This is a genomic window from Cupriavidus necator (assembly GCF_040578825.1).
GTDB lineage: Bacteria > Pseudomonadota > Gammaproteobacteria > Burkholderiales > Burkholderiaceae > Cupriavidus > Cupriavidus necator_E.
On the sequence record NZ_JBEFLI010000022.1, the window covers coordinates 1 to 86257 of the forward strand.

General features: G+C 62.8%; 76 protein-coding genes and 15 pseudogenes. 35 read left to right on the top strand and 56 right to left on the bottom strand.

Features of this window, described 5'->3' with window-relative positions:
- Positions 1 to 158: 158 nt before the first annotated feature.
- Positions 159 to 1076 carry a Mu transposase C-terminal domain-containing protein gene (locus AB1I47_RS13150; RefSeq protein WP_354684198.1) on the bottom strand — a complete coding sequence of 306 codons (918 nt, stop codon included), beginning with the start codon at positions 1074 to 1076 and terminating at the stop codon, positions 159 to 161.
- Positions 1077 to 1173: 97 nt separating this feature from the next.
- On the opposite strand from AB1I47_RS13150, the pseudogene AB1I47_RS13155 reads away from it, so the two are divergent.
- The 7 genes and pseudogenes from AB1I47_RS13155 to AB1I47_RS13185 form a co-directional block, all read left to right on the top strand.
- A pseudogene (locus tag AB1I47_RS13155) lies at positions 1174 to 1427 on the top strand (chromate transporter); the annotation flags it as partial.
- Positions 1428 to 1651: 224 nt separating this feature from the next.
- Positions 1652 to 2308, top strand: a complete 657-nt coding sequence (locus AB1I47_RS13160; protein WP_354684199.1) for a PepSY-associated TM helix domain-containing protein — start codon at positions 1652 to 1654, stop codon at positions 2306 to 2308.
- A 53-nt stretch (positions 2309 to 2361) separates the two neighbouring features.
- Entirely contained in the window at positions 2362 to 2886 is a 525-nt protein-coding gene (locus tag AB1I47_RS13165) for a DUF2271 domain-containing protein (RefSeq protein ID WP_354684200.1), read from the top strand.
- Between the two features lie 19 nt (positions 2887 to 2905).
- A complete protein-coding gene (locus tag AB1I47_RS13170; RefSeq protein WP_354684201.1) occupies positions 2906 to 3757 on the top strand; it encodes a DUF4198 domain-containing protein in 852 nt (283 codons plus the stop codon).
- 11 nt (positions 3758 to 3768) lie between these two features.
- Positions 3769 to 4776: an FAD:protein FMN transferase gene (locus AB1I47_RS13175; protein ID WP_354684202.1), complete on the top strand. Its 1008-nt coding sequence runs from the start codon at positions 3769 to 3771 to the stop codon at positions 4774 to 4776.
- Positions 4773 to 6362, top strand: a complete 1590-nt coding sequence (locus AB1I47_RS13180) for a sulfite reductase subunit alpha (RefSeq protein WP_354684203.1) — start codon at positions 4773 to 4775, stop codon at positions 6360 to 6362. Before AB1I47_RS13175 ends, AB1I47_RS13180 begins: the two co-directional genes overlap by 4 nt.
- Before the next feature lie 387 nt (positions 6363 to 6749).
- Positions 6750 to 7801: pseudogene (locus tag AB1I47_RS13185) on the top strand (putative bifunctional diguanylate cyclase/phosphodiesterase).
- A 383-nt stretch (positions 7802 to 8184) separates the two neighbouring features.
- Here AB1I47_RS13185 and AB1I47_RS13190 read toward each other — a convergent pair.
- The 33 genes from AB1I47_RS13190 to AB1I47_RS13350 all read right to left on the bottom strand — a co-directional run bounded on the left by AB1I47_RS13190 (position 8185) and on the right by AB1I47_RS13350 (position 37228).
- The gene (locus AB1I47_RS13190) at positions 8185 to 9033 is read right to left on the bottom strand and encodes a VOC family protein (RefSeq protein WP_354684204.1); all 849 of its coding nucleotides are present in this window, start codon (positions 9031 to 9033) and stop codon (positions 8185 to 8187) included.
- 17 nt (positions 9034 to 9050) lie between these two features.
- Positions 9051 to 10712, bottom strand: coding sequence for a bifunctional 3-(3-hydroxy-phenyl)propionate/3-hydroxycinnamic acid hydroxylase (locus tag AB1I47_RS13195; protein WP_354684205.1), 1662 nt, complete (start codon positions 10710 to 10712; stop codon positions 9051 to 9053).
- Positions 10713 to 10768: 56 nt separating this feature from the next.
- Complete coding sequence (locus tag AB1I47_RS13200; RefSeq protein ID WP_354684206.1) at positions 10769 to 11617, bottom strand: fumarylacetoacetate hydrolase family protein; 849 nt, start codon at positions 11615 to 11617, stop codon at positions 10769 to 10771.
- 105 nt (positions 11618 to 11722) lie between these two features.
- Positions 11723 to 12823 carry a TRAP transporter substrate-binding protein gene (locus tag AB1I47_RS13205; protein WP_354684207.1) on the bottom strand — a complete coding sequence of 367 codons (1101 nt, stop codon included), beginning with the start codon at positions 12821 to 12823 and terminating at the stop codon, positions 11723 to 11725.
- Positions 12824 to 12916: 93 nt separating this feature from the next.
- Positions 12917 to 14128 (bottom strand): 3-hydroxybenzoate 6-monooxygenase, encoded by a 1212-nt coding sequence (locus tag AB1I47_RS13210; protein ID WP_354684208.1) that lies wholly within the window; start codon positions 14126 to 14128, stop codon positions 12917 to 12919.
- A gap of 32 nt (positions 14129 to 14160) precedes the next feature.
- Positions 14161 to 14802 (bottom strand): maleylacetoacetate isomerase, encoded by a 642-nt coding sequence (gene maiA, locus AB1I47_RS13215; RefSeq protein WP_354684209.1) that lies wholly within the window; start codon positions 14800 to 14802, stop codon positions 14161 to 14163.
- A gap of 21 nt (positions 14803 to 14823) precedes the next feature.
- The gene (locus AB1I47_RS13220) at positions 14824 to 15522 is read right to left on the bottom strand and encodes a fumarylacetoacetate hydrolase family protein (RefSeq protein ID WP_354684210.1); all 699 of its coding nucleotides are present in this window, start codon (positions 15520 to 15522) and stop codon (positions 14824 to 14826) included.
- Positions 15523 to 15622: 100 nt separating this feature from the next.
- Entirely contained in the window at positions 15623 to 16669 is a 1047-nt protein-coding gene (gene gtdA / locus AB1I47_RS13225; RefSeq protein WP_354684211.1) for a gentisate 1,2-dioxygenase, read from the bottom strand.
- Positions 16670 to 16732: 63 nt separating this feature from the next.
- The gene (locus tag AB1I47_RS13230; protein ID WP_354684212.1) at positions 16733 to 16990 is read right to left on the bottom strand and encodes a hypothetical protein; all 258 of its coding nucleotides are present in this window, start codon (positions 16988 to 16990) and stop codon (positions 16733 to 16735) included.
- Between the two features lie 411 nt (positions 16991 to 17401).
- Positions 17402 to 18106, bottom strand: a complete 705-nt coding sequence (locus AB1I47_RS13235; protein ID WP_354684213.1) for a GntR family transcriptional regulator — start codon at positions 18104 to 18106, stop codon at positions 17402 to 17404.
- Entirely contained in the window at positions 18103 to 19434 is a 1332-nt protein-coding gene (locus AB1I47_RS13240) for an MFS transporter (protein ID WP_354684214.1), read from the bottom strand. The genes AB1I47_RS13235 and AB1I47_RS13240 overlap by 4 nt, the downstream gene beginning before the upstream one ends.
- Positions 19428 to 19652, bottom strand: coding sequence for a hypothetical protein (locus AB1I47_RS13245; protein WP_354684215.1), 225 nt, complete (start codon positions 19650 to 19652; stop codon positions 19428 to 19430). The genes AB1I47_RS13240 and AB1I47_RS13245 overlap by 7 nt, the downstream gene beginning before the upstream one ends.
- A 14-nt stretch (positions 19653 to 19666) precedes the next feature.
- On the bottom strand, positions 19667 to 20164 hold the full coding sequence (locus tag AB1I47_RS13250; protein ID WP_354684216.1) for a hypothetical protein: 498 nt from the start codon (positions 20162 to 20164) through the stop codon (positions 19667 to 19669).
- Between the two features lie 122 nt (positions 20165 to 20286).
- The gene (locus AB1I47_RS13255) at positions 20287 to 20475 is read right to left on the bottom strand and encodes a hypothetical protein (RefSeq protein ID WP_354684217.1); all 189 of its coding nucleotides are present in this window, start codon (positions 20473 to 20475) and stop codon (positions 20287 to 20289) included.
- Between the two features lie 24 nt (positions 20476 to 20499).
- Positions 20500 to 20997 carry a hypothetical protein gene (locus AB1I47_RS13260; protein ID WP_354684218.1) on the bottom strand — a complete coding sequence of 166 codons (498 nt, stop codon included), beginning with the start codon at positions 20995 to 20997 and terminating at the stop codon, positions 20500 to 20502.
- A 48-nt stretch (positions 20998 to 21045) separates the two neighbouring features.
- Positions 21046 to 22218 carry a mandelate racemase/muconate lactonizing enzyme family protein gene (locus AB1I47_RS13265; protein WP_354684219.1) on the bottom strand — a complete coding sequence of 391 codons (1173 nt, stop codon included), beginning with the start codon at positions 22216 to 22218 and terminating at the stop codon, positions 21046 to 21048.
- A 7-nt stretch (positions 22219 to 22225) separates the two neighbouring features.
- Positions 22226 to 22399 (bottom strand): hypothetical protein, encoded by a 174-nt coding sequence (locus tag AB1I47_RS13270; RefSeq protein ID WP_354684220.1) that lies wholly within the window; start codon positions 22397 to 22399, stop codon positions 22226 to 22228.
- Positions 22400 to 22492: 93 nt separating this feature from the next.
- Positions 22493 to 22960 carry a hypothetical protein gene (locus AB1I47_RS13275; RefSeq protein WP_354684221.1) on the bottom strand — a complete coding sequence of 156 codons (468 nt, stop codon included), beginning with the start codon at positions 22958 to 22960 and terminating at the stop codon, positions 22493 to 22495.
- A gap of 66 nt (positions 22961 to 23026) precedes the next feature.
- Positions 23027 to 24391, bottom strand: coding sequence for an MFS transporter (locus tag AB1I47_RS13280; RefSeq protein ID WP_354684222.1), 1365 nt, complete (start codon positions 24389 to 24391; stop codon positions 23027 to 23029).
- A 45-nt stretch (positions 24392 to 24436) separates the two neighbouring features.
- A complete protein-coding gene (locus AB1I47_RS13285; protein WP_354684223.1) occupies positions 24437 to 26008 on the bottom strand; it encodes an FAD-dependent oxidoreductase in 1572 nt (523 codons plus the stop codon).
- A 25-nt stretch (positions 26009 to 26033) separates the two neighbouring features.
- Positions 26034 to 27083, bottom strand: a complete 1050-nt coding sequence (locus AB1I47_RS13290) for an aromatic ring-hydroxylating dioxygenase subunit alpha (protein ID WP_354684224.1) — start codon at positions 27081 to 27083, stop codon at positions 26034 to 26036.
- Positions 27084 to 27134: 51 nt separating this feature from the next.
- Positions 27135 to 27674 carry a DoxX family protein gene (locus tag AB1I47_RS13295; RefSeq protein ID WP_354684225.1) on the bottom strand — a complete coding sequence of 180 codons (540 nt, stop codon included), beginning with the start codon at positions 27672 to 27674 and terminating at the stop codon, positions 27135 to 27137.
- Positions 27671 to 28162, bottom strand: coding sequence for a hypothetical protein (locus AB1I47_RS13300; protein WP_354684226.1), 492 nt, complete (start codon positions 28160 to 28162; stop codon positions 27671 to 27673). The genes AB1I47_RS13295 and AB1I47_RS13300 overlap by 4 nt, the downstream gene beginning before the upstream one ends.
- Positions 28163 to 28180: 18 nt before the next feature.
- The gene (locus AB1I47_RS13305; protein WP_354684227.1) at positions 28181 to 29257 is read right to left on the bottom strand and encodes a porin; all 1077 of its coding nucleotides are present in this window, start codon (positions 29255 to 29257) and stop codon (positions 28181 to 28183) included.
- A 315-nt stretch (positions 29258 to 29572) separates the two neighbouring features.
- Positions 29573 to 30265, bottom strand: coding sequence for a GntR family transcriptional regulator (locus AB1I47_RS13310; RefSeq protein WP_354684228.1), 693 nt, complete (start codon positions 30263 to 30265; stop codon positions 29573 to 29575).
- A 1-nt stretch (position 30266) separates the two neighbouring features.
- Complete coding sequence (locus tag AB1I47_RS13315) at positions 30267 to 31118, bottom strand: amidohydrolase family protein (RefSeq protein ID WP_354684229.1); 852 nt, start codon at positions 31116 to 31118, stop codon at positions 30267 to 30269.
- Between the two features lie 87 nt (positions 31119 to 31205).
- Positions 31206 to 32309 carry a zinc-dependent alcohol dehydrogenase gene (locus AB1I47_RS13320; protein WP_354684230.1) on the bottom strand — a complete coding sequence of 368 codons (1104 nt, stop codon included), beginning with the start codon at positions 32307 to 32309 and terminating at the stop codon, positions 31206 to 31208.
- A gap of 1 nt (position 32310) precedes the next feature.
- Positions 32311 to 33108, bottom strand: coding sequence for an amidohydrolase family protein (locus tag AB1I47_RS13325; RefSeq protein ID WP_354684231.1), 798 nt, complete (start codon positions 33106 to 33108; stop codon positions 32311 to 32313).
- Between the two features lie 7 nt (positions 33109 to 33115).
- Positions 33116 to 34369, bottom strand: a complete 1254-nt coding sequence (locus tag AB1I47_RS13330) for a Rieske 2Fe-2S domain-containing protein (protein ID WP_354684232.1) — start codon at positions 34367 to 34369, stop codon at positions 33116 to 33118.
- Positions 34370 to 34434: 65 nt separating this feature from the next.
- Positions 34435 to 34743: a hypothetical protein gene (locus AB1I47_RS13335; RefSeq protein WP_354684233.1), complete on the bottom strand. Its 309-nt coding sequence runs from the start codon at positions 34741 to 34743 to the stop codon at positions 34435 to 34437.
- Positions 34744 to 34766: 23 nt separating this feature from the next.
- Positions 34767 to 35984 carry an acyl-CoA dehydrogenase family protein gene (locus AB1I47_RS13340; RefSeq protein ID WP_354684234.1) on the bottom strand — a complete coding sequence of 406 codons (1218 nt, stop codon included), beginning with the start codon at positions 35982 to 35984 and terminating at the stop codon, positions 34767 to 34769.
- Positions 35985 to 36087: 103 nt separating this feature from the next.
- Complete coding sequence (locus tag AB1I47_RS13345) at positions 36088 to 36567, bottom strand: WD40/YVTN/BNR-like repeat-containing protein (protein WP_354684235.1); 480 nt, start codon at positions 36565 to 36567, stop codon at positions 36088 to 36090.
- Positions 36533 to 37228: a WD40/YVTN/BNR-like repeat-containing protein gene (locus AB1I47_RS13350; protein WP_354684236.1), complete on the bottom strand. Its 696-nt coding sequence runs from the start codon at positions 37226 to 37228 to the stop codon at positions 36533 to 36535. The genes AB1I47_RS13345 and AB1I47_RS13350 overlap by 35 nt, the downstream gene beginning before the upstream one ends.
- A 272-nt stretch (positions 37229 to 37500) precedes the next feature.
- Between AB1I47_RS13350 and AB1I47_RS13355 the strand changes: the two genes are divergently transcribed.
- The 9 genes from AB1I47_RS13355 to AB1I47_RS13395 all read left to right on the top strand — a co-directional run bounded on the left by AB1I47_RS13355 (position 37501) and on the right by AB1I47_RS13395 (position 45193).
- Complete coding sequence (locus AB1I47_RS13355) at positions 37501 to 38463, top strand: PDR/VanB family oxidoreductase (RefSeq protein WP_354684237.1); 963 nt, start codon at positions 37501 to 37503, stop codon at positions 38461 to 38463.
- A gap of 28 nt (positions 38464 to 38491) precedes the next feature.
- On the top strand, positions 38492 to 39505 hold the full coding sequence (locus tag AB1I47_RS13360; protein ID WP_354684238.1) for an amidohydrolase family protein: 1014 nt from the start codon (positions 38492 to 38494) through the stop codon (positions 39503 to 39505).
- A 30-nt stretch (positions 39506 to 39535) separates the two neighbouring features.
- On the top strand, positions 39536 to 40552 hold the full coding sequence (locus AB1I47_RS13365; protein ID WP_354684239.1) for a DODA-type extradiol aromatic ring-opening family dioxygenase: 1017 nt from the start codon (positions 39536 to 39538) through the stop codon (positions 40550 to 40552).
- Positions 40549 to 41211 (top strand): RraA family protein, encoded by a 663-nt coding sequence (locus AB1I47_RS13370; RefSeq protein WP_354684240.1) that lies wholly within the window; start codon positions 40549 to 40551, stop codon positions 41209 to 41211. The genes AB1I47_RS13365 and AB1I47_RS13370 overlap by 4 nt, the downstream gene beginning before the upstream one ends.
- A 3-nt stretch (positions 41212 to 41214) precedes the next feature.
- Positions 41215 to 41892, top strand: a complete 678-nt coding sequence (locus tag AB1I47_RS13375) for an RraA family protein (protein WP_354684241.1) — start codon at positions 41215 to 41217, stop codon at positions 41890 to 41892.
- Entirely contained in the window at positions 41889 to 42563 is a 675-nt protein-coding gene (locus AB1I47_RS13380; RefSeq protein WP_354684242.1) for a 4-carboxy-4-hydroxy-2-oxoadipate aldolase/oxaloacetate decarboxylase, read from the top strand. Before AB1I47_RS13375 ends, AB1I47_RS13380 begins: the two co-directional genes overlap by 4 nt.
- Before the next feature lie 16 nt (positions 42564 to 42579).
- Positions 42580 to 43326, top strand: coding sequence for a dienelactone hydrolase family protein (locus tag AB1I47_RS13385; RefSeq protein WP_354684243.1), 747 nt, complete (start codon positions 42580 to 42582; stop codon positions 43324 to 43326).
- Between the two features lie 29 nt (positions 43327 to 43355).
- Entirely contained in the window at positions 43356 to 43907 is a 552-nt protein-coding gene (locus AB1I47_RS13390) for a flavin reductase family protein (RefSeq protein WP_354684244.1), read from the top strand.
- 122 nt (positions 43908 to 44029) lie between these two features.
- On the top strand, positions 44030 to 45193 hold the full coding sequence (locus tag AB1I47_RS13395; protein ID WP_354684245.1) for a porin: 1164 nt from the start codon (positions 44030 to 44032) through the stop codon (positions 45191 to 45193).
- 35 nt (positions 45194 to 45228) lie between these two features.
- Here AB1I47_RS13395 and AB1I47_RS13400 read toward each other — a convergent pair whose 3' ends face one another.
- The 3 genes and pseudogenes from AB1I47_RS13400 to AB1I47_RS13410 form a co-directional block, all read right to left on the bottom strand.
- Positions 45229 to 45894, bottom strand: coding sequence for a GntR family transcriptional regulator (locus tag AB1I47_RS13400; RefSeq protein WP_354684246.1), 666 nt, complete (start codon positions 45892 to 45894; stop codon positions 45229 to 45231).
- Between the two features lie 730 nt (positions 45895 to 46624).
- Positions 46625 to 48088: pseudogene (locus AB1I47_RS13405) on the bottom strand (tannase/feruloyl esterase family alpha/beta hydrolase); the annotation flags it as partial.
- Between the two features lie 218 nt (positions 48089 to 48306).
- Entirely contained in the window at positions 48307 to 49956 is a 1650-nt protein-coding gene (locus AB1I47_RS13410) for an AMP-binding protein (protein ID WP_354684247.1), read from the bottom strand.
- Between the two features lie 236 nt (positions 49957 to 50192).
- Here AB1I47_RS13410 and AB1I47_RS13415 point away from each other — a divergent pair, with 236 nt between their 5' ends.
- The 4 genes from AB1I47_RS13415 to AB1I47_RS13430 are packed head-to-tail and all read left to right on the top strand — an operon-like array spanning position 50193 to position 54345.
- Positions 50193 to 50912 (top strand): nitroreductase, encoded by a 720-nt coding sequence (locus tag AB1I47_RS13415; RefSeq protein WP_354684248.1) that lies wholly within the window; start codon positions 50193 to 50195, stop codon positions 50910 to 50912.
- A 57-nt stretch (positions 50913 to 50969) separates the two neighbouring features.
- Positions 50970 to 52355, top strand: coding sequence for an MFS transporter (locus AB1I47_RS13420; protein WP_354684249.1), 1386 nt, complete (start codon positions 50970 to 50972; stop codon positions 52353 to 52355).
- An 18-nt stretch (positions 52356 to 52373) separates the two neighbouring features.
- Positions 52374 to 53132, top strand: coding sequence for an SDR family NAD(P)-dependent oxidoreductase (locus AB1I47_RS13425; RefSeq protein WP_354684250.1), 759 nt, complete (start codon positions 52374 to 52376; stop codon positions 53130 to 53132).
- Positions 53133 to 53145: 13 nt separating this feature from the next.
- On the top strand, positions 53146 to 54345 hold the full coding sequence (locus AB1I47_RS13430; RefSeq protein ID WP_354684251.1) for an acetyl-CoA C-acyltransferase: 1200 nt from the start codon (positions 53146 to 53148) through the stop codon (positions 54343 to 54345).
- A gap of 57 nt (positions 54346 to 54402) precedes the next feature.
- Here AB1I47_RS13430 and AB1I47_RS13435 read toward each other — a convergent pair whose 3' ends face one another.
- From AB1I47_RS13435 to AB1I47_RS13445, 3 genes are all read right to left on the bottom strand, one after another.
- Positions 54403 to 55161, bottom strand: a complete 759-nt coding sequence (locus AB1I47_RS13435) for a Crp/Fnr family transcriptional regulator (RefSeq protein ID WP_354684252.1) — start codon at positions 55159 to 55161, stop codon at positions 54403 to 54405.
- Between the two features lie 31 nt (positions 55162 to 55192).
- Positions 55193 to 56875: an AMP-binding protein gene (locus AB1I47_RS13440; protein WP_354684253.1), complete on the bottom strand. Its 1683-nt coding sequence runs from the start codon at positions 56873 to 56875 to the stop codon at positions 55193 to 55195.
- A gap of 216 nt (positions 56876 to 57091) precedes the next feature.
- Entirely contained in the window at positions 57092 to 57736 is a 645-nt protein-coding gene (locus AB1I47_RS13445) for a TetR/AcrR family transcriptional regulator (RefSeq protein WP_354684254.1), read from the bottom strand.
- 231 nt (positions 57737 to 57967) lie between these two features.
- Here AB1I47_RS13445 and AB1I47_RS13450 point away from each other — a divergent pair.
- Positions 57968 to 58186, top strand: a pseudogene (locus AB1I47_RS13450) (hypothetical protein); the annotation flags it as partial.
- 42 nt (positions 58187 to 58228) lie between these two features.
- Here AB1I47_RS13450 and AB1I47_RS13455 read toward each other — a convergent pair.
- The 4 genes and pseudogenes from AB1I47_RS13455 to AB1I47_RS13470 all read right to left on the bottom strand — a co-directional run.
- A complete protein-coding gene (locus AB1I47_RS13455) occupies positions 58229 to 59248 on the bottom strand; it encodes a zinc-dependent alcohol dehydrogenase family protein (RefSeq protein ID WP_354684255.1) in 1020 nt (339 codons plus the stop codon).
- A complete protein-coding gene (locus tag AB1I47_RS13460; protein WP_354684256.1) occupies positions 59248 to 60345 on the bottom strand; it encodes a branched-chain amino acid ABC transporter permease in 1098 nt (365 codons plus the stop codon). The genes AB1I47_RS13455 and AB1I47_RS13460 overlap by 1 nt, the downstream gene beginning before the upstream one ends.
- 11 nt (positions 60346 to 60356) lie before the next feature.
- Positions 60357 to 60581, bottom strand: a pseudogene (locus tag AB1I47_RS13465) (branched-chain amino acid ABC transporter permease); the annotation flags it as partial.
- 248 nt (positions 60582 to 60829) lie between these two features.
- Positions 60830 to 61020, bottom strand: a pseudogene (locus AB1I47_RS13470) (ISKra4-like element ISBte2 family transposase); the annotation flags it as partial.
- A gap of 289 nt (positions 61021 to 61309) precedes the next feature.
- On the opposite strand from AB1I47_RS13470, the gene AB1I47_RS13475 reads away from it, so the two are divergent.
- The gene (locus AB1I47_RS13475; protein ID WP_354684257.1) at positions 61310 to 62281 is read left to right on the top strand and encodes a LysR family transcriptional regulator; all 972 of its coding nucleotides are present in this window, start codon (positions 61310 to 61312) and stop codon (positions 62279 to 62281) included.
- Between the two features lie 250 nt (positions 62282 to 62531).
- A complete protein-coding gene (locus tag AB1I47_RS13480; protein ID WP_354684258.1) occupies positions 62532 to 63113 on the top strand; it encodes an NADPH-dependent FMN reductase in 582 nt (193 codons plus the stop codon).
- Between the two features lie 120 nt (positions 63114 to 63233).
- Here AB1I47_RS13480 and AB1I47_RS13485 read toward each other — a convergent pair whose 3' ends face one another.
- Positions 63234 to 63692, bottom strand: coding sequence for an RNA-guided endonuclease InsQ/TnpB family protein (locus tag AB1I47_RS13485; protein WP_407935831.1), 459 nt, complete (start codon positions 63690 to 63692; stop codon positions 63234 to 63236).
- 103 nt (positions 63693 to 63795) lie between these two features.
- Here AB1I47_RS13485 and AB1I47_RS13490 point away from each other — a divergent pair.
- Positions 63796 to 63966: pseudogene (locus AB1I47_RS13490) on the top strand (transposase); the annotation flags it as partial.
- A gap of 70 nt (positions 63967 to 64036) precedes the next feature.
- On the opposite strand, the gene AB1I47_RS13495 reads toward AB1I47_RS13490, so the two are convergent.
- Positions 64037 to 64594 (bottom strand): 4-hydroxylaminobenzoate lyase, encoded by a 558-nt coding sequence (locus AB1I47_RS13495; protein ID WP_354684259.1) that lies wholly within the window; start codon positions 64592 to 64594, stop codon positions 64037 to 64039.
- Between the two features lie 502 nt (positions 64595 to 65096).
- Here AB1I47_RS13495 and AB1I47_RS13500 point away from each other — a divergent pair.
- From AB1I47_RS13500 to AB1I47_RS13510, 3 genes and pseudogenes are all read left to right on the top strand, one after another.
- A complete protein-coding gene (locus AB1I47_RS13500) occupies positions 65097 to 66449 on the top strand; it encodes an aromatic acid/H+ symport family MFS transporter (protein ID WP_354684260.1) in 1353 nt (450 codons plus the stop codon).
- Between the two features lie 107 nt (positions 66450 to 66556).
- Positions 66557 to 67258, top strand: coding sequence for a nitroreductase (locus AB1I47_RS13505; RefSeq protein ID WP_354684261.1), 702 nt, complete (start codon positions 66557 to 66559; stop codon positions 67256 to 67258).
- 27 nt (positions 67259 to 67285) lie between these two features.
- Positions 67286 to 67621 (top strand): annotated as a pseudogene (locus tag AB1I47_RS13510) (IS110 family transposase); the annotation flags it as partial.
- Positions 67622 to 67845: 224 nt separating this feature from the next.
- Here AB1I47_RS13510 and AB1I47_RS13515 read toward each other — a convergent pair.
- From AB1I47_RS13515 to AB1I47_RS13545, 7 genes and pseudogenes are all read right to left on the bottom strand, one after another.
- Entirely contained in the window at positions 67846 to 68817 is a 972-nt protein-coding gene (locus AB1I47_RS13515; RefSeq protein ID WP_354684262.1) for a threonine/serine dehydratase family protein, read from the bottom strand.
- 37 nt (positions 68818 to 68854) lie between these two features.
- Positions 68855 to 69844: an ornithine cyclodeaminase family protein gene (locus AB1I47_RS13520; RefSeq protein WP_354684263.1), complete on the bottom strand. Its 990-nt coding sequence runs from the start codon at positions 69842 to 69844 to the stop codon at positions 68855 to 68857.
- A gap of 182 nt (positions 69845 to 70026) precedes the next feature.
- Complete coding sequence (locus tag AB1I47_RS13525) at positions 70027 to 70803, bottom strand: aspartate/glutamate racemase family protein (protein ID WP_354684264.1); 777 nt, start codon at positions 70801 to 70803, stop codon at positions 70027 to 70029.
- 172 nt (positions 70804 to 70975) lie between these two features.
- The gene (locus AB1I47_RS13530) at positions 70976 to 71767 is read right to left on the bottom strand and encodes an FAD-dependent oxidoreductase (RefSeq protein ID WP_354684265.1); all 792 of its coding nucleotides are present in this window, start codon (positions 71765 to 71767) and stop codon (positions 70976 to 70978) included.
- Positions 71768 to 71835: 68 nt separating this feature from the next.
- A complete protein-coding gene (locus AB1I47_RS13535) occupies positions 71836 to 73161 on the bottom strand; it encodes an NAD(P)/FAD-dependent oxidoreductase (protein WP_354684266.1) in 1326 nt (441 codons plus the stop codon).
- A gap of 20 nt (positions 73162 to 73181) precedes the next feature.
- A complete protein-coding gene (locus tag AB1I47_RS13540; RefSeq protein WP_354684267.1) occupies positions 73182 to 73901 on the bottom strand; it encodes a cupin domain-containing protein in 720 nt (239 codons plus the stop codon).
- Positions 73902 to 73943: 42 nt separating this feature from the next.
- Positions 73944 to 74356: pseudogene (locus AB1I47_RS13545) on the bottom strand (aldehyde dehydrogenase family protein); the annotation flags it as partial.
- A gap of 730 nt (positions 74357 to 75086) precedes the next feature.
- Between AB1I47_RS13545 and AB1I47_RS13550 the strand changes: the two are divergent.
- Positions 75087 to 75567 (top strand): annotated as a pseudogene (locus tag AB1I47_RS13550) (RNA-guided endonuclease InsQ/TnpB family protein); the annotation flags it as partial.
- A 676-nt stretch (positions 75568 to 76243) separates the two neighbouring features.
- Here the strand turns inward: AB1I47_RS13550 and AB1I47_RS13560 are convergent.
- Together AB1I47_RS13560 and AB1I47_RS13565 are read right to left on the bottom strand one after the other, a co-directional pair.
- Positions 76244 to 76585: pseudogene (locus AB1I47_RS13560) on the bottom strand (SDR family NAD(P)-dependent oxidoreductase); the annotation flags it as partial.
- 110 nt (positions 76586 to 76695) lie between these two features.
- The gene (locus tag AB1I47_RS13565) at positions 76696 to 78174 is read right to left on the bottom strand and encodes a TolC family protein (RefSeq protein ID WP_354684268.1); all 1479 of its coding nucleotides are present in this window, start codon (positions 78172 to 78174) and stop codon (positions 76696 to 76698) included.
- Positions 78175 to 78261: 87 nt separating this feature from the next.
- On the opposite strand from AB1I47_RS13565, the gene AB1I47_RS13570 reads away from it, so the two are divergent.
- The 6 genes and pseudogenes from AB1I47_RS13570 to AB1I47_RS13595 form a co-directional block, all read left to right on the top strand.
- Positions 78262 to 78879, top strand: coding sequence for a TetR/AcrR family transcriptional regulator (locus AB1I47_RS13570; protein WP_354684269.1), 618 nt, complete (start codon positions 78262 to 78264; stop codon positions 78877 to 78879).
- An 85-nt stretch (positions 78880 to 78964) separates the two neighbouring features.
- On the top strand, positions 78965 to 80080 hold the full coding sequence (locus AB1I47_RS13575) for an efflux RND transporter periplasmic adaptor subunit (RefSeq protein WP_354684270.1): 1116 nt from the start codon (positions 78965 to 78967) through the stop codon (positions 80078 to 80080).
- Positions 80077 to 83223 carry an efflux RND transporter permease subunit gene (locus AB1I47_RS13580; protein WP_354684271.1) on the top strand — a complete coding sequence of 1049 codons (3147 nt, stop codon included), beginning with the start codon at positions 80077 to 80079 and terminating at the stop codon, positions 83221 to 83223. Before AB1I47_RS13575 ends, AB1I47_RS13580 begins: the two co-directional genes overlap by 4 nt.
- A 308-nt stretch (positions 83224 to 83531) precedes the next feature.
- Positions 83532 to 83813 (top strand): hypothetical protein, encoded by a 282-nt coding sequence (locus AB1I47_RS13585; protein ID WP_354684272.1) that lies wholly within the window; start codon positions 83532 to 83534, stop codon positions 83811 to 83813.
- Positions 83814 to 83967: 154 nt separating this feature from the next.
- Positions 83968 to 84552 (top strand): annotated as a pseudogene (locus AB1I47_RS13590) (IS5 family transposase); the annotation flags it as partial.
- Between the two features lie 346 nt (positions 84553 to 84898).
- Positions 84899 to 85303, top strand: a pseudogene (locus AB1I47_RS13595) (transposase); the annotation flags it as partial.
- Positions 85304 to 85504: 201 nt separating this feature from the next.
- Here AB1I47_RS13595 and AB1I47_RS13600 read toward each other — a convergent pair.
- Positions 85505 to 85963 (bottom strand): annotated as a pseudogene (locus tag AB1I47_RS13600) (thiamine pyrophosphate-dependent enzyme); the annotation flags it as partial.
- A 145-nt stretch (positions 85964 to 86108) separates the two neighbouring features.
- Between AB1I47_RS13600 and AB1I47_RS13605 the strand changes: the two are divergent.
- Positions 86109 to 86257, top strand: a pseudogene (locus AB1I47_RS13605) (ISL3 family transposase); the annotation flags it as partial.

Consider the following 86257-nt stretch of genomic DNA (forward strand, 5'->3'; position numbering starts at 1 on the left):
TCTTCACCAACCGGTCCAAGAGTTCGAACGCCTGTGTTGCGCGGGGATAGTCGATCCATCGATCCCGAGCCAAGGCAAGAATACGAACATTGTCGTCCCTCTTTGCTAAAGAACGGACATCCGGCAGAAGGTGGGGCAAGGAAGCACCCATGTCCAATTCACAGTTGCTCGACGTGATAAATTGGAGCCGGCTTGTTGTAGTCCACATCCGGCGTGGGCGATGACGCATCGGGGGATTTCGTCTGTTGACTGGACCGCCAGCTCGCCGGGAAAGGTGAAGTCTCCCCTGCTCTTCCTCGTCTGTCTGCAGATCGCCGCTTATGTGCTGCCCCCTCTATGAGGCTCCGTTGCGCGGCGATCGCATTGAATATCGCAGACTCCGTGACGTGGGATTTTCCCTGCGACCGGAGATGCTTCAGTGCCGCCTTTTGCTCCCACAGGGAGATTCGGTCACGCCGCAAGTCGGCAAAGCTTGCCTCAACGTATTCCTTGCCATCGGCACTGACGAAGACTTTCGATAAGTCCTCCGGATGGTATCGCACCACGACGCCACGGTTAGCCGCCCGCCAGGCTGCAAAGACCGGATGCCAATAATGCAGATAGAACAGCATCAAGCCGTCAGCCTGGATGGTGCGACGGGCTATTGGCAGGAACTGAATAAGGAAGCGAAGTTCTTCGGCGGCCGAGTCGGGAAGAAGCCGCAGCTTCGATGCTTCAGACAACGTCGACCACGCTGAGTATGGTGTTGCGTCGCTTAACCCTCGATGGGCACTGTGATGGTAGGTCTGTCCGATTTCATACATCAACCATTGCTCGAACTCTCGGAGTGTCAATGCGGCCTCCGCTTCCGGCTTGCGAGCCTTTCGTCCTTTCGTCGAGGACCCGGTCGAGCCCGGCAGACTGTGTACTTTCTCCATTATGGTCCGGTTCAGTCTTTCTATATGGCCGCCGAAGTACGGTCGTCCAGGCGGGCGATACATCAGCTCGATTCCGTACTGATTGCAGCCCACTTGCAGTGCCTTACTCTTGAACTCGGCAGCGTTGTCGAGATGCAATACCTTGGGTACGCCGTGCATCGGCCAGTCTACAGCGACGTCCCGGCTCCATTCATGGCCTTGGCGCTGCCTTACAGCAACGGTCGAAAAGCGTACTTGCGGAATGAATTCACTTAAGGAAACCTTCCTCGCCGGCTATGGCGCGGCGCAGGCGATGCCGGGGCCGCTGTTCACGTTTGCCGCCTTCCTCGGCGCCTCGATGAAGATGCCGCCGACCGGCGGGACCCGGTGTGGACCAGCGCGGTGCAGGGGCCGCTCGATATCGTGCTGGTCGCGCTGGCGCTGCTTGCGGTGATGGTGTGGAAGCTGCCGCCGTGGCTGGTGGTGGTGGCCAGCGGGGTGGCGGGATGGGTGGCCGGGGCGTGGTTCTGACGCCGCCATGCCTGGCGTGTAACGCGCTGTAATGTTGAGCGGTCACGAGCCGTTTGCGCATTCAAATGCGAACGATTATCCTTCTCTCCTGCGTCGATCATTGTGATGACAATGACACAAGGCTTGCCGCCACAGGTGAGCAAGGCGGCGCTTCAGACTCCAGGACACCAGGGTAAGGAATGGGCCGCGGGCGCCGCCAGCACCGTGCCCGCCGACCAACCGCAATGATCGAATCCCAGCCGGCCTCCGGCCAGCAGCGCCGCGCCTTCTGGCTCAAGCATCTCCACCAGTGGCACTGGATCAGCTCCGCGATCTGCCTGATCGGGATACTGCTGTTCGCAGTCACCGGCTTCACGCTCAACCACGCGGCGCAGATCGAGGCAAGGCCTGCGGTCGAGACGCGCCACGCCACCATGTCCACGCGCGTGCTGGACAAGGTGCGCGCAGAAGAGCCCGCAGGCGACGCCCGGGCTCGCGAGCGCAAGGCACCGGTGCCCGCGGTGCTGGCCGATTGGCTGGCGCAGGCGCTGGACGTGGATGCCAGCGGGCGCGAGGCCGAGTGGTCCGTCGACGAGATCTACGTGGCACTGCCGCGCCCGGGCGGCGATGCCTGGGTCAGCATCGAACTCGACAGCGGCGAGGCCCGGTACGAGAAAACCACGCGCGGCGCGGTTTCCTACCTGAACGACCTGCACAAGGGCCGCAACACCGGCCCGGCGTGGAGCCTGTTCCTGGACGTGTTCGCGCTGGCGTGCCTGATCTTCAGCGCGACCGGCCTGTTCCTGCTCAAGCTGCATGCGGCCGGGCGCGTGGGGACCTGGCCGCTGGTGGGGCTGGGGCTGGTGGTACCCCTGCTGCTGGCGATCCTGTTCATCCACTGATCCGGCTTTCCGACCGTTTTTTTCCTGCATCTCACTGACGAGGTTTCTCAGATATGCGCCGACTGCTCTCCGTCACCCTGACCGGCATGGCCGCGGTTCCGCTGGCCGGCCCCGTCATGGCCGCCGACCTGAACGTCAAGGTCGACATCCCGCGCCTGACCGTGGCCGAATACCACCGCCCCTATGTGTCGATGTGGGTCGAGCGCGCCGACCAGGGCCCGGTGCAGACCCTGGCGGTCTGGTACGACGTCAAGCGCAAGGATGGCGAGGGCACCAAGTGGCTCAAGGACATGCGCCAATGGTGGCGCAAGGCCGGCCGTGACCTGCAGATGCCGGCTGACGGCATCTCCGGCGCCACGCGCGCGCCGGGCGAGCACGCGGTCAGCTTCAGCGACCGCAAGACGCCACTGGGCAAGCTGCCCGCCGGCGACTACCAGCTGGTGGTGGAGGCCGCGCGTGAAGTGGGCGGGCGCGAACTGCTGCGCGTGCCGTTCACCTGGCCGCCGCAATCCGCACAGATCGCCCGCGCCAAGGGTGAACACGAACTCGGCGGCGTGACCGTCGAACTGAAGCCGTAAATCTTCCCGGAGCCCGACGATGAAACCTTCCATCCCGTCCGCCGCATCTGCACGGCTGAACTCGCGCCTGGCTACCCGTGTGGCTGTGCTCGCCCTCGCCGCGCTGGCGCCGCTGGCCGCGCAGGCGCACCGCCAGTGGCTGCTGCCGTCAGCCACCGTGCTGTCCGGCAGCGATCCGTGGGTGACCGTGGACGCCGCCGTCTCCAACGACCTGTTCTACTTCGAGCACGTGCCGATGCGGCTCGACAACCTGCAGGTGACCGCGCCCGACGGCAGCCCCGTCAAGGCCGAGAACGCGGCCACCGGAAAGTACCGCAGCACCTTCGACCTGCACCTGACGCAGCCCGGCACGTACCGCGTGGCGGTGGTCAACAACGGCCTCTTTGCCAGCTACAAGGTCGACGGCCAGACCAAACGCTGGCGCGGCTCGGCCGAGAACTTCGCCAGGGAAGTGCCAGCCAATGCGCAGGACCTGCAGGTCACGCAGGCCGAAGGCCGCATCGAGTCCTTCGTCACTGCCGGCAAGCCCAGCGACAAGGGCCTGCGCATCGCCGGCCGCGGCCTGGAATTGGCGCCGATCACGCACCCGAACGACCTGGTCGCCGGCGACACCGCCAGCTTCCGCCTGCTGCTCGACGGCAAGCCCGCCGGCAACCTGAAGGTCTCGGTGGTGCCGGGCTGCATCCGCTACCGCGACAAGTTGCAGGAGTTCAGCGCCACCACCGACGCCGACGGCAAGTTCACCGTCAAGTGGCCGGCTCCGGGCATGTACTGGATGGAAGCCGAGGTGCGCGACGACAAGGCCACCTTCAAACAGGCCAGGTCGCGCCGCGCGGTCTATGCGGTGACGATGGAAGTGCTGCCGCAGTAAGGCGGTCGGGTTTGAACCGCGTTCTCGTTCCCGTTGCGCTGTCCGCGCCCCCGGTGCCGCCCGCCGCCGATGCGCGGCTGCACCGCTGGGGCGGCGAGAGCATGGGCACGACCTGGTCGGTGGCGGCGCTGCTGCCGCCCGCGACGGATGCCTCCGACGTCGCCGCCGGCATCCAGGCCGTGCTCGATGGCGTGATTGCGCAGATGAGCAACTGGGAAGCGGGTTCGGACCTGAGCCGCTTCAATCGCGCTGCGCCAGGCAGCTGGCACAGGTTGCCGGATGACTGCTTCGCGGTGCTGCAATGCGCGCTGCAGGTGGCACGCGACAGCGGCGGTGCCTATGACCCGAGCGCCGGGCCGCTGGTCGACCTGTGGGGCTTCGGCCCGGCGCCGCAGCGCAGCGCGCCGCCGTCGCCCGATGCGGTGCAGGCCGCGCGCGGGCGCTGCGGCTGGGCGCGCATCGAAGTCGATGGGGCCGGCAAGCTCGCGCTGCAACCCGGCGGCGTCTCGCTGGACTTCTGCGCGATCGCCAAGGGCTTTGCCGTCGACGCCGTGGCGCGCTACCTCAGCGCGCAGAACCTGGACCACCACCTGACCGAAATCGGCGGCGAACTGCGCGGCCATGGCGTCAAGCCTGACGGCATGCCGTGGTGGGTCGCGCTCGAAACGCCGCCCGGCCTCGGTAACGACCCTGAAGGGCAGACGCTGGTGGCCCTGCACGGCCTCTCGGTCGCCACCTCCGGTGACTATCGCCGCTATTTCGACAGTGATGGCCGGCGTTATGCCCACACCATCGATCCACGCACCGGCTACCCCGCCAGCCATGCGCTGGCTTCGGTCACCGTGCTGCATGCGCAATGCATGCTGGCCGATGCGCTGTCCACTGCGCTGACCGTGCTGGGACCCGAGGCCGGCATGGCGCATGCGCGCCGCCACGGCATTGCCGCGCGCTTCCTGGTGCGCACGCCGGGCGGTTTCGACGAACGGATTTCCCCGGCGTTTGCCGCGATGCTGGCATGAGCAGGCCATCTGCCTTCGTCGGCGCAAGCTGGCTCGCCGTGGCTGCTGGCGTGGTGCTGTCCGTGCTAGGCCCCTCGCGCGCGGCCATCGCCGCTGGCGTGGTCGCGGCCTACGCGGGATTTTGCGGGGCTGTGATTGCCCACCACCGCCAGCGGCGCGCGCGCGTGGCGGCTTTGGCAAGTACCACCAATGGCGCGACGCTGGTCGCCTACGCCAGCCAGACCGGGTTTGCCGAACAGCTGGCCTTGCAGACCGCCACCGCATTGCAGAGCGCCGGCATGCCAGTGCAGCTGCTGTCGCTGGCCGATGTCAATGCAAGGCAACTGGCCGCTTGCCGGCAGGCGCTGTTCGTGGTTAGCACCACCGGCGAAGGCGATGCGCCCGACAGCGCCTCTGGTTTCGCGCGCCGCCTGCTGGCTGGCGCCGACGGCTTGCGCGATCTGCGCTACGGCATCCTGGCGCTGGGCGACAGCAGCTATGCGCGCTTCTGCGCCTTCGGCCACGCGCTCGACGGCTGGCTGCAGCGCCATCGCGCGCAGCCGTTATTCGACCTGATCGAGGTCGACAACGGCGACGCCGGCGCACTGCGCCACTGGCAGAACCACCTGTCGGCGCTGAGCGGCGGCGCCGAGATCGCCGACTGGGAGCGTCCGCGCTATGGCAGCTGGCGGCTGGCGCAGCGCCAGCACCTGAATCCTGGCAGCCAGGGCGCGCCGGCCTTCCACCTGGTGCTGGAGCCGGAACACGCCCATGCGCTGGACTGGCAGGCCGGGGATATCGCCGAGGTCGGTCCCTGCCATGCACCGGTTGAAGTCGAACGGCTGCTGGCACGGCTCGCGCTGGACGGCGCCACGCCGGTGCGCTGCGACACGCGCGAGATGACGCTGGCCGAAGCGCTGGCCACGCGCATGCCGCTGCCCGAGCCGCACTTCGCCGCGATGCAGGGCGTGCCGCCGCAGCAACTGGTGGACGTGCTGTCGCCGCTGGCGCACCGCGAGTATTCGATCGCATCGGTGCCGCAGGGCGGGCGCCTGGAGCTGCTGGTGCGGCAGGCGCGCCGTGACGATGGCCGCCTGGGGCTGGCCTCCGGCTGGCTGACCGTGCATGCGGCCGTGGGCGCGCGTATCGCGCTGCGCATCCGCACCAACCGCAGCTTCCATCCGCCTGCTTACGACCGGCCGCTGGTCCTGGTCGGCAACGGCACCGGGCTGGCCGGGCTGCGCGCGCACCTGAAGGCGCGCGCCGCGGTTGGCCGGCGCCGCAACTGGCTGCTGTTCGGCGAACGCTCGGCGCGGCACGATGCCTTCTTTGCCGATGAGCTGGCCGCGTGGCAGGCCGACGGATCCCTGCAGCGCCTGGACTTGGCCTGGTCGCGCAAGGGCGGCGCACCTCGCTACGTCCAGGACGCGCTGCGCGCGCAGGCGCCCACGTTGCGCGAGTGGGTCGCGGACGGCGCGGCCATCTACGTCTGCGGCAGCCTGCAGGGCATGGCCGGCGGCGTCAACGAGGCGCTGGCCGAGATCCTCGGCGAGGCTGCCCTGCGCAAGCTGGCCGACGGGGGCCGCTACCGGCGCGACGTTTACTAAACCTCGTCGTTTCCGCGACTTCGGCAGCAAGCCGCGTGCGGAGATCGGAGGCGCGACTCGCACCAAGGGCGTGCATCGACTATCTTCGGAGAGGACTGCAAAGCATTCGCAGCCAACAACAAGACCGAGGAGACCTGATGTTACGCACCCCCCGGCGTTCCGGGGCGACAAGTACCGCGAATGGCTGGCTATGGCTCCGACGCCAAGCGCGTGGCCGAAGCCTTCGTCGCCGGCGTCAATGCCTATGTAGCGCTGACCGAGCGGAAGGCTTACCCACCACGGCCCCCGGTGCTCTTTGCCGATACCGCGCGCGCCTGGGCGCTGCGCGCCACGTGGCTTGACTACCGGACGACCACCGCGTGGTCGCCGACCGCACCGTCGACAGCCATGCTGGCACTGCTGTTCATCGACCTGGATCGCTTCAAGGAGGTGAACGATACCCTCGGCCATGACCAGGGCGACCTGTTGCTGCTGGAGGCGGCGCGGCGCATTGCGGCATCGGTGCGCGCGTTGGATACCGTGGCGCGGCTGGCCGGCGATGAGTTCACCGTGATCCTGCCCGCGGTGGGCGATGCCGACATTGCAGGGGACATTGCCCAGGCCATCCTGGAGCAGATTGCCGCGCCCTACCGCCTGGCCGGTGAGCTGGTGGTGGTGTCGGCCAGCATCGGCGTGGCGACCTACCCAAAGGACGCGGACAACGCCGAGGCCCTGCTGGCGTCCGGGCAGTTCGCGCTGCACTATCAGCCCATCGTCAATCTGCGAACGGGCAAAGTCTGCAAGGCCGAGGCCCTGATTCGCTGGAGCCATCCGGTGCGCGGGCCGATCCACCCGGTCGATTTCATCGCCGTTGCGGAGGAATCCGGCCTCATCATCGACATCGGCCGCTGGGTGTTGACGGAAGCGCTGGACCAGCTTGCGCGCTGGCAGGGGCTGCTGGGCAAGGGCTTCCAGATCTCGGTCAACAAATCACCAGTGGAGTTCTGCGCGCCTGCAAGCGGGCCCGAGTCCTGGTCCAGCATGATCGAGCGCAGGAACGTGCCGGTGGGCAGCCTCGTCATCGAGATCACCGCAGGCTCGCTGATGGAGCAGAACGCCGATGTCATGGACCAGCTCTCCCGCTTCCAGGCGGCCGGCATCGAGATCGCGCTCGACGACTTCGGCACCGGCTACTCGTCCTTGTCTTACAGGCGGCGCCTGGACATTGACCACATCAAAATCGACAGTCCTTCATCCGCTCGCTGACGCGGGGCCCGGACGGCGTGGCCTTGTGCCCCGCCATCATCAGCATGGCGCATGCCCTGCGCATCCGCGTGATTGCGGAGGGCGTCGAGAGACCGAGTCGCAGCGTGACATCCTTGCTCGCTACCGGCTGCGACTACGGGCAAGGCCACTTCTTCTGTCACTGGGGGAAGCCAGCGCGTTCGAGGCCTTCGTGAGCGCCGTGACTTGAGGCGAGCGGCCGCGCGCGCCGTTCCCCCCGAACGGGGTCTGCACTCGATGCAAGCGCGAACACATAGCCTGGAGAGAGACCGATATGAGGCAGACCATCGACGTGTCGGAGTTCATCAACAGCCAGCCCATTACGACGTACCAGTGGCTGAATCCTAGCGATCTGTACCTTCATTGCAGCAGTGGACCGCATCGATGTCGCCATCATTTCACATGACGGCCCTGCTCGGTCATGGTCACGATTCGCGAGCGGCGGTCTTGCGCGTAGCCCGGGGCACAATTGCTTCGCTCTACGTCGACGGAACTGGCCATCCATGGGCGAGCCGCGACGAGCGCGCCCCGGGAGGTTGCTCCTCTCTGTGCCACCGGACTAGGTGCGGATCCAGCCCCGCCCCCACGAATTGAGCGTGTATTCCTCATGGGGCCAGACGCCGGGCGTCTTGTCGGCGCCCACCTGCTCGAGTTCGGCTGACAATTCCAGGCGGTTGCCGTCGGGATCAGTCACCATGAAGAAAAGGTTGTTGCCAGGGCCGTGGCGTCCTGGCCCGAAGAAGATGCCGCGGCGCACGCGCGCGAAGCGGTCGGCCCAGTCGCGGATGTCATTCCAGCTGGTGGTCTCGTAGCAGTGGTGGTCCCAATCGTTATTCGAACCCTGGAAAAAAGCAAGCGAGTGATGCTCGTCGTCCGAGCGCAGAAAGCACGTGGCAACGGCGCCGTCGTCCGCCACCACTTCGTCAGAGATCGTGAAGCCGATGCGGTTGACATAGAAGTCCACCATGGCCGCAAGATCGGTGGTCTGGAACACCGTGTGCTGCAGACGTGCTGCCATGCGGTCGGGCTCGCGGCGCGTCCGCGGTATGCCGAACAGAAGGCGGCGCCCTTGCGGGTCGGTCACCGTGAATGCGCCGGTTCTGAAGAAGATCTCACTCGCCCCGTCGGCGTCCTGCGCGATATCCCCAAGCCTTGCGCGCAGTGCGGCAAGTTCTTCGGCGGAACGCGCCGCATAAGCAGCCATCGCCAGTGCGCCGGCCTCATCGGCACGGCCGGAATGGATTACCATGGCACGTTCGCCGCCCGCCAGTGCCTGAACGCAGGCGGGTGCCGTTACCGGCCGCAGTTCGAAAAGGTCCTTGTAGAACGCAGCCAATGCTTCCGGCGCGCTGCTGCGGAGATGAAGGTGATGTAGCCGGAGTGGCGTACTGATCTGTAGTGTAGTCATCATGTACCCTCCAGGGGTTAGCCGTTCAATGCGGCCCGGGGCAGCGCAAGAGCTTCGCCGATCTTATCGTCGGCGGCGAAATCCATGCCGAGCCGCGCGCTGAATGCGGCAGTCCAGGCCTCAGCGTCGTCGCGACCGAACACGCCGGCGACATAGCGGTCCGGCCGTACGACCAGTACCTTGCCGGCGAGCTCACGCAGCATCTTCGGCATCGACTCAGACGGTAGCGCCACCGGGATATAGCCGCGCTCCCGGGCCGCGCGCACGGCCTGCGAATCCAACGCCGGCAGCAGCACAACTTGTTGAGTCCCGAGCCTGCGCCACATCGTCCGTGCCGCTTCGCTCAGATCTGCACCGGCCACCATGGCTTCAGCACCGATCGCGATATGGGAAAAGCCGTGGCCGGTGATGTCGTCGAGCGGCGCGCTCCTGTCGTCGGCGGTCCGTACTGTCGGCTGCGGCAGCATCGTACCGACCAGGTCAACGGTATCGGCCTGGCTCGTCACGAGCAGACCGTCGTGAAAGCGCGGCTTGGGCTTGAACTTCATCTGCAGGAAGTAGTCGCGCACCGGTGGCACCAGCGCAGTGGCACGGAAGAACAAGATCCAGGCCCACGCCACGAGGCGATTGCGTGGCGCCATGACCATGCCGAGGTTCAGCGCGAGGCGGATCAGCGCCCAGGCATGATCGCGGCGCTCTGTCTCATAGGAATCGAGCGCGGCCGGCGATAGCTTGCGATGCAGCACTGCCGCGAGTTTCCAACCTAGGTTGTGGGCATCGCGTACGCCGCTGTTCATGCCCTGCCCCGCGTACGGGGGCGTCAGGTGCGCGGCATCGCCGGCCAGGAAGACACGACCCACGCGCCACCGGTCCGCCACGCGTGCGTGGAACGTGTACACGGTCTTCCGTACCACCTGAGCGGGACTGTCGCCGAGGAACGGGCGCAGCAGTTCAGCGATCTGCGCGGGCTTCATGATGTCCTCGTCGATCTCGCGCGGCTTGAGCAGGAACTCGAAGCGGCGCGTGTGGTGTGGCCCTGGCACTTCGACGATTGGACGCGAAGGATCGCAATAGGCGCGCGTCTGCCAGAACGGATCGGCGTCGTTCTCGGTATCGACCACGAGCCAGCGCGCATTGAACGACGAGCCCACCAGCGTCGCGCCGATGGACTGCCGCACGAAGCTGCGGCCGCCATCGGCACCGACCGCATAGGCCGCTTCGACAAGGACTGTACCGCCGGGCCCTTCGAGCACCGCGTGCACGCCCAGCTCGTCCTGGGACAGCGACTGCAGCGTAGTCTCGAACAGCACGCGCACCGACGCATACTGCCGGAGCCCTTCACGAAGCGTGGCTTCGAACAGCGGCTGGCGAAAGGCATTGCGACGCGGATAGCCATACTCGCTTGCAGTCGGCTCCACTTTCGCAAAGCAACGCCCGCCGGGCCGCGTCATGTAATGGACGCCGTAGCCTGCGACCACGTCCTTCAGCACCGCATCGGCGAGACCGATGGCCTGCATCGTGCGCAGCGATTCGTCGTCGATCGACACTGCGCGTGGTTCCGCTACGGTGCCGGCCTTGCGATCGATCAGGATCGTGTCGATCCCGTGCTGCCCGAGAATATTGGCCAGGGTCAGGCCCGTAGGACCGGCGCCGATCACCAGTACGGCGGTGGTGAGCACGGGGGGATGGGTCATGGCTCTCTCCTTACCCGGCAAGCCCGTAAGCAGCATGCTGCTTACTCATCCCGGATCCCGTTGCGCAGGATGCCGATGCCGGAGATCTCCACTTCGACGGTGTCACCGGGACGCATCCACAGCGGCGGATTGCGGAATGCGCCTACGCCGCCCGTGGTGCCGGTGATGATCACGTCGCCCGGACGCAGTTCGGTGAACGTGGAGCAATAGGCAATGATGTCGCCGACGCTGAAGATCAGGTCGTCGGTTCGCGCGTGTTGCACGACTTCGCCATTGAGCCGCGTGGTCAGCGTCAGCTGCGACGGATCGGGAATCTCGTCGGTGGTCACGAGCCATGGACCGAAGGCCCCTGTCTGCGGGAAGTTCTTGCCCGGCGTGAACTGGATGGTGTGTTTCTGCCAATCGCGCACGCTGCCGTCGTTGTAGCAGGCGTAACCGGCCACATGACCAAGCGCGTCTTCGGCGCGCACATGGCGCGCCGTCTTGCCGATGATCACCGCCAGCTCGCCTTCGAAATCCAGCTTCTCCGAGATGCGCGGCCGAATGATTGGCTGGCCGTGCGCAACCTGGGAATCCGCAAAACGCGTGAAGAACATCGGGTGCTGCGGCATCTCGCGGCCGGTCTCCCGCACATGGGAGGCGTAATTGATGCCCACGCACAGGATTTTGCCCGGGTCGGGAATCACCGGCAGGTACTCCACATCGGCAAGGGCGAGTGTGGACCGAGCCGTGGCCGCGATATCGGCGATATGGCCCAGCGCGCCGCGCGACAGCGCTTCGTGAAGGCTGGTGCCGACGGCGGCCTGATGTGGCCCAAGATCTATGATTTGGTCCCCGACGGCTACGCCAAATCCTTGGCTGCCACGGTGTACAAAGCTGACGAGTTTCATGATTGTCCTGCGAGTTCGTTGTTGGAAGATCGAGCGCATCCGGTGTTGGACCGGAAGAGTGCGGGTAACATCGCGTCGGTAATGGTCACCCAGGTAAAACCTGGCTCAGTGGAGCATACGAATCCGATCTAGTTCGACCTTATACAAGTCAATAAGGGAAGCGTCATAGTCCCTGGCAATGCGCGCAAGCACTGGCCGGGCTCGCTCGCTCAATTTTTTGAGTTCGGTTGGATCCATCTCGTTTATACGCATGCCTTCGGCTTCAAGGTCCGCACGCACCTTGGCATTCTCCTCGCGAATCAGGCGCCGCTGGTACTGGCCGGCCTCTCCCGCGGCGTCGCGCAACAGCGCCTGGTCAGCCGGCGCCAATGTGTCCCAGAAGCGCTTGCTCGCGATCAATGTCATGGCACCGTAAGAGTGGCGGGTGACACTCAGATAGGTCTGGACCTCATACAGTTTGCCCGTCACTATCTGGAAATAGAAATTGTCCTGTGCTGCGACACTCCTGGATTTCAAAGCAGCATGCAGTTCAGAAAATGGCAAAGGAATCGGATCCGCCCCGATTTCCTTGAAGCTTTCCACGAACAAGGGCGAAGGAATGACACGAATCCTCAAGCCAATGAGGTTGTCCGCGTGGAGGATGGGGACAGTAGAAGTCGTCATATGTCGGAAGCCGTTTTCCCACCATGCGATTCCGATCAGATTACGGCTTGCCAGACGATCCAACAGGGTGGCGCCGAAAGGGCCATCGAGCAACGCATTGGCCTGTTTTTCATTGCTGATCGTGAACGGAAGATCAATCAGACCAAAACCCTTCTCGACCTCAGCAAGCCCGATCGTGGCTTGCAGCATCAACTCTGGCGTTCTGCCATCTCCCGCCTGCAAGGATGCGATCTGGCTTGATGGAGATCCCGGCATGGTTTCTGAGGGGGCTTGCACGAGTATGCGGCCACCACTTCGGGTGGCCACCAGTTCGGAGAACTTGTTCATGCCACGGCGCACCGGATGGTCAGCCTGGAGATATCCACGGTAATCAGCGATATGGATGATTCTCGCGTCCAGCTTCGCGGCGGAGAGCGGATCTGCCACCGCCGTGGTTGCCAGTCCGGCTAATGGGATGCAACAAGCGAGTCTTGCAAGCTTTCGCCTGAACCTTAATGACCTCAATAAGGTAAGAAGACCCAATACGGCTGAATTCTTGAGCATTCCATCTCCTTGTTATGCACTACGGTGCGCTCTACTGATTTCTTGCAAAGCAGTAAGAAGCGTGACACGCGTTCCTTTCCCTCACCTCGCTTCTCACAGCCACGGCGTCTGGCTCAGGCATTTTTCAGCCCGCCAGCCATGCAGCCATTGCAGCGAGTCGTAAAACTGCGACTGGGTGCGGCCGGTCCACAGCGAGTTGCGCACGTGGCGGTCGACGCCCTTGGCGTGATAGATGCGGCCCATGTCGCGGGCCGCGTACAGCACGCGCGCGGTGCGCGGGATGCGAGCCTGTTCGTACAGCCTGAACGCGGCCTCGAACTCGCCATTGGCTTCCTGCACGGCAACCCCAAGCGTGACGGCGTCTTCGAGCGCCTGGCAGGCCCCCTGAGCAACATACTGCGTCATCGGATGCGCAGCGTCACCGAGAACGGTAGCGCGGCCAAAGCTCCAGCGTTCGACCGGTTCGCGATCGGCCGTGGCCCAGCGCTTCCACGACGATGGCCGGTCGAGCATCTGGTGCGGGAGCGGATGGATGCCCTCGAAGTACGACAGCACCTCGTCCTTGCTGCCGTCCTTCACTCCCCACTCTTCCTTCTCGCGGCTGTGGAACGTGACGACGAGGTTGTACTGCTGGCCGCCGCGCAGCGGGTAGTGCACGAGATGGCAATTTGGGCCGGCCCATACCACAGGCGCGTTGACTTGCAAGTCCTTTGGCATGTCTTCTACGTCCACCACGGCGCGGTATACGACGTGGCCGGTGACGCGCGCCTCGTCGCCGATCAGCGTCTGGCGGATAGCGGACTTCACTCCATCGCAACCCACCACGGCATCGGCCACGTGGCATTCGCCGCGCTGGTCGATGACCGTCACGCCGCGCTCGCCCTGCTCCAGCTTCCCGACCCGGGTGCTGGTGCGGAACGTGATTAGTGGATGGTCCTGCACTGCTTCCAGAATTGACAGGTGGATGTCGGCGCGATGGATGACCGCATACGGATTCCCGAAGCGCTCCCGGTACGGTGCACCCACGTTCACGACGGCCACGTCGCTGGCGTCGAGCGCGTCCTTCAAGATCATCTGGTCGGTGAACACGGCCCGGTCGCGCGCAGCTTGCCCCACGCCCAGCGCGTCGAGCGCGGCGAAGGCATTGGCGGCGAGTTGGATGCCGGCGCCGATCTCGCCGATCTGGTCGGCCTGCTCCAGCAACTCAATGCGGATGCCCTGCTTCGCCAGCGCAAGGGCCGCGGCAAGGCCGCCGATGCCGCCGCCGATGATCAAGACTTTCCTGTCGGACTGATTCGATTGCATATATCGTCTCCTGGACCTGGGCGTTCTTGCACTCAGGCGGTGTAGTCCGGCTGCCGCGCCGGGGCCGCCAAGGCGAAGGCGGGGTGCGTGCTGGCGTGGGTAAAGACGGCCATCGCCTTCGGGTAGGCGGAAAGATCGCAGCCCATGCGCAAGGCATTGGCGATCTGTGGCACGAGGCAGACATCGGCCAGCGTGGGCTGCGAGCCGAAGCACCACGGCCCTTCCCCATACCGGGAAAGCAGGCGCTCGACACCGGCCATGCCTTCGTCGATCCAGTGGCGGTACCACGCGTCCTTCTGCTCGGGCGACAACTTCAGCTCGCTTTGCAGATACTTGAGGATGCGCAGGTTGTTCACCGGGTGCATATCGCAGCTCACCAGATACGCCAGTTCGAGCACCCGCGCGCGCAGTTCGCCGCTTGCCGGCAGCAGGCGCGGCTCAGGATGGCGCGCATCGAGATAGTCAAGGATCGCCAGCGACTGCCCTAGCGCAAAGTCCCCATCGATCAGCGCCGGGACCGACGCCGACGGGTTGATTCGGTTCACGTATTCCCCGTCATGATGTTCGCCGACGCGGATGTTCACCGGCAGGTACTCGTATGTCAGCCCCTTGAGCGCGAGGGCGATGCGCACGCGGTACGACGTGGAACTATTGAAGAAACTATAGAGCTGCATGTCGACTCCCCTGAATTTCCGTCAGACCACGCGCACGGTCAGTTCGCCGAGCCCGTCCACCCCCGTCACCATCGTCTCGCCAGCCTTCACCGGCCCAACGCCTTCCGGCGTGCCGGTGAAGATCATGTCGCCCGGTTCCAGCCGGAAGAATTGCGACAGGTACGCCACCGTCTCGGCCACCGACCAGATCAAGTGTGTGACGTTGCTGCGTTGCTTCGCCTCGCCGTCGACTGACAGCCAGATCGCCGCGTCGGTGGGGTGTCCGATCTTGCTGGCCGGGTGAATCGGGGCGACCGGAGCGGAAGCATCGAACGCCTTGCCGATTTCCCACGGACGGCCCATCTCGCGCATCTTCATTTGCAGGTCGCGGCGGGTCATGTCGAGGCCCACTGCGTAGCCCCACACGTGTTCGAGCGCCCGGTCGACGGGGATGTCGGAGCCGGCCTTGCCGATCACCGCCACCAGTTCAGCTTCATAGTGGTAATTGGTGGTCTGCGCGGGATACGGCAGCGCCAGCACTTGACCGTCCTGCACCGGCACGATGGCGTCGGCGGGCTTGCAGAAGAAGAACGGCGGCTCGCGGTCGGGATCGAAGCCCATCTCGCGGGCATGGGCGGCGTAGTTGCGGCCCACGCAGTACACGCGGCGGACGGGGAAAGTGTCGTCGCTGCCGGCAACGGGAATGGCGACGGGAGCGGGCGGAGTGAAGACGTAGGGCATGTCGGACTCGGTTGAAGGTTCGGGCAAACGCAGGTTGAGCGGGGCGGATGCGGTGCCTGCGGCGGCGCGACCCGGTGGTTCTTGTCGAAGGGAAATCGGGTCAGGTACGCGATTCGCGCAGCAAGTTCAGCGCGGAGAGCACCGGGCGGTCGGAGTAGCTGAACAGCACGGCGTCGTCCAGCGCAGCGAGTTGAACAGGAGCCCAGGAGGGCACCACGAAGGTGTCGCGCGGCTCGAACTGGAACTGTTCGTCGCCGATGCGCACGGTGCCGCGCCCCTCGACCACGCTGTAGACGGTTGCGTCCGTGCTGCAATACGTGCGGCCCTGGAAGCCGGCCGGCAGGTATTGCATGAAGGTAGCGATGGTCGGCATCGGCCAGCCGCCGGTGGCGGGGTTGACGTAGCGCAGCTTCACGCCGTCCCAGGCATCGAGTTCGCCGTTGCGGTAGAGTTGGTCGAGCGCCTCCCGGGAACGGTCGTACGGATAGCTGAAAATCGGCGAGGTCGGGTCGGAAACCTTGTGGCGCACCGGCACCATGTTGTGGCCGTAGCGGGCGAAGCTGTCGCCCTCTGGCCGCGTGACCGGCTGCTGCGCTTCGGGGTAGTTCTCGGCAAAGCCGCCGTCGAAGAACTGCACCAGCGGGATATCGAGCCCGTCGAGCCAGACCACCGGCTCGCCGCCGTTCTCAACGACCGGGTTGCCGTGGTCATGCCACGTCCACGACGGCGTGATGATGAAATCGCCGGGGTGCATGGTCGTACGCTCGCCATTCACGGCCGTCCAGGCACCTTGCCCCTCCACGATGAAACGCAGCGCCGACTGCGTATGGCGATGGCTCGGCGCCACTTCGCCCGGCAAGATCAGTTGCAGCCCGGCGTAGAGCGAACCGGTGATGCTCGACTTGCCAGGCAGGCCAGGATTCTCCAGTACCAGCACGCGGCGCACGGCTTCCTCTGCGCTGATGACCTTGCCAGCTTGCATCACCAGCGGGCGGATCTGCCTGTACTTCCAGATGGCCGGCAAAATCTGCGGCTGGGGCTGCGGCGGCACCAGCGAGTGCAGCGATTCCCAGAGGGCGCTCATGTGGCTGCGGCTGATATCGGCGTAATAAGCGGCCCGGTCGTTGCCGGGTTGGCGTGCGTCCATAATGTCTCCGTAGTGATTTCTTATACATGGCCAAGCGCATCGGCCGCATTGGGTACGCAGCGTTCAGGGCCGCCGTCGCTCATGCCCACGAGCGCCCACGCACCACGGCAGCAGCGCCCACTCCAGCAGGTCGAAGCCCAGTGAGAACAAGAAGCCCAGCATCGCGCTCGCGACCAATCCCACGTGCATCTTCTCGACCTCAAACACCTGCCAGCTATTCCAGATGAGGAAGCCGATGCCTGACTTGGCACTGATGAACTCTGCCGCGACAGCTTTCGCCTCGAGGCCACCGAACGGAAACCATATGAGAGGACGAGGCATCCACGAGGGCTGGCCAACGCGCTTTGTATGCTAGATATTATTCAATTCTGAATTCTTAAGCAAGGATTGCCAGTCGATATAGGCGTTGCAGCGTGCGCGAGAAGTGCACGCGCATCGCGGCCGCTTCGGCGGGATAGCGTCAAGGATGGCGCGATGACAACGCGCTGGTGGGCGGGATGCTGAACCTGCCGAACCGCTGTTGCGCGACCGACATCTCTCAACTCCCTGTCGACGTCGAAATGGCGACAACCCCGCCAGGGCACGGTGCGCCGCTAATGCAGCGGTCTTGTCCAATGGTTGTATTTGTCGGCACGCAAGGCGGACGCAGCCCATGCTGCTGATGTCGTCCGGATCGGACGGTGCATGCCGCAAGCTCGGAGTCTAGGTGCGCTTGCTCTATGCGATGCCGGGCTACAGCCCGCGCGCATCGATCCTGGACAGCATCGACGTCAGGATCTTTTCGCGCTCACGTTCGAACCCGCGGATGAGTTGGCCACGGTCTCGTTTCGACATGGCCGCCAGCAGAGTGTGCTCCAGGTGCGCGGTCCGTTGCTCGCCCGGCACCCTGACCTCCGAAGCCAGAGCCCGATAGCGGTCGGTCAGCCTGATCAGGCGAATCGCCTCGCGCCGCAGGATCTTGTCCGGCGAGAGGTCGAACAGCAGTGCATAGAATTCCTGGTATTCGTCGATCCACTCGGCGCGCTGACCCTTGTCGAGGTAGCTGTCAAGCCGTTCCAGCATGGCCTTCAGTGCCTTCATCTGCGTGCTGTCCGGCCAATCGACTGTCTTCAGCAGCTCCCGCTCCAGCAGGAACCGGTAGCGGTAGAGCTGGCGGGCTTCGTCGGTGGAAAGCGGAGCAACGAAAAAGCCGCGGTTAGGATCGTGTTCGATGATGCCTTCGGCCGCCAGCAGCTTGAGCGCCTCCCGCACCGGCACGCGGCTAATGCCGAAGCGATCGGCCAGATCTGACTGGCGCAACTGGAGTCCCGGGGCAAGGGTGCCGCGATTGATCAGCTTGCGGACCTGCTGGGCGATCTGGGCCGGAAGATCTACGCCCTTGACTTCTACATTGTTCATGGTCGGCAGCGGGTGACGGACGGGGACGCCTGCAATCATGACAGGTTCATGCGACTGTACACCCGTTGGACCTGCTCGCGCATGGCCGTGACGCTCGTCATGTACAGCGCCGATGCTAACAACAACACCACGCCGCACGTCGTCAGCGCGGCCGGCGTGCCGACGTACTCCGCCGTCCAGCCCCAGAACAAGGCGCCCACGGGTGAAATGCCCAGGAACGCCACCACGTAAAGCGACGCGACCCTGCCACGAAAGCCCTCGGGCGCCGCGAGCTGGATCAGGGTATTAACTGACGCCGCCGCCAGCATGGTGCCCATGCCGACGAGGAACAGCATCACGAACCCCATCCAGACCATCGGCGCCACGGCGAACCCGATAGTGGCGGTAGCCGCCATGACCGAGGCGAAGCCGATCGTCGCCAGCAGCCAGCCAACGCCGCGCCGCATCGCCAGATACAGCATTCCCGCCAGCGCGCCCAGCCCGGCCGCGCCAAGCAGCATGCCGAGCGTGCGCGAGTCGCCGTGAAAGCGCTCCCGCACGAACCACGGCATCATGGAGGCATGGGTCTGGATGGTAAAGCTCATCGTCGCCAGCAGCCACAGGCTGTTGCGGCACGGCGTGAAGCGATTCGCGTAGCGCACTCCAGCCGCGAACTGCCTGAGCCAAGGCTCCGGCTCCGCCGCGCGCGGCGCGCGCGCCAGGCGCATGGCGCGCAGCGCCGCGATGATCGCAAAGCGCAGGATCGCGTTGGCCGCGAACGCCCACACCTGGCCGAAGGTGGCGATGATGGCGCCCGCGATCGTCGGGCCGACGAAGCGGGCTCCCGCCATCATGCTGGAATTGAGCGCGATGGCGTTGGCGAGGTCTTCCTTTCGCTCGACCATCTGCGACAGCAGCGATTGCCGCGCCGGCGAATCGAACGCGTTCACGATGCCGAGCACCAGATTCGCCACCACGATATGCCATGGCCGCAGCAGGCCGGTCGCTACCAGCGATAGCATCGCTACCGACTGCGCGCACGCGACGGCATTCGCCACCATCAGCACGCGGCGGGTATCGAGACGGTCCAGCAGCGGCCCCGTCACGGGCGCCATCAGCAGAAAGGGAATCTGCAGCGCGAAGGCCGCCAGGCCGAGGACCAGCGTCGAACCGGAGAGCGCATAGGCCAGCCAAGACGTGGCGATCAATTGCTGCCAGTTGCCCACTTGCGCTGCACCCTGCCCCGCTATGAAGAGGCGGAAGCTGCGGGAAGAAAGCGCGCGGAGGCCGTGGGGTAACTGCATGAGGGGTATCAGAAGAAAAAAGAGCGACAACCGGTTTCCAGGCGCCGCCCAAACTCTCGAGCACGAGCAGTCGAAAATCAGCAATCAGGCACCGGCGTTGCCACGCTTCGCCCGCCGGACCGGCTGGCCCGGCTATCCTTGACGAACAGCACGAGAACGTAGAGCCATGCCGCCGCCAGCGCAAAGCAGTCGCGATAGCGCAGCGGACGATAATCCGCATAGCCCAGTCCGGTCGAGCCGATGCACGCGGCGAGCGTGATGAGCAGACAGATACCACCAGCCATCCACATAGGTTTCTTCATCGCAGTCTCCCGGTTCAGGCGTCGGCCTGTTGCACGCCGCCCCGCGGCGCACCTGTGCCTTCACGCGCTTGCCCCAGTGTTTTCCATCCGTCCCACAGCCATACCGGCTCGACCCTGGCCTGCAGGATCGTCGCGTAGTGTCCGCCATACGCCAATAGCAGCGAGACGTTCATCAGCAGTTCCTGCGGGCCGGAAAACAATTGGCGCGGCGTGCCGACGATAAAGGTGTTCATCCAGAAGATATTGAACGTAGTCGGCATCTCCAGCACCAGGGCCAACAGCACGTGCCGATTGGTGACAAGCAAGATCCCGCAAAAGCATTCGAGGAACTTGATGCCCTGGTAGAGGTAGATGGCCTTCGCTGCATCCACATAGGCGCCGGCGGCCCCAGGTATCTCCGGAATGAAGCCGGTGGCGATGTAGCGAACGCTCGAATAGATCAGGTTGGCACCATAGTAGATTCGCAACCAGGCGACCACGTATTTCCACGGGGATTGCATATCCCTGCTCATTTGATGTCTCCTCTGTTTAGTTATTGTTCACTGCTGGCTTGCTTGGGCCGCTTGGGCGCTGCCGGCAACTGCTGGCCCGGCCGGCGCCCGGTTTCACACCTGCGTCATGCCGATGTGCCCGCTCACGACTTGTTGCTGCGGCGATCCTTGATGAGCGTCACGATCAGGAAGGTCCACGACACCCCCAGTGCGAAATAGTCAAAATTGCGCAGCGGGCGATATTCCGCATAGCCCAGCCCTGTCGAGCCGATGCAGGCAGCCACGGACAAGAACACGCACATGGCCACGCCAATCCACATCTCTTTCTTCATTGCAGTCTCCGGTTCAGGCTTTCGTCAGGCTTCAATCTGTTGGACCGAGGTAGGTGCGGCCTCGCCGCGTTCGCGCGCGCTTGCCACCTTCTTCAGTCCGTCCCACAGCCACATTGGCTCGACTTTCGCCTGCAGGACCGACACGTAGTACCCACCGTAGGCAAGCAGCAGGGCACCATTCATGAACAACTCCTGCGGGCCCGTGAAGAGCTGGCGCGGCGTGGCCACGATGAAGGTGTTCAGCCAGAAGATGTTGACCGTAGCCGGCATCTCGAGCATCAGTGCCAGCAACACGCCGCGATTGGTCAGCAGCATCAGGCCCAGGACGCACTCCATATACTTGATGATCTGGAAGATGTAGATATCTGAGGCCGCGGCTACATAGGCGCCACCAACGCCCGGTATCTCGGGAACGTACGAAGTCAGGATGAAGCGGGCACCCGAGTAAAAAAGGTGCGCGCCAAAATAGATACGCAACCACAGGATCGCGTACTTCCAGGGTGATTGATTGGCCCTGCTCATGTCTGTCTCCTTGAGATGAATTGAAAACCTGGCGGGATCGGGGGCGCCCTACAGGTTGACCACCCGCGCCGGACGGCCCTCGGTGCGAATCTGCGCGAGCAGTGTCTCGTTCAGTTCCACGCCAAGGCCCGGTCCGTCGCCGGGGGATACATGGCCGCGATGGAATCGCGCGCCTTGCAGGGCAAGATCCGCACCCTGCGCAATGTCTTCGCTGTTCCAGACACCATGCACGGCCAGCGGCCCGGTGCTCTCGCTGATGAACTGGCAGGCCCACTGGTTCGCCACCCACAGGTGAGCGGTCGGGCAGGCCTCCACGCCGGAGCCGATCAGCGTGCTGCACATCACCGGCAGGCCTAACATCTGGGCCACGGCGAGGAAGCGCTGGGCCTTCAAGAGGCCGCCGACCTTCTGCACCTTCAGGATGACGCCGTCGGCGGCGCGACGCTCGGCAATTTCCTTCAGGTGATGCAGCTCCTGTGCTGCCTCGTCGGCGTACAAGGGCGTCTCGATGCGCTGTCGCAGGCGCGCCATGCCCTCGATGTCCCAATGCGGCAGGGGCTGCTCGACGAAGTCCAGTCGATACGCATCAAGCCGTCGGATCGTGCGCAGGGCCTGCTCGTAGTTCCACGAGCCATTGGCGTCCAGGCAGATGCGCGCGCTGTCGCCCAGCGCCTCGCGTACGGCGGCGGCGGTCGCCACGTCGTTGTCGAAGGTGCCGCGCCCCACCTTCAGCTTGAAGGCGACGAAACCGGCTTCGCGGGCCGCCAGCGCGGCCTCGGCCACCTGGTCCGGCTCGCCGGCCGACAGCACCCAGCCGAGCGGCGCTGATTCGCGTGTGCGTCCGCCGAGCAACTGGTAGACCGGCACGCCCAGCGCCTTGCCTTTCAGGTCGTGCAGCGCGCAGTCGAGCAGTCCCTTGGCCTGGTTGTTGTCGCGCGCCAGCGTGTCCATCGCGCCGACGATCTTCTCGATGTTGCGCGGGTCTTCGCCGAGCAGAATGCGCGGGGCGAATATGTCGCATATCATGCCGACCATCGAGGCCTGGCTTTCGCCGCGGTACCACGAGGACGTATCGCCAGATTCGGCGATGCCCACCAGGCCGGTGTCGGTATGCAGTCGCAGCAGCAGCGTATCGAGTTTGGTGATGGTGACATTCGGCAATCGCAGCGGCTTCTTCAGCGGCATCGATACCGGAATGCACTCGACTTTGGTGATTTTCATGGCGTCATCACTTCCTTCTGGCGTCACGGAGCAGTGCAACCACGGCAACCACGCCCGCGGCCAGCGGCGGGCCGTAGTCGTAGATCCGCAGCGGTCTTGCGCCGAAGCTGGTAGAGGCAGCCATGACGATGACTATCGCCGTCACGATCACTGCCACAACAATGACTAGATCCTTGATCACGTTTATCTCCTCCTGCCAGATCGGCGCTGCATGGCCAACCGGGCGGCTTGCTTGAATCGAAGCGTTGACGACATGCCGTCCTGCCAGTCGCCTTTACTCTCTGGCATCAGCGCGTGATGGGTGCGACAACCCGTCCCAGAACCAAAACGGCCTTGTCTTGACGCGACAGAAATTCGCGTAGTACCCCCCGTAGGCGAGCAACAGGGCGCCGTTGAGAAGCAGCTCCTGGAGTCCGGTGAACAACTGCCGGGGCGCGGGGGAAATGAAGAGATTCAAGTAGATGATCGTGACGCTGATGCCGGCCATCACGATCAGTGCGAGCGGCACTGCGAGATTGAAAAGCAGCATCGTCCCCAGCACGACCTCGAGGTACTTGATTACCTGGTAAAAGCCGATATCCGCCATGGCACGAAGATAGGGCCCCACGCGACCGGCATGACTGAAATCCGGAACGAAGTTGAAGATGACGAAATTCAAGCCTGAAGCCAGATAATGAATGGCGAAATACAGCCTGAGCCACAGGACAAGATATTTCCATGGCGATTTTTCAGCGGCATGCATTGCAGTTTCCTTTTTGCGGTCAGACAAAAATGGACGCGTGGGCGAGGCACGGCACGAGGCCGTGGATCAGGAGGCGCTAAGCTGACTTGCCGCCCGTAGCGCTCGTGAGACGCGCACCAGCAGGCATACGGCTATGCCGACCGAGACGACGTAACACACCACGAATGCATGGCCGAGCGCGTTGGGGCCGTCGAAGAACAGCCGCGCCACCAGCGCACAGACCGTAGGACCGAGCGCCAGCCCGAGCAGGTTGGTGATGAGGTAATAGAGGGCCGTCAGCTTGCCCATCATGTTGCCCGGCGTGAAGTTAGCCATGGTGGCGCCGCCGGCTACGGCGAAGATCGCGAAGAAGAAGGTCTGTGCGCCGTAGGCGATGGCGCCGAGCTGGGCGCTGTGGATCAGCGGGAAACAGGCGGTGATAAGCGCGGCCACGGCAGTCGAGCCGATCGCGACGCGAACCGGTGCGTCGCTCCATCGCTTCTGCAGCTTGTCTGCCACACTGCCGAAGAACAGCAGGCCCAGCGGCGAAGCGACCACGCTGATCGCGCCGAGCGTCTTGCCGATCTCGGGGCGCGCGATGCCCATCGAGCGGTTGATGATTTCGGGCAGCCACGCCAGCTGGCTGCCGATGGCGATGCCGTAGAGGCAGATGGCGATCCACAGCGGCCCGTAGACGGCACGGTGCCGCCATGCGAAGCGCAGTGCAGCCGGATAGGTGACGCGATCCGCCTGGACCACGGCATCTCGCCGCGGCGGCTCGCGCAGCAGCAGCGTCAACACGGCGAGCGGCACGCCGAGCAGGCCCGGAACGATCAGGACGAATTGCCAGGGCTTCAGCGCCCCCAGCAGCGGCACGCCCGCCAACTTTCCGCTGGCCGCAAACGTCAGCAGGAAGCTGCCGAGCACCAGCGCCAGCCCGGTGCCCAGCAGCGGCCCGATATTGTAGATGCCGAACGCGAGCCCGCGCCGCTCCGGCGGAAAGGCGTCTCGAATCATCGACGACGCCGCCGGCGGCAGCATGGCTTCCCCTACGCCCAGGCCGATACGCGCGAGGAACAGGTGCCAGTACGTATTGCTCAGTCCGCACAGCATCTGCACGCCGGACCACATCAGGATAGCGCCGCTCAGCAGATATTTTCGCCGGTACAGGTCGACCAGATAGCCAGCGGGAATGCCCAGCACGCTGTACAGCAGCATGAACGACAGCCCGAGCAGCCAGCTCACTTCCAGGTCGGTGGCCCCGAGATCCTGCTTGATGGGGCCGACCACCAGCGAGATGGCGCCACGGTCGATGAACGACACGATATAGACCACGGTGAGCACGCACAGCAAGGCCCAGCCGCCTGGCGCCACCGCCGATTTCGCCGGCGCCGGCGCGACCGCCGCGGACCTGCGGGGCGGCGACTGGATTGTGGTGGGGCTTTCCAACATGATTGTCTCCGGTTTTCGGTTCTTCGAACTCTCGTTGCTCGGGCCTCAGCGGTCCCAGGCGGCTTCTTCCAGCGCCGCGCGCGCGGCGGTGCGGCCCGACACGATGAACTCCGCAATGTCGCCCATCGAGTTGTAGTAAGGGCCCCACAGCGAGCCGCATTCACCGATGGCGTACAGGCGTGGGATGGGAGCGCCGCGTTGGTCGAGCACGCGCTGGCGGGCGTCGTGACGAGGGCCGCCATGCGTGTTCAGGAAGGTCGGGAGCATCGGGCCGATGGCGTAGTAAGGACCTTTATCGAGCGGAACGAGGAAGTTCTTGCGACCGAAGTCGGTGTCCTCGCCGGCTGCGCATTGCGCGTTGTAGCGCGCCACGGTTGCCTTCAGCGCTTCGGGGTCGAGATGGCCGGCGGGCCAGGCGCCGGGCTCGGCGTCCCAGCGGCACTTCAGCGCCAGTTCCTCCAGCGTGTCGGCCTGGAGGATCCAGCCGTTCTCCAATTCGGCGAGGTTGTCCTGGCTCCAGGGCGGGGTGCGCGAGTTCAGCGTCGTCATGGCGGCGCCGCCCGCGCGGACCTTCTCGTCGAAGATGTGGAAGGCGGGCACGTTGATGAACTCCGGCACGTCGGGGTTGGTGGCCAGCCAGGTGGCGCGGTTGCCGAGGCCGTGGCGGACATCGGCCGTATCGGTGGTCTCGTTGTGGAACCGTGCCGCCTGGCGGTTCACCCAGATCAGGCTGCCGCCATCCTTGAAGGCCCCCGAGTTGTAGCCGAAGCCTGCGACCTTGTTGAGGTCGTACGTCACGTACACGCGACCGCCGTCCACCTTGATGCCCCAGTTCAGCGGCCCCGCCACGGCATTCATGTGCCAGAGCTGCGCGCCGACTTCCTGCGCCATGCGGATGCCGTCGCCGGTCAGGTTCGGGCTGCCAAGGAAATGGATGGGGCACGGTGTCAGGTACTGCCGGCACATCCCGGCGTCGAACTCGAAGCCGCCACTGGCAAGCACCGTCGCCTTGCGTGCCTTGACGGCGATGGTGCCGCCGTCGGCGGTACAGGCAAGCACGCCGAGGATGGCGCGCGACACCGGATCCTGCACGAGCTGCGTCACCGTGGTATTGCACTGAACGCGCGCGCCGTGCTTCTCGGCCACGGCGGCGATGGCGTTGTACAGCCCTGCCCCGCCGGGCGCGGCCACCACGCTCATGCCGTGGATGCTAGCGGCGCCCGGCGCGCCTGGAAACTCGGGGAAGAATCCCGGCGCACTGAAGGGGCGGGGGTTGTCCTTCAGCGGCAGCTCCAGCTTGTGCTGGAAGCCCGGGATTTCCTTCAGGCCTGTGACAAAGTTGCGCAGGACCGGCTCGTCGGTCTGGCCGGCGCACAGCCAGTTCATGTAGTCGAACGTGGCGTCCTCGTCGGTCGAGGTCATGATGAGCCCGCCCGCGACGCAAACCGAATTGCCGCCGCCGCGATCGCCCTTTTCCAGCACCAGCACCTCGGCGCCGGCCTCGGCTGCTGCGAAGGCGAACGTCGCGCCCGCGCCGCCGTAGCCGACCACCACCATGTCGGCCTCGTCGTCCCACGCTGGCGGCGACCAGTTCACTGCATGCGTCTTCTGTTCCATCTTCTTGTCTCGAAATCCTATCGGTTCAGGCCGGCTCGGCAACCGGCTGCTCGTCGGCCAGCAGGCGGGCGTAGATCTCGTTGTAGCGGACGATCGGCTGGTCCATCGGAAGCAACACATACTTGCGGCCGGGCGAACGGTGGATCATGTCCTGCTGCGCCTCGATGATCCGCTTGTCTTCCTGGAAAGCGGCGTCGGCGATGCCGAAGCAGTGTTCCTTCAGATCGGCTGCGGCGGCCCACGGCCCGAAGTTGAAGAAGAAGCGCGACTTGTTCTGGCTGATGGGCGTGATCATCTGGCAAGTGCAGCGCTTGAAGATCGGCATCTCGGTTACGTCGCCGCCCTCGCTGCGCTCGAGCACGCCCGGCTCGTAGGAAGTGATGGTGAGGATAAACACGCCCGGCACCAGGAACAGACTGACGACGCGGTCATCGCACGGGCGCGCGCCGAAGTATGGATTGGACTGGCGGCCCAGCTGCCAGCGGTCGGCCAGCACGCCGCGCTCCAGTTGCGTGACGCCGCGCTTCGTCTCACTTTCCTTCATCATCTTCAGCGCAACTGGATCGCTGGCACCGAAGGTGGCCTCGTGCACGAACGGCGCGTGTGAGAGGTCGAGCAGGTTGTCGGAGATCAGCTCGGCATTCACGTCCATGTCGAAGGTCGAGCATTGCATCGCCCACTCGGCGTTGTCCGGCCCGATGATGGGCGGCACCAGCGCCTCGTCCGCCTTCTCCGCCTCGCCCATCCAGACCCATGCCGCGCCGTGCTTCTCCACGATCGGGTAGGCCCGCACGCACACGCGCGGAGAGATGCGGTCCTGGCCCGGCACTTCCGTGCAACGCCCGTCCGCGGCGAACTTCAGGCCGTGGTACATGCAGCGCAGTTCGTCGCCCTCTTTGCGGCCGACCGACAGTGGCGCGAGGCGGTGGCAGCAGCGATCTTCCAGCGCAGCCAGGCTTCCGTCGGTCTTGCGATAGATGGCCAGCGGCTCGTCCATCACGGTAAAGGGCACGATGGCGTCGTCGGCAAAGTCAGTAGACCATCCGACCATGTACCAACAATTGCGAAGGAACATTTCTTTACTCCAGGTTGTGTTTTGAGGATCGGCTACCTTGATGTGCGACGTTCACGTACTTCGTTGTTCGTCGGAGCACGAAGTGAAGACGGCAGCCGGCAGGCGCTTGAAGTCTCCGAGACCCCCCGGCGATGTCCGGCACGCCAGCATCGGCAAGTAGTAGCGCAGGTACGCCAGAATCAGGATGACGTTCAGATACAGGCACCACACGCTCATGGAGGTGCTGAGCAGCATGCCGAACCGCAGGTTAAGGACAATGGCGTTGAAGAAGACCATGAACGAGATCGGCAACGTCATCGCCAGCGCGAAGGGGACGAACAGGTCAAGCAACAGGAGCAAGCCCGCTATCAGTTCGCAAGCCTTGACGATGTCGAACACACCAGTCTCGATCAGCGTGACCAGCATCGCGTTCGAAGCTGGCAGGGTGCCAAGTGGCTGAGGGAAGATGGGCGGGAACCCAAAATTCGTCAGCCAATGGCTAAGGCCGCTGTTGATCATCCAGGCGCCGAGGACCAGTCGCATCAGGGTGATGACCAGACGGCCCGCGATGGCAGCGTCCAGCCTCTTTTTCGCAAGGGATGGCGTATTCATTTGGCATCTCCGGAATGGGCAGTCTTCGCGGCCTCGCCGGCCGGCGGGAATTGGACGAAACGCCGCCTTTCGGCGATCCGGCCCGTATAGGCGCCTGTCCTGAACACGTCAAGCACATCGACAGCGGGCTGGCCTCGCGCCGCTTCCACACGGTGGTAAACAGCGACAACCAGGCCTTCGGCGATCACCTGCCGGATCTCGTGGCGGATCGGCGGGCCATCGCGCAGCTCGATCGAGCCGGGATTGTGGTCGGCCATCTTTGGCGAGAAATATCCTTGCGCGGCCTCAGCGCCCCGACCGTTGTCGTATGCCTGCTTCATATAGTCCAGCACGATGGTGCGCGGGAGCTTTCCCACGCCGGGGCCGTTGTCGCCATACCACCGCGGATTGAAATGCAGGCTGTAAGCGAACGATAGGGCGATCGCGATGCCCACTCCGATGGAAAGCGCGCGGGTCTTGCTCGCATTCATTGCGGTATTCGTTTTCATCGATGAACTCCGGCTGCGTCAGAAACGGTGATAGATGCCCGCGCCAAGCGCGTTCACTTTCTCGTGCAACTGGGTGGGTGCAGCGAGCCCGCCGGGTGGATAAATCGTCTGCCTTGACGAACCGCGGTTTTCGAGGCGCTTGAAGAACGCGTAGAGCGTCGTGCGCCTGGATAATTCATAGGTGTAGCCGATGGCCCAGGCGGCCACGTCCGCCGTCGGCGTGTTATCCGGGAGGCCGTTCGTCACTCCGCTGTCGCGCATGCCGTAGGCAAGCTTCAGATTGCCCGCGGCGCCAACCGGAATGGTGGTGCCGACTTGCCACGCCGAGTCATGCGCCGCGCCGAGCCGGTAGCGCAATTGATAGTTGGCGTAGAGCGTGGCCCAGGGCGTTTCGTAAGAGGCCGCGAAGGCGTGCTCGAGCTGACGGCTGGTGTCCGGTGTCAGGTTGGTCGTTCCCGTGGCGCGGGCAAAGCCGTAGCCGGCGCTCAGCTTGTTGGCCGTGTAGAGGAACGTGACGATGTCGTAGTTGCGGTTGACCGGCGTGCCCGCATTCTCGCTGAACACATGCGCTGCCGAAACCGTTACGCCGCCGAAGGATGGCGAGTTGTAGCGGACCGCGTTATCCGAGCGGGCCGGATCATTGAGCGGGTTGAACATCCACGGGTTGCTCGACTCGCCGGTGAGCGACGCTGCCACCGAACCCGGAGCCATCAGTACGGGATCGAAAATCGCCGCGAAGTCGTAACCCGGCGTGGGCTGCCGGCCCAGCGCGATCTCGCCATAAGTAGTGCTGCGCATACCGACAGTTGCGCGACGGCCGAACAGCCGGCCGCCCTGCGCGTTGGTACCGGTATCCATGTTGTAGCCGCCCTCAAGCACGAACACCGCCTTGAGATCCGCCGACAGCTCTTCGGTGCCGCGCATTCCCCAGCGCGAGCCAGCCAGGCCACCGCTGTTCAGGCTCGTGACGCTCTTCTCCGAATTGCGAAAATAGCCGACAAAACTGTCAGCAACCCCATACAGGGTCACGTCGGCGGCAGATGCGGCAAGGGGGAAAAAGCCGGCAACCGCTATTCCGGCGAGTCTTTTGTTCACGTCGTCTCCTTCTAGTCGTTATGTTCTTGCCAGTGGGCTGGCATTTGGGTGCTACATACTCTGGCCAACGGCGTCTCTGGCCGTTGTGTCCGAAGGTGCTCTTGATCCAGAAGGCGGATTCCTCCGTTCCCCTTCAGTCAAAATAATATTCAATTTAGTATTGCGAATCTTATACAGCGACAAGCGGCACTTCAATCTTTTCTTTGGCATTACGGGGTAAACCCCGCTCCTCCTTCACCCCAGCAAAACGCGCGGACGAGCGCCGTTCCCGTCCGCGTGGTCGCGCACGGAGATATCCAGCGTCGATATGTGACTTCAGAGACCGAGGGCGGTCAGCGTCGCCAGCAGGCGCTCCTCCACCGCGCTGCGGTCGCGGCGATAGGCTTCCAGCAACGCCGCGCGGTCTTGCGCGGCGAGCGTTTCGACGAGATGATGTTCCGGATCGGCCGGGAATCGATAGCCGGCAATATCTGGCGCGGCCATCGCCCGATAGCGATCCGTCTGCCGCATCAGTCGCATCACTTCGCGCCTGAGCACCGCGTCGGGCGACAGGGCGAAGATGGCACCATGGAATTCGCGGTGTGCGCGGACCCACGCGGCACGCGCGCGCTCGGTGAGATGGTGGTCGAGGAGGGCGAGCCGCGCGCGCAGGTCCGCCAGTTCGCCGGCGTCGGGCCATCTCACCGTCGACAGCAGTTGCGTCTCGAGCAGGTGGCGTATGCGATAGAGTTGCCGCGCCTCGCTACTCGACAGCGGCGCAACGTGGAAGCCTCGATTCGGGTCGTGGCAGACAGCGGCCTCGGCCACCAGCAGGCTCAGCGTTTCCCGCACCGGCACGCGGCTGATGCCGAAGCGCCGGGCCAGGTCCTGTTGCCGCAACTGCTGTCCTGGTGACAGTTTCCCTTCATTGATCAGTTCGCGGATATCCGCCGCGAGCCGCGAGGGTATGTCGGTATCGGGGGCGCGAGGCGTGACGCCCGCAGGATCGAACACCTCGCGCCCGCCCATCTCAGCGCGCTCCCCAGTACACAGCGTGCGCGGTGTCGTGCAGAACCTTGCGCTGGTCGGCTTCAGACAGCAGCGACACCGACTCCTTCGCCAGCGCCACCATCTGCGCGTAGCTGCCCTTGGACTGCGCGACGTCGGACCCCCACATCACGCGATCCGCGCCGAACGCACGCACCACACGTTCGACCATCGGCGCCGCCGGCATCTGGGCGGCGGCGAGTTTGCCGAGGTTGATCATCGAGTACAGCAGGTAGACGTTGGGATGCTCCACCATCTCGAGCAGCGGCGCATCGACCCCGTGGTCCGGCGCGCCGCTTTCGCCGGCGATATTGGAGAAGTGATCCAGCACCACGGTCGTCTGCGGAAACCGCAACAGTACCGGCTTGAGCGCCTTCAGGGCAGCCTCGCGGTTCCAGCGATAGAAATGCAGCCGCACCGATCCGCCCAGTTCCGACACGGTCTCCCAAGCTGCCATCGCCTCAGGCGATGCGAACCAGGACGGGTCCGCGCCCTTGAGCGGCTCGGTCAGGCGGATGCCGACCGCGCCGCGCTCGCCGACCCAGTGCCTCACCTGCCGGCGGATGTCCGGGTCGAGCGCGTCGACCATGCCAAGCGCGCGCAGGCGTTCCGGGTAGCGCTGGGCGGCATCGCACACGTAGGCGTTGTTGAAACCGTAGATGTGCGCCCGTTGCACTGCCAGCGCGCGCTCGATGCCTTGCTCGTCCATCAGCGCCAGCAGGCGCTCCGCTGTTACGGGATTGTCGAGCGCGCCGGGCTCCAGCTCGCCGCTCAGTGGCGAAGTCGGATAGCGTTCCGCATCAGAGGAAATCAGGTGTGCATGACTGTCGATCATTGGCTTTGTCTCCTGTGAGTAATGAAGTGAAGTGGTGTCCGGTTCCTTGCCCCCTGCTCCCTCGAGCCGGAGAGAAGATCTAGCCGTTCACTTCCAAGGGTCCACCGTAACGTGGACGGCGCCCTCCACGCCGCGTCCGGCAGTGGCCAGGATCGCCTCGTGCGTCTGCGCCAGCCCGAAGGTGTGCGAACATACTTCGTCGAGCGGATACCTGCCGGAGCCGATGTAGCGCAACGCTAGTTCCACCGCCGCGTAGCTGCGACCGCGCGGGGCACGCACCGTCAGGTAGCGCTTCTTGATCTCGCCGATCGGTACGCTCTGCGCCAGGCCGTTCAGGCTCAAGTACGCACCCTTGGCAGCGAGGCCAATGGCAAGCTGCGCCACCTCGCCAGTCGGATCGCCGGTGGTGTCCACCACCACGTCGACGCCGCGACCCTTGGTCAGGCGCATGACCTCGGCATGGAGATCCTGAGTCTGCACATCGATGGCATGGTCCGCACCGAGGCGCAGCGACAGGTCGAGCCGGCTGCGGTCGCGTGTCATGCCGGCCAGGATTACCATCAGAGACCCTGCCGCCTTGGCCGCCAGCACGCAACCCAGTCCCTGCTGTCCGGGACCAAATACGAGCACCGTCTTGCCGGGCCCGGCGCCGCCGTCATTGCAAGCCCACTGCACGCCGTTGCCGAACGGTACCGCCAGCGTGGCGTGGACGGCGGGCATATCGGGCGGGATCACGTGCATGACCGTGTTCAGCGGCAGGTGCATGTACTGCGCGTAGCCGCCCCACAGGTGCGGTGACTTCTCGCACGTCGACATGCCGAAACGCAGCGTGTTGAGCCGGTCCTTCACATTGAAGAAGTCCACCTCCATGCACAGTCGGAAATCGCCCTTCATGCACCATTCGCAGTGCCAGCACGGCAGGTATTCGTGCAGCGCCACGCGGTCGCCGGCCTTCACGCCCCAGCGTTGCTGCGCAATGGGGCCAAGCTCGACGATGGTGCCGACGTTCTCGTGCCCCATGATGACAGGAGCGTGCTCGGGCTTACGATAAAGCTCCGGGTCACTGCCGCCAACGCCGCTCGCCTCGACCTTGAGGATGCCAGAGTCCGGCTGCACTAGTGGGTAGTCGAACTCCCTCAGCTCGGTCGTCTCGACACCAGTCTTGACTGCCGCCAGTACTTTCCTTGTCATGTCAAATCTCCTTCCAAAATATACGGCGCGCGGTACCGCCAAGGATGGCCTCGCGGACCACTGCCGGATGGTCAAGGAAGCATTCGCGCACTAGCGCCAAGGCATTGCCATAGCCTTCGCGACTGCTCACCACCGGGAAATCGCTCCCCCACATCAGGCGCTGCGCGCCGAACGCGGCGATGGCGGCCTCCAGCAGCGCCGCTGCCTCACCGCCGAACGTGGGGCCGTCCCGCAGAGCGCCGGGCGCGCGGGGCGCCAGTTCCCCGAGACCGGGAACCTTGAGACACACGTTGTTGAAGCGGGCCAGCCGCAGCACCGTGTAGCGCAACTCGCCGTCAGCCACGGTCTCCATCGGCTTGCTGGTGTCGCCAAGATGCTCGAGTACGACCGTCAGGCGGGGCACTGCCTGCAGCAGGTCGGCAAAGGCCGGCGCGGTAAACGCTTCGGCATTGCCAACACAACTGACCGGGAGGCCGCAAGCCTCCGCGGCTTTCCAGATTGCCAGCGGATCGCCGCCGGGCGAGCGGGCGCCGGGGCGCAGGCGCACGCCGGCGGCACCCTCGTCCGCCAGCCTGGCCAGCAACTGCGGAGCGTCCGGCGCGGCCGGGTCGATCCAGACCACGCTGGCGAAGCGGCCCGGATGCGCGCGTACGCAGTCCGCCTGGTAGCGGTTGTCCACCTGCCCGATCATCTGCGTCAGCACCGCGCGCGTCACGCCGTGGCGCGTCATCTGGCCGAGCAGCGTCTCCACCGGCTCGTACCAGACCGGCGAGACATGCGCGTGGCTGTCGATCAGCATCGCCGCGTCAGGCCGTCAGGGCCACGTCGGGATTGAGGGGGACCTCCTGCTTCCATGTGCGCTCGTTGCTGAAGATCACTGTGGCAGCGCGGATCTGCGGGAACGGGATTGGCGCGGTCAGCACGCTGGGCGCCTCGCCGCGTTCGGCCAGCGCGCGGGCGGTGCGGATCATCTGGCGACGCCATGCCACCACGGCCACGTCGGACGTGCCGAGGTGTTCCTTGGTACGGTCCAGGATGCGGCCCTGCGTTTCGCTGACGGCGTGGTCTTGCGTCAGGATGCCCTTGATGCCCGACATCGAACCCGTCTTCATCCATTCGCGGTCCTGCTGGTACCAGTTGTCGATATTGAGCTTCTTGCGGAAGTTCTCGTCGACCCAGTGGCCACCCTCCTCAATGCGATAGGCAACATCCACCGGTTGGGTATCGTCGAAGAACCACTGGACGTGCCAGGTGGATTCATCATCGCGCGGCACGAAGGCATTGGCCATGCGGCGGTTCTTGCGCACGCCGAAACCATCGGGCGGAATCAGCGTGAAGAACGGCAGTACCACCTCGGTCACGCGCGCATGCAGCTTGCCTTCCTCGCGGAAGTTGCGCACGCCGGCGTAGCGCAGGCCGTACTTGGTGTACTCGACTTCGATCTTCGGCTGCAGGTCGCGCTCATGGTCGTACTTGGCGGGCGCGCTCCACGGCTGCTCGCGGTGCAGTACGCCGGCATGGGCCGAGTCGATGGTACCTTCCACCGCCTGCGCGTAATTGCAGTCTTCCAGTACCTTGAAAGGCACGGCGTTGACGGCCGGGTACGACAGCCACTCGAATTCCGGGAACTGCGGCTCCTCGGCGGCAGGGCCCATGTAGGTCCAGATCACGGCGCCCGCTTCCCGCGTCGGGTAAGCCTGCGCGCGAATCCGCGAGCAGAAGGCGGAGCCGGATGGCTCCGTCGGGGTGTCCAGGCAGGTGCCGTCGGTGGCGAACTTCCAGCCGTGGTAGAGGCAGCGCAGGCCGCCGTCGGAGTTGTCGCCCAGCGCCAGCGATGCGCGGCGGTGCGGGCATTGCTCGTCGAGCAGGCCCACCTTGCCGTCAGTATCGCGGAAGGCCACGAGGTCTTCGCCCAGCAACCGCACGCGCACCGGCTTGCCACCGGGCTCTGCAATCTCGGATGCCAGAAGCGCCGGGATCCAGAAGCGCCGGATCAGTTCGCCCATCGGGGTACCGCGGCCAACCTGGGTCAGCACATTGTTGTCTTCGCGAGTGAGCATAGGTCTCCTCTCCTTGAATCGGTGTATCGTCTTTGTGGGGAAAAAAACGGCGTGCGCTGCCGGCTTCAGTCTAGAAGCGCGATGACGCGGCCGAGTCGTTCACGGGCGGCAACGGTGTCTCCGTCGTTGCCAACCAGGTCGTGTGCTTCGATCACCAGCGAGCGCATCGCCTCCAGGCGCTGCAATTGCTGTGCACTGCGCCCGTCGCGCGCAGCATTGGCAACGTCGGCGTCGAGCAGGCGCCAGACCTCGTCCAGTTCGGATTCCCGGTAGATCATGTGTTCCACCTCGCGGGAACCCGCCATCCGCTCGCAGATCGACGCCAGCGTGGCGGCCGAGTAGTCGTCGATGGAAGTGAGTTCGTCGGCATGCATGGGGCTCTCCACTCTGCGCGCCGTTACCGGCCCTTGGGGCCGAATTTCGAGGGCTGCAGGCCAATGACCGCGCGTCCGTAGCCGGTCATGGCGCTGTCCCACGTAAAGGCGAAGTGCTGGGCGGCGGAATTTGCGTCACGCCAGATTCGCTGCAACTCGGAACTGTTGTAGATGCCGGACCCGCCGGCGGCCTCGAACAGCGCGTTCACCGCATAGCGCGCCTTCTGCGCGGCATAGGCCCAGTCGCGCGGAATGCGTGCCCAGTCCAGGTCGCTGATCGAGCGCGGATCGTCCGCACTGTCCACGCGGCGCGCATCCTCCCGCACCACCGCCAGCGCCGCGTCGATCTCGGCCACGGATTCCGCCACCCGCGCGAACGTGGCCGACTGCTCCGCCACCTGCTCGCTGCTGAACGTGGCCAGGCGCGCCGCCAGCCCTTCCGAGAATGACCGCACCGCCGCACGCGCCATGCCTAGTGGCGCGCCCACCAGCGAGAACGGCGTGACGTTCTGGAACGGCATCCGGTAGATCGGTGCACGCACCGATCCGGTTTCATCGGCCATGCCCGACATCATGTCCTTCACCGATACCGAGCGATGCGCCGGAATGAAGGTTTCGGCAATGCGGATGGAACGGCTGCCGGTGCCGCGCATGCCCGCCGTGAACCAGTCGTCGACAATCTCGATGTCTTCGCGCGGCACCACGAAGAAACGCGGTTCGGGTGACTGGCCTTCGCGCTGCACCGCATTGCCGACGATGACCCACTGCACATGGTCGATGCCGGAGCAGAAGCGGCCGTCGCCATTGATCAGCCGATAGCCGCCGTCCACTTCGGTGACGGTGCCGCCGAGGCGGAACACGGTCGCGGTCAGCACGCGGTCGGCGCTCATCACCTCGCGCTGCGCCTGCAACGGAAACAGGTTCAGCATCCAGCTATGGCCGGCCAGCACGCCATAGACCCAGCCGGTCGAGCCGCACGCGGAGGCGATCTCGGCAGTCACGTCGACCAGCGTGGCGAAGCCAAGTTCCGAACCGCCAAACATGCGCGGCGTCACGACACCGAACAGGCCGGCATCCATCAGGTCGCGGATGGTCTCCGCAGATACGATGCGCTCGCTTTCGGTGCGGTCGGCGCGGTCGCGGATCTTGTCGTGCAGCGCACGCGCCGCGGCCATGGCAGCGTCGTGGCTGGCCAGTACGGGCAGGCTACCGGAAGAGGTTGCCAGGGGGGATCTGCTCACGTCTTGTCTCCTGTGTGAGGACGTACGCCTGCGCGCCACGCGCCGGTGAAGCCGCGGCGAGGCAAGGTTCGTCATTTCTGAATAGTTCGGCCGGAGGCGGCAGTCAGGTTTCGGTGCGCAAGCGGTCCTCTACCTTCTCGCGCTCGTCGACTTGGAGGAACCAGCGGTAGTGGCCGCCCTTCGAGATGGGGGGCAGGTCGTCGGCAACCGTGTACCAGTTCTCGCCACCGTCTTCGCTCGCGTAGGTTTCGCCGGTCGCGGTACCGGCCAGCAGCATCACCTGGTCGTCCCAGTGATACAAGCCCATGCCCTCGATGTTGCCGACGACTTCTGCCGGCAGACCGTTGCGGATTTCCTCCCACGTTGCGCCGCTATCGCGGCTGCGCAGCACGGTGGCATCGGCGCTGCGCTTGGCGCCCCACTCGCGGGGGGCGTTGCCGGGCCCGCCGAGATACAGCACGTTCTCGTCGCGCGGGTCGATGAACATGGCATCGGGATAACCGATGCGGTCCGCACGCGTCATCAGGTGGGTCCAGGTCTCGCCGGCGTCAGCGCTGTAGTGCAGGCCTTCGCCGCCACACATGAAAAGCTGTGCCGGGTTCGAACGGGCGGATCAGAACGCGGTGATTGTCGTGATAGAACTTGTCCTGCTCGGACTCGTAGCTGCGCGGCTCGGTCCAGGTGGCACCGTCGTCCGTCGTCTTCAGCAACGCGCCCTGCTCGATGCACACGTACAGCGTGTCGGGTTGGCCCGGATGAAAGGCCACATTCTTGACGTGTGCGACGTGCGGTGGCGGCGGGAACGTCCACTTGTCCTGGTCGGGCACGGACAGCATGGCCGAGACTTCCACCCAGTTTTCGCCGAGGTCGTCGCTGCGATACAGGGCCGAGGGCTCCGTGCCGAGATAGAGCACCACGCGGCCGTCGCGCTGTTGGGCCGCTAGCGTGTAGACATGCTCGCTCTTCAGGCCGTTGCCGCGCGGCTCCCAAGTGAGGCCGAGGTCACGGCTGACCCACATGCCGCCCTTGCCGTGCGCGCCGGCAAACAGCAGGCCCGAGCGGGGCTCGTACAGCAAGGCGCTCACGTGGCGGTCTTCCAGTGCCGAGCGGGTCCGCTTCCACGGGGCGCCCTGCGCCGCCCGCTGGAATACGTGCATGCCAAGCAAGGTGGCGATGAAGAGCTGGGTGGCGGGGCCGCTGCCGTGCGTGACCGTGCCGCCGTTGCAAGAGAGGACTGCGATCAATTTGTTCTCCATTCGATGTGACGCGGACAGTGCTGCTTCGCCGCACGATTGCCAACGCCTGTTTCCACCCGTTGATGTGACCCTTCAAGCCGATGGCGGTAAGTCCACCCCTCGAGAGTCTTTGACTTTTTTCTTGTTAGTCGAAATAATATGCAAAAAAGAATTACGCGTCAACGACGAAGCGACCCGGCCCTGCCGCCACCGCCTCGGACGCCCGGCGCCGGCAGGCACACGCCTCGCCACATCCCTGAATGTCGTCACTGGAGACACACATGAACGACCTGCCCTCGTCCACTGGCGCCCTGCTGGAACTGCGCCTGGAGTCGATTCAATTCCTCGCCCGCGACACGCTGCTCTACGCCTTCGCGTCCCCTGCGGGCGCCGCGCTGCCGCCGTGCGAGCCGGGTTCCCATATCGGACTGCACCTTCCCAACGGCCTGGTGCGCCAGTACTCGCTGCTCGAAGGCGGCCGGGAACCGCGGCGTTATCAGGTGGGCGTGAAGCGCGACCCGAAGAGCCGGGGCGGTTCCAGCTTCATGCACGAGCAGTTGCGCCCCGGCGCGGTGATCCAGGTCGAACCGCCACGCAACAATTTCCCGCTGAACGAGGAGGCCGGGCATTCGGTGCTCGTTGGCGGCGGCATCGGCATCACGCCGATCCTGTGCATGGCAAGGCGCCTGAAGGCCCTGGGCCGCTCGATGACGCTGGTGTATTCCTGCCGCGACCGCGTCGATGTCGCCTTCCTCGAGGAACTGCGCAGCTACGACAACCTGCACCTGCACATCGACGCGGAAGCGGGTGGCGTGCTCGACATCGTCAAGGTTGTGAAGGCGCAGCCGGCAAACGCGCATTTCTATTGCTGCGGCCCGGGCCCGATGCTGGCGGCCTTTGAGGCAGCCACGGCCCACCTGCCTGCCGCGCAGGTCCACGTCGAGTATTTCACCGCGAAGCAGGAAGCCGCGCTGGACGGCGGCTACACGGTCGAACTGAAGCGCAGCGGCAAATCGCTGCCGGTACCGGGCGGCAAGACCATCCTGCAGGTGCTCAAGGAGTCCGGCGTTGAAGTGGCGCACTCCTGCGAGGAAGGCGTGTGCGGCGCCTGCGAGACCCGCGTGCTGTCCGGCATTCCCGACCACCGCGACGCCATCCTGTCCGATCCGGAGAAGGCGGCCAACAACACCATGATGATCTGCTGCTCGGGCTGCAAGGGCGAGCGGCTGGTCCTCGATCTGTAAGTCATTTCATCCCAACCGGAGACATCCCATGATCATTGACTGCCACGGCCACGTCAGCCCGCCCGCCGAACTCTGGGTCTACAAGGCTCACATCCTGTCGCACCGCGGCGAGCACGGGCGCAAGATGCCCGAGGTGACGGACGAGGAGATCCTGCACTACGCCAACCGCAAGGAGATGGGTCCGGCCGGGCACATCGACCTGCTCGACCGCGCTGGCACCACCGTGCAGCTGCTGTCGCCGCGTCCGTTCCAGATGATGCACAGCATGAAGCCGGGCAAGCTGGTGCACTGGTTCACAGAAGAGACCAACAACATCATCGCCCGCACGGTGAAGCTGCTGCCCAAGCGCTTCATCGGCGTGGGTGGCTTGCCGCAGGTGGCCGGCGATCCCATCGAAGTAGTGCTGCCGGAACTGGAACGCTGCGTGAAGGAACTGGGCTTCCGCGGCGTGCTGCTCAATCCGGACCCGTTCGAGAACAACGGCTCCGAAGCGCCACCGCTGGGGGATCGCTACTGGTATCCGCTCTACGAGAAGCTGTGCGAGCTCGGCATTCCCGCGCATATCCACGCCACCGGCTCGCACTCCGCACGCTCGCCGTACACGGTCCACTTCATCAATGAAGAGACCATCGCGGTGTTCGGCCTGGTGAACTCCGACGTGTTCAAGGACTTCCCGTCGCTGAAGATCCTGGTGTCGCACGGCGGCGGCTCAATCCCCTACCAGATCGGCCGCTTCCAGTCCGGCGCCGCGCGCGCGGGCCGCGACTTCCTCGCCGGCATGCGCAATCTCTACTACGACACCGTGCTGTATTCGGAGGAATCGCTGCGCCTGCTGATCAAGACCGTCGGCGCGGACCGCTGCCTGTTCGGGGCCGAGTGCCCGGGCGTGGGCTCGCAGACCAATCCGGCCACCGGCCGCACCTTCGACGACATCAAGCCGTTCATCCAGGGCTTTGACTGGCTGTCGCCGGAAGAGAAGGACCAGATCTTCTTCGGCAATGCGCAGAAGCTGTTCAACCTTGACCTGGCGGCGTACCGCTAAGCGCGCGACGACGCCCGGAGGAGACCAATCATGGCAGAAATCGTACTTGGCATGGGCACCTCGCATGGTCCCATGCTGGTCACGCCGCCGCCCACATGGGGCTCGCGCCTGCCCGACGACCGCCGCAGTCTGCATCACTACCAGGGCCGGACGTGGACGTTCGACGAGCTGGTGCGGCATCGCGCGTCGGAAAACCTGGCCGCGCAGATCACGCTCGAAATGTGGGAAGCCCGGCACGCTCGCTGCATGCAGGCCATCGAACGCATGTCGCAGGTGCTGGCCGACGCCCGCCCCGATGTGGCAGTGATCGTCGGCAACGACCAGATGGAAATCTTCGACGACATGCTCGTGCCCGCGTTCAGCGTGATGTGGGGCGAGACCATCGTCAACAACATGATCAGCGACGAGAAGCTGTCGCGGCTGCCGCCAGGCGTGGCCTACGCCATGCCCGGCTACATGCCCCCGGAAGCAACCTATGCCGGCGTGCCGGCGCTGGGCCGCCACCTGATCGAAAGCACCGTGGCCGACGGCTTCGACATCACGGCACTGAAACACCTTTCCGCGACAGAGACGCCGCACGCCTTTGGCTTCGTATTCCGGCAATTGATGAAGGACCAGGTGATTCCCACCGTGCCGGTGCTGATCAACACGTTCTATCCGCCCAATCAACCGACGGTCGGCCGTTGCCATGCGTTCGGACGCTCGCTGGCGCGTGCCATCCAGTCATGGGACAGCGATGCGCGCGTGGCCATCATCGCCTCTGGCGGCCTGACCCACTTCGTCATCGACGAGACCGTCGATCGGTTGATCCTCGACAGCATGCGCGCGCATGACTTCGCGCCCGTGGAGGGACTGGGCGAGGCGATCTTCCAGGCCGGCACCTCCGAGGTCAAGAACTGGATTCCCGTGGCCGGCGCGATGGACGAGCTCGGCTTCGGCATGGAAGTGATCGACTACGTGCCGTGCTACCGCAGCGAAGCGGGCACGGGCAATGCGATGGGCTTCGCCTGCTGGCGGCCCGACAACAACAAGGAAGCCATTCGATGAGTACCCCCGACGAATATGTGCGCCGCCTACGCCGGCTGGATTGCTGTGCGGTGTCCGACACGCTCGACAAGCTCGGCCTTCCTGGCGTGGTCAGCGGTGTGCGGCAGGAAGCCGGCGAGGGCCGCATCGCCGGTCGCGTGATTACCGTGAAGCTCGGCACGGGCGCGCCGCCACCGGGCGAGCCCCGCCACCTGGGCACCACCGCCATTGAGGCCGGCGGCCCGGACGACGTGATCGTCGTCGAGCAGCGCACCGGCGTCGAGGCGGGAAGCTGGGGCGGCATGCTGTCGCTCGGCGCGAAGGTGAAGGGTATCGCGGGCGTGGTGGCCGATGGTCCCGTGCGCGACATCGACGAAGCGCGCGCGATGAGCTTTCCCGTCTTCGCCTCTTCGCTCACCGCCCGTACCGCGCGCGGCCGCATCGTCGAGAAAGGCACCAACGTGCCGATCCGCGTGTGGGACGTGGACGTCGATGCGGGCGACTACGTTCTCGCCGACCGCAGCGCTGTCATCTTCATCGCCGCGGCGAACATCGACCGGGTGCTCGAGACCGCGGAAGGCATCGTCGCCCGCGAAGCTCGCATGGCCAAGGCCGTTCTGGCCGGCACACCGATCAGCCACGTCATGGGCGGCAACTACGAATTCATGCTGAAGGATTAAGTCATGTCAGAACAGATCGAAGACCGCAACGTCGCTCGCGCCGGCAGGCTCGACACCGCCACGCTTAGCGACGCGATGGACCGCCTCGGCATCGTCGGCCAGTGCCGCGCCATCAAGCCGCGCGATGCCGGCTTCCGCATGGCCGGCCGCGCCTTCACTATCCTCTACGGCCCCGCCGCTAGCCCGCCGGGCACCGTCGGCGACTTTATTGACGACGTGCCGCCCCGTCACGTGATCGTGCTGGACAACGGTGGCCGCACCGATGCCACGGTCTGGGGCGACATCATGACGGAGATCGCCCATCGCCGCGGCATCGCCGGCACCGTGATCGACGGCATCAACCGAGATGTGCACCTGTGCCTGTCGCTCGGCTACCCGGTGTTCTCGCGCGACAACTGGATGCGCACCGGCAAGGACCGCGTACAGGTGGAGGCCACCAATGTGCCGGTAAATATCGGCGACGTGCGCGTGGCGCCGGGCGACATCTTGCGCGGCGATGCCGACGGGCTGGTGTCGATTCCGCGTGATCACGAGGAGCGCATCCTCGCCGCCGCCGAAGACATCGAAGCCGCCGAGAACGCCATTCGCCAGGCAGTCGCCGGCGGCATGCGCCTGGATGAGGCCCGCGCCCAGTACCGCTACCATCAACTGCAGACGCGCGCCGAAGGAGCGAAAGCATGACCTTGTCCATCGACCGCATCGATCCGCGCGACACCACGCAACTGGATTTCGCGCGTACCGCTGCGCACATCGTCGATGCCGCCCGCGCCATCCCCACGGCCACGCTGCATGAGGCAGGCGGCAAGATCGGAGCGTTTCCGTCCGCGATCAAACCCGTCGCACCGGGATTCAGGCTTTGCGGCCCCGCCGTCACAGTACATGCACCGGGCGGCGACAACCTGTGGCTGCACCGCGCCATCTATGCCGCGCAACCAGGCGACGTGCTGGTGGTGTCGGTCAGCGACGCCTTCGAGCATGGCTACTGGGGCGAAGTCATGTCCACCGCCAGCCAGGTGCGCGGCCTTGCCGGTCTTGTCATCGACGGCTGCGTGCGCGACGGCGTGCTGCTGGAAGAAATCGGATTCCCGGTGTTCGCCCGCGGCCTGTGCATTCGCGGTACCGGCAAGGATTTCGGCGCGCGCGGCTGGATCAATGCGCCGGCCGTGTTCGGCGACGTCACCGTCCATGCCGGCGACCTGATTGTCGGTGACGGCGACGGCGTTGTCTGCATTCCGCGCGACCGAGCCGGCAAGGTGGTGGAGGCAGGACATGCGCGAGAAGCGAACGAGGCTGATCAGTGCCGCCGACTCCGTGCGGGCGAGACCACCCTCGACATCTTTGGCTGGAACTGAGCGCAAGAGAGACGACATGAAGGAACGTATCGACGAAGACACGACGATCCGCACGAGCTGGATCGACATCCCGGCTGCCGACGGCCGCACATACCAAGGCTATCTGGCGCTGCCGCCTGCGAGAACGGGCCCCGGGATTGTCCTCTTCCAGGAGATCTTCGGCGTCAATCGCCATATCCAAACCGTGGCCGAGCAGTATGCGCAACTCGGCTTTGTCGTGCTCGCGCCTGACGTGTTCTGGCGGCAAGCGCCGCGCGAATCATTCGGCTATGTGGGCGAAGAAGCCGCTCGCGCGCGCGACATGCTCATCCGCGCCGACATGGCCGAGATCGAGGCCGACCTGCAAGGCACCGTCCGCTCGCTGCGCGAGCGTCCCGAAGTGACGGGCGGCGTGGGCGCGCTCGGCTTCTGCATCGGTGGGCGGTTGGCCTATCTGGCCGCCGCTGCGGGACTGGTGGAGGCCGCCGCGTGCTACTACGGCGGCGGCATCCAGGACCAGTTGCAGAAGGCGGCGGCCGTGCGCTGCCCGATGTTGTTCCACTACGGCGAGACGGATCCCTTGATCCCGCTCGCCGCGGTCGAGCGCGTCAGGACAGCCTTCGCCGACCGGGACACGGCGAAGTTCTTCGTCTATCCCGGCGCGAGCCACGGTTTCAACTGCTGGGAGCGTGCCAGCTACCAGCCGCTCGCCGCGATGCAGGCGCATGGTCGCACTGTGCTGCACTTCGCCCGCCATCTCGCTACCGCTAACACGGTCGCATAGCCTCGGAACGGAGAACTGGAGAACTCGCCATGAGCATCGACGCCAACCAGTTCAAGGCAGCGATGCGCTGCCTCGCCGGACACGTCTGCCTGATCACTACGGTGTCGGCGGACGGCTCGCGGGCGGGGCTGACGGCCACGGCGGTCTGCTCGGTCTCGGCCGATCCGCCCACGCTGCTCGCCTGCGTCAACCGCAACAGCGCGTCGTTCCACGCCATCCAGGCGTCGGGCATCTTCGCGGTGAACGTGCTGGCGCTGGAAAGCCGCCGGCTGGCGGACCGCTTTGCCACCCCCATGCCGGCAGAGGAAAAGTTCGCCGACGGCGTATGGGGACGCGCCAGCACCGGCGCGCCGGTGCTCCGTGACGCGCTGGTCAGCTTCGATTGCCGAGTGGCCAGTGCCGTGGATGTCGGCACGCACGGCATTCTTTTCGGCGCCATCGACACCGCAACGCCGCGCGCCGACCGCGCGCGGCCGCTGCTGTATGCGCACGGCAGCTATGGCGAGTTTTCGTCGACCGACGCTGCCGCGGCGCGGGAACTGCTCTGGATTCCGACATGGGACCCGGAGCCGGCCGGCTGAGGCAGACGCTAGCAAACCCGCCGGCCGACAAAAATCCCGGCCGCATCCCTGCAGGGCGGGCACCCAACAATAAATTCCAACAACGGACACATGGAATGGGTTTTCGGAGAAATGAGCCGGCAATGGCACTTCGCCATCTGTTATTCGGCATCGCAATGACCGCCGCCACCACAGTGACGTACGCGCAGGGCAGCGTCACCATCGGCGGTCTGCTGGACGAGAGTGTCGCCATCTATCGCGACAACGGCGGCCATTCGAACGTCCGCATGCAGGATTCCGCCATCTACCCGTCGAAGTTCTACCTGCGCGGCGTCGAAGACCTCGGCGGCGTCCTGCAGGCGTCGTTCAGCCTGGACTCGATGATTTCCCTCAGCACCGGGGCGCTCGATCCGCAGTCGCGCGGCGCATTGTTCGAGAACTCGGCCTGGGTCGGCATGCGCAAGGTCGGGATCGGCGGCTTGCGCCTCGGGCAGCAGAACGACTTCGCGTTCGACTACTTCCTGATTGGCGCCATCGACCCGGCTACCGGCATCGCGGGCGGCATGCTGAACTTCCGCACCGGCAGCTTCGGCGCGGACCTGCTCGGCCTCAAGGGCCCCGCGCAGATCGGCGCCGGCCTTGCCGCCAGTGCGCCATACGCACCGTACACCAATGCCGCTGGCGCGCCGGTGGGCATGTCGGCCATCAACTGGGACCGCGTGGGCGGCAAGCGGATGTCGAACGCCGTCAAGCTGACGACCGACGAGATCGGCGGCTTTTCGGCCGGGCTGATGTACAGCTTCGGCGAAGTCGCGGAAGACTTCCGGAACGGGTCAGGCAAGAGCGCGGCAATCGGGTATCACTACGGAGAAACGCGCGCCGCCGTGGTCTATACCGAGCAGAACTACGGCGCGGTCAATGGCGGGCAGAGCGGCATCGCCAACTTCCCCGCCGGCGCCCGCACCAAGGTGTCGCGCTTCGATTTCTCGGCCATGTACAGCCAGGCGCGCAACACATTCACCGGAGCGAGGATCTACGCGCTGGCTGGCGGCATCGGCTATGAACTGACGCCGGACCTGATTCTTGGCGGCGCCTATACCTACGAGAACGGCAACGAGCAACTGAAGAACGTGATCATCCACCAGGGCGCGCTCCAGTTGACGTACACCTTCTCCAAGCGGACCGCCATCTATCTGGTGGGGGTCTACCAGCACACCAATGGCGCCTATGCCGCGGAGATCGGCAACATCCTCGCCAGCGAGAAAATCCAGTCCGTGGCGGCAGCCGGCATGATGCACCGCTTCTGACGGCGGTACGCGGGGGCGCTGGAGCGCGGCCCACTTCATACGCCACGCGCCGCGAGGATCTGCATCAGCCCCTCGGCCACTATCTTGCGGCCTTCGGCGTAGGCATCCAGCAACATCTCCCGGTTCTTGGTACTCAACGCCTTCACGAGCTTCTGTTCGATGTTGGCGTTCAGGTGCTGGTCGCGCAGCGTGATGTCGGCGGCCAGCGCACGGTAGCGGTCGGTCAGCCGCATCAGCCGCAGCGCTTCGCGCTTGAGCACCTTGTTCGGCGACAGCTCGAACACCGCATCGTGGAACGCGCGATGGTGCTCGATCCATTCCGAGCGGTTACCGCCCGAGAGCAGTTCGTCGAGTTCGGTCAGCATCGTCTTGAACTGCTTGAGTTGCGCGGGCGTGGGCCACTCGATAGTGGAAAGCAGTTCCGCTTCCAGCAGTTGCCGCATCAGGTAAAGCTGGCGTGCCTCGTCGGTCGACAAAGGCGCGACGAAGAAGCCCCGGTTCGGATCGTGCTCGATGATGCTTTCGGCAGCCAGCAGCTTCAGCGCCTCGCGCACGGGGACGCGGCTGATGCCGAAGCGGTCGGCCAGGTCGGATTGCCGTAGCTGCAGCCCGGGCGGCAACTGTCCGCGGTTGATTAGCTTGCGGATTTCCTGGGCGATCTGGGCGGGAATGTCGATGCCTTGTAGTTCTGCGGTGGACACGGTGTGAGTGGGTCAGAATGAGATATGCAATATTGAATGCAATCATACCTCCAATCGGCCCTTCCAAGGCGGGATCCGCGCTTCCGCAGGGGACACGCGGTCGCGCCCTCCACCATCGCTAGCCCGCTCCAGCGGTCCGACCGCAGATAAGCGTGCTGCCTTCACCTGGCGACCACCATGTTAATCGGCTTGCAATCCGGAGGCGTCCATGGTTAACAGCCCCCGGGGGTCATTAGCCCGCAGTCTGGAGAAACACGGCCGCTGGTGGCGCCTGTCACCGGGCGAGAAGCCTCCATCGCGCGGGTCGACACCTGATTCTCAAGGAAAAATTCGCATGGCGACCGGCCGCCTGCGGGCACGCGGCCGGAATGGGCGGCGCAGGCCGAGGTGCAGGCCAGCGCGTGCGCTATAAGGCGGGCTTGCACATGAGCGACAGGTGGATCTGCGCCATGTGCGGGACAATTTCGGGCACGAGTCCATCTCCACATCTCCACCATCACCATCTATCTGCACACCGAGGACGATGCGCGGCACGAGGCCACGCAAGAAAGGCATCGGATTGGGTGGACCCATAAGACGTGGGTGAGCCGAGGCCAAGCCAGCCGGAGGCCCGGATTGATATTTTCACTTTCGTGAAATTTTATCCAAGATCCTTATCTTCGTCACCTCGCCAAGAGATCACGGACGGGGCCCTCCGGCCCAGGGGCTTCGTGGGCGGTTGATCTCTTTTTCATCGGCATGTGAAGCTCGAGGCCATGTTGACGTCCCCCGAGACATAACTGATCTTCCTTGGGTAGGAACGGATAGCCAGGCTCTTGGCAACTGGTACAGCGGTTAGCGAGTTCAGAACAAGGCCATCCGGGGGAACATCCCTTTCGACCCAGTTTGTCAAGGCCTTATACATCTGATCAAGCGCAGGAACCGGCGGATTGGCATCCGGATTCGCCGTTCCGTTGTACGAACCATGTCCATTGCCCGGGATTTCGAAGTACCGGTAGAAGCTCTGTACCAGCGCCAAACCACCCATTGTGGCAATGACTCTCTCGTAGTAGTTGGATGAACCCCATGCCATGATCAGTTCATCCGCATTGCCGTGGTAGTGAATCAGTTTCCCTCCACGCGCCTTGAACTTCGAAAGATCCGGGTCGTCGGAGTTGAGGCCAGCGAAGACGGAAGGGTTCAGAGCGAGTCCACGGTCAAACGCGTTATCCAACTGTGCGTAGCTCAACTGCTTATAGCCGGATGCGCCATTGCCGGTAGCATTGGTAAAGCTTGGGCCGCCGAGCGGCGAATTTTGCAGGCTCAACGCAATCAGGCCACTGAGCAGGTCGTTAGTGGTACCGGAGAGATTGACCTCCGTGCCACGCGACAACCCATACCAGCGCTGCTTTGGCCCCAATGTCGGGCGCGCACCATTGTCAACCGCCGGGTCGGGAAAGCTCCCGTCCGAGGTTTCTCCATACCATGCCTTATTGATGGCCATCGCCTGTGTTCTGGTCACGCAGGTCGATGTAGCATTGGAGCCCCCCTCTGAAAGGCACAGCACGGCCGGATCCTTGGTCGGATCGTAGCTGCATGACGCCGGGTCCAGGATGAAGCCCAGGTGCTGACCGCCATGCAAGTCACATGCCTTGATGGCAGGTTGCGCGATGAACTTCGTTTTTTCGCTGGCGACTGGCTGTCATCCCAGATCCTGGCCTACAACAACACCAGGATAAACGTGCGCAGTGAAGAACGGCGTCCAATTGACGGCTGGGAACCCGACCAGAATACCGTCATAGTCCTCCGGATAGAGTTGCGCTTGCTTAAGGCCTTGCCGTCCCCCGCCCGAACTCCCATCCCAATAGGTATATTTTGGCGCGCTACCGTAATATGCCTTCGTCAAGGCTTTCGCTTTGACAACTTGCTCATGGTTCGCACGGTATGAAAAATCTGTCAGCAACTTGGTGTTGATGGTGCCGTCAGGGTCCATGGCGAAGCTGGGGTCGCCAGTCGTCGCAGTGCTGCCCGGACGGTAAGGTTGATGCCCCGTATCGCTATTGACCGTCACGGCGCCCTCTCTGGCTGCCACAAACGCAGCCGTCCCAAATTGCAGGGCGTTTCCTTCCGCCGTATTGGCTGTGGTTGACATTCTGCCTGGATCGGCTTCTGCTGACCCAGACCATCCCCCACTGCCGATGGCGTGTAACCGACCATTCCAGGTGCTCTACGTTGGCAGCCAAACGTCAATGCCAATGCTCACAGACGTCGACGGTGCGCCGGCGGGGCCGGGATTGCCGGGGGGGCATAAGTGTCTCCATTTCATGAATGACCAAGGGCATTGTTCGCCTGCCCTTTTTTCTTCTTCTGCGCCACCGGCTCACGGCGGTGAGTGCTGGGCGAGAAGCCGTCTGATAGCGGCGTTCTCCGGCATCACTCAAGTTCGGTGATGGCCTCGCGGCTTTTCGCGAGTTCTCTCAGGCGGTACTTCTGGATCTTTCCAGTACCCGTTTTCGGCAACGGCCCATATACAACTCTTACCGGGCATTTGTAATGGGCCAGGCAATCGCGACAGAACGCAATGATCTCCTTTTCTGTCGGTGCCTCGACTCCAGGCTTCAGTTCGATGAAGGCACAGGGCGACTCCCCCCACTTCGGATGAGGCTGGGCTACCACGGCGGCAATCAATACCGCGGGGTGTTGATGCAAGACATCTTCAACCTCCACCGACGAGATGTTTTCCCCTCCCGATATGATCACGTCCTTGGATCGATCCGTGATCTGTATATATCCGTCGGGATGCATGACCGCGACGTCACCAGTGTGAAACCAGCCGCCACTAAATGCGGCTACGGTCGCCTGGGGGTTCTTCAGGTAACCCTTCATCACGATATTGCCGCGTAGCAGCAGCTCGCCTTGCGTCTTGCCATCGCAGGGTACCGGTTCCATGGTGTCGGGATCGGCAACGCGCAGCCCTTCCAGGGCGGCGGCCCGATTGCCCTGGCGCGACATCAGCCGGGCTTTTTCTTCGATGGGCTTGTCATCCCAGGCCGGATCGCGATAGGAGCTGACCGGCGTTCCCGAGGCCTCCGTGATGCCGTAGACGTGCTCCACATCGAAGCCCATTTCCATCACAGCCTTCAGGACACTTGCCGGCGGCGGCGATCCCGCCGTCCGCACCCTGACCGCATGCGAAAACGTGCGACGCTCGGATTCCGATGCCGTCGCAATCGATGCCAGGACGATTGGCGCGGCACAGAAGTGGTCCACCTTATGCGTGTCGATGGCGTGGAAGATGTTCGCCGCAGTAACCTTGCGCAAGCAAACGTGCGTGCCCGCAGCGGCAGTAATGGCCCACGCGAAGCACCAGCCGTTTGCGTGGAACATGGGAAGCGTCCAGAGATACCGCGGCCCACGCGGCATGCCCCAGTCAGTCAGCTGAAGCATGCTCATCAGGTATGCGCCTCGATGGCTCGGCACCACACCCTTGGGATCTGAAGTCGTGCCGGATGTGTAGTTGAGTGCGATCGCATCCCACTCATCATCGGGCCAGATGCCGCCGAAGTCGACATCGCCTTCGCTGAGAAGCTGCTCATAGTCGAGCGCTCCCAGTCGGATCCCTGTCGGGCCTTCAGTGTCGAGAATGTCAACCACCAAAGGTGGATTGTCCAAACCCTGCAGAGCGGTTGCAGCGAGCGCGGCGAATTCGTTGTCTACCAACAGGATTCTGGCTTCGCCATGGGCCAGGATGAATCTCACGCCCTCCGCATCCAGCCGGCAGTTGATGGCGTTGAGCAACGCACCGCTGAGCGGGACACCATGATGGGCCTCGACCATGGCGGGAGTGTTTGGCGCCAGAATGGAAACCGTATCGCCACGCCGGACGCCGCGCTTCACGAGCGCGCTGGCAAGGCGGCGGCAACGGTCTCGAGTCGTCCGCCAGGATTGACGAAGGCCTCCATGGAGGATCGCGGTGCGTTCGGGATACTGATCGGCGCACCGATCAAGAAACTGTAAAGGCGTCAGCGGCACATGGTTGGCCGCGTTGCGCTCGAGTCCTGCCTGGTAGATGTTGGCGTTCATTTTTGCCTCCTGCCTGACGTGCCGCAGCTGGTTTTCCAGCTATCGCTAGTTGTGGAAGCAAAAATGTAGCGACCGGCCATGGTCGAGAATGTCTCGCACGAGACAATGCCTCGATTTCCCGATTGCGTATCGCCCCCCGGGGGCGAATGTCTCGCACATGACAGTGCGCCTCCTGTCTTGCCCCTACTCTCTGCCCTGAGTCCGTCAGATGTCTATGACATGTCGAGAGAGCAAGCATGAACAGAGTTGCACCCCCACCCGCAGAACTCCAGTCTGTCCGCGAGGCGGTTGAATGGGCGATCGTCACCCGCCGCAGCGTCAGAGCCTTTCGTCCGCAGCCTGTCGACGTGGAAACCGTCCACAAGATCCTCGATGTCGCCCGGTTTGCCGCCACGGGCGTGAATATCCAGCCGTGGCAAGTGCATGTTGTGACCGGGCAGGCACGCGACCGCATTTGCGCCGCAATCAAGCAGGTCGACGATGACCCCGCACAGTCCGGCGCCCATTCTGACGAGTGGGCGTACTACCCGCACGAGTGGGTGGCACCGTATCTGGATCGGCGCCGTGAAGTTGGGTGGAAGCTTTATGGCCTGCTCGGCATCGAGAAGGGAAACAAGGCGCGCATGCATGCCCAGCATGGTAGGAACTATCAGTTCTTCGATGCACCCGTTGGCCTGTTCTTCACCGTCGACCGACTCATGAATGAAGGCAGCCTGATCGACTACGGGATGTTCCTTCAGAACCTCATGGTCGTGGCACGCACATATGGCCTCAGTACCTGCCCGCAGGCTGCCTTCATGAAATACCACGCCATCATTTGCCGGGAGCTTTCATTGCGGCCCGACGAGAAGTTCCTGGTCGGTATGAGTCTGGGGTATGCCGATGAGGATCGAGTGGAGAACCAACTGGTGTCGGACCGTGCGTCCGCATCCAGCTTTACCGTCGTGCACACATAACCGGGGCATTGAAGCCTCTGACAAAGCAACCCATCCATCACCGCATGGAGGAGACAGATGAAAACCGAAATCAATGTACACAAGTTGGCGGAAGACGCGCGATTCTCGCGATTCCACGCCGTGATCCTGTTCTGGTGTGTCGTCATCCTGGTTCTCGACGGCTATGATCTTGCAGTGGTCGGGGCGGCCTTGCCCTCGATCATGAAAGAAATGGGCGTGGATGCCACCAAGGCCGGCTTCATGGCCAGTTCCGCGCTGTTCGGCATGATGATCGGCGCGATCTACCTGGGCACAATGGCCGAGCGGATCGGGCGCAAGCTGTCCATCTGCATCTGTGTCGCGCTGTTCAGCTTGTTTACGGCCGCGGCCGGGCTCACCACCGATCCCGTCACATTCAGCGTGACCCGCTTCCTCGCAGGACTTGGCATCGGCGGCGTGCTGCCCGTTGTCACGGCCCAGATGGGCGAATTTGCACCGGCCAAAATGCGCGCCCGGCTGGTCACCCTGGTTTTTGCCGGATATTCGATCGGCGGCATCCTGGTGGCGCTGACCGGCAAGCAACTGATCGGGACATACGGATGGCAAGCGGTGTTCTTCGTCGCTGGCCTGCCGATCTTCCTCATCCCGTTCATTCTGTGGACCATGCCGGAGTCCATTGCCTTCCTCGCAAAAAAGGGACGCCATGCCGAACTGGAGCGTGTAGCGCGACGCCTGGCACCGGCACTGAAGCAGGGTGAGCGCTATCAGTTCTTCGTTCCGTCCGAGGCACTCGCTTCCAATGCCCCGGTGGCTGCGCTCTTCTCTCAGGGTAGAGCCCTTAGCACGCTGATGATCTGGGTGGCGTTCTTCACCGGCCTCTTCATGGTCTACTCGCTCAGTTCGTGGCTGACCAAACTGATGGCGTTGTCCGGTTACAGCCTGGGCTCGGCGCTGAACTTCGTGCTCGTCTTTAACATCGGCGCAGTATGCGGTGCCATTGGCGGCGGGTGGCTGGGTGACCGATTCAATATCAAGCACGTGCTGGTTGCGTTCTATGCCACGGGAGCGGTTTCTCTCGCCCTGATGGGGTACACCAAGACGACAGAACTGCTCTTTGTCCTCGTGTTTGTCGTGGGCGCGTCGACCCTCGGTACGCAGTTGCTGGCCTATGCTTACGCGGGTGAGTTCTACCCCGGTTCCATTCGCTCGACGGGCGTGGGATTCGCCTCAGGGATCGGGCGACTGGGTGCCATCATCGCCCCGGTCCTCATTGGTGCGCTGGTGGGAATGAAGCTGCCATTGGAACAGAACTTCCTGGCCATTGGCGTCGCCGGTCTTGTCGGTACGCTCGCCGTCATCCTGATTGACCATCGCAAAAGCGCCGCCGCGCTGAACCGGCCAGGCGAAATGGCCTCGCAAGCGCCGCTGGGGTCCGTTCCCGCGCATCAAGCTACGAACCACTGAAACAGAAGCTCGACCATCATGAAAATCTCCGGCAACGTATTTATCGTCACCGGTGGCGGATCCGGACTCGGCGCGGCCACCGTCAAGGCACTGGCACAGCAAGGCGCCACGGTCGTGATCGTCGATCTCGACGTCACAAGGGGTCAGGCCGTCGCCAGTGAAACGGGTGGCGTCTTCTGGAAGACCGACGTTTCCGACGAGGCCAATGTCAAGGAGATGTATGCCTTTGCCTCGGGACTCGGGAAACTGCGCGGGCTGGTGAATTGCGCCGGCATTGCACCCGCAGAGAAGGTCATCGGAAAGAGCGGTATCCACGCCCTGTCTTCGTTCATGCGAACGATGCAGATCAATGTTGGCGGCACCTTCAATCTGCTGCGCCTTGCGGCCGACATCATGGCAAGCCAGGATCCGGTGGAAACCGGCGAGCGCGGCGTCATCATCAACACCGCGTCAATCGCAGCCTTCGATGGCCAGATCGGACAAGCCGCCTACGCGGCTTCGAAAGGTGCGATCGTGTCAATGACGCTTCCGCTAGCCCGTGAACTGGCTCGCTTCGGCATCCGCGTGATGACCATCGCGCCGGGCATCATGGAGACGCCGATGCTGCTGGCCATGCCGCCGGAAGTGCAGAAGGCGCTCGGCGATGCGGTGCCGTTTCCGCCCCGCATGGGCAAGCCCGACGAGTTTGCCGGACTGGTTGAATATATCCTTGGCAATGCCTACCTCAATGGCGACGTGATCCGTCTCGATGGCGCGATCCGGATGCCGCCGAAATGATTCAGGAGCAACCATGACCACGAAAGACCCGATCGTCATTGTCTCGGCTGCCCGGACTCCCATTGGTGGATTCCAGGGCGCGTTGTCCGGCCTGGGCGCCCCGGATTTGGGCGGCGCTGCCATCCGGGCGGCCGTCGAACGTTCAGGCATTGCGAACGATGCAGTGCAGGAAGTGCTGATGGGATGCGTACTGCCTGCAGGGGTTGGCCAGGCGCCCGCTCGCCAGGCATGCATTCATGGGGGGCTGCCGCTCTCGGCGGCCTGCACCACCGTCAGCAAAGTGTGCGGCTCCGGCATGAAGGCAGTGATGCTGGCGCACGACCTGCTCGCAGCCGGCACCAACGACATGATGGTGGCGGGCGGTATGGAATCGATGTCCAACGCCCCCTATCTCCTGCCCAAGGCGCGCAGCGGTTACCGGCTGGGACACGGCACCATGCTCGACCACATGTTCTTTGACGGCCTGGAAGACCGTTACAGTCCCGAGACAAAGGGCCGGCTCATGGGGACCTTCGCCGAGGACTGTGCGGGGGCGTATCGGTTTTCTCGCGAAGCGCAGGACGAATGGGCGGTGCTTTCCACGCAACGCGCCCAGTCGGCGATCCGGGACGGGAGCGTCGCATGGGAGACCGCTTCGATATCGATCGTGGACAGGAAAGGTGCAACGGCCACCGTTGCTGATGACGAGCAACCGCTTAAGGCAAATGTCGACAAGATCGCGTCGCTGAAGCCCGCCTTCAGAAAGGATGGCACTGTCACGGCGGCCAACTCCAGTTCGATTTCGGACGGTGCCGCAGCATTGGTGCTGACGAAGGCCTCCATCGCGGAGAGCCTTGGCTTGAGCCCGATCGCCCGCGTGGTTGGCCATGCCACCCACGCACAGGCTCCGGCGACGTTTGCCACCGCTCCCATCGGTGCCATAGGGAAGCTGCTGAATTGCATTGGCTGGGACACGGATTCTGTCGATCTCTGGGAAATCAATGAGGCCTTTGCCGTGGTCACGATGGCTGCAATTCGCGATCTGTCTCTGGATTCCGCTCGCGTCAACATTCACGGCGGCGCCTGTGCGCTCGGTCATCCGATTGGCGCTTCGGGTGCCCGGATTCTGGTAACGCTCCTGGGTGCGCTGCGCAAGAGCAGGGGCCGCCGCGGGATCGCAAGCCTCTGTATCGGGGGTGGTGAAGCAACCGCAATCGCGGTTGAGATGCTGTAGCAAGTGGGCGCCAGGGCGAGTGCCACCTCCGCCCTGGCTACAATGGATCCAGGCGGGCTAGTCGCCAATATGCGCGTACCGGCGCAGCCCATCCAGGTCGATCACCACAATGGCACCATATTCCATCTCGATCATGCCTGCTTCAGCCAGCTCGCGGAGTGCACGATTGGTGTTCTGGCGGGAAAGACCGGATAGCCTGCCTAGCTCTTCCTGCGACAGGGCGAGGGTGCGCTCCGTGGCAGGATAGAGCTGCCGATGGAACAACTCGGCCACACAGAAAGCGACGCGGGCGGCTGCCTCGTGGAGCCGGAAGTTATGCACCAGTCCGACGTAGTAACCGCAGCGTGCATTGAGCTGGTCAATGACGTAGCGGCTGAAGCTATGGTTGCGTCCCAGCAGCCACAAGAAAGTCTCGCGTGGCACATAGGCAATGCGACTGTCCTTGATTGCCACAACCGAGTACGGCCGCATCTCCGACTTCAGCACTGCGCCTTCGCCAAACCAAGATCCAGCGGGCACGCCGGCAAAGGTCACTGCACGACCGCAAGCCGAGGCCGTGTCCACCTTGATGATGCCTTCGATCACGCCCAGCCAGTGATCGGCCGGATCGCCGCGATGGCATGCCATGCCACCCGCGGCGCAATAACGCTCGAACGTCTCGGTTTTGACACGCGCCTTCTCTTCGTCGGTCAATATGGCGAACCAGCTTGACGCCTGCAGGAAGTCCTCAAGCGTGCGATGGCGGGACCGCGTCGAGCCGTAGAGCGTGTGGACAGCCACTGCGCTGCCAGCTTCAGCGTAGGAAATCGTTTGCACCGCAACTCCTTGGTTTTGCATCGCGCCTGGGCTAGTGCTTTTCATCGCCCTTGCCAGTCAAGTCCGCGTTTTTTCGCGCCTCGCGCAACACAAACCGTTGAACCTTGCCACTCGGTGTTTTCGGTAGCGCCGGGATGAACGTGACGCGCCTCGGGTAGGCGTGTGCGGCGTATCGGGTCTTCACCCATTGCTGGAGTTCCACAGCCGCTTCGTCAGTCGCCTCAAAGCCAGGACGTAGCACGACATACGCTTCGATCACCTCTCCCCTCACCTTGTCGGGAACTGCAATGACCGCACATTCTGCGACGGCAGGATGGGCCGCGAGCACGGATTCCACTTCGAACGGACCTATCCGATAGCCAGCCATGATGATCACGTCGTCTTCCCGCGATGAGAAGAAAAAGGCTCCGGTCTCATCGGCCCGCGCCAGATCCCCCGAAAGATAGTACTGTCCATCTCCGGAAAACTTCTCGGCACTCTTTTCCGGCAAGCCGTCGTACCCCGCGAACCAGGCAAGCGGGCTGTCTGCCAGCTTGAAAGCGATGCGACCAACCGTACCAGAGGGCACCTCGACCTCTTCGGTCCGATCCAGCACCACGGCCTTCCAGCCAGGCATCGAAATTCCCATGCAGCCAGGTTGTATGGGGCGCGCGAGGCGGGAGTCATGATGGTTATTGATCAACATCCCTGCTTCGGTCTGACCATAGTGATCGTAGACACTGACGCCAAGCGCCTGCGCTGCCCACTCGTTGACATCCGGGGTCAACGGCTCCCCCGCGCTCGATGCCGATCGCAGGAGCAGGCCAGCAGGCGCCGTCACGTCAGCGCACATGAGGGATCGGTAGACGGTAGGCGCCGCTGCGAAGTTGGTGACACCACACTGGCGCAGGACGTCGTAGGTAAGGGCAGGATCGAAGCCACCTTTCTGGAAGACGCTCTGGACGCCCGTGCACAGAGAGCCCACCACGCCGAAGTACAGACCGTAAGCCCAGCCAGGATCGGCGGCACACCAGTGGACATCATCGGCGCGCAGGCCGATGCCGAATTCGACGTAGGCGTGAAAGGCTGAAATCGCCCGCGACGGCACGACCACGCCCTTCGGCTTGCCGGTGGTTCCGGAGGTGTAAATGTGAATGAAGGGGGCATCGCCGCCGATCGCAGCGGGACTTATGCGGTGACCGGTCTTCAGAACGTCTTGATAACGATGCAGCGCGGGATCTTCGAGGCTAAGCTCATCATCGCCTATCACCACAACGTCGTACCTCGGCGCCGGCTCCCCGTCCTCGGAAGAAGAAAGCTTGCTGCATTGCGAGGCATCGCAGACCACAACCCGCGCCCCACTGCCCTCCAGGCGCAGCGCGATCGCTGGTGGCGCGAAGGCGGTGAACAGCGGCACGTGCACGGCACCGATCCGCCATATGCCAAGCAGCGCGACGAGGTATTCCAGGCTTTTGCCCGCAAGCGTCGCCACACGATCGCCGGATTTGACACCCAGGTCGAGCAAGGCGGCAGCAAAGGCTTCGGATTGGACTCTCAGCTCACCGTATGTCAGCCGCTCGACCCTGTGATTCGCATCGACGATATCGTAGGCAACACTGGCCGGATCATGCCGGTCGCACAGCATCCACGCCAGGCTTGCCGCAGGATCGGCATAGTGATCGATGAGCTCGCTGACGCGCTGGCCCGACTCGGCTAAAGGGGAAAGGATTTCCACGGCGACCGTCTCCTGCTGCAGGGGCCGGTCAGCACGCCGGCCTTAAGTGAAATCTAGATTCACTTAAGACTATGATGGCCGCCTCGCGAAGTCAAGGATCAACCCCCGCATGGTAGCCACTTATCGCAGTGGCCTGCTGCTGAGGAGCCTTTTCGTCACATATAACTTAGAACTGTGGTTCTATTTGTGTATTTCTTTTTCGTCACACTCAACTTCTCAGGCGGGTGGAACGAACGTGATTGAGGTGCCTGCTACGCCGCGCAGACAGAAAGAAATAATGGAGGCGGCCTGACTTTGCATTGGGCCGCCCGTCACTCCTGCTTCGCCGCTCAAGGGAGCGACGAGTCCCTCGAACAGGCATCCGACAATGCAGTCGGCGGAGGCAGCCGAGTCCTGTTCGGGAAACTCGCCGGCGGCAATACCCTGATCAATGATGGTGCGGAACACCCGCGAGAGCGCACGATGATAGGCCAGCCTTGCTGCCTCGACCTCAGGTTCAACCGGTTCGGCCACCAACGCGTGCGCCAGCCGCCGGCCACGCAAGGCCCGGCTCGCGAAAGTCCAGGCCGCCATGCCCAGCCGCTCGCAAGCGGTGCCGTCTCGCATGGCAATGCCGGCCACAACATCAACTTCCCGCTGTGCCGTGAATTTGACGACCTCGACAAGCAGTTCGGTCTTAGACGGAAAATATCGATACAGCGTCCCGATCGCTATGCCAGCCGCCTCGGCGATCGCCGTCATCTGGGCCTCCCTGAACCCCGACTGCGCGATGAGGGTGCGTGCGGCCTTCAGGATAAGGGGATGCTTGTCGGCACCGCGTCGGCGCAGGCGTACCCTGGGAGAAGTCAGTAGATCATGCATCTCGGTCTGCTTACCTTGGGCCCTTCTCTGTCCCGACGTGATCGCAAGGAGCACCTTTGCTGCCAATTATGCCACGCCCGGCCACCGACACATGGCAGACCGCGCAACCAACGGTACACGGCCCCGCACGTTGTCCCAAGGAAAGTCTTCTCCCGCGCCTGAATGTCTAGCTCTTCGCAAGAAAGGCTACCGACGTTTGCCAAGCTTGTGGCATGAGTCGAGCAACTTCGTCTACTCGAAGCACACCATATGCTCATGACCAGAGAACACACCACGTCCGCCGTGGCATTTTCTGTCGGCTACGAAAGTTCGTCGCAGTTCAGCCGCGAATGCTCGAGGCAATTCAGCACCGATCCAAACAAAGATATCCCGAAACGCCGGCGTGAACATATCTCAACAAAGCAGAGGGTTGACCCGCAATTCGTGAAAAATCCGGAAAATCTCCACTAAGCAGCCGATTTGAATAGGAACTCAATCGTTGGGTCAACGACATCACTCCGGGTGGCGAATACAGATTTTGCCGAAATGCTTGCCTGAAGCGAGGTAATGCATTGCTGAATGAAGCGCCTCGAATGGGAATATGCGATCGACTACGGGTCGCAATCTCGTCGCTTCGAAATGGGTCAGCATTGCTTCAAAGTCGGCACGGCTGCCGACAGTGATTCCTTGCAACCTGATGTGCCGCGTTACAACCTGGCCAAGTGGAATTTTTGGATCAGAACCGGAAAGGACACCGATCAAGCTGATTGTTCCTCCTGTCCGGACAGCGCGCACGGACTGGGCTAGCGTATCTGCCCCGCCAACTTCAACGATGTGATCGACGCCCACGCCACGCGTACGCTCTCTCACCGTGCGCCACCATTCTGGCTCCTTCTCGTAATTAATCAGGTAGTCCGCTCCAAGCGACTTCGCGCTGGCAAGTTTCTTGTCGCTGGAAGAGGTAATGATCACGACCGCACCCAACGACTTCGCAATCTGGAGCGCAAACAGAGAGACCCCGCCAGTCCCTTGCAGGAGGACGGTTTCCCCTCGCTTCAGTCGCCCCTCGGTGACCAGGGCTCGCCACGCCGTCACACCCGCAGTAGGCAACGTTGCGGCTTCAAAGTCAGACAGGTAGGCGGGCACACGGCATACCCGTTCCTCGGGTATCACCAAATGGGTGGCCATGGTTCCATCCTGCTCGCAACCCAGGCTGGATTGCATTCGTTCGGCGTTTGGTGCACCGTCCAGCCACGTTTGGTAAAAGATCGGGCACACGCGCTCCCCCACCTGAAACCGAGTTACCCCCGTGCCTACGGCATCAATGACGCCCACACCATCGCTGAGAACGATGAGCGGCAGATCTTTCATTCGCTTGCCGTAACCGCGGCTAGGAATAATCAGATCGCGAGAATTTAAAGCCGCAGCCAGCATCCTGAGACGCACCTCTCCTGCGGCTGGCTGAGGCATCGGTTTGGACGCCATCTGGAGATGATCGATGGACCAGTCCTGATCAACTTGGAATACACGCATCATATGTTCCTCTCTACGCTTTGGTTCTCGGACCTACCATGCGAGAGCCCTTCAGAAAATCTCTTACAGCAGCAACTACCTCGTATGGGCCGGCTTATGAGCCACGTCCGGCTGTGTGACCTCATCGCATCCGACTGTCTTCTCGCGACGAATGCGTTGAACTCGCCGGCGATGCCCTTCCGGAAAAGGAGCACGCAGAAAATGAATGTCAACCCGGTGACTATCGTGACGGATTCCCCCAGGGCACGGAACCACTCGATATGAGTGGCTGTCGCCAGCGATTCACCGATTTCGCCTAGCTTATTCTCAAGCACCATGATTACAACAGCGCCGACAATGGGCCCTACAAGGGTGCCAACCCCGCCAACCAGCGTCATGAGTACGACCATGCCTGACATGCCCCAATGCACATCGACCAAGGTCTCGAAGCCGAGCACGATCGCCTTGACAGAGCCTGCCAAACCGGTCAGGGCCGAAGACAGGACAAAGGCCATCAGCTTGTATCGATCGGCATCGTAGCCAAGGGAGATAGATCGAGGCTCGTTTTCCTTGACGGCCCTAAGGATTTGCCCGAACGGAGAGTGGACGATCCAGGTAATCAACGCGAGGGCGGCGACGAATATTGCCAGTACAACGAAGTACATGGTCGTATCGTCCCCCAGGTCAAGAACGCCAAGGAGTTTGCCACGCGGGATCCCCTGCATACCGTCTTCACCCCCAGTAACCGGCGTCTGCAGACAGACGAAATAGATCATCTGAGCCAGCGCAAGCGTGATCATCGTGAAGTAGATCCCTTTCCGCCTGATCGCAAGACTAGCCATCAGGAATCCAAGAATGGCAGAAGCCAACATACCGAGTACGATGACCCCTTCCACTGGGATGCCAAGATCGCGGGCTGCGTATCCGGTCACATACCCGGCCGCACCGAATAGTGCTGCATGGCCGAAAGAAAGAAGACCGGTGAATCCCATCAGAAGATTGAATGCGCATGCAAAGAGTGCGAAGCACATGATCTTCATAAGGAGAACGGGATAAACGAAGGTGGGCAGGAGCAAAGCGATGCCCAGGGCCGCCACAAGAATGAGTTTCTTAATCATATGAGGCTCCATTAATTCTCTTTGCCAAACAGCCCGGAAGGCCGGACAAGCAGTACCAAGGCCATGAGGATGAAGACCACTGTTGCCGATAGCTCGGGGTAAAAGACGCGGGCAATTCCCTCAATGACACCAAGGCTCAAGCCTGTCACGATGGATCCGATGATCGATCCCATTCCGCCAATTACCACGACAGCGAATACGGTGATAATCAGATTGGAGCCCATCAATGGCGACATGAATTGCTGTGGCGAGAACACCAGATCATCAACATAGTCGATCCAGCGGTGGCCGGCGAGGTCATCAACGGTACGGATGGGGGGATGGTTGTCTAAATATTCAGGCGTCGCGTAGGGTACCAAGCGGTAATCGGAAAGCTTGCAGGTCACGAAGCTATTCGCACTTGGCCGGTCGACGAGTCGCTCCAAATACTCAACAACCTCCCTCGACGTGGGTTCCGTTGGTGGCTCATACCTAACGATTCTCTGCAGATTTCTTCAGCCTGCATTGCCACCACTATCCTTTGCAGCTCGTGCAGTACCTCTTTCCCTTCAGCCAGAGACAGGCCGACCTTCGCCGGTTCAAGCTCGCGATATGGGCGTGTCAATATCGCAGACCCCGAATGTGGCCTTCTCGTCATAATCCGTGGGTGACCTCAACGCGAATGCTGATTTTCATCGTGGTCTCCCCCGGATATGATCTGCCGGCATCCAATGTGCCTTGCCTTGGAACCCCAAGGTTTTTAGCGCTCCCATTCAGCGCCCGGACTTCTATTTACGGCGGGGGTTCCAAGCAGATTCCGGAGTGACAGATTTGCTTTGTTCTACGACTGAAGATCGACAGAGAGGGCGGGACCACGGCATGACGATGGCTCGGAACGCGAATCGGCGAAGCGAGCGACACGGCCGGTTGTGCTCTGGAGGGTAGAATGCGCGGAACATTTGGTGCGTTGTCATTCGGACGAAAGATGAACCTCGCAAGGATCGACCTGAACCTGTTGCGCGTCTTCGATGCGGTTTTCGAAGATCGCAATCTGCTGGCCGCGGGCAAGCGCCTGCATCTCAGTCAATCGGCAATTAGCCATGCGCTTGGCCGCCTTCGCGATGTGCTCCAAGATGACCTCTTCGTCCGCACAGCCAAGGGCATGGAGCCGACCGCGCGCGCGGTCGCGATGGCTACGCCCATCCGAAGCGCCTTGCGGCAAATCCAGACCGCGCTCGGTGATGAACCCTTCGATCCGGCCAGCGCACGGCGGGAATTCGTGGTGGCCGCGAACGATTACATCACATTGATTCTTCTCAGCCGGCTGAGCCAGCGCCTGCGCGCGGAAGCGCCGATGGTCGACCTTGTGGTTCGCCCCTCTACAAGGCTCGATCTGGCCGGACAGATCGACATCGGCCGTATCGACCTTGCCATTGGCATCTTTGCCGAAGTGCCAGCGCGGCTCCAATCGATGGTGGTCTGGAAGCAGACGGAGGTACTGATTACGCACCGTGATCATCCGATCGGCGACCGTGCGCTCACCAATGAGGACTTGTTGATCTATCCACTGGTCACCGTGTCGCTGGGTGGGCAGGAGGAAGGCGCGGTCAGCGGCTTTATCGTCGAACGGGGTCTTGCACGTCAATCGGAAATGTTCGACCGGCAGGCGCTTGAAGACGCGTTTGCGGGTTCTGCAAAGCAGCCGCGTATCCGTGTCGCAGTGGCGCATTCGCTGGCGATACCCTCTCTGGTTCGCCACAGTGACATGCTGGCGCTCGTACCTTCGCCGTTGGGCCGCGAGTTCGAGCGCAATGGTGAGTTACGCATTCATTCGGTGCCCTACCCAACGCCAATGACGTCGGTACGGGCGGTGTGGCACGGCCGCAATGCCGAAGATCCGGCCTTGCGATGGCTGCGCAAGCAAATTGCCGATGTGGCGAGCCAGGTGCGAACCTAGTTCGTCCTATTCGCTGCAAGGTCGCCTTGCACGCATTTCACCGCAGTCGGCCTTGTCCCTGTGGCACCATCAGGACACCATGCGCATCGACATCTTTGGCGCCACGCGGGCTGACCTTTTTTTCCGGCACCTAGCTTTCGCCTCATCGTGACACGATCGTGGCATGCGGCTCCGGTCGTTCGCCCCGCTGACATTCTGCAGCGTGCGCGCGTAACGCACCCGGAAATTTCCATCGCTTCAGAATATCAACATGACAGTAAAGATTCTTGCATTGTGTGGCAGCACGCGTCGCGGTTCCGTCAATCGCAAATTGCTCGATGTGGCAGTGCGCGGCGCAGGCGACAGCGGCGCGGAGGTCAGGCTTGTATCGCTGGCCGATCATACGTTGCCGTTCTATGACGGCGACTTCGAACAGGACTACGGCGTACCAGCAGCGGCAAGGGAATTGCAGCAGTTGCTGGCAGAGCATGACGCACTGCTGGTGGCGTCGCCTGAATATAACGGCGGCTATACCGCGCTGCTCAAGAATGCCATTGACTGGATGAGTCGGCCGATGGCAAGCGGCGAGTCGGGCATGCAGCTTTTCCAGCAAAAGGTTGCCGCAGTGATCAGCGCTTCGCCAGGGCCAATGGGCGGTATCCGCTCCATGCTGGGAATGCGCGGCGTACTGGAGAAACTCGGCATGCTGGTGATACCGCAGGGATTCTCCCTGGCAGCAGCACATCAGGCATTCGACGTGGATGGCGGTCTGATCCAAAAGCCGGTAGAGACCGAAGTGCGCGCCGTGGGCGCCAAGCTGGTGGAGACGGCCCGGCGGTTGTCGAAGGCCTAGACGTTAAAACGTTCGCACGGCTGCCGCAGTGCGAGTTACGGGTCAGCTCGCGGTAGGACTTTCACCTCCAAGATCGCGCCCATGCTGGGCGCACACATCCTCCCCGCCCTGACGGGATTCCTACTGCATCTGGGCCGCGAAGGCTTCGATTGCTTCGGCGGGTTCCTGCTTCACCGAGCGGCCCGACTGCACCGTCTTTCCACAGGCTAACAAGCGCTGTCCGCGCTCTAAAACGTTGATCGCGCCGACGTGATCGGCGTTTGCTTCGTGGCCGCATTTGACGCACGCGAACAGTGCTTGCGTGCGACGGTTGTCGGCTGAAATATGCCCGCAACACGGGCACATACGGCTCGTGTTGGCCACTGGAACGGCGACGAAGAAGCCGCCGCGCCACGCTGTTTTGTACTCCAACTGGCGACGGAATTCGAACCACCCTTGATCGAGGATGGATTTGTTGAGCCCGCTTTTGCCCGAACGTTGCGCCCTGGCGCGTCGGCTGTGCCGCTTGCCGCTTGCCGATTGGCTCATGTTGCGCACCTGCAAGTCTTCGAAGGCAATCATTGCGTGGTTCTTGCTGATCGACATTCATCGCGCCGCTCGCCAGCTTCAAGAAACACGAGCAGCGGCTCGCGAAATATCAGCGCCGAATGGCCCGCAAGGTCAAAGGTTCATCGAACTGGACCTGAAGGGCGTGTCCAGCCGCATGATCCGCAAGAAGAGCTACCCAAGCATTCGCAAAAAGCTGTGGGGCGGTGCGCTGTGGTCGCCGTCGTACTTCGCCGGCAGCTGTGGCGGCGCTCCCGTCGGACAAATCATCCGCCAGTACATCGAACAGCAGCAGACGCCGCAGTGACCGCCCAAAGGACGGCCTATGGCGTCACGGGCTATCCTTTCCCGGCCGGAAGGCCGAGCCGCGCACCGGGTCAATGGCCGTCCGGTGCCTTGACGTTGTAGGCAATCCTGCCTGCAGGCAGGAAGAAGAGTGCGATCACGGCGCCGCCCTTGGCCTCGGGATAATGATGACTGCCTGGTGCGGGGGCAGTCCACCCGCCGTAGCACCAGCCATTCGGGCCAGCCAGCGCCGCGCCTTCATTGAGCGCCACCACCAAGTTGAACTCGCCATAAGGGTGGGAATGATAATCGCCGCGGAAGGCATCTTCCGGGTTGCGCTGATCGTTATCGGAACTGTCCATATAGACCGCGGTAATGCTGAAGCCGAAGGTCGCCTCCGACGGATCGACAAGGCGCGAACGCCGGTACTTATGACCCGCGATTTCCGTGTTGGCGGCCCAGCCTTCCTGCTCGACACCGATCGTGATCAGTCGGGCGAGATCCTTGTACAACGCGCTTTCGGGACCGTATTTTGTGTTCAGCCATTGCTCGACTTCGGTACCGGTGGTCATGTCCTTGACCTCCTCAAGAAACGGAATGCAGCGAGCGATCAATTGCTCCCTGTGATTGGATGCTCCGGTATTTGACATATTGTCCTCATGATCTCGGTTGAGCGCCGGCTCGCATCGTCAACGATGCTGATCGATGTGCCCGCGCCGCGGCGTATCGCCTGCAGGCACGATGCCATATGATGCGCAACTGCGGAAGCGACGACCGTGCAAGGTGAAATTGCATGCCGTGCAAGAAGCTCCATCTGTGACGCAGGTTCCACCGTTCAATATCCATATGCACAGATTTCAATGACTCCTTTATCTCGCGCTGGCGATGAAGAAATTAGTGCTTTTGTGAAAGAAAGGACGTCACCACGATCAATTCACGCTGGATTTCCCGCATCTTCGCTAAATAGATGCCACTGACAAAGGGATATGAATGACGAGCAGCCTGTTTCCTGTCCGGGTTGACCCTGTTGTCGCTCGTCATCTACGACTCTAAGCTCCGCCCCGATGTCTTTCATCTTCCAGCAGGTGTCGACAATGCATCGACCACCTGTTCGTCGAGAGAGCTGTGAAGAGTCATCCCACAGGAGTTGTCATGAGTACTTACCAGAAGCCGACATCGAACGTCATCGATGTCCAGCAGTTCATTGATGAACATCCGTTTTCGCCATATCAATGGCTGATCCTGCTGATTTGTTTTCTGATCGTCGCTGCGGACGGTTTCGATACGGCAGCGATCGGCTTCGTTGCGCCGGCCGTTGCCAGGGAATGGTCCATTTCCGTCGGTGCGTTAGGGCCGGTGCTCAGTGCGGCGCTAGTCGGCTTGGCGCTGGGTGCGCTGCTGGCAGGACCGATCGCCGACAGGATAGGCCGGCGCAGGGTCTTGATCGGCTCGGTCTTCTTCTTCGGCCTTTGGACCACGGCGTGCGTGGCAGCAACGGACATCTGGCAACTCACCGTTTTCCGTTTCTTGACCGGCATCGGACTTGGGGCGGCTTTGCCCAATGCGACGACCCTGCTATCGGAGTATGTGCCGGCAAAACGGCGCGCATTGCTACTGAACATCATGTTCTGTGGTTTTACACTGGGCGCCTCGGCGGGCGGACTTGCCGCGGCCGCTTTGATACCTGATTTCGGATGGCGATCGGTCTTCGTGGTCGGCGGCGTTGTACCGGTCGTGTTGGCAATCGGCCTGATCAGGTTACCCGAGTCGATTCGCTTCATGGTGATCAGGGACTGGCCGATCGAACGGATTCGCAACGTACTACGCCGGGTCGCCGATGACCCTGCTATCGCCACATCACGCTTCACGGTTTCGGAGAGCCGGGAAGACCAGCAACGCACACCGATCGGCGCGATGCTAGCCAGGCCGTACCGATTCGGAACGCTGACGCTGTGGCTGGCCTACTTCATGGGACTGGTCGTCTATTACACACTCACGAGCTGGATGCCCACGCTGATCCGCGAGGCAGGCTTCACACTGCGCGAGGCCGCACTCGTTACGGCGCTGTTTCCGGCGGGTGGCGTGCTCGGTGCGCTGATCTTCGGCTGGCTGATGGATCGCTGGAATCCCTGCCGAACCGTTGCGCTCGCTTTCCTTCTTCTCGGCGCCGCGGTCTGTGCGATGGGGCAGGGAGCGGCCAGCACCGGGTCGCTGGCGGTTCTGACTTTCGTGGCGGGCGTTTGCATGACGGGCGCGCAGATGTCGATGCTCGCACTGGCGGCGCTTTTCTATCCCACCCACAGCCGCGCGACTGGGGTGGCCTGGATGCTCGGCGTGGGGCGCTTCGGTGGCATTCTCGGTGCCATGGGCGGCGGCACGCTGCTCGCGGCTGGCTACAACATGATCTACATCTTCACGCTGATGGCCGTGCCAGCATTTGTTGCCGCAATGGCTCTGTTCGTGATGGCATGGGGCCGCGCGCGTCCTGCACTCGCCGGTGATTGAATCGTGGCTGTTGTGCAGCGGGTGCAATCTGCCCTTGCATATGTTTCACCGTGCGCTTCCTTTACGCCATGTCATCATAAGGAAGCCTCCTTGCTCGTTCTCTGCTCATGACAATTACTCGAGACTCTCATCCCACCGCATCCATCGTCGACGGAATCATTCGCGCCCGTCGCGCCGTGAGATACTTCAGACCTGATCCGGTACCACAATGCATGGTCGAGGACATTCTCGACGTGGCAAGATTTGCCCCAAGCAACTCGAATATCCAGCCTTGGCACGTCTACGTACTGGCTGGGCAGGAACAAGCCGCGCTGAGTGAAACGTTGAGACAAGCGCACATGGAGGATCGGCATCCTCCGTTGCAACATATTCCTGACCCGCTTCCCGAAGCGATGAGAGTGCGCCAGGAGGCGTTCGGATCGGTGTATTACGGCGCGCTGGGAATATCCAAGTGCGATATGCAGCAACGCGCCAAAGTAACGGCGAGAAACTTCGATTTCTTCGGTGCGCCCGTTGGCTTGATCTTCGCGATTGATCCATCGCTCACCAAATTCAGCTGGCTGGACTATGGCTTGTTTATCCAGACGATCATGATTGCCGCCAGCGCCATTGGCCTGGCCACGTGTCCTCAGGTGTCGTTCGTGCGCTATCAGGACATCATCTCCAGGCACCTCGAGTTTCCCGACGGCTTCCAAGTCGTGTGCGGAATGAGCCTCGGCTTCCCCGACGGAGAGTCGATTGTCAACCGTCTCGATATGGCGCGTGAGCCCGTTGAGGGCTTCACGCGCTTCCTGGGCTTCGATGCCTGAGCGTGCAGTCGACTCGATGCCGACTGTGATCTGAAGCGCGCCCGCCAACGACTGAAGGCCTTTCTGCTTTCACATGGAGTCCGCTACAGCGGCAGAGGCGACTGGCGACCAGCGCACCGGCGCTGGAGCAGTGCCTTTGTATTCGATAGCGCGTGGCAGCAACTGGCCTTTGACGAATATTGACGTGCTATCGAGGACCGGATCGCGCAATGCAGCCGTGTCGAAGCCGCCCTGCGCGAGGCAGTGGTCAACTGGCGCTTCTACTCGGCCGTACTGGCCTTGCAGGCCATGCGCGGGGTGCAGTTCACCACCGCCGTGGGCATGCTCGCGGAACTGGCTGATCTCTCGCGCTTTGCACATCCGCCCGCTTCTAATCGTCGAGCGCGAGTTCTCGAAAAAGCCAGTGCTTGTGCGCGCTGCCGTCTTCAGTCTACTGCAAACCGGCCGCGTGCATGCTGAGGAATTGCGAACCGATTCATTGTCGTGGATGACGAAGTTTGCAATACATCTCCCATCACGACTTCATATGCAGCCTATCCATTGACTCAACAGCGGCATACTTCTCGTTCGGCCAGCGCGCCGAAAGCTTACTCGACAGCATTGTATATTTCGGCCAGGTCGCACAGGTCCCAGTTGCCGCCGGTCAGTACCACGCAGACCTTTTCATCCGGCCGGACCTTGACGACGCCCGCCAGTAGAGCGCCGATACCGATCGAGGCGGCGGGTTCGGCGATCAGCTTCGCGTCCTTCGCCAGGGCCCGCATGCCTTGAATGATGTGCTGGTCCTTGACCAGAACGATCTCGTCCACGTAGCGCTCGATGATGGGATAGGGGTTCTGTCCTGGCACACTTATCCGCAAGCCGTCTGCAATGGTGTTCTTCAAGGGAAGCGTGGTGCGCTCCTTGTTCAACCTGCTGTGATAGTACTTCGGCGTCAAGGCAGGCTCCGCGCCAACGACCCGAACCGATGGCCGGGTTTCCTTGATGGCGGTGGCGATGCCGGAAATCAGGCCGCCGCCGCCCATGGGGATGATGACGGTATCCACATCCTGTAGATCTTCCAGGATCTCGCAGCCGATCGTTCCCTGCCCTGCCATCACCAGCGGGTCTTCAAAGGCGTGGACGACTGCGTAGTGGTGTTCCTCAGCAATTTCATACACCCTCTTCCACCGGGCAGCGGTATCGCCATCGAAGAGGATGACCTCCGCACCGAGGGCTTCGGTATTGGCGATCTTGATTTTCGGGGTGGTCACCGGAAGTACCAGAATCGCTTTCACTCCCAGCATTCGGGCAGCGTAGGCGAGCCCCTGAGCGTGATTGCCGGAAGACGTGGCTATGATGCCGTTGGCGATCTCTTCCCTGGGTAGCGAGAGCGTCTTGTTCAGCGCGCCGCGAATCTTGAACGCCCCGGTGATTTGCAGCGTTTCGGGCTTCAGGTAGAGCTGACAACCGGCGGCTTTCTCCATCTTCTCCGCGCGCAGTAGCGGCGTATGTTTGATATGGGGTTTCAGCCGTTCGTGGGCTTCTCGAATGTCCTGAATGGTTGGATGAACGCTCATGGGATTTCCTTTCCCCTTACTGCCGAAAAATCAAAATTCAAAGGAACGCAAAGAAAGTCCCAATGTTGTTTTCCAGTGCATTTCGATAAATCTTTTCGGCAGTGGTGTTGTCCTGTATGGCCATGCCCGTGGAATCGAAGATGGTGATTTCTTCATCGTTTTCTCGGCCCGGCTTCTTGCCAAGCAATATCTCGCCGATTTCGCCATGGATATCGTCAAGAGTGATGATTTTCTCGTTCATCGGATGAAAGGTTTCCCCTTTTTCGATGCACTGCGAGATGGAGTCATTGACTATCTTGGCGTGCCTGAATATCTCAGGTTCCAATTCCTGCTTGCCTTTCTGATCTGTACCAATGGCAACGATGTGGGTACCGGGCTTTACCCAGCTCGCTTCAACGAGCGGGCCTTTTCCACGGGTGGCGGTGATCAGGATATCCGCCTGCCCAACCGCCTCCTTTTTTGAATTGGCCAGGATCACAGGGATACCGAACTCGCCTTCGATATCCGTTTTGAAGCGGGCCAGCGTCTGCGGGTTTCTGTTCCAGGCATGGATCTCTTCGATCTGCATCACTAGGCTGATCGCTCGAATCTGCATCCTGGCCTGGTTTCCGGTACCTATGGTGGCGATTTTCTTCGAGTTCTTTCTTGCGAGCGCCTTTACCGAGACGGCCCCCGATGCCCCGGTCCTTAGACCGGTGAGCAGACTTCCATCCATGACGCAGATCAGCGCGCAGCTCCTGGCATCGAACAGCAGAATGGATCCCATACCGTTAGGCACGCCATGTGCTGTCGGGTTATCGAGGAAGCCTCCGGAAGAGGCTTTCATCGAGATTATTTCATTGGTCTTGTAGTAACCGACCTTGAAGTCGATTTCTCCGCGCGGTGCCGGAAGATGTATGCCGATATAGTCAGGCTGTACCACCTGTCCACTGCTGAAAGCCCTGTATGCCTCTTCCACCGTACCTATGACTTCCTTCATAGATATCAATTTTCCGACTTCTTCCTTCGTTAGCAGCAGTGTTTTCATCTACCGAGCCTCGCTATTCTTATCAAGAGCATGTGCCATTCGCCAGATATGCGCATCCAACATCAAACCCGGCTTATCTCGCCATGTTCAACGCATCACCAGCCTGTCTGCAATTAGTATGCAGCCGAGCGCTCAGCAGAAAATTTCGGAAGTCGTGCAAAAATCGTAACTTCCGACTGTTTTTACCGCTGCCGGCGAAATCTGAAGCGGCCGCATGATGCTTGAACCAGGTAGGCATCGGTCGGAGAGCAGGGTCTTGGGATCTGCTTCTTCACAATTGCGGCGATGGACGTTGAAGGATGCGACTCCCGCACCCGGGCGACCATCTCTTGCACCAACAGTTCCGGGCTCGCGAACACCGGCAGCCCGAGTTGGTCGGCGAGCGGTTCGCACAAGTGCGCCAACGAGGCTTGCGCCAGAACGATGCGATCGACGCGTGGCGCCAACTCTGCCGCAGCTTCGCGCACGAGGCGATCGTGCAGGTCACGCCGGCCACTGGCCAAGGCGTCGAATGCCGCCGCGCACAAGAGGCTCTCCGCCGGGATATCGCGGCCGGCGCTCTGCGCGTGCGCAGTCAGCAGTGCCCGGCTCGGTGCGACCGTCGACGGGGTCGTGCAGATCAGACCGACGCGGCCCGGCGCGCTTGCCACGCGGGCGTAGAGGGGATCGTCGATTTTGAGGATCGGCACACTCACCGTCTGACGCGCGGTATCGATGGCTGGCGAGGTCGACGAGCACGTGAAAACAATCAGCTCGGCACCCGCATCGGCCGCCACCTGTGAGAGTGTGGCGATGCGGCGCGTGATGCCGCTTGAAGGACCTTGCCGGATCAAGTCCTGAAGGACACTTTCGTCCAGCATGTGAAAGCAGTCTGCGTCTGGCAAATCCGACTGAAAGCGCGGACGGAAATGCTCGACCAGCATCGCGACGGTATGGATGAAAGCAATGCGCCGGATCATGGAAGTGTCAATGGAGAGATCAGTAGTGCTGCGCGAGCCATGCGTCGACTTCCGTACAGCGGAATGCCGCGGCGGCACGATACTCTGGTGCACTGGATGGCCACCGCGGCATTGGCGAAGTGGGCCGCAGCCGAGACATGTACACCCAGGCGGAAGCGGCTTCGCTCGCAGCTCAGACAGCGGCGGTGACCAGAATCTCCACCAGCAAGTCGGGGTGTGCCAACTTGGACTCGCCGGTGGCGCGTGCCGGCCGTACCGGCGCGTGGAGGCCGACTTGACCGGCCAAGCGCGCATTGCCCAGCCCCGCGGCCAGTACAAGCTTGGGCGCGCGGAACTGCTGGCCGCCGCTGTGCGCCGTGAACAGGCCATCTGCATGCGTGATGCGCTCCACCCCGTGGCCCGTCTTGAGCGTCACGCCCCGCTGGGTGCACGCGGTGTGCAGTGCTCGCAGGAGCTTAAGCGGATTGACATGGCCGTCCATCGGCGAGTAGCTGGCGCCGACTACCTTCGGTCCCACGTGGGGTAATCGCTGCAGCAGGGCCGCGCGGTCCAGGATCTCGAACGGGTACTCGCCGCCAACCTCATCGCGCACGGCGGCTAGCCGCTCGCTGCGCGCAGCGAGTTCGGCCTCGGAAAAGCACAGGTAGAAGCCGCCGGTCTGCCTGGCCTGGACATCGATGGCGGTTTCGCCCTGCAGACGCGCCGCCAGCGTGGGCCACTGCCGGGCGGATTCCCGGCTCCAGCGGGCATAGTCAGGTACGCCGCGGCCCTTGCCGTGAACCCAGATCAAGCCGAAGTTCCCACGCGAAGCGCGAAACACATCGTCGCCTTCATCCAGGACCGTGATGCTCCTGCCGAGCTGGCCCAGCCCGTAGGCCACTGCCGTGCCGACCAAGCCGCCGCCGATCACGATCACATCGCTCGAAAACATGTAAGCCTTTGGTGCCGGCTTAGATTCATTCATGGACCTCTCCTGGTCGGCGTAGGCGGAGTGATGGGCTGGGTCGGGGTTTGGCGCGTCGCAGGCGCGGCCTAGAAATCAGCGACCTTGCCCCATGCTGAGCCGCTGAACCGCCCCGGCCGGTACGGTATGGGATCCACGATCGGTTCGGCACCGGTGGCAAGGTCCGCGATAAGGTGGCCGGCGCCAGGGCCGATTCCAAAGCCGTGTCCGGAAAAGCCCGCAGCCAGGATGAAACCCGGTATGGATGGCACTTCGCCGATGCCGGGAACACCATCCGGCGTGCTGTCGACAAAGCCGGCCCAGGCGTCCGTGATCCTTGCTTCGCGCAGTTCAGGCAGGAGTTCGAGAGCGCGACGGTGTGTCTCCCTGACCGTCGCGAGATCGGGCTTCGGATCAAGGATGCGCACTCGCTCCATTGGGGTCGGGGCATCGAGGCGCCACCGCTTCAGCGTTTCGTGCCCACCACGAATGCCTTCCAGGCCTCCCGGAAGAAGGCTGCGCCAGCGCTTGGCGAACATGGGCACGAACTGTGGGGCGAATCGCATAAACTGTGGCGTCACGTCCACGCGTGCGCGGCCGCTGATGGCCAGGGCGAAGCGTCCGTCGCTGCGACGCGTAATGGACACGCCTGTCGTAAATAGGGCATCCGGCAAGCAATGCTCTACAGGGGAAACGCTCAGGATGGATTGACGGATCGAGGCCTGGGGAAAACGGATGCCGAGCTGGCGGCAGAACGAGGACGCCCAGGCGCCACCGGCCAGCACGGCCGTCCTGGTTTTGATGACCCCGGCTTCCGTGATGACGCCGCTGACTCGTCCGCCTTCCGTCTCGATGCCGCGGGCAGCGCAATTTTGGTGAACGCTGCCACCGAGCTTGATCAGGGCAGCTGCCACGGCCGGCGCAGCCTTGCCTGGATCGGCAGTGCCATCGCTGGGCGAGAAGACGCCGCCTTTCCAGGCGCGCCCGGTCGCCTGCCCCCGCTGGGCGGCTTGCCGGCTATTGAGCATGTAGGTTGCCACTCCGGCGGTCTTTGCAAAATCGCCCCAACTGGACCAACGGGATAGCTCCGCCTCGTCGTTACTGAGATACAAGAGCCCGCAGCGATGGAAGCCCGTGTCTTCTCCGCTTTCTGCGGCAAAGCGTTCCCAGAGGTCAAGGCTCTTGCTCGCTAGCGGCAGTTCGCGAGCATCGCGGTTCTGCTGCCGGCACCAGCCCCAGTTGCGGCTCGATTGCTCGGCGCCGATCCTCCCCTTTTCGACCAGGGCGACCGAAACGCCGCGCTTGGCCAGGTAGTAGGCGGTAAAGACGCCAATGATGCCGCCGCCGATCACGACGACATCAGCCGAAGCCGGCAGCGTGGGCGAAGTTTGAATGTGGTGCAGCGGAGGGGACATGATGGATCTCGCTCGTCGATTCAAGCCTGGACGCTTTGAACTACGTAGAATTTCGCCACGCGATCGCTGCTTTCCCACCCGATCGGTGCGCCCTGGGGCACGAACAGCGCATCTCCGGCGCCCACCGACAGCACGCTGCCATCGGGGGCCGCGAACCGCACGCTGCCGGCCAGCAGATGCATGAATTCGTTGAGGCGATGCGGACGGACGACCCGGTGGTAGGGTGTCGAGTCCCAGGTGCCCGCGAGGTACTGCGCGCCCTCGTCGGTGAAGACATTGTCGCTGCGGCATTGGGGGGATGGGCCCAGCAGCGTCTCCGCCGGGGGCGGTGTGGACGGCTTGAAGTCGGCGTTGGCGCGCAAGGGGATGAGGCCGGGGTTGGTCGGTTTCTCGCAAGCCGCCGCGCAGAAGGAAAACCGCACGCGGGATCCGGCCTGGATGCGCAGCGCCGTGCCGCATCCGATGACAGCGCCCGCTTGCGGACCCAGTACCAGCGGGGCCGTTCCCGCTGCGGTCAGCGTCAGCTCTCCTTCCACCACGACGATGGTTTCGATGTGAGGGAAGCTCGCGACATCGAGATCGCCAATGAAGCTGGCCCGACCAGCGATCATGGAGTCGGGTCCTTCCCATGCGATTTCGCGCTGTCGCGCAAAGGGATCGTCATTGCCGAAGGCCGCCCTGCGGAATTCAGTTGAAACGGGCGCGCCATCGGCGCGATGCAGCACTAGGGCCACGGTCATGATTGCTCCTGCGCGATGCGCGATGTCTTCACTGAAAGCCTGTCAGTCGGTACCGGGTGCCGAGGCATCCTGGAAGCCAAGAATGGCCTGGTTTCCAGGTATTCCTTGAGACCTTCTATTCCGTATTCGCGACCATTCCCTGAACGCTTGTATCCGCCAAAGGGAGCGTGGGGATTCCGGGCCGGATAGTTGATGTGCACCTGCCCGGACCGGATCCGCGCTGCGACGGCCCGGGCCGCGCCGAGGTCCTTCCCTTGCACATGGGCGCCCAGGCCGTAGACAGTGCCATTGGCGATCTCCATGGCCTCGTCCACGCTGTCATAGGGGATCAACGCGAGGACCGGACCGAACTTCCTGCGCGATCTGCATCTGGGGATCCACCGAGGAGAAGATGGTCGGGCGGCAGTAGAAGCCGGGCTCAAGGCCTCCGGCCGGCCGGGGCCGCCACAAACGACCCCTCGCAGCTCCGTCGTCGACCCATCGACTGAGGAGCCTGTCGCGGAGGTCGCGCTGGGCAGTGCAATAGCCAGGCGGTCAGCGCTCCTGAGGTGCTCGATGATGGAGGAGGTCACGGATTCGGTCATTTGGAAACGGCGTCAGGGTTGCTCATTGCCATCCATAAAAGCGTGACCATGGATGCTTGGCAATGCGGTGGGCTGCGTCATGATGGGGCTGAGATCGGGCCTTTGGATGTCCAAAAGTTTAGGCCGCGAGCCCCTCTCGCCGGTGCCGCAATGAGGGTCTTGCACAAAGCAAACTGCGGTTATGCGAGTCGCTACAGCAGATCCTGCCATCGCGCATACGTCATGGGCCTTCAGCTGCCCCAGCATCAACTCCGCGCCAGTGTGCCCCCGACACCCAAAGTACGGAACACACGCCAGTTCGCCTTCGTCACACAAATTGTGGAAGACCCAACTTTCCTTCGCTGTTTAAGTCATTGATTTCATTGAGGTTGCGTGCGGTTTCGCTGCCATGCCACGCGAATTGACAACATTCCTTTAGGATCGGTGACGACTTTCCGGGCGGGCGACCGCCGTTCCACGCCGATACAACATCCTCCACAGGATCGGGCGGGCGCCTACTCCGAGGCGCTCGACATCGCGCTGCTTGGAACGAATCGCCCAAGCTGTCGCAAGCCGCGCGCTGGTGACTGACTCCATCAACTTCAGGAGGCATGCGCCGCTCGCCGGGTCGTGCCGCTTCGTCTTCAACCAGGCGCTGGCGTTGCAGAAAGAGCGCTACGAGGCCGGCGAGAAGAAACTCGGCTACGCCGGGCTGTGCAAGCTACTCACTGAGTGGCGCAACGGCGCGCAAACACCGTGGCTCAAGGACGCGCCGACGCACCCGCTGCAACAGACGCTCAAGGATCCGGAGCGGGCCTACGCCAATTTCTTCGCTTGCCGACTTCCCGCGCTTCAAGGGCCAAGGCGACAGCTTCCGTTACCCCGACCCGAAGCAGATGAAGCTCGATCAGGGCAACAGCCGCATCTTCCTCCCGAAACTCGGCTGGATTCGCTACCGCAACAGCCGTTTGGTTCTTGGTGAGGTCCGTAGCGCCACGGTATCGCTGCGCGCCGGCAAGTGGTACGTCTCGATCCTCACGTCGCGCGAGGTCGAGCGGCCTGTGCCGCACGGCCCCGCCGTAGGGATCGACGTCGGCGTGGCCTAGATGCAGTAGGAATCCCCGTCCTTTCAGGGCGGGGAGGATGTCAAGTTGTCATCGTCAGTCAAACCGAGGTGGATACGCATTTTGGTGTGTACGAGCGGATGCCGGCAGAGAAGCTCGGCACGGTGCCGCCCATCCAGTGAAGCGTCAGGATCGGGCTTCCGGGGTCAATGACGAGGCTCGTGGCATGAATCCAGACACCAGCATTGGCCCAATGCCTGACGGCGACCTTGAGCGGAGAGCCCGACAAGCTGCGGCCACCCGGACTGGCGCCCGTTTACCGGGCCGCTGTCGCCGGCGAGTGTGCGCCACGCGCTGGTGATGCTGAACGCCTCTTCAACCGGGCACCAAGGCCGGCTACCTGGCCAGCAATCCGCTCGCGCTGGCGCGCCGCCCGCGCGCCCCGACGCAGCCACGCATCACGCGCTACCTGAGCCACGAACTGTGGGACGCCGGACGCCGCCGCGGCGATGCCGGGGTCGACCGACCCCGCCACCGCGCGCAAGTGGCTGCATGCGGCGCGCTGCCGCTGACTATTGAGCGCGCTCTATCTGGGGAACTGCGCGAGGCCGAGGTCAGGCCTGGAGATGACCCGTTTTTTTGGACACCCGCTATCTTGAACCGTAGGGGGTACCAATCATGGCCAAGACTCGAGTGCCGTATGCCGCTGCTTTCCGGCAGCAAATGATCGCAGGATGCCAAAAACATTGGTGTCGAACAGCGACTGGGCTTCGGCAATCGACGTTTCTTCGGTCGAGCCGAGCAGGGTCACCCCTGCACTGTTGACCAGCACGTCGATGCGTTTGGCGTGAGCGATGATGGACTGGATTCCATGTTGAACCGAAGCTTCATCACGGATGTCCATCTCGACCAGTTCAACGCCCGATATCGGCTGCGCTGTTGCGGAGTTGCGCACAGTGCCGAATACCCGGTAGCCTTGCTGGGCAAACTTCGCGGCAGTGCCACGGCCGATGCCCGATGACACGCCGGTAATCACGACAACTTTGGAATTCGACATGGCAGTTCCTTTCTGTATGCGGGGATTGAGATGGCGGCAGTTCAGCTTTTGCGATGAGACCGGCTGGATGCGCGACCTCATTCATTCAGGTTCATGACAGGCACAGGGCGCTATTGAGCGAGCTCTGGCGGCCTGGTTGCCACGACGGCGGATTCGTCCGGTTGCCAGCCACCACCGAGCGCCTTGAATGCCGACACCGCAGCGCGTGCCGATTCCGTCTGTGCCTGCGCTCGCGCGTCCGATGCGCGTAGCAGGCTTTCGTCGGCTTGCAGGACTTCGATCAGGCTGACGACGCCTTTCTGATAGGCAGCGAACGAAGCATTGCGGGCGCGGCCAAGCGACTCCACGCCTTGCGTGAGCACGGCAGCTTGCTCCTCACGCTTGACCAAGGCAGAGAAGGCGTTTTCCACATCTTCCGTTGCTCGCAACACGGCGAGCCGGTATGCCGCCAGCCTCTCCGCTTCTTGCCCCTTGGCTTGATCGATTTGCGCGTTGATGCGGCCGAAATCGAACAGGCGCCAGCGCAGACCCAACACACCGGCGAACTGACTCGCGCCGCTGCTGAAGAGATTGCCCGCGCCGATCGATGTTGCGCTGCCGATCAGCCCGCTTAGCGAAAACTTGGGGTAATACTCGGCGATGGCGACACCGATACGGGCGTTTGATGCCGCGAGGCGACGCTCGGCGACGATGAGGTCCGGGCGGCGCCTCAGCAATTCGCCCGGTGATCCGCTGACCGCAATTTGCGGAGCGGCCGGGATGTCGCCGCCTTCAGCAAGTTCGGCCCGGTGAGTGCCCGGCAGCGAGCCGAGCATCACGTCCAGGGCGTTCATCGCCGCGTCCAGGCCCGCCTCAAGCGGCGGGATGGAAGCTCGAACCTGGGAAAGCGCGCCCTCGGCCTGCCTGACCTGAAGCTCTGCCGCCAACCCTTTGCCGTACAGCAGGTTGATGGTGGACAGTAATTCCTGCTGCGTTTGCACTTGGTGACGGCCCACTTTCAGGCGAGCCTGCAAACCACGGACAGTGATGTAGATATCGGCGGTCTGTGCGGCCACGGCCAGCCGTGTGGCCACCGCGCCAGCTTTGGAGGCCTGGTACTCGGCAAATGCCGCTTCGCGGCCACGGCGCAGGCCGCCGAAGATGTCCAACTCCCAGCTCGCGCTGCCATCAAGCCCGTAAGTATTGCCATAACGGTCGAACCCAGGTCTGGAACTTAAGACTTGGCCCAAGGGGGTTTCGACGGACTGGTACGCGCGGGCGGCCTGTCCTGTGACATTGCCGGAGGGCAGCAACGCAGCATTGGCAGCGCCAAGGCCGGCCCGCGCCTGAGTGACACGGGCGAATGCCTGTGCCACATCCAGATTCTGCTCCAGCGCAAGGTGTACGAACCGGGTCAGTTGCGGATCGCCAAAACCGGCCCACCATGTGGATAGATCCGCTTCGGCATTCGCGGGCCGCTGCACCACAGCCGCCTGACCCTGGAACCGTTCCGGAAGCCGCATATCGGGCTTCACATAATCTGGACCGACGGCACAGCCCGTTGCCAGGCTGGCGACGAAGAGTGCGGCAAGGGAGAGTTTTGGCAGCATGGGAAGGTTCCATCGGAAGTCTCAGTGACTATAATACAAAACAGTCACCAGTTGTTCAACTATCGCGAGTCGCGTAAGCTGGAGCCCATGAAGAAGACCAGTACCTATCCCGTTTCCGCCCGCGGTCCGGCCGACCATGACGTGCGGGACCAGATCGTTGCCGCGGCCACCGAGCACTTCGGTCGCTACGGCTACGAGAAGACAGCCGTTTCGGACTTGGCCAAGGCCGTCGGTTTTTCCAAGGCGTATATCTACAAGTTCTTTGAGTCCAAGCAGGCCATTGGCGAGACCATCTGCGCGAACTGCCTGCGGGAGATCGAGGCTGAGGTCAGTGCCGCCGTGGCGGAGGCCAATTCGCCGCCAGAAAAGCTGCGGCGGATGTTCAAAGCCCTTACCGAGGCGAGCCTTCGGCTATTTTTCCAGGACCGCAAGCTGTATGAGATTGCGGCCTCGGCAGCCACCGAGCGCTGGCAAGCCGTGCTTGCCTATGAAGAGCGCATCCAGAAGCTGTTGCGTGATGTGTTGCAAGAGGGCCGGCAAACCGGGGACTTCGAGCGCAAGACACCGTTGGATGAGACGGCGATGGCTATCTACCTGGTCATGCGCCCGTACCTGAATCCGTTGCTTTTGCAGCACAGCTTTGACTACACGGACGACGCGCCGGCGCACTTGTCCAGTCTGGTGCTCCGTAGCCTGTCACCATGACGGGTCAATATTTCGAAGTGACCATTGACTAAATTAGTCACGCGTACCACAATGAAAGCCCAGATCATCTGTCAGTGGGGCTTTCATGCTTTGGCGTCGCTTTGCTACCTCTACCGTTATTTGTGCGTTGCCGTTCGCATTGGGCGCTTGCGGCGAAAGGGCCACTGCGGACCCTCGCACTGAGGCACCGCTGGTACGTCCCGCGCTCGTCCAGGCGGTAACTCCTGCCTCACGCGCGTTCACTGGAACAGTCGCTGCTCGGATCCAGAGCGACCTCGGGTTCCGCGTCTCCGGCAAGGTGCTGGAGCGGCTCGTCGATGCCGGGCAAACCGTCAAGCGCGGGCAGCCCCTCATGCGCATCGACCCCGTCGATCTGAAGCTTGCTGCGCATGCGCAGCAAGAGGCAGTCGCTGCAGCGCGAGCACGAGCACAGCAGTCGGCAGGCGATGAAGCACGCTATCGCGATTTGCGCGGCACCGGTGCAATCTCGGCGTCCGCCTATGATCAGGTCAAGGCCGCCGCTGACGCAGCCAGGGCTCAACTCAGTGCGGCAGAAGCGCAAGCTGATGTCGCGCGGAACGCCAGCCGCTATGCGGAGTTGGTTGCTGATGGCGATGGTGTGGTGGTGGAAACGCTGGCCGAACCCGGCCAGGTTGTCAACGCTGGGCAGGCCGTGGTGCGCGTGGCCCACGCTGGGCGTCGTGAGGCGGTTATCCAGTTGCCGGAAACCCTGCGTCCGGCCATCGGCTCCGCCGCACAAGCCGCCCTTTTCGGTAAAGAAGGCATCACAGTACCGGCCAAACTCCGACAGCTTTCGGATACGGCAGATCGACTCAGCCGCACGTTCGAGGCCCGCTATGTGTTAGACGGGGAACTGGCCAATGCACCATTGGGCACCACGGTCACAATTCGGATCCCAGATGGGCATTCTCACCCACAAGGCGATATGCAGGTGCCCATTGGAGCCGTCTTCGATGCAGGCAAGGGCCCAGGAGTGTGGGTCATCCATGGCGAGCCGGCAAAAGTTTCCTGGCGGTCGGTCGCGATCCAGAGCCTAGGTGACGAGGGCGCTCGCGTTACAGGTCAGGTCAAACCAGGTGACCACATCGTTGCGCTCGGCGCGCATCTGTTGCGCGAAGGCCAGCAAGTCCGCGTGGCTGGCCAGGCTACCAGTACTGCGACCGCGGAGGTGCGCCTGTGAGCCAAGGCCGTTTCAACCTGTCAGCGCTCGCAGTACGCGAGCGTGCCATCACCGTGTTCCTTATCTGCCTGATTTCCGTGGCAGGGCTCATTTCATTTTTCAAGTTGGGCCGCGCGGAAGACCCGGCGTTTACGGTCAAGGTGATGACAATCATCACCGCCTGGCCCGGCGCCACCGCGCAGGAAATGCAGGACCAGGTGGCCGAGAAGCTCGAAAAACGCATGCAGGAACTGCGCTGGTACGACCGCACGGAGACTTACACAAGACCCGGCCTGGCGTTCACGACGTTGACCTTGCTCGACAGTACGCCGCCTTCAGCAGTCCAGGAGGAGTTCTATCAAGCCCGCAAGAAAGTCAGCGATGAGGTAGGCAATCTCCCCCTTGGCGTGATCGGTCCGATGGTGAATGACGAATATGCGGACGTTACCTTTGCGTTGTTCGCGCTCAAGGCGAAGGGCGAGCCACAGCGTTTGCTGGTGCGCGACGCGGAGACGTTGCGGCAGCGATTGCTGCATGTGCCGGGAGTGAAAAAGGTCAACATCATTGGCGAGCAGTCGGAGCGCATCTACGTCGAGTTTTCGCATGAGCGTCTCGCGACGCTAGGCGTTAGCCCGCAGGACGTGTTCGCAGCACTCAACAGCCAGAATGCGCTGACGGCTGCGGGCTCCGTCGAGACGAAAGGTCCGCAGGTCTTCATTCGCCTGGACGGCGCCTTCGATGAACTGCAGAAGATCCGTGATACGCCTGTCGTGGCACAGGGGCGCACACTGAAACTGACGGACATTGCCACGGTCAGACGCGGCTATGAAGATCCGGCCACGTTCATGGTGCGTAGCGGCGGGCAGCCCGCCTTGCTGCTCGGCATCGTCATGCGGGAAGGCTGGAATGGGCTGGATCTCGGCAAAGCGCTGGACAAAGAGGTCGGGGCCATCAGCGCTGAATTGCCGCTGGGGATGAGCTTTACCAAGGTGACGGACCAGGCCGTCAATATCAGCGCCGCGGTCGATGAGTTCATGGTCAAGTTCTTCGCCGCGCTGCTGGTGGTCATGCTGGTGAGCTTCGTGAGCATGGGCTGGCGTGCGGGCTTGGTGGTTGCCGCGGCCGTCCCGCTGACACTGGCGGTGGTGTTCGTGGTGATGGCCGCGACCGGCAAGAACTTCGACCGCATCACCCTCGGCTCCCTGATTCTGGCCTTGGGCCTGCTGGTGGACGACGCCATCATCGCCATCGAAATGATGGTGGTGAAGATGGAAGAGGGATACAGCCGCGTGGCGGCCTCGGCCTATGCCTGGAGCCATACCGCTGCGCCCATGCTGTCCGGCACACTGGTCACCGCCGTTGGCTTCATGCCCAATGGCTTTGCACGATCGACCGCGGGCGAATACACCAGCAACATGTTCTGGATCGTTGGCATTGCGCTGATCGCGTCCTGGGTCGTCGCCGTGGTCTTCACACCTTACCTGGGCGTCATGATGCTGCCCGACTTCAAAAAGGTGGAAGGTGGCCACGCCGCGATTTACGACACCCCACGCTACAACCGCTTCCGTCAACTGCTGGGGCGCGTCATCGCGCGCAAATGGCTGGTCGCCGGTTCGGTGGGGGGACTCTTCGCCTTCGCCATCCTCGGCATGGCGGTGGTCAAGAAGCAATTCTTCCCGATCTCCGACCGCCCTGAAGTACTGGTCGAGCTGCAGATGCCCTATGGCACATCGATCGCGCAAACCAGCGCCGCCACGGCGAAAGTGGAAGCCTGGCTGGCCAAACAAAAGGAAGCCAAGATCGTGACTGCCTACGTTGGTCAGGGCGCGCCACGCTTCTATCTGGCCATGGGGCCGGAACTGCCTGATCCGTCCTTTGCCAAGCTCGTGGTCCGCACTGACAGCCAGGACGAACGCGACGCATTGAAGCAGCGGCTGCGCCAGGCCATCGCTGACGGTCTCGCCGCCGAGGCGCGCGTACGGGTCACACAACTGGTATTCGGTCCGTATTCGCCGTTCCCGGTTGCTTATCGGATCACGGGTCCGGAGCCGGACAAGCTAGCCACTATTGCGGCTGAAGTGCAGCACGTGCTGGATGCCAGTCCGATGATGCGCACAGTCAATACTGACTGGGGTACGCGCACGCCCACGCTTCACTTCACCTTGCAGCAGGACCGATTGCAGGCGGTGGGACTGAGCTCCAGCGCCGTGGCGCAACAGCTGCAGTTTTTGTTGAGCGGCGTGCCGGTTACCGCCGTGCGTGAGGACATTCGCACCGTGCAGGTCATGGCGCGTTCGGCCGGCGACGTTCGGCTCGACCCGGCCAGGATGGGCGACTTCACGCTGGCAGGCGCCAATGGGCAGCGCATCCCGCTGTCGCAGGTGGGCAAGGTCGACGTGCGCATGGAGGAACCGATCATGCGCCGGCGCGACCGTATGCCGACGATTACCGTGCGGGGCGACATCGCCGACGGCTTGCAGCCGCCGGACGTATCCGCGGCGATCACCAGGCAGCTTCAGCCCATCATGGACAAGCTGCCAAGCGGCTACCGCATCGAGCAGGCTGGCTCCATCGAAGAGTCGGCCAAGGCGACGAAAGCCATGTTGCCGCTATTTCCGATCATGCTGGCGATCACCCTGCTTATCATCATTTTTCAGGTGCGCTCGATCGCCGCGATGGTCATGGTGTTCCTGACCAGCCCGCTGGGTCTGATCGGTGTGGTGCCCACCCTGATTCTGTTCGGGCAGCCTTTTGGCATCAATGCGCTAGTCGGCCTGATTGCACTTTCGGGCATCCTGATGCGCAACACGCTGATTCTGATTGGGGAGATTCACCACAACAAACAGGCGGGATTGGATCCGTTCAATGCTGTTGTGGAGGCAACCGTGCAGCGCGCTCGGCCCGTGGTCCTGACTGCATTGGCTGCGATCCTGGCCTTCATCCCGTTGACCCATTCGGTGTTTTGGGGGGCACTCGCTTACACGCTCATCGGCGGCACCTTCGCAGGGACCATTTTGACGCTGGTGTTCCTGCCAGCCATGTATTCGATTTGGTTCAAGATCAGGCCCAACGATTCAGCCGACCTGCAGCAAGATCGGCTTGAGGAAGCGCACACCCTCCTTGTTCCAGAGCCAAGCTCGTACGGTAAGAGCTTGTCCGCCTGAGTAGTAGTCCCGATTCGACTGCACTGAATACACGAGCAGCAAGCGGTACGTTTCAGATAGACGTCGAAGACTGGGATTTTAAGTTGCGTGACTCAATTTCGAGGCTGGCTACCATTTTTCGGTGGATTGGATCCGCCACTCCCCCGACTCTTTTTGATTCGTGGGAGGACAAGGGATCGTACTTGGAATTGAAGTCCTTCAATAGGGGCGATTATCGAAAGACGATTTTTACTGGTAAGGAACGTTGCTCAATGTACCCAGAATTTTGTCGAAAAAACCAGCAATTACTCAGTTGAAGGAGAACCCGAATGATCGCCAGGTCAGTCTTTTTTACTACGCTCACGCTCGCAGTTTTGGTTGCCTCGAATGTCACGGCAGCCGCCTCCGCTAGAAGCAAGGTCGGGGCGCACAACGCGCACCCCGGCAAGCTCCAGGTTAATTGCGAAACAGCGAAGTTAGGGAATTTCGATCCTTTCAGCGACGGCACGCGAAGTGGTACCGCAGATCCACGTACGGAAAGTGCAAAGCTGGAAAATTTTGACACGTTCGGCGACGGCTTGCACACGACTGTTCCCCGAAATTTCCGCTAGCTGCAACGTTGCCAGCATGCGCTTGCGCGACAGCAAGGCCCTAAGGAAAGACTGATTTAATCAGCGCGGCAGTCATCGTTGAGTGGCGTGTAAGCGTTGTCATATGCATGCCAAAGATATGAGTCGGAGATGAAGCGACAGATCAGTTTTGCGGCTGCTCAAGTTCCGCCGCCTGCTCGTCGAGCATGAACTGACGCGAAAGCTGTTCGACGAGATCGGCATCATGCTGTGTGAACGTGGGCTGATGATGAAGGAAGGCACGATTGTGGATGCCACTATCATTGAGGCGCCACCGTCGACCAAGAACAAGGAGAAGAGCCGCGACCCGGAGATGCACCAGGCCAAGAAAAGTAATGCCTGGCACTTTGGCATGAAGGCGCACGTCGGCGTGGATGCGGCTTCGGGGCTGGTACACAGTGTGGTGGGCACCGCAGCGAACGAGTCGGACGTGTCGCAAGCGCATGCCTTGCTGCATGGCCACGAGGAGCACGCGTTTGGCGACGCGGGCTACACGGGCGTGGACAAGCGCGAGGAGATGCAAAGCAAGACCGTGAAGTGGCAGGTGGCCGTCAAACGCGGCAAGATAAAGGCGATGCGTGACGGTGCGGTCAAGGACTTGCTGATCGCCGTCGAGCGGGCCAAAGCAAACACGGCGCAGTTGTTCAGCCTGTTTGGTCTGGCGAATCTGGCACTGGCCAAAAAGCAATTGTTGGCGCTGCAGGGGAGCAGTCCGTCCTGAGCACACGAAGAGCGCCAGGAAAGGCGCGAAACGCGAGAAAAACCGGCTTGAATCGGTCTATCTCTCTCGCATTGCGACAACCGCGGTCATTGGCCTGTGCGACATCAAGAGCAAACCTCATTGATCAGCACTTCCCTAAGTGATTACAAGGCACGAAGTCGGCCGCTTCAGGCTTTCGGCTGCCGGTGCGAGCAGCAGCAACTCTTTTCTCCCCGCCTGCCCATGCAGACCTCCATCTCTTCCCTTCGGGCAGGCGGTTTTTCGTATCCCCAATTGCTTCTACGGGCTATGAGCAGCACGCGAACTCCTATGGCCCTGGCGCGACAGCACTTTGCCGGGCTGGCTCCTGAGCCGTTTCGCCAACGTCAAGCACTTCTGCTCGTGGCTCGGGCTCTGCCCCGGCACCAGGATCAGCGGTGGCAAGGTCTTGTCGGCGCGCACGCGACGCTCGACCAACCGCGTTCGTCAGGCGCTCAAGCTCGCGGCCATGAGTCTGTCGCGCAACCGTTCGGCGCTAGGCGCCTTCTACCGGCGCCTGTGCGCGCGCATGGACAAGCCCCGCGCCAATACGGCCGTCGCCCACAAGCTCGCTCGCATGATCTACTTCATGCTCACGCGCGGTGAGGACTACGTCGATCAGGGTCAGCAGAAGTACGAGGAGCAGCAGCGCCAGCGCTCCATTGCTGCTTTGCGCCGGTGCGCCGCCGACCTCGGCTTCGCCATCACGCCTGCGACAGTGGCAACTGCATAGCGCTGCCGGCCCTTATCTGTTTCTCGGGAGACTGGAGTGCAAGGCCGTACTCGTACGGATTTACGCAAGCCGACTCGCCATCGAAGAGCAGCTTGCAAAACCGGGAACGAGGTGGCAAACGCCTCCACGTCCCGTACCACGAGCCGCGCCGCACCGGCTTGCTGTTCGTCCCTGGACATTGCTCTCCCCCTCCCTAGCCTGTTATTGGTGTGCCGCTTGCCTTCGCAGCGAGCTGACCGTGGCGCGCGGCGAGACCACCTGTGGATCCGTGCGCAGTTCGATCAGCGCGGGCTTGCCGGCCGACCGCGCGCGCTCGAACGCCGCCGGGAAGTCCGTGGTTCGCAGTACCCGCTCGCCTGCCATGCCATAGGCGCTGGCCAGCACCGCGAAGTCCGGGTTGACCAGTTCGGTGCCGTGCACGCGCTCCGGATAGTGCTTCTCCTGATGCATGCGGATGCTGCCGTACATGCCGTTGTTGACCACGATGACGATGATGTTCACGCCGTACTGCACGGCAGTGGCGAGTTCCTGACTGTTCATCAGGAAGCAGCCGTCTCCCGCGAAGCAGACCACCGTGCACTCCGGATGGAGCAGCTTGGCCGCGAAGGGAATGCCATAGCCCATGGTGCCGCTGGTCGGGGCGAGCTGGGTGCGCAAGCCAGTGTCGTCTGTCGACATTGGGGTTCGCTAGTAAAGGTTGCTTAACGATCGACGCGCGTTAATAAAAGGTTCTTCGCAGAAAACCGTGGCCCGAAAGAGCACATTTTGTATGCTGATGTCTGTTTCTTCAGGTATCAGGGGATGTGTGCTGGATCGCAAGACGCTGCAAGCACTGGGTTGCTGGAAGGGCTACCGGCTGGAGCGCGTGGAATGGCCGGAGGGAGAGAGCCGTACGCTGTCGTTGTACTTGAAGCCGGTCAGCAAGGTCATGCATTGCGAGGAGTGTGGCGCGCG

Bases quoted from the DNA above. Each gene is read 5' to 3' on its own strand.
- AB1I47_RS13150 (WP_354684198.1), bottom strand. From the start codon at position 1,076: ATGCACGGCGTACCCAAGGTATTGCATCTCGACAACGCTGCCGAGTTC.
- AB1I47_RS13160 (WP_354684199.1), top strand. From the start codon at position 1,652: ATGATCGAATCCCAGCCGGCCTCCGGCCAGCAGCGCCGCGCCTTCTGG.
- AB1I47_RS13165 (WP_354684200.1), top strand. From the start codon at position 2,362: ATGCGCCGACTGCTCTCCGTCACCCTGACCGGCATGGCCGCGGTTCCG.
- AB1I47_RS13170 (WP_354684201.1), top strand. From the start codon at position 2,906: ATGAAACCTTCCATCCCGTCCGCCGCATCTGCACGGCTGAACTCGCGC.
- AB1I47_RS13180 (WP_354684203.1), top strand. From the start codon at position 4,773: ATGAGCAGGCCATCTGCCTTCGTCGGCGCAAGCTGGCTCGCCGTGGCT.
- AB1I47_RS13190 (WP_354684204.1), bottom strand. From the start codon at position 9,033: ATGACTACACTACAGATCAGTACGCCACTCCGGCTACATCACCTTCAT.
- AB1I47_RS13200 (WP_354684206.1), bottom strand. From the start codon at position 11,617: ATGAAACTCGTCAGCTTTGTACACCGTGGCAGCCAAGGATTTGGCGTA.
- AB1I47_RS13205 (WP_354684207.1), bottom strand. From the start codon at position 12,823: ATGCTCAAGAATTCAGCCGTATTGGGTCTTCTTACCTTATTGAGGTCA.
- AB1I47_RS13210 (WP_354684208.1), bottom strand. From the start codon at position 14,128: ATGCAATCGAATCAGTCCGACAGGAAAGTCTTGATCATCGGCGGCGGC.
- maiA (WP_354684209.1), bottom strand. From the start codon at position 14,802: ATGCAGCTCTATAGTTTCTTCAATAGTTCCACGTCGTACCGCGTGCGC.
- AB1I47_RS13220 (WP_354684210.1), bottom strand. From the start codon at position 15,522: ATGCCCTACGTCTTCACTCCGCCCGCTCCCGTCGCCATTCCCGTTGCC.
- gtdA (WP_354684211.1), bottom strand. From the start codon at position 16,669: ATGGACGCACGCCAACCCGGCAACGACCGGGCCGCTTATTACGCCGAT.
- AB1I47_RS13230 (WP_354684212.1), bottom strand. From the start codon at position 16,990: ATGCCTCGTCCTCTCATATGGTTTCCGTTCGGTGGCCTCGAGGCGAAA.
- AB1I47_RS13235 (WP_354684213.1), bottom strand. From the start codon at position 18,106: ATGATTGCAGGCGTCCCCGTCCGTCACCCGCTGCCGACCATGAACAAT.
- AB1I47_RS13245 (WP_354684215.1), bottom strand. From the start codon at position 19,652: ATGAAGAAACCTATGTGGATGGCTGGTGGTATCTGTCTGCTCATCACG.
- AB1I47_RS13250 (WP_354684216.1), bottom strand. From the start codon at position 20,164: ATGAGCAGGGATATGCAATCCCCGTGGAAATACGTGGTCGCCTGGTTG.
- AB1I47_RS13255 (WP_354684217.1), bottom strand. From the start codon at position 20,475: ATGAAGAAAGAGATGTGGATTGGCGTGGCCATGTGCGTGTTCTTGTCC.
- AB1I47_RS13260 (WP_354684218.1), bottom strand. From the start codon at position 20,997: ATGAGCAGGGCCAATCAATCACCCTGGAAGTACGCGATCCTGTGGTTG.
- AB1I47_RS13265 (WP_354684219.1), bottom strand. From the start codon at position 22,218: ATGAAAATCACCAAAGTCGAGTGCATTCCGGTATCGATGCCGCTGAAG.
- AB1I47_RS13275 (WP_354684221.1), bottom strand. From the start codon at position 22,960: ATGCATGCCGCTGAAAAATCGCCATGGAAATATCTTGTCCTGTGGCTC.
- AB1I47_RS13280 (WP_354684222.1), bottom strand. From the start codon at position 24,391: ATGTTGGAAAGCCCCACCACAATCCAGTCGCCGCCCCGCAGGTCCGCG.
- AB1I47_RS13285 (WP_354684223.1), bottom strand. From the start codon at position 26,008: ATGGAACAGAAGACGCATGCAGTGAACTGGTCGCCGCCAGCGTGGGAC.
- AB1I47_RS13290 (WP_354684224.1), bottom strand. From the start codon at position 27,083: ATGTTCCTTCGCAATTGTTGGTACATGGTCGGATGGTCTACTGACTTT.
- AB1I47_RS13295 (WP_354684225.1), bottom strand. From the start codon at position 27,674: ATGAATACGCCATCCCTTGCGAAAAAGAGGCTGGACGCTGCCATCGCG.
- AB1I47_RS13300 (WP_354684226.1), bottom strand. From the start codon at position 28,162: ATGAAAACGAATACCGCAATGAATGCGAGCAAGACCCGCGCGCTTTCC.
- AB1I47_RS13310 (WP_354684228.1), bottom strand. From the start codon at position 30,265: ATGGGCGGGCGCGAGGTGTTCGATCCTGCGGGCGTCACGCCTCGCGCC.
- AB1I47_RS13315 (WP_354684229.1), bottom strand. From the start codon at position 31,118: ATGATCGACAGTCATGCACACCTGATTTCCTCTGATGCGGAACGCTAT.
- AB1I47_RS13320 (WP_354684230.1), bottom strand. From the start codon at position 32,309: ATGACAAGGAAAGTACTGGCGGCAGTCAAGACTGGTGTCGAGACGACC.
- AB1I47_RS13325 (WP_354684231.1), bottom strand. From the start codon at position 33,108: ATGCTGATCGACAGCCACGCGCATGTCTCGCCGGTCTGGTACGAGCCG.
- AB1I47_RS13330 (WP_354684232.1), bottom strand. From the start codon at position 34,369: ATGCTCACTCGCGAAGACAACAATGTGCTGACCCAGGTTGGCCGCGGT.
- AB1I47_RS13335 (WP_354684233.1), bottom strand. From the start codon at position 34,743: ATGCATGCCGACGAACTCACTTCCATCGACGACTACTCGGCCGCCACG.
- AB1I47_RS13345 (WP_354684235.1), bottom strand. From the start codon at position 36,567: ATGTGTGGCGGCGAAGGCCTGCACTACAGCGCTGACGCCGGCGAGACC.
- AB1I47_RS13355 (WP_354684237.1), top strand. From the start codon at position 37,501: ATGAACGACCTGCCCTCGTCCACTGGCGCCCTGCTGGAACTGCGCCTG.
- AB1I47_RS13360 (WP_354684238.1), top strand. From the start codon at position 38,492: ATGATCATTGACTGCCACGGCCACGTCAGCCCGCCCGCCGAACTCTGG.
- AB1I47_RS13365 (WP_354684239.1), top strand. From the start codon at position 39,536: ATGGCAGAAATCGTACTTGGCATGGGCACCTCGCATGGTCCCATGCTG.
- AB1I47_RS13370 (WP_354684240.1), top strand. From the start codon at position 40,549: ATGAGTACCCCCGACGAATATGTGCGCCGCCTACGCCGGCTGGATTGC.
- AB1I47_RS13375 (WP_354684241.1), top strand. From the start codon at position 41,215: ATGTCAGAACAGATCGAAGACCGCAACGTCGCTCGCGCCGGCAGGCTC.
- AB1I47_RS13380 (WP_354684242.1), top strand. From the start codon at position 41,889: ATGACCTTGTCCATCGACCGCATCGATCCGCGCGACACCACGCAACTG.
- AB1I47_RS13385 (WP_354684243.1), top strand. From the start codon at position 42,580: ATGAAGGAACGTATCGACGAAGACACGACGATCCGCACGAGCTGGATC.
- AB1I47_RS13390 (WP_354684244.1), top strand. From the start codon at position 43,356: ATGAGCATCGACGCCAACCAGTTCAAGGCAGCGATGCGCTGCCTCGCC.
- AB1I47_RS13395 (WP_354684245.1), top strand. From the start codon at position 44,030: ATGGCACTTCGCCATCTGTTATTCGGCATCGCAATGACCGCCGCCACC.
- AB1I47_RS13410 (WP_354684247.1), bottom strand. From the start codon at position 49,956: ATGAACGCCAACATCTACCAGGCAGGACTCGAGCGCAACGCGGCCAAC.
- AB1I47_RS13415 (WP_354684248.1), top strand. From the start codon at position 50,193: ATGAACAGAGTTGCACCCCCACCCGCAGAACTCCAGTCTGTCCGCGAG.
- AB1I47_RS13420 (WP_354684249.1), top strand. From the start codon at position 50,970: ATGAAAACCGAAATCAATGTACACAAGTTGGCGGAAGACGCGCGATTC.
- AB1I47_RS13425 (WP_354684250.1), top strand. From the start codon at position 52,374: ATGAAAATCTCCGGCAACGTATTTATCGTCACCGGTGGCGGATCCGGA.
- AB1I47_RS13430 (WP_354684251.1), top strand. From the start codon at position 53,146: ATGACCACGAAAGACCCGATCGTCATTGTCTCGGCTGCCCGGACTCCC.
- AB1I47_RS13445 (WP_354684254.1), bottom strand. From the start codon at position 57,736: ATGCATGATCTACTGACTTCTCCCAGGGTACGCCTGCGCCGACGCGGT.
- AB1I47_RS13455 (WP_354684255.1), bottom strand. From the start codon at position 59,248: ATGCGTGTATTCCAAGTTGATCAGGACTGGTCCATCGATCATCTCCAG.
- AB1I47_RS13460 (WP_354684256.1), bottom strand. From the start codon at position 60,345: ATGATTAAGAAACTCATTCTTGTGGCGGCCCTGGGCATCGCTTTGCTC.
- AB1I47_RS13475 (WP_354684257.1), top strand. From the start codon at position 61,310: ATGAACCTCGCAAGGATCGACCTGAACCTGTTGCGCGTCTTCGATGCG.
- AB1I47_RS13480 (WP_354684258.1), top strand. From the start codon at position 62,532: ATGACAGTAAAGATTCTTGCATTGTGTGGCAGCACGCGTCGCGGTTCC.
- AB1I47_RS13495 (WP_354684259.1), bottom strand. From the start codon at position 64,594: ATGTCAAATACCGGAGCATCCAATCACAGGGAGCAATTGATCGCTCGC.
- AB1I47_RS13500 (WP_354684260.1), top strand. From the start codon at position 65,097: ATGAGTACTTACCAGAAGCCGACATCGAACGTCATCGATGTCCAGCAG.
- AB1I47_RS13505 (WP_354684261.1), top strand. From the start codon at position 66,557: ATGACAATTACTCGAGACTCTCATCCCACCGCATCCATCGTCGACGGA.
- AB1I47_RS13515 (WP_354684262.1), bottom strand. From the start codon at position 68,817: ATGAGCGTTCATCCAACCATTCAGGACATTCGAGAAGCCCACGAACGG.
- AB1I47_RS13520 (WP_354684263.1), bottom strand. From the start codon at position 69,844: ATGAAAACACTGCTGCTAACGAAGGAAGAAGTCGGAAAATTGATATCT.
- AB1I47_RS13525 (WP_354684264.1), bottom strand. From the start codon at position 70,803: ATGATCCGGCGCATTGCTTTCATCCATACCGTCGCGATGCTGGTCGAG.
- AB1I47_RS13530 (WP_354684265.1), bottom strand. From the start codon at position 71,767: ATGAATGAATCTAAGCCGGCACCAAAGGCTTACATGTTTTCGAGCGAT.
- AB1I47_RS13535 (WP_354684266.1), bottom strand. From the start codon at position 73,161: ATGTCCCCTCCGCTGCACCACATTCAAACTTCGCCCACGCTGCCGGCT.
- AB1I47_RS13540 (WP_354684267.1), bottom strand. From the start codon at position 73,901: ATGACCGTGGCCCTAGTGCTGCATCGCGCCGATGGCGCGCCCGTTTCA.
- AB1I47_RS13565 (WP_354684268.1), bottom strand. From the start codon at position 78,174: ATGCTGCCAAAACTCTCCCTTGCCGCACTCTTCGTCGCCAGCCTGGCA.
- AB1I47_RS13570 (WP_354684269.1), top strand. From the start codon at position 78,262: ATGAAGAAGACCAGTACCTATCCCGTTTCCGCCCGCGGTCCGGCCGAC.
- AB1I47_RS13575 (WP_354684270.1), top strand. From the start codon at position 78,965: ATGCTTTGGCGTCGCTTTGCTACCTCTACCGTTATTTGTGCGTTGCCG.
- AB1I47_RS13585 (WP_354684272.1), top strand. From the start codon at position 83,532: ATGATCGCCAGGTCAGTCTTTTTTACTACGCTCACGCTCGCAGTTTTG.